The organism is Saprospira sp. CCB-QB6, from assembly GCF_028464065.1.
Classification (GTDB): domain Bacteria; phylum Bacteroidota; class Bacteroidia; order Chitinophagales; family Saprospiraceae; genus Saprospira.
In genome coordinates this window covers 1,498,970-1,610,000 of sequence record NZ_CP116808.1, presented here as the reverse complement: position 1 = coordinate 1,610,000, position 111,031 = coordinate 1,498,970, and the positions used below count along the sequence as shown (strand labels likewise).

Genomic DNA, 111,031 nt, shown 5'->3' with positions numbered 1-111,031 from the left:
AGCTTCCAAGAAAAGCCGCTAAGCATTAACTAATATAGAAACCGTACCGCAAACCGACACAGGTGGTCGAGGAGAGTATCCTCAGGCGCTCGAGTGATTCACGGCTAAGGAACTAGGCAAATTGGACGCGTAACTTCGGGAGAAGCGTCGCTCTGAGAAATCAGAGCCGCAGTGAAAAGGCCCAGGCGACTGTTTAGCAAAAACACAGGACTCTGCGAATCCGAAAGGAGAAGTATAGGGTCTGACACCTGCCCGGTGCCGGAAGGTTAAGGAAGGGGGTTAGCGTAAGCGAAGCTCTTGACTGAAGCCCCGGTAAACGGCGGCCGTAACTATAACGGTCCTAAGGTAGCGAAATTCCTTGTCGGGTAAGTTCCGACCTGCACGAATGGTGTAACGATCTGGGCACTGTCTCGGCCGTGAGCTCGGTGAAATTGAAGTATCGGTGAAGATGCCGATTACCCACAACGGGACGAAAAGACCCCGTGAACCTTTACTACAACTTAACATTGTCTTTGAGTAATTGATGTGTAGGATAGGTGGGAGACTATGAAGCTGGTGCGCTAGTGCTGGTGGAGTCGTCCTTGAAATACCACCCTTTAATTGCTTAGAGACTAACCCGATGGGGGACATTGTTAGGCGGGTAGTTTGACTGGGGTGGTCGCCTCCTAAAAGGTAACGGAGGCTCCCAAAGGTTCCCTCAGCATGGTTGGTAATCATGCGAAGAGCGTATAAGTACAAGGGAGCTTGACTGTGAGACAGACAAGTCGAACAGGGACGAAAGTCGGGTTAAGTGATCCGGCGGTTCTGCATGGAAGGGCCGTCGCTCAAAGGATAAAAGGTACTCCGGGGATAACAGGCTGATCTCCCCCAAGAGCTCATATCGACGGGGAGGTTTGGCACCTCGATGTCGGCTCGTCACATCCTGGGGCTGGAGAAGGTCCCAAGGGTTGGGCTGTTCGCCCATTAAAGTGGCACGCGAGCTGGGTTCAGAACGTCGCAAGACAGTTCGGTCTCTATCTGTTGTGGGCGCTCGAATATTGAAAGGATTTGACTCTAGTACGAGAGGACCGAGTTGAACAGATCTCTAGTGTACCAGTTGTGCCGCCAGGTGCATGCTGGGTAGCTATATCTGGAAAGGATAAGCGCTGAAAGCATCTAAGCGCGAAGCCAACCTTAAGATGAGTATTCGTTGAAGAGACCTGGAAGATGACCAGGTAGATAGGCTATAGGTGGAAGCACAGTGATGTGTTAGGGAGCCAAGTAGTACTAATTTCTCGAAAGCTTCCTTTTTCTTTCTTTTTTTAAAAGAGAGATCGATAATCAACGCACTTTTAAAGTTCTATTACTTTCCTTATGTCATAACGATATAGAGTTTATCCAGAGGGATGAACGAAGATTTAATGGTGGTCATAGCGAGGGGGAGACACCTTTTCCCATTCCGAACAGAGCAGTTAAGCCCCTCAGCGCCGATGGTACTACGAAAGTGGGAGAGTAGGTCACCGCCAACCTAATCTATAAAGCCTGTACAGCAATGTACAGGCTTTTTTTATCAAAGAAATGTGCTCATCTAAAGAGATGAACAAAGATTTAATGGTAGTCATAGCGAGGGGGGGACACCTTTTCCCATTCCGAACAGAGCAGTTAAGCCCCTCAGCGCCGATGGTACTACGAAAGTGGGAGAGTAGGTCACTGCCAATTTAATCTATAAAGCCTGTACATTATTGTACAGGCTTTTTTTATTCTAAATTAAACACCTCGAGCTAAAAGGAAAATAAGGTTATTATGCTTCTTTTGATAAACCATATTTGAAAGAGATAATAAATCTTCGTCCTAAATAGCTCCCCCATTGATAGCCACCCTCAAAATTAGGAGAGAAGGGGTCTTCTGCACCATAGTAGGCTGGTTGTTGGTTATTGAGTAGTTGTTGCATGCTGAAATAAATAGAGCAATGTGCTAAAAAATTTATCTTAGGAAATAAGTGTTTAGGAAAAAATGCTAACCTAAGATCCCAGCGGCTAAATTGAGGACTCCGTTCTGAAATTATTCCTCTTGGACCTATGCTTGGAAGTCTTTGTGATGATTGTAAATATAGTTGACTTCTAATCTCCATAAGGGCTTTTTTATATTCATATTTTTTCTCCTTAATTATTGTATATCTGACTCCAATAGCCAAGTTATGGCGACTATAGAGTGGACTTTCCTTTTTTTCTCCCTTGAAATAGCTCCATCGCTGTCGATAAACATAGTTAAGGGAAAGGTGAAAATTAAGATCTGTTAAATCAAAAGCACTAAAGGCTTCTAAGCGATTGCGAAGTCCCCATTGGCCCTTTTCGAGATAGTGAAAATGCAACACATAAGGATCTTCGTCTAAATCGGCCAACATTTCTTGAGCTACAAACTGTTGTCGCCAATTAAATCGAAGGAGGTAGTAGTAATCACTAAATAATTGACGATTATTTTTTATTTGTCCAAAGTTGACTAGCTGCCATTTACAACCATAATAGTACATACTTTCCACTTGCGGCTTAGTTTCAACTTGAATAGTTCGACCTGTGCGGAGTAGTTCAGCATATTCAGTTAAAGGGTTGGCAAAACGCCATGATCGACCTGTAAAAAAGCTGCTGTTTATGTTTTTATGAATTAGATAGTTGATCTTGATTTGCGGACTTGCTTGCAATTTGGCTAAATTATGATAATGCCATTGTAGCTGCCCAGTAAATAGCCAGTTAGGTCCCCAATAACTACTTATTCCAAGTGCTGCACCTATTTTTTGTTCTCTTCGTCTGAGCCAGAGCTGATCTAAATGCTCATCAAATTGGTTCTGTTCTATTTCCAGTTGTGCATGAATTGCATCAAGTTCGGAAGATAATTGGTACTCATAGCGGCCCTTTAGGCTAAGTAAATCTTCCTTGCCTGAATACTGTCTTTGGCCCCAGTTCCGCAGTTGTTGATGGTCCTTATATTTAAAATCTAGGAGTAATAGGTCCTTTTTTCGAAAGGCAATTAGATGTTGGATTTGAAACTGTTTTTGTTGCAATTTTAATTCTTGTCCATAGGCTGTTGTATCTCCTTGCAAAAAGGCAGTTTGTCCTGTTTGCTGCTCTAATTGCAAAAACTGAAACTTATAATTACTCTTGAATAATTTCTCTGTATAAGAAAGAGATTGGCTAAAATAGAAGCTTTGATTTTGGGCTTGGTCTTGCCAGCCATCTTTATTACTATCTCTAATTTTGTTGAAGGAATTACTGCGATGACGCAAGCCAAAATCCCAGTTTTTATAGCTAGGGTTAAGTTCTAGCCCAAGATCGATCTCTCCCCTTGGGCTAGCGGCCAAATCTACTAATAGCTTGTGGAGAGATTCTTTTGTAAGTAGGTGGCCAAAAGCTCCATCGTGATCAAAGCCTGTATTATCCAAAGAGCTACTAGAGTGATTAAACCAGTAGTTTTGGCTTAACCAATAACGCTTTCCCAAACCTGCATCAGTATATAAGCGAGCAGCCCGCAAATCATCTTTAAAATAATGCTGGAAAACGGCAGGCTCCGATAAGCTCTGCCCCCAAATTGGTCCAACTAAAAGGAGAAAAAAGTAGGGTATTAGTTTATTCATCTGTATATATATATTTGGGGCCGCCCGCCTTTGGCGGGCGGTTACTCCCTTTGGTCGTCGAACTGCAGCCTAAAGGCCTTGTTGTCGTTTATTCCCGTTGGTCATCGAACTGGCGTCCTTTTGGGGCTGGTTGTCGCAGCTCGCTATTACTTGCTTCGCTGCGTCGGCTCCCCGTTGGTCGGGTCGCTCGGCCCTTCGGCCTGCGGCCTCGGTCTGGCCTAAGGGCCACTGCTGCACATCGCTAGGCCGAGGCCCTCTTTTGGCGTCCTACAGGCCCGAAGGGCCGCAGGCTGAGGGATGGACAGCAGGGCGGCGAAGCCGCAGACCCAGCAAAATGAGCGTAGCGAAATTTTGCGCAGGGCCGAGCGAACAGCGAGCTGCGAGACAGCCCGACCCGACCAAAGGGAGGGGCAGCCCCAAAATAAAGGATAATTATTTTGCTTCTTGCACCTGAATACTTTGGCCTGCTTCCCAAAAGATTGCGTCTGAATAGGGATTATTGTAGGCGGAACTGGCTGGAGCTCTGAAATAACCAGCTTGTACTGCTCGAAGATCTAATTTCAATTGCTGATGCTGTCCCAATGGTAAGGGCGGCCAATACAAAACCAAGCGATGTCCATGTATTTCGTACTGCTTCAATTGTCCAGATTGTTTTAACTGTTCTAGCTGCCACAGTTGTACTTGAAGGCCTGATGGAATCCCTAGTTTGCTGATAGGGGATTCTAAATCTCCCTTCTTTTGCTCATTTTTTATGCTTATTGTGTAGCGAACGAACTCCCCTTTTTGAACTTGATTTGAAGCCAATTGACTTTTAATAGAAAAAGGAGCATTAGGCTGACTATCAGGGGTATATTCCACCCAATTTAGCTGAAGTGAATAAGGGAAGGCTTGACTGAATTGTTCAAAACGCAAACTTAACTTATTTGGGCCCCGCTGCATGTTTTGATCTATTTGTTGGAGCTTAATATTTATTGATTTATTATAAGACTGTTCTGATTTTAGTAATTGATCATTAGCGTAAACTGATAGCTTCCCGTATTCTAATTTATTTTTAGCTTGGCTTTTTAGGATGAGTTGCATACTTCCCCTTTTTATTTCCATAAGGTTAAGTTGATAGTCAACAGACAACTGGCTATCTAGCTGATAGACTTCTATGGGAAAGCCCTTGGCTTGAATTGCTGTAGATAGAGATAATATATCTTGTCCCTTAGTCGACTTAAAACACAATTCGATGTCTAGCCTTTCCTTTTTATTATCAAGAATACGAAAAGGAAGATAAAGGAGAAGAAAGCTGTCTGCAGGGATATTATAAATGTGGGTATCCTGCTCAATCAAAGGCATGCATTGCATAGAAGAATGAAAGGCAAAGGTACCCGATAAGGGAGCATTTGTCCAATTATTGATTCGGATAGGTAGCTGTATTGTATCTTCAACGACTAAGCTTTGAGGGAGGTCGGCTAGAATTTCAATAGGTGCAACAACCTTATAGGTTTGTTCTTTTCGCGCTACTAGTTGTACATTTTGGCTAACGCCTTCAATAATAATGCGATGGGGGCTTACTGCATCCGAATGATAGAAGTAAATTTCAGCCTCTCCTTGCTCATTGGTTTCTATTAGGGGCTGCCAGAAAATAGTGCCTCTGAAATCTTCTCGAATCAATTTTAGCTGTGGATTATTCCTTTTGGCTAGCTCATAATTTGAATAATCAATGGCTTGAAAACTTTGGCTTTGATAAAGGTATAAGGAGGAGTAGCCCAAACGTAAAATATCTATGGCTAAACCTGATTGCTCCACAAAGGGCCTGCTAATCATAAGCTCATGGATATTGGTTGGCCCATTATTTCCAAAGCTTTCCCCTCTGCTTCTCTTTTGATAGAGAAAGTTGCTGTTCTCTTTTAAGTTAAAGGGGGAATTGAGCTCTTTTGCCCCTAATTTCGAGGATTTATCATGGTCCGAAAACCGCTGTAAGCTAGCTTTTCTATTGGATTTGTCTTCTTCTTTGAGTTTGGGGCGCAAGCGCTCTAGTTTTTCTAGATCTAAGTTCTCGGTTAGTGGTTGGGGAACTTGATCAAAGCTCGGTGAATAACCACGAACAATAACTTCTTGATTGGGCTCTAGTAAATCTATGGGGTCTTGATAAGAAGTATATTCAGATAAGTAGAAGTCATAGTTGATTTCTTCTCCTTTGCCTATCACAAAACTCTCAAGATGAGCTCTATAATAAGGCTTTTTAAAATAGCAGTTGAGGTCAAAATGGTTGCCATCATCTATTTTAAATGCATAGCGTCCTTGCTCATCAGTTGTCATTTCTGCAATATAGTCTTGATGAAGATAGCTAAATAGACTTACCTCAGCCCCTGCTAAAGGATGATAATCGGAATCATAAGCTACACCTTTAATCCAAGAAGGGCTATCTGCTGGCCCTATCCGTCGACGGCTAGAAGGGGCTGTACTTTGCCTAGCCAAATAAATAGCTTTCTTGTAGGTGAGTGGTTGTGAATCTTCTTCAAATAGTACTAGCTCGTTTGGAGCTGCGGCCCGTCTAAATCCTCTATGTTTTGCTTTGATTAGAAGCTGTCGATGCTGCATATAGTCGGTCCAAAAGAAAAACCCCAAAGAATCTGTTTTCACAGTAGCTAGCTTTTTTTGAGCATACCAGTCGTAAAGTTTAAGCTTCTTATTTGCTAAAGGTCGGCCATTAAAAAAGAGCTGTCCCAATAAACTGTTTTCCTGAGGGATGTTAATTTTAGGCTTTTGCCTCAATAGTTGCTCCCAATTATAACGTCGCCAATTATGTGTGAGTAATAAATAATCTAAGGCTGTATCGGCTTTAGGGTTATTCTCTTCCAAATAGAAATTAGCTGCCTGAATTTGTCCCTCTAATTGAGCAGCAAGTAAAAAGTAACTCAAAATATTCTCAGAGGGCTCCTGCTCCAATGACCAATATTTATCATCAACTACAGCTAAAGAAAGCTGTGTTTGTACTGGATTCCCTGCTGCATCTTTTACCTTAACTTTGAGCCTTACTTTTTCTCGAATGCTGTATTGCTCTTTGTCAAAGACCAACTCTATTTTTAAGCCTTCCCTCTTTTGGGCAAAGAAAAGCCGTTCGGCCTCAACCTGCTTGGTTTGGTTGAAGATAGTGATTTTTGCTATGCCCATCTTACAGGTCTCAATCGGTAATGAATATCGTTGGCTACCCGGCTGCAAAAGCAGCTCCTGCTCTAGGATAATCCCTGCTTCTTGAACCAATACTAACTGCACCCTTTTCTTTTTGCTGCTGTAAATTTCTAAATCTAGTTGATCGGCTTGCTGAGCGACTAAACTAAAACTAATGCCTTTTTCTTCTACCTTGGGTAACTCAAATTCTTTTTCTACGGGCCGCAATACTTTTAACCGATACTGCTCTTTAGCCTGTGGTTCAAACTCTAAGACGCCCATCCCTTGATGATAGCTTTTATAGGACTGTAATTCTTCTCCAGCTGCGTTCAGTAAAATGGCTTCAATATCTACAGCTTGAGCTTGCTGATCCCAAGATTTTATGGCTAAACGGTTCCGAATACCTGCCATCAATTGCCCACTTTCTGCCCTGAAATCTACCTGGAGTCCCCCGGAAAAGAAGGGAATATGCTGCCCAATCGAGGCAGTTTGGCCTTTATGCTCCACAAAAAGTTGTATTTGTCCTTCCTTAGCTTGTATAGAATCAGGTAGCTCAAATTCAAATAGACTTTTCCCTAAAGAATCTGTACAACCTTGTCCTATAAACAAGGGCTGTCCGTCCAAAATTACCTTATAGCGAAATGCTTTTTGCCCAATTGGGCCCCTGTTTAATTGGGTAAGGCTAAGCTGTGCTTGTACCCAATCTCCAGCTACATAACTATTACCTAAAATTGCCAACTCTAGACGCAGATTTGATCGTTTTTGCTGCTGAACCCAAAGCTTCTTCTCATAAATCAATTGCCGTTCTCCAAAATTCTTTTGCCAAAGCGTAGATAAGCGAAGTCGATACCCTCCCTCTTTTGCATATTGATCCAATTTAAATTCGCCAAAAGCTCGAGCATTGCTTAAGCGAAGTTTGTAAGTCTGTTCTAGCTCGCCTAAAGGATTGATTAATTCAACTTGAAGAACATCCGATTTGGAGGCAGAAAATTCATGATTTAAAGCATAAACTGAAAACCAGATAGTTTCACCAGGCTCATAATAGCTACGATCTGTATGAGCATAAATGTCCTCTGGAGGCAAAACTGCATGGTAATGCTCCACTTTTAGGCGATAATCGCTCTTTTGTGCCCAATTTGGGCCATATAAACCAAGTAAAAATAATAGGTAAATAAGTTTTTGCATAAATGCTCTTTAAGTTATAGATGTGAATAATAGTAAATTATGATGCTTAAAGCTTATAAATTTATTGGTTTTGGGGCTTCTGCTGAATCAGGGGACCCTCTAAAATGCCCTATCTTTTCTGGACCAAAGCAGGACCTCATCTAGAAGGCGCGAAGCGCCTGGCCTAGCGATGTGCAGCAGTGGCCCTTAGGCCAGACCGAGGCCGCAGGCCGAAGGGCCGAGCGAATAGCGAGCTGCGGAACGTAGCGCCGCAGCTTTGCTGCGGAGGCCCCAAAACAAAAAAGGATACATCAAAAAAACAGAAGGCTGCATCTAGTAAAGAAAAAGAACCTATGTATAAAATTATTTACCTCCTCTTTTTTATAGGAATATATAGCTCGGCTTGGGCGCAAAATTGGCCCTATAGCCAACAAATAGAGCAGTATAATGAAATATTGCCCACAGAAAATATTTATGCACAAACCGATCGCAGCTATTATGAACCAGGGGAAACCATCTGGTTTTCAGCTTATTTACTTGACCAAGAGCTGCTAGCCAGTAAGTCGGAGGTGTTGGAAGTGGAATGGCTCAATCCTAAGGGACAGGTTGAGAAAAGTTACCGCTTGCCCGTGCTAAAGGGCAAGGCCAGAGGAGATTTTAAGTTGGATAAAGATGCCAAAGGTGGAATTTATACGCTTCGGTTAAAGACCAATTGGCAAAAGAATTTTGGAGATCAGCAGTTTGTTTTTGAGAAAAAACTCGTGGTTCAAAACCAATATTTGCCAGATCTATTGATGAAGTTAGACTTTTTGCGGGAGCGCTATGGAGCTGGGGATTTGGTGCAGGCCAAATTGGATGTACGCACGCCCAAAAATGAAGTTTTGGCCAATAAAAAGCTAAGTTACGAGATTTTTCTAGGAGGAAAAGTCTGGAAAAGAGGCAAGGGGGAGACCAATGCCATGGGGCAAAGCCAAATTCAATTTGAGCTAGCTGCGCCCTTGGAGGCCTCAGAAGGATTGCTCAATGTTTTTGTAGAGCATGAAGGCAAGAGAGAATCTATTGGGCGAAGCATTCCATTGGTTCAAGATAAAATACAGCTGCACTTTATGCCCGAAAGTGGGGACCTAATGGCGGGTTTTCAAAATCGCTTGGCGATTAAATCTCTAGACCTACAAGGCCAGGCCGTAGATGTTGAGGCCGTTTTATTGAATGCAGCTGGAGAAGAATTGCAGCGCTATAAAAGCTACCATCAGGGAATGGGCGTTTTGGATTTTGAGCCGAAGGCTCAGGAAGAATATCGATTAAAAGTGCTTCGTCCCGTACAACAAGAGTTTGACTTGCCGAAGGTCCTTACCAAGGGACTTAGCTTTAAGGTGTTGTCCCAAGACGAAGAACAACTAGAATTAGAAATTTACAGTAGTAAAAAACAAAGCGTTTGCCTGTTGATGGTTCAAGATGCAGGGGGTGTTGAAGAACGTGGAATCAAGCTGAAGGCGGGCAGCCAAAGGTATAGCTTGCCGCTAAAAGATTGCAAAATGGGCATCGCCAAAATTACCCTCTTCAATCAGGCAGAGCAGCCCGAGGCCGAGCGCCTATTTTTTGCCAAAAAGCAAGCAGGTCTGCAAATCGAGGTCGAAACAGATAAAGATAAATATGCCATTCGCGAAGAGGTCGAGCTAAAAATTAAGGTGAAAGATGCGGCAGGCAAGCCAGTGCAAACGCAGCTCTCTTTGGCGGTGGTTGATGATAAGTTTTGGAATCTGGACCAAGACAAACCCGATAATATTCTCTCGCATTTCTTGCTCTCTAGTCAACTAAAAGGCAAGATCCAAGAACCTGCTTTTTACTTTGAGGACAATAACCCTAAGGCAGATACCGCCTTAGATTATTTGCTTTTGACGCAAGGCTGGCGTCGCTATAACTGGCGGCAAATCATGGCGGCTGAGCCCCAAGTTAAATTCATGGCAGAAGACGGAAAACGTCTGGCTGGACAACTGTTTTTTAATGGGGCGCCTTTGGGCAATAAGTCGCTAGGCGTTTATCGAAATGGAGATAAAAAACTACTCGCAGAGCTCAAAACAGATGCCGAGGGCTTTTTTGTTTGGGAAGACTATGAGGGTGAAGAGGAAATCCTACTAAAAACAAAGCATAGAGGCTTTTCACTAGAACAAAAGGGGGATAATCGAAAAAATTATTCTCGTTCTCTGAATAGAGCGCCTGTTTATTTTCAAAGACAGCCTTTCCGTGCGCCCCAAGATAAAAGCGCCTACTATAGCCGTAGAAAAGTGGGTAGCTCCTCAGATCCTGCTGCCCTCAAAGGGATGGTCTTTGATGAATATGGCGAGCCTTTGGCTTTTGCTAATGTTGTCCTACTAAAAGCAGGAACAGATCAGCTAGTCAAAGGAACCACTACAGATTTTGATGGGAATTATAAGCTTGATGGAATTACTTCTGGAATCTATGACCTCAAGATTACCTATATAGGCTATCCTAAGGGGCTGGTCAAACAGCTAAGGGTTGGAGGCGGTGAGCAGCTACGATATGACTACTATTATTCCGACTCAGATCTAGATTTAATGGAGATGGCTGTTGAAGAGGTAAGAGTTGTAGAGTATAGAATTCCCCTAATAGAAATGGATAATACCACTGCTGGCCAAACATTAGGGGCAGAGGATATCGAAAAATTGGCTACTCGTAATATTGCTAGTATTGCTGCAACTACAGCAGGGGTGAACCAGGCAGAAAATGGCGAGAATTTAAGTAGACGCACTAGGGCTGATGATGTTTTTGTTGATGGAGTAAGAGTAATTGGTGGCGCGCCACGACCAGCTCCAGTAGAAAAAATTCCAGCAGTAGGACAAGAAACAAAACTGAACACAGCTAATCTAAACGAGACCAGCAATTACCTCAATCTACAAAGAGCAGAGGGACAACTTCGTCCCAGCCCAACAACCGATAAGTTGAGCCAACCTCAAATTACCGATACCAAAACGACGATAAAGGGAATAACTGCAGAACTTAGCCAGCAAGGCTGGGCTGAATTTTATCAGAGTCAAAGCTTTTACGCTCCAGATTATAGTCCTTATTTAGCTGCAAAAGAGCGCTACAAAAATATTTCCGTAGAGCGGACCGACTTTAGAAATACCCTATACTGGAACTCTTTGGTCGAAACGGATGAAAATGGAGAGGCAGAGCTCCATTTTTATAATTCTGATGCAGTAACTACTTTCCGCATTATTACGGAAGGAGTAGGCGGACAAAAAATTGGTCGCCAAGAAAAAACCTATAGTGTGCAGGCTCCTTTTCAATTGCGGGCCCAATTGCCTAAAGAGCTAATTGTTGGCGATACCCTCCGTTTGCCTGTCTTTTTGATTAACCAGACCGATAAAGCGCTTTCAGGCAAGTTTTATTTGTCGCATAGCGAGCAATGGCAACCGCTGTTTAGTCGAGATACGCAGAAATACAATATTCCTAAGGATAGCTTTTTACGCCTGGAGCTGCCTTTTGTGCTCAATTATAGCAAAAATAGGAACCTCAATCTGAAGCTGAGCTTTTTCGCTTCTGGCCATAAAGATGCTTTAACGCTAAAGAGCCAACTCAAAGCCAGAGCCTTTCCCGTAGCTATTAGCCAAGCCGATAAACAACGGCAAGCGAGCTATCAATTGAGTATTGATGAAATGAAGGAGGGCTCTATGCAAGCCCAAATTACCATTTTTGGCAATCCGCTCATGCAATTGCAAGCGACCTTAGAAGGCATGATTCGCCGCCCTTATGGCTGTTTTGAGCAGGTGTCTTCCAGTACTTATCCCAATATTTTGGCCCTACACTTATTAGAATCTACAGGCCAACTCGATCCCAAAATAGCGGATCGAGCGCTGGGTTATATCCAAGATGGCTATAATAAATTGGCGGGCTATGAGTCTACAGGCGGTGGCTTCGAGTGGTTTGGCGGCTCTCCCGCACATGAAGGCCTCACGGCCTATGGCTTGATGGAGTTTAAGGATATGGCTGCTGTGGCGCCCATTGTCGATGAGGCCATGGTCGATCGTGCTCGAACTTGGTTGCTCTCTCGCCGAGATGGCCGTGGTGGCTTTTTGTCTGCGGCTGGCTATAATCATGGCTGGGGCCAATCGGAGGCGGTAAGCAATGCCTATATTACTATGTCTTTGGCCTATATTGGCGAAAAAGGCCTAGACAAGGAGCTGCAACTAGCGGCCCAAGAGGCTAGTGCTAGCCGTGATTTATACCGTTTGGCCCTAGTGAGTTTGGCCCATTTTTATGCAGGCAAAAAGACGAAGGGGAATGAACTTTTGGCTTTGCTCCAAAAGAATATGACTGACCTCAATACGCTAAAGGCCGAGCACTCGATTACTTATGCGACGGGCCGAAATCTTCGTCCGCATATTTTGTCTTTGGCCATTTTGGCCCATTTGGAGGCGGGCGATCTGGCTGCTTGCCATCCCTTGGTCAATGCTTTGATCAAAACAAAAGGCCGCTATTATTTTGGTGATACCCAAGGCACGGTTTGGTCGCTTAAGGCCCTAACTGCCTACGCCTTGGCGCAAAAAATACAGCCTGCAGAAGATGGAAAACTGTTTGTTCGTCTGAATGGGGAGTTGATCCAAGAACAGGCCTTTAATAGCCATGCTGGCCTAAGCTTAGGAATGGATAGTTTGGCCAAAAAAATGGCTCTTGGTCAAAATCAAATTAACCTGAGTTTTGAGGGCTTTAGCCGAGCGCAAAGCTATATGTTGGAAATCAATTGGTTAGAATATACGCCACCCACTGCCCAAGATGCACCTATTTCGGTAGCTACTCGCTTGGCCAAAACGCAAGCACTAGAAGGGGATTTGGTCCGTTATGAGGTGGAAATTAAGAATGAATTGGAGGATAAAGATGCGCCCACGCCAATTGCCATGATTGGAATTCCCGCTGGCTTGAGCTTACAATCTTGGCAGCTCAAGGAGCAGCAGGAGGCGGGCAAATTTGATTACTACGAGATTTTTGATAACTATTTGGTGCTCTATTTTAGAAAAATTCCCTCAGAGGGAGCTAAAAAGATACTTTTGGACCTTAAAGCAGAGCTGCCTGGGCATTTTACGGCCCCTGCCAATTCGGCCTACCTCTATTATCGCCCCGATGCGGTATTTTGGGAAGCGGGCCAAAGTATTCAGATCAAAGCAGCCAATTAAGCGATTTTTCTTTTGGGGCTGCCCCGCCCGCCGGGTTGAAACCCAGCGCAAAGCGGTATCGCTTTGCAAAGCTATACAAAATGAGGGTGGAAACCCTCATGAATTATTGGTCGGGTCGGGCTGTCTCGCAGCTCGCTGTTCGCTCGGCCCTGCGCAAAATTTCGCTACGCTCATTTTGCTGGGTCTGCGGCTTCGCCGCCCTGCTGTCCATCCCTCAGCCTGCGGCCCTTCGGGCCTGTAGGACGCCAAAAGAGGGCCTTGGCCTAGCGATGCGGCGGGGTGGCCCGAAGGGCCAGACCAAAGGCGAAACGAAGTGTAGCCTGAAGGGCCGAGCAGAGAGCGAGCCCCAAAGCGTAGCGCCTGCCGAAGGCAGGAGGCTCCAAATATATATATACAGATAGCAGATGAATAAACTAATACCCTACTTTTTTCTCCTTTTAGTTGGACCAATTTGGGGGCAGAGCTTATCGGAGCCTGCCGTTTTTCAGCATTATTTTAAAGATGATTTGCGAGCCGCTCGTTTGTATACGGATGCGGGTTTGGGCAAATATTTTTGGTTGGCCCAGCAGCGTGAGCCCAACCTAAATTACTATGGTTTTGATGATTATAGTTTGGACCATGATGGGGCTTTTGGCAGCATTTTGCTTACGCCCAAGCATCAACCTCTTTTGGGGGTAGACCTTATGGGCAGTCATGCTGGAGAGTTCAATGGGGCTTTGCGCAGCCGTTTGGATGTTGACGCCATGCAAGTGAGTTTGGATGTGCAAGGGCAATACCTGAATCAAATTCGGGATGCAAATGGAGATGGTTGGCAAGATCAGGCTCAAAATCAGAGTTTTTATTTGGACAACGGCTGGGATTTTTATTCGGGCCGCTATCACTCCAACAACAATATTCAGTTTTTGAGTTTGGAGCAGCAAGAGGGGCAAACCGCCTTTTTGCAGGGGGATACGATGGCCTATGGTCAAGGACTCAAGCTGCAACAGCAGCAGCTCAGTAGTCATCATTTGGTGGGGTTTCGGACCAAAGATTTATTGCTTGTCAATTTGCAGTATAAGGACCATATGCAGCAACGAAATTGGGGCGATCGAGAATATGAGGGGGAAGAAGTGCGCCTAGATGTCAAGGCCCGCTATGAATACCACCTCAAATCGGAGCTGGACATTTTTCGGATGCAGTTGGATGTGGTCCAAAATCGCTTTATTGAGCGATTAGACAGCCAGAATTTTAGACGGGATGAGCGGCTTTTGGGCGGCGCTTTGGGCTATGATACTTATTGGGGACCAAAATGGCAGTTGATTACACATATGCAGTTGCATTATCATAATTTGGCAGGCCCCCAATTTAGTCCTCAACTAAAATTGAATTATCAGTTGCATAAGGACATTAAGAGCAACTTTTTTGCTGGCCGCTCTTGGCGTTTTGCCAATCCCTTGACCGAATATGCTGATTTATTGCGCACGGGCCGCCGCATAGAAGTGGATAGCGATTGGCAGGCCGAAGAACTCTACTATTATGGTTTTGCCTTAGATGCTTCGCGTTGGTGGACTTTTTCTTATGGGCCATTTGGATCTTTTCTCTCCCAGTTACAGTTTCGTTGGCGGCAGCAGCTAGCGCCTCAAGAGATGGTGGTCAACTTAGATGAAGACCCTTATTTGCTTAGCTTTGACTATTTAGATGAGGGGCAGATGGGCTTGCGAAATAGCTTAGAGGTATCTGGGGGCATCAACTTTTCAGAGCCCTCTCTTTCCTTTAATTTTGACTATCGGCATAGTCGTCGTTGGAGCTATATCGCAGATCAGCGTCGAGAGTTGCCCCTTTATAGTCGCCATCGGTTGCGCTTAGCGGCTCGTTATATTTGCCGTTTTCGGAATTGGGAGACAGGGCGACCTATTTATCTTTTTGGTATAGAATCTATTCTATATTTGCAATCTGGCCAACGACTACCGAGTTTGGGCGCTAGAGGAGAGGTGCCAGAAAGGAGTCCGGGCTTTAGTCGTTGGGATATGGAGCTAGAGTTGCCTTTCAACCGTTGGTTTTCAAAGTCTAAGTTTTTTAAGCAAACAGGATTTAGACTGGGGGTACAGCAATTGCTTAATAAGCAACAAAAAACGCTTATCTATGGCGCAGAAGATCCTTTTTCTGCAGATTTTGAGGGCGGCTATCAATGGGGAAGTACTGTTGGCCGACGATTTTACCTTCATTTTAGCTATCAGTTGATGTAGCAAGCAAAAAAGCCTAGTATCATCAGATACTAGGCTTTTGCTTAATGGCTAAGACTACTTAAAAAGTTGCTCAAGTAGGTCTTCATCTGCTTCTTGGGCAAGGGTGACTTGCAAGCCTGGAGAGCGTTTCATTTCTTCTTCAATGGCAAAACGGGCGTGGGGGTTTCTGGCCCAGGCACGTCGGGCAATCCCGTTATTGACATCCCAGAAAAGCATTTGTTGTAATCGGCGATCAGCTTCGGGGCTACCGTCTAAGAGCATTCCAAAGCCGCCATTGATGACCTCGCCCCAACCTACGCCGCCACCGTTGTGGAGGGAAATCCAAGTGGCTCCGCGGAAAGCATCGCCCACAAAGTTTTGTACGGCCATATCGGCAGTAAAGGCCGAGCCATCATAGATATTAGAGGTTTCTCGATAGGGCGAATCTGTTCCAGAAACATCATGATGATCGCGTCCAAGGACCACGGGCCCTAGTTTGCCTTCAGCAATAGCTTGATTAAAAGCTTGGGCAATGCGAATGCGACCTAATGCATCGGCATAGAGAATACGGGCTTTAGAACCCACGACCAATTGGTTTTCTTCTGCGGCTTTGATCCAACGGATATTATCGGCCAATTGTTGGCTAATTTCTTCAGGCGCATTTTGGGCCATGTCTTCTAGCACCTGAGCGGCTAGTTGATCAGTAAACTGTAGATCTTCCGTTTTGCCAGAGGCACAAACCCAACGGAAGGGGCCAAAACCAAAGTCGAAGCACATCGGCCCCATAATATCCTGCACATAAGAGGGGTATTTAAACTGGCCATCGGGCAGGCAAATATCTGCTCCAGCTTCATCGCGAGCAGCTTTGAGGAACGCATTGCCATAATCGAAGAAATACATGCCTCTTTCGCTCATTTTATTGATGGCGTTTACATGTCGGCGGAGGGTAGCTTGTACGGCTTGGGCAAATTGCTCGGGTTGTTCGCCCATCATTTGTTTAGCGGTCTCAAAATCTAGATCAACAGGATAATATCCTCCTGCATAAGGGTTGTGTAAAGAGGTTTGGTCAGAGCCTAATTCTACCTGTACATTTTGCTCGACCAAATATTCCCAAAGCTCGACCACATTCCCCTGATAGGCCAAGGAAACGGCCTCTTTTTTAGCTCTAGCGCTTTCAATTCGCGCAACTAATTGGGCCAAATCGGTATAGACTTCATCTACCCAGCCTTGCTCATGTCTTTTCTGTGTGGCAAGAGGGTCGGCCTCAGCGACAACGCCAATAGCGCCAGCAATTACAGCAGCTTTGGCTTGAGCGCCGGACATTCCGCCTAGTCCAGCCGTAACAAATAACTTTCCACCCAAATCATCGCTGCCTTGCAAGCGGCCAGCATTCAATACCGTAATGGTTGTACCATGCACAATACCTTGTGGACCAATATACATATAAGAGCCTGCGGTCATTTGGCCATATTGGGTCACGCCTAAGGCATTATAGCGCTCCCAATCATCTCCCTTAGAGTGGTTGGGAATCATCATGCCGTTGGTGACCACTACTCTAGGCGATTCTTTAGGGGCTGGGAAAAGCCCCAAAGGATGACCAGAATACATTACTAGGGTTTGCTCATCAGTCATCTCAGCTAAATACTTCATGCTAAGGCGATACTGGGCCCAGTTCTGAAAAACAGCACCATTTCCCCCATAAGTGATGAGCTCATAAGGATGTTGGGCCACAGCAGGGTCCAAATTATTTTGAATCATCAGCATGATAGCGGCGGCCTGCTTAGATTTACAGGGGTATTCTTCGATAGGACGGGCATAAATGGCCTGCTTGGGTTGGTAGCGGTGCATATAAATGCGTCCGTATTCCTTGAGCTCTTGCATGAATTCAGGAGCCAATTGAGCATGTAAATGCTTAGGGAAGTAGCGCAACGCATTTTTGAGGGCCAGCTTTTTTTCTGTTGGGCTAAGAATATCCTTACGCTTTGGGGCTCTACTAATACTAGGGTCCATCTTAGGATATTCGGGTAATTCTTGAGGAATACCCGCTAGTATTTCGGCTTGAAAAGAAGTTAGGGTGGAGTTGTTGGTTAGCATAGTTACTGTTTTTTGTGAAGGGAGCTATTATAATAAATAGCTGTTCTAATTGCTTGTTTTGGGTCGTTTTTTTGATAATGACAAAAGGTCCAATACTAACGTACTGGACCTCTTGTTGTTTAATCTTGCACACATCGGCAGGCGGCAAAATTAGACTGGCTATAACTGGCCCCTCTTATGTTTTCATCATCATAATCGAGGATTTTATAATAGGCGTTTTGGGTGCCCTCAGGATCGCTGGTCCAAAAAATGCCATATTCACTCAAGCCCCTAAATTCTCCTTGAGCAGTTAGATAATCGCCAGCGGGAAAAACCTTAAAGCCTAGGCGATCAACGCCATTGTTAGAGAGTAACCAACCTGAATTAGCTTTGAGCAAACGAGCGGCTCCTCCTTCATCATAGGGAAGACTTTGAACTAGATTGTCCCATTCGCTTCGGCTGGGGAGATGAAAACCTGCAGGACAGGCCGAGTTGGCTGCACTCCAAGTATATACGCGGCCATAAAGCGTAGCTGGAAAATCGGGATTGACCAAAGAGGCATTTGCTTGATAGCGCAGATTTTCGCCCATCCAAATTTGTCCGCCCATTTCAGTCAATAAATAAAGTTGATTGTCTCGACTATCTTCAAAATAGGCGGGTTGGCCAAAAAACTCTAGGGCAGGACCATTAAGGCCTTCCACTTCGGCGCGTACCTTTTGGCTGCGGTTTTCTCGCCCAAAGGTCCAATACATCTGTGCTACGCCATAACTATTGGTTTTACTGCGAGCCTCATAAGTATCATTCTCGAGCTGACCGCTACCAATGACGACCTCAAAACTCACTTCAATATCTTCTAGGGGCTCTCCTTTATTATTAGTCACGCGGACCTGTAGTGGGCTTGTTTGTTGAGCGCCCAAAGGCGTTTCTTGATTATTTCCGGCAAAAATACTGGCTTCTGCGGGGGTATTTTTATTACAGCTGCTCAAAAACAGGGAGCAGCCAACAAGGAAGAGGGGAAGGTGGCGAATAAATTTCATGCTAGGCGCTAAATTTTAAAAGAAGAAGGTCTGTTCGTGAATGGATTTGGGGCTGCCCCGCCCTTTGGGCGGGTCGGGCTGTGTCGTGGCTCGCAGTTCTGCTCGGCCCTGCGCAGCAGCAAGCTGCTGCTGGGTCTGCGGCTTCGCCGCCCCACTTTCCATCCCTCAGCCTGCGGCCCTTTGGGCCTGTAGGACCTATAAATGATAGCTTTACCTCTTAAAGATAAAACTTTTGTGGAAGAGAAATGCAGCCCTTGGCAAAATTGCGGCAACTGGGCGGGCGAAGCCCGCCAGGCCGTAGGCCTAATGGCCCAGCGCTGCGCACTGGTGGCCGCAGGCCAGACCAAAGCCGCCTTAGGCGGCTGCAGGGCCGAGCGAATAGCGAGCCAGGGAGCCTAGCGGCGGCCGCCCCGAGCTAAAGGGCGGCCGCGGGCCCCAAAAAAAAGGACCATCCTGCAGGAGAATGGTCCAGAAAAATAATTTTTCGTTTTGCTTAGAAAACGATACCTATACGTAGGCCAATATTGTGGAAGCCAGTGCGGGCTTTGTTGTCTTCTAGTACGTTGCTTGCATTAAAGAGTTGGTTAGTGCCTACGGCATCCAAGAACGCATAGTTATAGAATAGGCCTGCAGTAAGGAGTAGGCCACCTTCTTCGTTGGGCGAGTACTCTACACCGGCGCCAGCGCCGAGTTGGATTTGGAGAGGGAAAATATCCTTATAGACATTTTCGCCTTTTACTTTTTCGGGGGTATAGTAAGTATTTCCTTCAGTTGTGCTGAAATTATTATTTTCAGCTGTTTCAATGCTTGCACGAGCGGAAACGGGAATACCGATTGTGAGAACAGGCAGTTGGAAAAAGGCGCGCATATAGCTTTCGCCCAATTCATTGGTGCGTAACTTTAGGCCAACAGGAATTTCGAGGTAATTGAGTTTATATTTTACCTTAGTATTGGGGTTTAGAAGAATATCATCGCCATCCGTTCCTGCTACGCCAGTACCATTAACGGTATAAGACTCTACATCTAATTCAGAATCGGGGAAAAGGCGTCCACCATCTTCATAAAAAAGAGAGCCACCACGGCCAAGAGAGAAATTTCCGCCCATAATTAGCGCATAATTATCGCTATTGCCAAAGTAATATTCTCCGAGTAGGCCAATTGTAAAGCCGACATTGCTGCCATCGGGCTCTACGTCCTTATCGTTAGAGGCGAAAAAAGAGATAGAAGGCTCTACATAAACGCCAAATTTAAATTCCTTTTGTGCTTGAGCAGAAACAACAAAGGCCAAAAAGGCCGTTAATAAGGTGATTTTACGCAGCATAACTTTTTATTTTAGCAGATATTAAATATTGGACTTGTTGAACTGGCGAGTATTTAGCAGCAAGCCAAGTTCAGCAAATTCATTGAACTCATAAAATTAGTGTAAAATATGAAAACTCTTTGGGGCCTATTGGCTTTTGTCTTCCTTTTTTCCGTCTTTACGGCTTGTAATACAAGGCCTGATCGTTTGTCTAAATATCAACCGAGCTTATCTGACCAAAAAGCCAAGGTAGAGATTTTTCGTTTTGAGCAGGACCTGATGGCTTTGCCCAAAGACAGTACGAAGATAAAAGAAGGGATAGAGAAATTGAAGGAAAAGTATCCGGATTTTGCGCCCCTATACTTTGGGCAAATTATGGGGATGCCTGATAATCGGCCAGATTTTGCGGCTCGTTTGTTGAGTTTTCTCAACTTTAAAGAATCAGAACTACTGTATGACAGTATTCAGTTGGCTTATCCCAATTTAGATAAGGTTCAGGCTGATTTGGAGCAGGCTGCGGTCCATTATCTCTATTATTTTGGTGGCAAAACGCATCCTTTTGAGAAGGTCTACACCTACTTTAGTTTTTATAATTACGGGACCTTTACCTTAGAAAAGTATTCGGGTTTGGGATTGGATTTCTTTTTGGGGCCCGATCATATAGGGTATTTGGCTCATCCCAACTTGAAAAATGCTTATATGCGAAGAACTTTAACAGCAGAGCATATTCCGGCCAAAATGGCTTATGCTTTGGCTGATCAATTGGTCGAGCAGCAGGCCAAAAGGGAGAGCAGTCGTTTGATTGATGAGATGATTTTTAATGGGAAAAAGTTCTTTTTAGCTGGGGCGCTTTTGCCACAGACCGCAGATAGCCTCATTTTTGATTTCTCGGCCTTTCAAATTGAGTTTTGCGAAAAAGGCGAGCAGGGTTTATGGGATTATTTGGGCGAGCAGGACCTTTTGTATAGCAGTGATGCGACTAAATATCGCAAATATGTTACGGTGGGACCTTTTAAGCCAGACTTAGATTTGCCAGGAAATAGTGGGAGTTGGTTGGGCGCGCAAATTTTAAGGCAGTATGCGCAACGTCGGCGTTTAGAGCTTAAAAACAATCGACCCAATAGCAGTCCACAAGAAATAGATCAAGTGATCATCCAGGAGATTCTAAATGAGAGTAGTCCAGAGCACTTCATGAAACGCTACAAGCCAAGGAAATAAGTAAAAAGGGCTGCCAGATTTTCTGGCAGCCCTTTTTGTTCCCATCCTAAAGGCCATTAGCCTCCTTTATATAGTACTCAATAGCTTCTGCCATAGAGCGTATTTTGGGGTTTTCTGGATCTGGAACTTTGATGTCAATATATAGGCCTTTTGCCTCAATGGCTTTGGCGGTAGAGTTGCCATAAACGGCAATTCGGGTATTATTTTGTTTAAAGTCGGGGAAGTTATCGTAGAGTGAATCTAGGCTAAGTGGGCTAAAAAAGACCAAAATATCATAGAATACATCTTCGAGATCAGAAATATCAGAGCTAGCAGCTAGGTACATTTCTGAAACGGCAAAGTTGAAGCCTTCATTTTCTAGAAAAGTCTCATAGGCTTTTTTGCCTAAGTTAGAAGAAGGAAGTAAAAAGCTTTCTTTCTTCTTATGCTTGAGCAAGTGAGGTTTGAGGTCTTGTAGTGTTCTTTTGCCAAAGAATACTCGACGTTTGCGGTAGGTGGTATGTTTCTGCAAATAAAGCGCAATAGCTTCAGATAGACAGAAATATTTTGTTTCTGCGGGGACCTTATAGCGCATTTCCTCACAAAGGCGGAAATAATGGTCAATAGCAGATTTAGAGGTAAAGATAACTGCTGAATAATCTTCCAGCTTTACCTTTTGTTTACGAAACTCCTTGGCCGAAACGGGCCGAACCTCTGTAAATGGGCGATAATCCACCTTAATACCGTACTTCTCTACTAGGCGATCATAGGGAGCTTTATTATTTTCGGTTGTCATTTGAGTCACCAAAATGCTCTCTACTCGCTTCAATCTTTCTTTTGCTTCCACGGATGACATATATTCCCTTTGGCCCTTTTATAGTTAAATGATAGACAAGAATTTGAGTAGAATTAGCGGGGGGGCTATTTCAACGCTGCAAAGGTAAAGAAAAAATTGAAACTTATGAAATCGAACTGTATCTAGAGCAGTAAATGCTGCACGTAAAGAGGTATAAGTCAAGCTAAGAATAAGGGCTGCACCTAAAAACATTGGCAAAACAGCTTGTACATCGGGAGCCGTATAGGCCAAAAGGAAAAGCATAGGCAAGAGCACAAAGCCCATAATTCGGTGTTGATTGGCATTCAGGTAGCTATAAAAGCTCATTTCTTGACTAATGGGATAGAGTTCGCCCAAAAGTCTCAAAACGGCTTGTCTGATGGTATATCCAGTCATAGTAGCCGCTATTAAAAAAGCAAAATTGCCAAAGCCCCAATTTGGAACTTGCCCTGCTTGTAGCAGTTGGAAATTGCTTGCCAAATAGATAAAACTACCTATTGCAAAACCTGCTTGTAGATAAGTGAGCAAATTATAAGCTGACCACTGCTGAAATCGTTGTTCCCGTTCTTCTTGTCCAGCAATATTTAGGTTGCCATAGGCCCAAAAATCTCTATAGGTTTCAGAACGGTAGGCGGTGAGTAAAAAGGCAAACAAGAGTAATTGCCCCAAAAGTGCAAACAGTAACCAGGCTGGCTGCCGCTTTGCTTTTTGGGTAGAGGTAGATAATACCGCAGGCTGTTCTTTGGGGGCAAATAATTCACTCCAAAATTTATCTATCTCTATATCTTTAGCCAATTGAACTTTCCGTTGCCCTAACTGCTGCCCTTTTTTGGGTAAGTTGAACGGATTACTAAAGTCTTCCAAGTCATAGGGGTTGTCTACATAGTGCTCCCTAGATATTTTGCTGGCAGTATAAGGCGCTGGAGCCGCCTTTTGAGGGGCCAAACGCAGCTGCTCAAAAGCTAATGGATCTTCTAGCAGCTGAGCTTCTTGCTCCTGCTTTTCCTCCACTAGCATATTTAAACTCAAGGCATCCGCAGCCAATAATTGCTGTTCTCCAAATTGAGCCGATAAGGTCACCTGGCCCAAGAAAAAGCAAGTAAAGAGCAACAAAATGCGCTGAACTACTATATATTTCGTCTCGATATTCGTCAAAATGGACAGAAATTTGTCGCTTTCCTGAAAACTGTTCCCTAATTGGGAACTTTGCTGATAAAGATACAAAAGCAGGGCAGACAAACGGTCTATAAGTCTTTATTTTTCTACTTTTAATGTGACTTTAGCCTTATTTCCCCCTCTTAAAATTGAATTTATTCGATAACAGCGCTATCTCAGCGCCATAACAAGCAAAAAAATGAAACAAATTAGCTTTATTCTTCTTCTCTTTTTTGCCTTCGCTTTCGGAGCTCAGGCCCAAGTAAAAGCCACACTCAAAGAAGAGGTGCGTAGCATGAGTGAAGGTGCTCATAATGCCCTAGTCGTCGATCTCCCCAACTGCTCTGCCGATAAAGTAGGTGATATCTGGAAAACCTTTGTCAAGAAAAATTATAAAGGCAAGGTGAAATACAAAAAGAAAGATAATCTCTATATCTCTGATGATGCCATCGTTAAGGATATGAGCGAAAATACTGTCGATATCTACGCTACCGTTCAAGATAAAGGCGAAGCTGGAGCCGAAATGGTCATCTGGTTCAATCTAGGCGTGAGCTACCTCTCGCAAAAGGAGTTTCCCAACCAATTTCAAGTCGCCGAAGATATCGTAGACAAGTTTACCAAAAAATTGAGCGCCGACCTACTCGAAGATTTACTCAAAGTCGAAGAGAAAACCCTCAAGGACCTAGAGAAGGATATGAAGGAACTCGAAAAAGACGAGAAAAAACTTACCAAAGATATCGAGGACTATAAGGAGACTATCAAAAAGATGGAGGAAAATATCAAGCAGGCCGAAGAAGATATCAAAAAGTCTAAGGAAGATCAAGGGACCAAAAAGAAAGAGGTCGATGACCAAACTCAAGTGGTCGAAGAACTCAAACAAAAAATTAAGGCCAGTAAATAAATGGAAAAGCTCCTCTTCTATGAGGGGCTTTTTTATTTTTTTGGGCCTCCCGCCTTCGGCGGGCGCTACGTTTCGGGGCTCGCTGCTCGCTCGGCCCTGCGCAGGCTTCGCCTACTTGGTCTGGCCCTGCGGGCCACCCTCTCCATCCCTCAGCCTGCGGCCCTACGGGCCTGTAGGATCCAAATAAATGGACCAAACTTCTTTTTTTTAAAGGCGGGAACAAAGATGCCTCAAAAATTGTAAGTTTGTGCGTCTCCACTTCTCAACGACTGGAGCCCTTCACTAACCAATAATTTATCATGGCAACTAGCGAAATCCTATTCATCCTCGAAAATATAGAGCTGATTGATTTTTATGGTCAAAATGATAGCAAACTGGCATTGGTCCAAGCTAGCTATCCAGACCTGAAAATTACGCCCCGAGGCAATACCGTCCGCATTAGCGGAGAAAAACAAAGGGTGCAAGAGGTGAAACATAAACTAGAGCTGATGGTCAAAATGCTCCAACAATTAGGCGAGCTACACCCTCAGGCTGTACAAGATATGCTCAAAGGCGAAAACCCCTTTGAGAGCAAATTGCGTAAGGTCAACCGCAACGCGATTGTATATGGCCGCTCTGGCAAACCCATTACCCCTCGTACGCGCAACCAAAAGAAATTGGTTGAACTAGCCGATATTAACGATCTAGTCTTTGCTATTGGTCCAGCCGGAACCGGAAAAACCTATACGGCAGTGGCTATGGCAGTGCGCGCCCTCAAGCAAAATATCGTCAAAAGAATCATTTTAACTCGCCCTGCAGTAGAAGCGGGCGAAAATCTAGGTTTTTTGCCTGGAGACCTCAAAGATAAGATTGATCCTTATCTACGGCCCTTGTACGATGCCCTAGACGATATGATTCTGCCCGATAAGCTCAATTACTTTATGCAAAATCGCATTATTGAGGTGGCCCCACTAGCCTTTATGCGGGGACGTACACTAGATGATGCCTTTGTCATTTTGGATGAGGCCCAAAACACCACAGAAATGCAGCTCAAGATGTTCTTGACGCGTTTGGGCCCCAATGCAAAATGTATCATTACTGGCGATCTTTCTCAGATTGACTTGCCCAGAAAACAGCAGTCTGGTCTTATTCGCGCATTACGCATCCTAAAAGGAGTAGACGGAATTGGCCAGCTTTATCTGGATGCTAGCGATGTGGTCCGTCACCGCCTCGTTAAGGAAATCATTCATGCTTACGATCGAGATGATGCGGCCCAAGAAAGCCGTAGAGAAGATTGGCGCCGTAAAAAAGAAGAAGAGCGAAATAATGACCCTCATTAAAATAAGCGCTGCTTTTATGATAAATCCCTCAGGAAAATTCCTGAGGGATTTTTTTGGCCCTTGCAGCATCTAGCAGGCCCGAAGGGCCGCAGGCTGAGGGATGGAGAGGGTGGCCCGCAGGGCCAGACCGAAGCGCTTTAGCGCTGAGGGCCGAGCGAGCAGCGAGCCCGGAACAGCCCGACCCGCCCAAAGGGCGGGGCAGCCCCAAAAAAAGAAAAACAAATAAAAAGTTGACAATTTAATTCTGAAGTGATTTAAAAAAGAAGGTTATACATTTTAAAAGTTGACAAATGGAATAAAAGCTCTTTTTACTTCTGTAGTGAAAGATCGTTCTTTGATAATGTGAAAAGCCAATAAGTGTAATTGTAAATCCCTCTTAAATCACATAGATTATGAATTGGAAAATATTTTATATTAGTTTAAGTTTTTTACTATTCTTTTTGGGTAGTGGAGCGTTGAATGCTCAATGTAGCAATTTTAGTGTTGTAGGTACTGTGACGGATGCTAGCTGTGGTAATAATGGTCGAATTGAACTCACGATTACGGGTTCAGGACAATATTATATAAACTGGTCTCGCTATCGCTATTGGGGGCATCTAGCTTCAGGGGTAACCTTTCTCGATAGCCTTTCTGTAGGCCATTACTATGTTCAAGTAACTGATCAAAATTTGGGTTGTACTGAAGACTTGATGTTTACGGTAGGAGGACCCTTGCCTCTTTATGCGGCAGTGATTCCCGATACCAATAGTTGCCCAACGACGGAGCTTCTGGCCAGTCCAAGAGGAGGAACTAGCCCTTATACTTATGCTTGGAGTACTGGGGCGAATACGCCTGCGATTAGTAATCTACCCGCAGATCAAACCTATTCTTTAACGGTAACCGATGCTATGGGCTGTGTAGAAGTCGTTAGTTATCATAATGACACGGCAGCTTGCAGCCTGCCCCTAGATATTTGTAATTTGGAGTTGGAGAAAGGGTTTCGTAATTGCCCTATTGATACGCTTGATGTTAGAGCGCTTAATGGGGTTGCCCCTTATAACTATAATTGGAGTACAGGAGCTATAGATATAGATAACTGGGGGGTAAATATCGCTGTGAGTGCTCCTGGCACTTATACAGTAACTGTAACTGATGCAAGTAGTTGTTTTTTGGTAGACACGATAGAAGTGCCTAGTAGTAATCCTATTCAGATTACGCCTATTGTTACCCCTGCTAGCTGTGGACAAAATGATGGAGTTATTGATTTGAATGTGACGGGTGGGTCTGGAGGCTATTTTTATTATTGGTCCAATGGTAGCCGAGAGGACCATATTGATAGCTTAGCACAAAATAGCAGTTATTATGTTTTTGTTAGAGATAGTCTAAATACTGATTGTAGTAATAGCGCGTATAATATAAATGTTGGTGGACATGGTCAAATTTCTCCTGTAGTAATAGCGGCCAATTGTCAAAATACAATGGGAGAAATTGCTTTAAATCCTGTTGGCTTTAGTAATCCGCAGTTTGTTTGGAGTACAGGAGATACTGGCTCCAATTTGACGAACCTCAGTGCTGGTACATATACAGTAACGATTACAGGAGATAGTTGTCAAACTGCTCGTAGTTTTTTCCTTGAGCAAGATTCTAGCTGTTTGGTAAGAATTTCTGGACGAGTAACGAATAATACCACTGGCGGAACTTGTACTGCAGCGATAGCAGAGGCACAGCACCTTATTCGCCTACTGCCATCAGGACAGCTAGTGAGTACAGACCAAAATGGTTTTTATTCTTTTGAGTTAACTCAGGCTGGAAATTATACGCTAGAATTAGTTCCTCGTAGAGGAGGCGTACAGCTTTGTCCTGCAGGGAATATTACTGTGAATGCAACTACTTTGGGGACCAACTACACTGGAAATGACTTTGTTGTGACGAATCCTTCAGTAAATGATTTGTATGTGAATTTCATTAATACAACAGTTGTGGCTCCTGGTTTCTCACTTCACACCCATCTAGACTACTGTAATGCAGGGGATAGCCCCCAAAATGTAAGCTTTACGCTGGATTATGATAACCAGTTGGAGTTTAATCCTACAGCTACAGATCCACGCTATATGAATATACCTTGGTACACCTACCATAATGCGAGCATAGTTGCTCATGATGCAGTCAATAAGACAATAACTTTTGAAGCGAATAATATAAATCCAGGAAGTTGTGGGGCTGTCCGTGTTAGTCTCTATACTCCTACTACAGTTCCTCTAGGTAATCAGGTGACGAATAGTGTAACTATTAGTCCTGTTCTTGGAGATGCTACCCCAGCTAATAATAGCTATACTGAAAGTTGGCCCGTTATAGGCTCTTGGGACCCCAACGAGATCGTTCTCCGCCCCACTCGCTCTGGCGACCCCCGCGGACAAGCTGAAATCTATACGCAAGATGAGGTCCTTGACTACACCATCCATTTCCAAAATCTAGGTACTGCCCCCGCCTATACCGTAGTCATTCGCGATACCCTAGATGCTAGTTTGGATGCCACTACTTTGGCTAACTTACAGTTTTCTCATGATGGAACGATGAGCGTTGAAAATGGAAATATCCTCGTCTTTACCTTCAATAATATCAACTTGCCTGATGCCGATACTGATGAAGCAGGCAGCCATGGATTTGTTAAATATAGCATCAATAGAGATCCTAACTTGCCCCTAGGCGCTGTAATTCCCAACAAGGCGGCGATCTACTTTGATTTCAATGCGCCCGTAATCACGAACCTCAGCGAGGCCACGATTTCAGCCCCCACAAGTACTCGCCAACTTGAATTGCTCAACAGCAGCTTCAAGGTATTTCCTAACCCCAGCCAGGGCCAATACTTTGTCAGCTTTGAGCAAAGCCAACCCCAAGACCTGCATCTTCAGGTCTACAATATGCAAGGCCAATTGCTTATTGAACAAACTCAAGCCGATGCCCCCACATCTGGACAAATGAGCTTTGATCTTAGCAATTTCCCTGCAGCTCACTATTTGCTCCGCATCAATGGCCAAGACCAATTGATCCAAAAGCAATAGAAGAGTAGTTCTCAAGTCTGTACAGACTTTTATTTTGCGGTCGCTGTCCTCACCCTTTTTTGGGTGGGGGCAGTTTTTTTTAGGGGCGTTACTCCTTTCAGTCGTCGAACTGCGGCTTGCAGCCTTGTTGTCGCCAGCAAGCTGGCTCGATCTGGCCTGACGGCCACCCCGCCGCATCGCTAGGCCAAGGCGGCTGCGCCGCCTACTGGACCAATTCTGCATCTAGCAGGCCCGAAGGGCCGCAGGCCTAGCGATGTGCAGGGGTGGCCCGCAGGGCCAGACCAAGTAGGCGAAGCCTGCGCAGGGCCGAGCGAGTAGCGAGCCCCGAAACAGCCCGACCCGCCCGCAGGGCGGGGCAGCCCCAAAAAATAAAAAGAAATAAAAAGTTGACAAAAATATATTTAGGTGCATTTATAGTAGGACTATCTAATTTTTAAGATTGACAAATGTTGAAAAAGCTCTTTGAGGATCTAGGAGGAAAGCGCGTTCTTTGAAATATGAGAAGCCAGTCCGTGTATTGGCTATAAATTACAGCATCCATTATTTCCCCCTTAAATCTATTAGATTATGAATTGGAAAAGATTTTACCTTGGTTTGAGTTTTCTACTGGCCTTTTTGGGTAGTGGGGAGCTCATGGCCCAATGTGTCAATTTTAGGGTACATGCCTATCCTGACACAATGATTTGCCCCGCCCAATCTGTTCAAGCCCATATTTCAGGTGGGCAAGCACCTTATATTTATCAGTGGAGCACTGGCGCCACTACTAGTTCTATTCCTACCCCTAGTTTGGGGACCTATAGAGTAACGGTGCAAGATGCCAATGGTTGTATAGCTAGAGACAGCATTGTAGTGAATAATTTTAGTCTAAGCGCTAGTGTTGTAGATGCTAGTTGTGGAAACAACAATGGCCAAATTCAATTGTCGGTCTTGGGTTCTGGTCCCTATGACCTACGTTGGTACACGGCCAACTGGCAGTATGTGGGCTCAGGCATGACGCTCGCTAATGTTCCCGCCGGAAGCTATACAGTCCAAGCTTATGATAGCACCACACAATGCTACGAAAGCCAGACCTATACCGTAGGTGGAGCCAATGGTCTTCAGGCGACAGTAATTCCAGATACGAATAACTGCCCAACTACTTCACTGTTTGCATCTGTGAGTGGTGGAACTTCGCCCTATAGCTATACTTGGAGCACTGGCGCAACTACTGTTGTTGTGAACAATTTGCAACCCGCACAAACCTATACCTTAGCGGTGGTAGATGCTAATGGCTGTGCCGATACGGTAAGTTATTATACGGATACAACTGCTTGTAATCAGCAGCAGCCTTGTACTGTTCAAACGAATGTTTATCCGGATAGCTCAAACTGTCCCGCCAATGCCTTTTATGCGCAAGTGAACGGACACAACCCCTCTACGACTAGTTATTACTGGAGCGGGAGCAACTCGACTACCCTATATAGTGGTATTTTGTCGCCAGGTCAGCACTATTTTTCGGCCTATGACCAAAGCACCGGTTGTATTGACACAACTTTCTTTTATGTTGATTCTGTTTGTAACAACCAACCTGTTTGTAATATGCAGGCCTATACCTACAGCCAAGGTTGTCCCGCCGATACACTTTCTGCTTATGTATGGAATGGCGCTGCGCCTTATACCTATAGCTGGAGCACTGGATTGACTGTTACGACACAGAGTAATCGTCATGACGCTTTTGCATCAAATGGTGTTGGACAATATAGTGTAACGATTACCGATGCTAATGGCTGTACAGCGGTAAGCTCAGTACAAGTCAATAGCCAAGCACCTATGCAAGTAAGCTACACTATTAACGATGCTTCTTGTGGACAAAACGATGGCGCCATTGATTTGACCGTAAGCGGAGGCGATGGCATGTACATGTATAGCTGGTCCAATAACAATTGGCAAGAAGACCAAAGCAACCTAGCCCCAGGTTTCTACTCTGTTTATGTTTATGATAGCTCTGGCTGCTCCGTTTATCTAGATAGCCTAATGGTAAACGGTAGCGGAACAATCAACCCCAGCCTTACGCCTGCTAACTGTGTGGATTCTTTAGGAGCTATTGCCCTAAATCCCACTGGCTTTAGCAATCCTCAGTTTGTTTGGAATACTGGCGCCACTGGCCCCAACTTGAATAATCTCGCTTCTGGGGTCTATACGGTAACCATTACCGATGATAGCTGCCAAACTGCACGTACGTTCTTCCTCGATCAAGATTCTAGCTGTGCTATCATGATCGCTGGACGAGTAACCGATAATACCGCTGGCGGAACTTGTACCCAAGGTACTGCCGAGGCCTTCCGCCTAGTTCGCCTACAACCCGCTGGAATTATCACAACAACGAACCAATACGGCTACTATCAGTTTACCGTAACGCAAACTGGAAACTATACTGTAGAGCTTCTACCCGATGGCGTAAGCAGCCAACTTTGCCCCGCCGCCAATATTAACGTCAATGCCGCTAATGTAGGAGGCTATTATGGTGGAAACGACTTTGTGGTCACTCATCCACCCGTTAATGACTTGCGCGTGAATTTGGTCCACTATAGTACTTCTACGCCCGGTTTCTTGCTCTATACTTATGTTTACTACTGCAATGATGGAAATACGACCCAAAATGCAACGATCACGGTAGATTATGATAGCCAACTAGAGTTTAACTCTACAGCACAAAACCCGAACTATACCAATGCTGGCTATTATAGCTATAGCAATGCTTTGATGACGGCTCATGATGCCGTAAATAACAATATTACCTTTACCGCCAATAACTTGGGCGCTGGCGAATGTGGACTTATCCGCATCTACCTAAGCACCCCCACTACAGTGGCCCTAGGTAATCAAGTAGCCAATAGCGTAGCCATTACCCCCATTTCTGGCGATGCTACTCCCGCTAATAATACAGATGTGGACAGCCTAGTTGTAGTGGGATCTTGGGATCCTAACGAGATTGTTCTTCGCCCAACTCGCTCTGGCGACCCCCGCGGACAAGCTGAAATCTTTGAACAAGATGATGTTTTGGACTATACTATTCATTTCCAAAATCTAGGTACTGCCCCTGCTTATACCGTAGTGGTCCGCGATACCCTAGATGCTAGCTTTGATGTGAGTAGCCTAACTAATTTGCAGTTCTCTCATCCTGCTACAATGACGGTTGAAAACGGAAATATCCTCGTGTTTACTTTCAATAATATCAATCTTGCCGATGCCAATAGCGATGAACCCGGCAGTCACGGATTTATCAACTATAGCATCAATAGAGATCCTAACTTGCCCCTAGGCTCTGTAATTCCCAACAAGGCGGCGATCTACTTTGATTTCAATGCGCCCGTAATCACGAACCTCAGCGAGGCCATGATTTCAGCCCCCACAAGTACTCGCCAACTTGAATTGCTCAACAGCAGCTTCAAGGTATTTCCTAACCCTAGCCAGGGCCAATACTTTGTCAGCTTTGAGCAAAGCCAACCCCAAGACCTGCATCTTCAGGTCTACAATATGCAAGGCCAATTGCTTATTGAACAAACTCAAGCCGATGCCCCCACATCCGGACAAATGAGCTTTGATCTTAGCAATTTCCCTGCAGCTCACTATTTGCTCCGCATCAATGGCCAAGATCAATTGATCCAAAAGCAATAGAAGAGTAGTTCTCAAGTCTGTACAGACTTTTATTTTGCGGTCGCTGTCCTCACCCTTTTTGGGTGGGGGCAGTTTTTTTTGGGGGCCTCCGCTGCGGCTTCGCCTTGCGGCGCTACGTTCCGCAGCTCGCTGTTCGCTCGGCCCTGCGGCCTGACGGCCTCGGTCTGCGGCTTCGCCGCACTGCTGCACATCGCTAGGCCAATACTGTAGGTTAAAACCTACAGCAAGCAAGGTATTGCTCCGCAATATTTTTTATGAAATGCGGGTTGAAACCCGCATTGATTTAAATCTTTTGGCCTTTTATCTATCTCATCTTAGTCAATTGATCCTCCTCTAGTTATGGGCTGAAGGTTTTAACCTTCGGCCCATTTTATTAGGGCTTAGATGGCCTCCCTTCTTGCTGTGGGTTTTAACCCACAGGTCTATATATTCTAGCCTAGGGCCTTTGGTCATGGCTGCAGAACCTCCTAAATAATTTGAAGGAGAGCTACTGGGGATTTGTGCAATGGCATTTGTAAAGTCGGGTAAGAGACTGTTCAGGATTTTGTGTATCCGAATAAAATTTGGGCTGTTTAATTTTATGAGGGTTTTAACCCTCATTCATACATCATTGCGCAGCAATACCATCTGGCTGTAGGTTTTAACCTACAGTTATTATAAAAGGCCAATTATCGCCTAGGGACAAGCCCTAGACTAATCAAATGGAGTCAGCCCTAGAGGGCCTCAAAGGCTGATATGCACGGTCTTGCTAAATGATTATAGCAAAGAAGAACCTTATCCAAAGGCCCTCTTTGGAGGGCTGTCTGAAAAGTTAGCCTAGGGGCTTGTCCCTAGGCGCAGAGAAGGGTAGACACAAAATTTTAAACAGCTCTCCAGCAGGCTAAAGCCCTTGTTTGCTTTTATTACAAGTCGTGATGGGCCGATGGTTTTAACCTTCGGCTCATTTTACTGCGCTTAGTATGGCTTCCTTTGTTGCTGTAGGTTTCAACCTACAGGTCCTATAAAATACCAATCCTCCCTTAGGGAAAAAGAAAACCCCCTCGCAGGAGGGGATTTGCCTTCTAGCTGGCCCCAATCCCATTCCCTACAATAACAATTGACCGAAGCGGAAGAAAAAGCCCCCTCGAAGGAGGGGGCGACTCCAGCCTTAGCCTAGGGCCAAGGCCCTAGGGGCAGGAAAGGACACACACAAAAAATTTCAAACAGTCTCTACTATCTGTACCTGCAGCCTAAAGGCCGCAGCCAATCTTGTTGGGCCATCATCTTGCTCGCCGCAGCGGCTTAAAAGCCCCTGCTTTTTTAGGGTTGGGGAATAGCTTTTGTTTTCAGGTCCTGCGGCTTTTAAGCTGCAGCTAAAAGGGCCGAAGGCCCGCAGGCCTAGCGATGCGGTGGGGTGGCGCGTAGCGCCAGACCAAGGAGCCGAAGGCGACGCAGGGCCGAGCGAAGAGCGAGCCCCAAAGCGTAGCGCCGCAAGGCGAAGCCGCAGCGGAGGCCCCAAAACAATATCCTAATCTACCGCCTCTGCCAACTCCTTCAAGATAGATTTGGCTGCCTTGAGGTTGCGCAAACCCTCGCAGATGAGAATGAGGTGTTTGGGACTTTGCTTGAGGAAAAAACGGTGGTCGCTATGCTTCTGGATATAATCCAAAATGCGCAAGAAATAATCGCTTTCATAAAAGGGCGAATCCTGTTTACTAATAAAGTAGCAACGGAGCTTTTTGCCCTTGAAGTGCAGGCGCTCGAAGCCCAAAGAGCGGGCTATCCAGCGGAGGCGTAGGGCCTCAAACAACTGGTTGACCTGTTCGGGTAAGGGGCCAAAACGGTCAATCATCTTCTCGCTAAAGGACTTAATATCGGCCTCATTGTTTAGCTCATCCATCTTTTGGTAAAGGGCCAAGCGTTCGCTGATAATGGGCACATAATCGGAGGGAATCAGCATCTCTTCATCCAGCTCAATGATGACATCCTGGACAAATTCCCGCTTTTTCTCCATCTCCTCCTTAAAGAGTTCTTTGTACTCGCCCTGCTTGAGCTCCTGAATGGTCTCATTCAGAATCTTTTGGTAGGTTTCATAGCCCATATTGACAATAAAGCCGCTTTGTTCGCCGCCCAGAATATTTCCAGCTCCCCGAATATCGAGATCGCGCATAGCAATATGGATCCCGCTGCCCAATTCGGCAAACTGCTCAAGGGTTTGTAGGCGCTTGCGAGAATCGGAGCTCAGGACCGAAAGGGGAGGGGCCAAAAGGTAGCAATAGGCCTTTTTGTTGGAGCGGCCCACTCGGCCCCTCAACTGATGCAAATCGCTGAGGCCAAAATGGTGGGCATTATTGATAATAATGGTATTGGCATTGGCGATATCGAGGCCCGTTTCGATAATATTGGTACAAACAAGGACCTCATTATAGCCCTGAATAAAGTTCATCAGGCGCTTTTCGAGTTGGGCGGGCTCCATTTGGCCATGGGCCACGGCCACATCGAGATTAGGCATCATTTGGCGGAGCATAGCGGCCATATCTTCTAGGCTTTTCACTCGGTTATGGATGAAAAAGACCTGTCCACCTCGGCTAACTTCCTGCTCAATGGCTTCTTGAATAAGCTCCGCATTAAAGGTCCGCAGCTCCGTGTGAATAGGTTGGCGGTTAGGGGGCGGGGTATTGATGACCGAGAGATCTCGGGCGGCCATGAGGGAAAACTGTAAGGTACGGGGGATAGGCGTGGCGGTTAGGGTCAGGGTATCTACATTGACCTTCATATTGCGGAGTTTCTCCTTGGAGGCCACTCCAAACTTTTGTTCCTCATCAATAATGAGCAAGCCTAGATCGGCAAATTGGACCTTCTTATTAAGGATGGCATGGGTGCCAATCAGGATATCAATTTTGCCTGCTTTGAGGCGCTCGTAAATTTCCTTTTTCTCTTTGGTGGTTCTAAATCGGTTGATATACTCCACCTGCACATCAAATTGGCCCAATCGCTTTCTGAAGGTTTGGGCATGTTGGAGGGCGAGAATAGTGGTAGGGACCAAAATAGCTACCTGTTTGCCGGCCACCACGGCCTTAAAGGCGGCGCGAACGGCAATCTCTGTTTTGCCAAAGCCCACATCGCCACAAATGAGGCGGTCCATAGGGTAGGGCTTCATCATATCTTCTTTGACGGCCTCGGTGGCTTTGGCTTGATCGGGCGTATCTTCATAGATAAAAGAAGCCTCTAGTTCATTTTGCAAATAGCCATCGGGGGGGAACTGAATACCTTGGGTAGATTTTCGTTTGGCGTAGAGCTTAATGAGGTCAAAGGCCAATTCCTTAATCTTCTTCTTAGTCTTTTTCTTGGTATTGGCCCAGGCATTACTGCCTAATTTGTGGACCGAAGGCGGCTTGCCGTCTTTGCCCACATATTTAGAGATTTTGTGTAGGGATTGAATGCTGACATAGAGAATATCTCCGCCATCATAGACCAATTTAACCGACTCCTGTTGTTTGCCGTTAATCTCAATATTTTGGAGGCCAGCAAACTTGCCCACTCCATGGTCAATATGCGTGACATAATCGCCAGGTTGCAGTTCGTTGATGGCCTTCATCTTTAGGGCCATATTGCGATCAAAGCCTCTTCTCGTTTTGTATTTATGGAAGCGCTCAAAGATTTCGTGATCGGTATAGCAGGCAATCTTGAGCTCTTGGTCTACAAAGCCTTTATGCACGGTTTTTTGGATGGGGTGCCATTGGACATGGGCGCGTAGATCTTCAAAAATGCTGTAAAAGCGTTCGATCTGTTTGGGGTTTTCGGCCAAGATGCAATTGGTAATTCCCTGTTGGGTATTTTCTCTAAGTTGCTCAATCAGGCGCTCAAAGTTTTTGCTAAAGGGGGGCTGTAGGCTACCCAAAAAGCTAAAGCTAGGAGATTGTTTATAATAAGCCGTGTTAGAAAACTCTAGCAAGCGTTTATCGGCTAGTTGCTCCATAATATGGCGGGGAAAAACAAAGGCTTCTTCATTGAGTAGGCCAATTTCTTCCACTCTTTCGAACTGTTGTTGTTCTTGGAGTTGGGCAGAGAGGAGTTGGGCTTTTTCAAAGCAGTCTTGTAAGCGGTCTAACAAAAGCTGTACATCCTCTACGCAGAGGAGGACCTCTTGGGGGAGGATGCTAAAGAGATCTGTTTTTTGTTCCTTCTTAAACTGGGTATTGACATTGGGCACAATAGTAACAAAGGCCATTTTTTTGGTAGAGAGTTGAGAGCTAGGATCGAAAGAGCGGATGCTTTCTACCTCTTCATCAAAGAGCTCTACCCGATAGGGGAGTTCGTGTCCATAAGAGAAGATATCGATAATGCCGCCACGCAGGGCATATTGACCGGGTTCGTACACAAAATCGACATAATTAAAGCCGTATTCGGTGAGAATTTCTACTAAGAACTTACGGTCTAACTCTTCGCCCACCTTAATTTTGATGGCATTTTCGGCTAGTTGTTCGGGGGCCACGACCTGTTCAAAAATGGCTTCTGGATAAGAGACCATAAAAGGGGGGATACTGTTTTGGTCGAGCAGCTTACTCACGGCCTCGGTTCTTTGCAAAACGCTGGCGCGGTCTAGTTTGTCAAAGCCTTGGGGTCTGCGGAAAGAGTCGGGGAAAAAGAGAATCTCCTCTCTTTCACTGATGTTTTGTAGATCGGCTTGCAGGTAGGCGGCCTCTTCTTTATCATTGGCTAGAACGAGTAGTGGCCGTTCTGTTTTTTGATAAAGGGCGTAGAGGAAAAAGGCTTTTTGGGAGCCATAAAGGCCCTTGAGTTGTAGCTTTTGGCCCTCCTTTTTTTGGAGAGTTTGACAAATATCGCTGAGTTTTTCTGACTTGCGATAGGCTTGGAGTAAGGTCTTAAAATTCATGATACAAAGATAAACGCTTTGCGAATAAAAACAGGAATAAGCATTTTGTTTTGGTCTTGGGCCAGTTTTGTATTGGCCCAGCGCTGCGGAGGGGTGGCCGCAGGCCAGACCCAGCGGGCGAAGCCCGCGCAGGGCCGAACAGACCTGTGAGCCCCGCAGCATAGCGGCGGCCGACCTAGGCGGAGCCTAGCCGGCCGCGGGCCCCAAAAAAGCCCCTCAAAGAAAAACTTTGAAGGGCAATATATTTAGCGGGTAAGGACGATATAATCGAGTAGGAGCTGGCGCAAAAATTCTAGGCGATTTTTGAGCAGGGGAACCTCCAGTTGTTGAGATAAGTGCTCGCTCAATTCGACAATGACCTTTTTGTGGGCTTTATTTTTATACTTTTTGTGGCGATCGATTACTTTTTTAACAAAGAGCATATCTTGTTCGCTGAGTTGTAGGACCTCTGGGTATTTGGGTTCATAGCCTTCCTTTTTGGCTAGAGAGAGGATATCTTCTAAGCGAAATTGTCGGCTTGCTTTTTTGCGAACTACGGTGCTGCCCGATAGCAAATCGCCCATTCTTTGACTGTGGGCAGAAGAAGAAATCATCAGGCTGGCCACAGAGCCAGCAGATCCCCAAATATCAATGAAGCGAAAGGCCCAGCGTAGGACATAGTCAAAGGCTTCGGCGGGTTCTCCATTGAGTTTTATAATGCGTAGGCCCACAGCCCGTTTGCCAATGGTTTGTCCATCGAGTAAAATCTCGGAGACCAGCGTATAAAAGAGTATAGTAGGGAGGACGACCAAGATGGCGAAATACATATAGGCACCGCCATCAACGACTACCCCCGCAATAAGGTTGAGGACAATGAGTATCCCAATGAGTATCAACATATCGACCATAAAGGCAGATATGCGACTCCCCAAGGGGGCCAACTCATATTGGATGCTCACTTTTTGAGCGGTGGTAATCTCAATGGTTTTCATGGCAATTGGCTGTTATTGGGTAAGGGGAATTTTGAGGATTTGTCCTTTGTATAGACGGTTAGACTTCAATTTATTAAATTTTTGTATTTCTTGCCACTTGAGGCCATACTTTAATCCAATAGAATAAAGGGTTTCTTCGGCCTGCACCTCATGCACATACTCTCCATTGCGCAATTCGGGCTTGTCGAGCTCTGGTGGCAAGGGGGGGAGTTCGCCCATTTTTGTGATGGGCCGATCGGGTAGGCTTGTGCTTTTGGGTTCTTCTTTTTTGGGTGTTTCTGGATCAAAACTGGGGAAGTTGGGCACTTCGGTTTTGGGGCTATCTATTTGCAATTCTGGAATCTTGAGGTCGCGTCCATCAGGGCTCGTATTGGTATTTAAAGAATCCTGATAAATTTGCTCGGGATAAGTGGGTTGATTGATGACGAGCTCAGGGGCCTTAAATTCTTCTTTAACCACTGTTTTTGTGCTGTCTTTGGGGCTAATAATAGGGACCAAATCCACATTTTCCGAATTGGGCAATTTACGGGCTCTAATTTTGGGCGGCCCAGCCGTTTTTCTATTGAGCAAAATGAACTCGCCATTGGCGGGCTCTTGTCCCTCTTGCATCAGGTTGCGCTCATAGAGCTTGTCTAAGGGCAGGCCATAAAATTGAGCAATTTCATACATGCTTTCATCATTTTTGACCAAATGCTCTTCTTTGTCTTCTCGGTATTTGCTTTTCTTTGGCTGAATGTAGCAATATTGATAATCAATAAGTTGATCTCCATCTACGAGGTCGTTAAAACGAAGGAATTTGGCATAAGGCACCCCAAAGCGGTTGGCCACTTCTAGGGCCGATTCTCCCGCCCGAGCAATGACATAAGAGCTTTTATTTTTTCGGAAAACGCCCTTTTTATAGCTCAAAAAGAGCGTACTTTTTTGTTGTCGACGCAATTGGCGCTCAAAGGGTTCTGGTGTGGCAAAAATACTAGGATCCACGGGCGTATTATCTACCGAATCACTAATGGCCAAGGGCTGCATTTCCAAATCAAACTGCTGCAATTGATGGGTCTCAATGGTCGAAATCAGTTTGTTTGGATATTTGGGATCGGTGGCATAGCCCGCTTTGCGCAGCCCCTTGGCCCAGCCTGCATAATCCTCTCGGTCAAGCTCAAAAAGGCTAGCATAACGCTTTCTTTTCGTCAAAATCGCACTATGATCTATAAAAGAGGCTTCGGCATTTTCATAAACCCGAAAGCAAGATTCTATCGACTCATCATCCCATTTATAAAACTTTTCGCCCTGCCAATCCGAGGCGCATTTGATCCCAAAATGATTGTTGGCTTCCTTGGCCAAATTGCTGTTTCCTGCTCCCGATTCATGAATTCCCTGCGCCAAAGTAATGCTGGCGGGAATCCCCGTGCGCTGCATTTCTCGCACGGCAATATGCTTGTAGCTCGCAATATAATCCTCTACACTAATGCGCTGCGCAATTAGGCTGGGCGCGCTCAGCAGCAAAATAGCCCAAAACAATATTTTCATTTCCGTTGGCGGTTCGTCTGTCAAAAAAGCTCAAGCCCTCGCAAAAATGAGGCAAGCTTTGAGCGCCACAAAGTTAAACAAACTGCAGGCATTTATGAATAGCCTTTTTTTATTCTTTTTTGGGGCCTCCGCAGCAAAGCTGCGGCGCTATGCTGCGGGGCTCACAGGTCTGTTCGGCCCTGCGCGGGCTTCGCCCGCTGGGTCTGGCCTGCGGCCACCCCTCCGCAGCGCTGGGCCGGTTCTGCGGGTTAAAACCCGCAGCAAGGGCGGTATTGCTGCGCAATGCTTTTATAGCATGCAGCTTAAAAGCTGCATTAAATTCAGACTTTTGGCTTGTTGTGGTTTTGTCTGCTATTGCTGCGCAATGCTTTTACAAATTATTGGGCCAAGGGGGGCAGTTTTTCATAGCGCCAAAGTTGGGCGGGACGATCTTCTTGGGCTTCGGAGCCTATCCAAAAGCTAGCTCGGCCATGAACCACTAAGGCTTCGGCCTGCACTAAATCATGAGAGGGAAGGATAAATTGGCCCAAAACCCTTAGGCTATAACTATCAAAAACCCAGAGTTCTTGCTCTTTGGCGGCCAAGACATAAATCAAGGCCTCATCTTCAGAAAGGGCCACTGCTGAAGGATGAATCAAATAAGGGCTTAAATCGAGAAGCGGAAGATAGTCGCCATTTTTTGGCGAAAAGAGATAGAGTCCCGCTGGCGATTTGGCGGCCACCAACAATTGTTGTTTTTGGGGCCAAAAACAGAGGCCCTCATATTCTATATCGGGCGGCAGGGAAAAAGGAAGTTGTTGGCCTTGAGTTTCCTTTAGGCCTAGTTGCCAAATTAGCCCATCGGAGCGCAAAATAAAATAGCCTAGATTGGGCCAAAAGGCGAGGCCTTCATAATCGCCGGGCGGTCCCCAAGGCTGGGGGAGCGAATCAAATTCAGGATTAAAATTGGCGGGATAAAGGCGGCCTTCTTCATCATTGAGGGCCATGAGTTGCTGGCCATTATCGCAAAGGCCAGAAATTTCATCTAGGGCTGGGGGCAAATCGCTTTGAATATTGGCAAAGGGCATGCTCCATTGTTCGCCGGGCAGGCGGTCGCTATTTGCTCTCTCTTGGCAGTGGCCAAATAGAAAAAAGCTACTGAGCAGCAGCAGGTGTTTCGGGAAGGGTATAGCCATAATTTCGGGCAGTAGAAGGACATTGTTTAGCCAATTCCTGTAAAAAAGCTTGCTCAAAAGCGAGGCTATCGGCAGCGGTTTTGAGTTGGCTAAAGGGATTATCTTGGCCCATACATTCCTTTTGTTTGGCCTCTAAATCGGCATAAAAATCGGCTTCCATACGGCCATTATCGAGTTGGACCTTGGCCTTGGCTAGGGTTTCGCTGCAGTCGCAAAACTTTTTGGCATATTTGGCTGCAGAAGGTCCAGAAGAGCAAGCCATTAAAAGCAAAGGGAAAAAGAAAAGAGCAAAGCGCATAAGGCATCAGCTTGAAAAGTAAGACAATGGGGAGTAAAAGGGGAATTGGAAAAGGCCTGGAGCGAAGAACTTCATCGGCTGAGGGATGGAAAGCAGTGGCCGTCAGGCCAGACCGAGGCGCCACAGGCGCCGAAGGGCCGAGCAGCCTTGCGAGCCCCAACAACCAGCCCCTATAGGGGCGCCAGTTCGACGACCAAAGGGAGTACCCAGCCCGACCCGCCTGTAGGGCGGGGCAGCCCCAAAATAAAAAAATTAGGGAACGGGATCATGTCCATGTCCTCCCCAAGGATGGCAGCGGCCAATTCGCTTAATCGTCATCCAGCCGCCTTTAAAAGGGCCATATTTTTTGATGGCTTCTAAGCCATAGGCCGAACAAGTGGGTTGGTAGCGACAGCTAGAGGGCAAAAAAGGCGATAAAAACTTGCGGTAGAACTGGATGAGCAATAAAAAGATAAAGGAAAGCACCGCCGAAATCAAGCGAAAAAGTTGAATAAAGGGCCAAAATAGATAGCGCATAGCATTTTCTTTTAAAGAAGCCATTTTAGCTTAAAAAGTTGTTTCTTCGGCCAACTTTTGCAAAAGGCGAAGGCGAGATTTTTCGGCTGCTTTTTGGATATTGCTCAAGGGTTCTGCTTTATTGCCCACATAGACCCACATCATTTGCAGTTGAAGGTCTTCATTGGGCAGGCTGGCCAACCAGTTGGGTTTGTTTAGGCGGTAAGCCTCTCTCAATCGTCTTTTGAGCAAATTGCGATCGGGAGCTTTTTTAAATTTGCGTTTGGCCACCGATACGCCTTGTAAAATAGCGGGATCGCCTTGGGCTTTGGGCTGCAGGCGATAAAAAAGGCGAATGGGGTAGCTCCCCACCGATTGTCGAGCGGCAAAAATGGCTTGGATGGCCTTTCGCTGCTTAAGTCGTTCCTTTTTTGGAAAAGAAAAATCAGACATATAGGGGGCTTAGGTCTACAAAAACACAAAACAGCCTATCCGCCTCTGCGAATAGCTGTTCTGTGAGTATGTAGAAGAGTAAGTTATATACAAGCTAGGCTGTAAGCTTACTTGAGCTTAGCGCGCTGGAAGTCGTCAGATACAGTTAGGCTCTTGCGTCCTTTTTTGCGACGACGTGCTAGTACTTTACGGCCGTTTTTGCTGCTCATGCGCTTGCGGAAACCGTGCTTATTTACTCGGCGACGTCTTGAAGGTTGGTACGTACGTTTCATGATTCAATAACTTTTGTAATTGTTCTATGAGAATTGCCGGCTGAGCAGCGGCAATAAATTCAATAAAATGTTCGCTTTTAGCCCTGTTTGAGCTAAAGCGAGGGCAAAAATATAAAAAATATCCCTTTTTAATAAAGCTAGTTCGCTTTTTTTCAGTCAAAAGCAGAAAAAACTTAGCTATTCATAGAAAGCATGAATTCTTCATTGGTTTTGGTCCCTCTTAGATGCTTGAGCATAAAGTTCATGGCTTCATCGGTATTCATATCGGCTAAGTGGCGACGGAGGATATACATGCGGCTCATGATATTTTCGTCATGCAAGAGTTCTTCTCGGCGGGTAGAAGATTTGGTAAGGTCTATAGCAGGATAAACGCGCTTGTTGGCCAAGCGGCGATCGAGCTGTAGTTCCATGTTGCCGGTTCCTTTGAATTCCTCAAAGATGACTTCGTCCATTCTAGAGCCAGTATCGATAAGAGCGGTGGCTAGAATCGTGAGTGAGCCTCCATTTTCGATATTTCGGGCTGCGCCAAAAAACTGTTTGGGCTTGAGTAGTGCGTTGGCTTCTACACCACCAGAAAGGACCTTACCACTAGCGGGAGCCACGGTATTGTGGGCGCGGGCTAGGCGGGTGATCGAGTCAAGGAGAATGACGACATCATGTCCACATTCTACCATGCGTTTGGCTTTTTCTAGGACGATACCAGCCACGCGGACATGATTTTCTGGATGTGCATCAAAGGTCGAAGAAATCACTTCTGCTCTAACATTGCGTTCCATATCTGTTACCTCTTCGGGCCGCTCATCAATCAAAAGAATAATGAGGTAAGCTTCGGGGTGATTGGCTGCAATGGCATTAGCGACATCTTTCAACAAATAGGTTTTACCCGTTTTGGGTTGGGCCACAATGAGTCCACGTTGGCCTTTACCAATAGGCGTAAAGAGGTCAATGATGCGAGTAGAGTAGTGTTTGGGGTTCTTTTGATCAATGATATTGAGCTTTTCAGTTGGAAAAGTTGGACGCAAATGATCAAAAGCTACCCGATCCTTAATATCAGCAGGGTCCCAACCATTGATATGGCTGACTTGCAAAAGAGCAAAGTACTTTTCGCCTTCTTTCGGGGGGCGAATTGTTCCCTGAATGCTATCTCCTGTGCGTAGGCCCAACAATTTGACTTGTGAAGGCGAAACATAAATATCATCAGGAGAAGGCAAGTAGTTATAATCGGGAGAGCGCAAAAAGCCAAATCCATCAGGAGTCATTTCCAAAACTCCTCCTCCTTCGATTACGCCATCAAGCTCTACGCTAAATGCCTTTTTGCGAGCATATTTGCGGTCTTTACGTTCGTTTTCGTTGCGTTGTTCTTGGTTGTTTTGGCGGCTATAACGTTTGCGGTCTTGAGCCTGTTCGTTTTGTTCTCTCTCTTGAGGTTCCCGTTTGTTGTCGCGATAGTTTCGATTGTCTCTCTCTTGAGGCTCTCTTTTGTTATTGCGCTGCTCACGGGGCTCTCTCTCTTGGGGCTCCCGTTTGTTGTCGCGATAGTTTCGATTATCTCTCTCTTGAGGCTCTCTTCTGTTGTTGCGCTGCTCACGGGGCTCTCTCTCTTGAGGTTCCCGTTTGTTGTCGCGATAGTTTCGATTATCTCTCTCTTGAGGCTCTCTTCTGTTGTTGCGCTGCTCACGGGGCTCTCTCTCTTGGGGCTCCCGTTTGTTATTGCGCTGTTCACGAGGCTCTCTTTTCTCTTTACCTCGAGGAGCTCTCTTTTCTTCTTGAGCCTCTTCTTTCTGCTCAGGAGCTTCCACTTTAGGGCTTTCTTCTTCCTTAGGCGCTTCTACTTTCTTTTTGGGAGGACGGCCACGGCGTTTGGGTTGAGGCTTTTCAGCCTCTTTGTCTTCCACTTCTTTCTTATTAGTTGTTTTGCGGCCTTTTGCAGGCGCTTTTTTCTGCGGCTCCTCCGTTTTCTCTTCTTTGGGAGCTGGGGGCACACCACCATGAATGGCCTGGGCGTCTAGAATTTTATAAATAAGCTCTTTTTTGGGAAGGCGCTTATAACTTTTTACCTCCAATCGCTCCGCAATATCGCGCAATTGAGGCACCAACATTTCATTGAGTTGAAGGATGTTGTACATGTAGTCGTAAATTAGAATTGAAATAGTAGGTAGTTCTATAGTCTCACTTCAATAGTTAAAATATAAGGCGCCCACAAACAACTGCTTTCTCTTGGCCAAAAACATACTTAACTGATAAGCTCAAAGGCCTCAGCTAAAGAATGAATGACAATAAAATTAGTGGACGATAACTATCAAAATGAAGGGAGCTATCAAACAGGCGCTAATTTAGCCAAAATGGCCTCAGAGGTTGATCCTACCAATAAGAGGAGCGCCGTGTTGAGTTCAATAGATAAGGGAAGGATAAGAAGCAATTAGATATAAGGCTTCTTGCTTTGTAGACGACAAATTTACACTTTAATTTTTAATTTCAAATACTATCTTTGTGAAAAGCGCCTTTTATCGGTCCTTTATCCCTTTTAAGGGGCTCCTCTACTCTTTTTTTGAGGATGCACTTTAAATTAAATGAAGGATGAAGATAATTCAAAAGGCTGTCCCCTTGGCCCCTTTATTGTGGCCGCAGATGCTCTTTAGACAATATTTGACAATAACCATTTTCCCTACATAAATTAGCTTTATGTTAGCCGTACAGTTTATTCGCGAAAACCGCGAAAAAGTGCTCAGAAGCCTGAAAATCAGAAATTTTGAGCCCCTCGACATCCTAGATGATATTTTGGCCGCCGATGACGAACGCCGCAGCCTCCAACAAGATTTAGACGCTCAAAGAGCCGAACTAAAATCCATCTCTAGCCAAATTGGCCAGCTGATGCGCAAAGGAGAAAAAGCCGCCGCAGAAGAGGCCAAGTCCCAAACGGCTGGCATCAAAAGCCGCATCCAAGAATTGGAGCAACTTAGCCGCACAAATGCGGAACAATTAGAAGAATTGCTCTTGCAAGTCCCCAACTGCGCCCATGAAACAGTGCCGCCCGGCAAGTCTGATGAGGATAATGTGGTGGAAAGAGAATGGACGAAAGACCTTCCCCAACTGCCAGCTGATGCCAAACCCCACTGGGAACTCGCTCAAGAATATGGCCTGATCGATTTCGAAACTGGAGCCAAAATTACTGGCGCTGGCTTCCCCCTATACACCGGCATGGGCGCCAAACTCCAAAGAGCACTAATTAACTTTTTCCTCGATGAGGCCGATAAAGCTGGCTATAAGGAGTTTCTTCCCCCGCATCTGGTCAATGAAGCTAGCGCCCGTGGCACTGGCCAATTGCCCGATAAGGATGGCCAAATGTACCATGCTACCGTAGATGATCTTTACCTGATCCCTACCGCAGAGGTGCCCCTAACCAATATTTATCGCGATGTGATTTTGGCCGAGGATGATTTCCCTATCTGCCTAACGGGCTATACGCCCTGCTTCCGCCGAGAAGCCGGCTCTTATGGCGCTCACGTACGTGGCCTCAACCGCCTACATCAATTCGATAAGGTGGAAATCGTTCGCCTAGAACATCCCGAACGCTCTTACCAAGCCCTAGAGGAAATGTGCGCTCATGTAGAAGGCTTGCTCGCTAAATTGGAGCTGCCTTTCCGCACCCTCCGCCTCTGTGGTGGCGATCTCGGCTTTGCCGCCGCCCTCACAATCGATTTTGAAACCTATTCTGCAGCTCAAGATCGCTGGCTAGAGGTGAGCTCGGTCTCTAATTTTGAGGAGTTCCAAGCCAACCGCCTAAAACTTCGCTACCGCCCCAATGAAGGCAAAGGAACGATCCAAGCCCATACACTTAACGGCTCTGCCTTGGCCCTGCCCCGCATTCTGGCTACAATCCTAGAAAATAACCAATGCGAAGAGGGGATCCGCATTCCCAAGGCCTTGCAAGGCTATCTGGGTGGCCGTACAATGATTACTAAGTAGTTGTTTTTGGGGCGTTACTCCTTTCAGTCGTCGAACTGCGGCTTGCAGCCTTGTTGTCTGCCTGCGGCAGGCGCTACGTTTCGCAGCTCGCAAGCCTGCTCGGCCCTGCGGCCTGACGGCCTTGGTCTGCCGCTGCGCAGCACTGCTGCACATCGCTAGGCCTGCGGGCGCTCCGCGCCCTGCAAAACCGCAAATCGCTAAGAAAATAATAAGAGGGCCAAGGCCCTCTTTTTTTATGCCGAAAAAGTTTTTCTTTAAGTCATGAATAAAATGGAATTGAACCAAATTGCCGCGGCCCTAAAAACGGCCCTGCCCCAATGGGGCCAGTTTATGCTGAGCGAAATCCAAAAGGTCCAAGCTAAGGATGTACTGACCAAAGATCTCAATAGCTTGGTTAGTTATGTCGACCAAGAGGTGGAAAATCGCATTATTAACTTGGCCCAATCCTTACTTCCTCAAGCAAATTTTATTGCCGAGGAAACGGGCCAAAAACAAAGCGATAGCCCCTGGCGCTGGATTATTGACCCTCTAGATGGAACCACTAACTATTTGCACCAACTTCCCTTTTTCTCGATCAGTATTGCCCTGCAATATGAAGAGAAAACAGTTCTGGGAATGGTCTATGAACCTAACCGAAAGGAATTGTTCTGGGCCATTGAAGGGCAGGGGGCCTACCTAAATGAACAGCCCTTACAGCTTGACCAAAAACCAGCCGCCCTGAGCGACAGTTTACTAGCTACGGGCTTCCCCTATTACGATTTTGAGCAAACAAAGGCCTATTTGGCCCTTTTGGGCGAGCTAATGCCCGCCTGCCGAGGCCTGCGCCGCTGCGGCTCAGCCGCTTTGGATTTGGCCTATACGGCCGCTGGTCGCTTCGGAGGATTTTATGAATATAGCTTAGCGCCCTGGGATGTAGCCGCAGGCGCATTTTTGGTCCAAGAAGCTGGCGGCTTTGTTTGCGACTTTTCTGGCCAAAATGATTATCTTTTTGGGCGAGAAATTTTGGCCGGCCAAAAAGGACTACAAAAGGTCCTTTTAAGCAAAATACAAAAGCATTTTAAGGCTTAGCCAAAGAAGTTAGTATCTTGATGGTCCAAATTATACAGCTAGAGGCGAGCGCAGCGAGCCGGCTGAGGGATGGAAAAGGGGGCGGCAAAGCCGCAGACCCAGCAAAATGAGCAAAGCGAATTTTGCGCAGGGCCGAGCAGACCTGCGAGCCCTGACACAGCCCGACCCGACCGATAATTTAGGAGGGTTTTAACCCTCATTTTGTCTAGCTTCGCAAAGCGATATCGCTTTGCGCTGGGTTTTAACCTAACGGGAGGGGCAGCCCCAAAACAAAAAAAAGAACGCTAAAATAGAACTATGAATTATAAGGATGATGTAGAAGCCCTGGACGCATTGGCCCAGGCTTACCGAGATTTGAGTCAAGAAATTGGAAAAGTGATCGTGGGCCAAGATGAAGTGGTCAAATCGGTCTTGATTTCGCTCTTTTGCGATGGACACAGCCTGCTCGTTGGGGTGCCCGGCCTCGCCAAAACCCTTTTGGTCAATACTATTTCTAAGGTTTTGGACCTGCAGTTTAACCGCATTCAGTTTACGCCCGATTTGATGCCCTCGGATATTACTGGGGCCGAAATTATGGACGAACACCGCAATTTTACTTTCTCTAAAGGGCCACTTTTTACCAATATTTTGCTGGCAGATGAGATTAACCGGACCCCGCCCAAAACGCAGGCCGCCTTGCTGGAAGCTATGCAAGAACGCTCGGTAACGGTGGGTGGTGTGAGCTATAAATTGCCCAAACCCTTTTTGGTTTTGGCTACCCAAAACCCCATCGAGCAGGAGGGAACTTATCCCTTGCCCGAGGCCCAGCTCGACCGCTTTATGTTTAATATCGTGCTGGATTATCCCACCTATGAACAAGAGGTGCAGATTGTGAAAAACACAACCTCAGGCCATAAAGTAGAGCTGAACGGAGTGGTTTCTGCCGAGCAAATCGTCTTTTTCCAACAACTGATTCGCAAAATCCATATTGCTGATAATGTGCTGGAATATGCCGTGGGCTTGACCAATAAAACCCGCCCAGGTACGGCTATGGCTACCGATAAAGTCAATAATTATATCTCTTGGGGAGCTGGACCAAGGGCCTCGCAGTTTTTGGTGCTTGGCGCCAAATGCCATGCAGCCATCAATGGCAAATACTCTCCCGATAAATCTGATGTGCAGGCCGTAGCGCCTTACATCTTGCGCCACCGGGTGGTCCGCAACTATAAGGCGGAGGCCGAAGGCATCACGATCGAGCAGATTATTCAAAGCTTATTTTAGAACTATGCGCATACTAAAGTGGGTGGTAGCTGTTGTATTCATATTGATTTCGGTGGGGACGGTAACTTATGTTTTGGGGCCAACGCCTAAGGCGGAAAATATTCCCGATAACTTACCGATTTATCACAGTCCTTATGCCTCTGCCGCCGCTTTGGAGGCGCAGGTGGCCGCCTATGATGGCCGCGATACCGATGTAAAAACGGGCAACCAAAGCCGAGTAATTTGGGCCAATGATAGCCTCAAGCAAAAGACGCCTTATGCCTTTGTCTATTTGCATGGCTTTTCGGCTTCGCCTATGGAGGGCTGGCCGATTCATGAGCAATTGGCCAAGCGCTATGGGGCCAATTTGTATCTGCCTAGGCTTTCGCAACATGGCCGAAAGGATGTAGACGCCTTTGCCGATTTGACGGTAGAAAGCTATATCCAATCGGCTAAAGAGGCCTTGGCTATTGGCCGAGAATTAGGCGAAAAAGTGATCCTGATTAGCTGCTCTACGGGCGGTAGTTTGGGCCTTTACCTCTCTGCTGCAGATACGGCTATTGCTGGACATCTGGCCTTTTCGCCCAATATCCAAGTGGCCGACCCCAACGCCAAATTATTAACGGGTCCATGGGGCTTGGAGTTGGCCCGAATGGTCTTTGGCGGCGATTACCGCAGCTGGGTCCCCGAAAACGATAGTATTGACAAGTATTGGAGCAGCAAGTACCGCATTGAGGGCGTGATTCAACTGCAATTATTGATTGAGAATTGCATGAAGCCCGAACTCTTCGAACAAGTGAAGCAACCCTTTTTCCTCGGCTATTATTATAAGAATGAAGAGGAACAAGATCCCACGGTTTCTGTGGCCAAAATGCTCGAAATGTATGAGCAGCTAGGCAGCAAAACCAAGCGCAAACAGGCTTTCCCAGAGGCGGGGGCGCATGTCATTTGCTCGCCTTGGACCTCTAAGGCTTGGGAGGAGGTGCAGGCCGCTGCCATCGCCTTTTTAGAGGAGGAGATGCAGCTTAAAGCGGTCTCCGAATAGCCCAAAAGGATAATTTTATAGAAAGGTAGTGAGCATTTTTGCTGACTACCTTTTTTTGTTTTGGGGCCCGCGGCCAGCTTGCTGGCCGCCGCTATGCTGCGGGGCTCACAGGGCTGTTCGGCCCTGCGGCGGCTTTGCCGCCTTGGTCTGGCGCTGCGCGCCACCCCTCCGCAGCGCTGGGCCGCTCATCTTTTTCCCTTGCCCTAAACAACTGTTTGCAGCCGCCTAGCTACTGGAAAACCCCCAGAGCTAATCTGCATCAATACATTTAGCTGTGGCGTTGTGCCACAGCCGTCTGCATCCTTACATTTAGCTGTGGCGTTGCGCCAGAGGCATCTGCATCATTACATTTAACTGTGGCGTTGCGCCACAGCCGTCTGCATCCTTACATTTAGCTGTGGCGTTGCGCCACAGCCATCTGCATCCTTACATTTAGCTGTGGCGTTGCGCCACAGCCATCTGCATCCTTACATTTAACTGTGGCGTTGCGCCACAGCCGTCTGCATCCTTACATTTAACTGTGGCGTTGCGCCACAGCCATCTGCATCCTTACATTTAACTGTGGCGTTGCGCCACAGCCATCTGCATCCTTACATTTAGCTGTGGCGTTGCGCCACAGCCGTCTGCATCAATACATTTAGCTAGGGGGATTCCCCCAAGGCGTCTGCATCGATACATTTAGCTAGGGGGATTCCCCCAAGGCGTCTGCATCATTACATTTAGCTAGGGGGAGCTGTCTAAGGCCCTATCTTTTTTTTCTGGACCGCCCCTACTACGAATTAGCTTGGCTCGCTTAGCAGCGAAATATTGGAGACGGTTGTATTTTTTAGTTTTTATTCTTAGCCCTAGGGGCAAAAATTCTATCATATAGACCTGTGGGTTAAAACCCACAGCAAGAAGGGAGGCCATGCTAGACCCATGTAGCAGGCCCGAAGGGCCGCAGGCCTAGCGATGCGAAAGGGGGCGGCGAAGCCGCAGACCAAGGCCGTCAGGCCGCAGGGCCGAGCGAGCAGCGAGCCCTGAAGCGTAGCGCCGCAAGGCGAAGCCGCAGCGGAGGCCCCAAAAAAACTTAGTCGAAATTTGCAGGAGGCTAATAGTAAAAGTTTGATGGCTATTGCTTTAGCGCCTAAATTTGTAGCTACCAATTTTAAACCTCCACAACAACAGATTATGCAGCAATTTTATCTATTGATTTTCTTTTACTTATGTACTGTTTTGGCATTGGGTGCTCAGCCCGTGGGCATGGCGGCCTATCCCAACAAAAAGGGCTTGCGGGCCATAGCATTGGGGGAGGGCAAGTTAAAAATTGATGGCCGCTTGGATGAGGCGGCTTGGCAGGGGGCGCCTATTGCCGAGGGATTTACGGAATATGAGCCTGCGCCCAATACGCCTGGTTCTTTTCGGACCGAAGTGCGGGTAATTTATGGGCCTTCGGCTATTTATGTGGGGGCTTATATGTATGATCCTGCGCCAGATAGCATTTTGCAGCAATTGGCAGTTCGGGATGAGGTATCGGGTTCTAATGCGGATTATTTTACCGTTTACATTGATGGGATGTTTAGGCAGCAAAACGCCTTTCATTTTACGGTCAGTGCTTCGGGGGTGCGAGAAGATGCCAGTGATGGGGATCAGCTTTGGGATGCGGCTTGGCGTTCGGGCCATCAGATTTTGGAAGATGGTTGGAGTGTAGAGATAGAGATTCCCTATTCTCAGTTGCGTTTTGCGCCGCAGGAGCAGCAGCTTTGGGGCATCAACTTCGAGCGATACATTCGGAGATACAGAGAAAGTGCGTATTGGTCGGCCCTAGACCCCGAAATAGATGGGGAGGTGCAGCAATTTGGCTTATTGTATGGTTTGGAGGGGATCAATCCGCCCTTGCGTTTGTCCTTAACCCCTTATGCGGCTAGTTATTTGACCTTAGAGAATGGGGCCGCTCCTAATTTTCGGGCTTCTGCGGGAGCGGATTTAAAGTATGGCATCAATGAGAGCTTTACCTTAGATGTAGCTTTGATTCCCGATTTTGGGGATGTGCAATCGGACAACCTTCAATTCAATTTGACGCCTTTTGAAATCTACTATACCGAGCGTCGGCCCTTTTTTACGGAAGGGACCGAGTTATTTGGGCGGGCGGATTTATTTTATTCTCGTCGGGTAGGGAGTAGTCCGAGCCGTTCGGCTTGGGCCAGTAGTCAATTGGATAGTACAGAAACCTTAGTGAGCAATCCAGAGCGCAGTCAATTGATCAATGCCCTCAAGTTTTCGGGCCGAACCAAAAGCGGTCTAGGGGTTGGGGTATTTAATGCAGTAACGGCGCCAGCTTATGCCAAAATAGAAACTGAAAAAGGGGAGCAGCGAAACCTAGAGACCGAAAGTTTGAGCAACTACAACCTCTTGGTGGTTGATCAGCAGTTGCGGAACAACTCCTACATTAGTTTTGTGCAAAGTTCGGTTTTGCGTTCGGGCGGTTTTACGGATGCTATGGCTTGGGGGACAGAATTTCGATTGACGGACAAAAAGAATCGTTATTTATTGTCGGGTTCGGGAGCTTATAGTCGCCGTTATTTGGATGCAGCACTTTATACGGAAGAGATAGAAGATGGATTTAAGGCCTATTTGAACTTTGGGAAGATACAGGGCCAATGGCGCTGGTCAGTCAATCAAACAGTTTATAGCGATCAGTATAATATTAACGATCTGGGGTATATTGGGCGGCCCAACTACCTGCGGAGCACGGCCAATCTAGATTACTATATCTTCAAGCCTTTTGGGCGCTATAATTATATGCACTACAGTTTTAGCACTTATATGGAACAACTGTATAAGCCCTATAACTTCAGTCGAATAGAGATGGAGGCCGAGGTTTCCGCCACGGATAAAAACTTTTTGTATAGCTTTTTCAATCTGGCCTTTCAGCCTTTGGGTTATGTAGATTTCTTTGAGGCCAGAGAGACGGGCCGGGCTTGGAACAAACCCGTTTGGGGGCGTATTCGGGGGTATTTCTCTTCGGATTATCGCAAGCCATTTGCCTTAGATGGAGATATTTCTTTTCGGCCCTTTTTGTCGGCAGATCCAATTTGGAAGAATGCCTACACTTTTGAGATGGAGCTGAGTCCCCGCTACCGCTTTAATGATCGGGCCAATTTGGTCTTGTCTCAAAACCTGACGTTGCGGAACAAGAACCTGGGTTATGTCAATCGCTTGGCCGATGCAAGTATCATCTTTGGGCAGCGCAGTTATCAGACCATGGAGTCGCAACTGACTTTTAATTATCTCTTTAGTCCCTTGATGTCGCTGAGCTTTAGAGCTCGGCACTTTTGGGCTTCGGTGGCTTATAGCAACTTCTATGTATTGGGCAAAACAGGAGATCTACTCGATAGCTCTTATGATGCTTTACACGATCGTAATTACAATGCCTTTAATATCGATTTGATTTTCCGCTGGCGCTTTGCCCCTGGTAGTGAGTTCAATGCAGTTTGGAAAAACGCGATTCTTAGTGAAGGCGAATATGTAGAAGAGAACTACGGCAGAAACTTTCAGCAGATGCTAGAGGATAATCCCCTCAATCAGTTTTCTGTGAAGTTGCTTTACTTCTTAGATGTGCCCCGCTTTGGGCAGGAGCTGGCCAAACGCTTCTAGTTTGGCCCAAAAAAGCGCCCCAACAGCCTAGGCTGTTGGGGCGCTCCCTTTTTATCCTCGAAAGCAATTAGTTTTGCTTCTTCTGGTTTTTCTGCTGGCCGCCTTTTTTCTTTTGTTGGCCACCGCCTTTCTCTTTCTTCTTACCCCAATTATCACGTAGGGCTGAAGTTTGATTAAAGCAAGGCTTTTCGGCTGGACTTTCAGCATCTAGCGTGAAATAACCAATGCGCATAAACTGAAAGGCTTCTCCTTGTTTGGCCTCTTTCAAGAAGGGCTCTGCATAAGCGGTCTCAATGATTTCCAAAGATTTAGGATTGATATCATCGAGGAAGTTATCAGTAGCTTTACCAGGGGCTTCAGTCGCAAAAAGACGATCATATTGACGAACTTCTACGGGGACCGCATGCTCAATAGATACCCAGTGCAAGGTTCCTTTGGCTTTTACGCCGCTGGTATCTTCGCCACTCTTACTATTTTCGATAAAGCGGCAACGTACTTCTGTTACTTGGCCTTCTGCATCGGTTTCATAGCCAGTACACTCAATAATATAAGCTCCTTTGAGGCGTACGCAGCGGCCGGGGCCGAGGCGGAAAAACTTCTTAGGAGGATCAATCATAAAGTCACCCCGCTCAATATAGATTTCTTTGGTAAAGGGCATGCTGTGCATAGGCGAATCCTCTAGTTCGGGATTATCGACTACCTGCATATCTTCACAATGGCCATCGGGTAGATTTTCGATCACTACTTTGAGGGGATCGAGAACGCAAAGGGCGCGAGTGGCCACTTTGTTGAGCTCTTCCCGCACGCAGAATTCCAAAAGCGAGAGGTCAATAGATTGCTCGCGCTTAGATACTCCCACTTTCTCAATAAAGTTGCGGATAGCCATGGGCGGATAACCGCGGCGGCGCATACCCGAAAGAGTGGGCATCCGTGGGTCATCCCAGCCATTAACATGGCCTTCTTCTACCAATTGTTTGAGCTTGCGCTTAGAGGTAATGGTATAATTGAGGTTAAGGCGAGAAAATTCTAGCTGTTGTGGCTCGTGAATTCCTAGACTTTTGGTCAACCACTCATAGAGTTCGCGATGAGGCAAAAACTCTAGCGAGCAAAGCGAGTGCGTAATTCCTTCAATAGAATCCGATTGACCATGGGCCATATCGTACATCGGGTAAATGTTCCAAGCATCGCCAGTGCGGTGGTGGGCCATATTTTTCACCCGATAAATAATGGGGTCGCGCATGAGGCGGTTGGGGTGGCTCATATCAATTTTGGCCCGCAAAACGCAGATGCCTTCTTCATATTCGCCAGCCTTCATCTTCTCAAATTCGGCTAGGTTTTCTTCTATAGAGCGATTGCGATACTCATTGGTTTCCTCGGCTCTTTTTTGGCGGTCCATTTCTTCGGCAGAAGTAAAATCGACATAAGCCAAGCCTTTTTGGATCAGTGTAACGGCATATTCATAAAGCGTCTGAAAGTAGTCAGAGGCGTAATATTCGCGCTCTTCCCAATCAAAGCCCAGCCAGCGCACATCTTTCTTGATGCTTTCCACATACTCGGTGCTTTCGGTGGCGGGATTGGTATCATCGAAGCGCAGATTGGTTTTGCCGCCAAATTTTTCGGCAATGCCAAAATTGACACAAATGGCCTTGGCGTGACCAATATGCAAATAGCCATTGGGCTCTGGGGGAAAACGGGTGTGCACCTGGCCCCCAAAACGGCCATTCTCATTATGTTCTACAATAATTTGCTCAATAAAATTGAGCGACTCTTTTGGTTTGTCGTTTTCTTCTACTTTAGACATGCTCTTTTATTCTAAAATGTTCAGTTTCTTTTGGGGCCTGCCGCCTTTGGCGGCCGGGCTGTGTCAGGGCTCGCTGTTCGCTCGGCCCTGCGGCCTTACGGCCTGGGTCTGCGGCTGCGCCGCCCCCTTTTCCATCCCTAGGCCTGCGGGCGCTTTGCGCCCTGCAAAACGCAGATCAAACATTCGCCTGAGGCCTTTGTTCTAAAGGAACAAAACTAGTGATTTTAGGCAAAAGATAGGACTAAGGCGCTTGCTTTTTGTTGGTCCAGCCTTTTTTTCCTCTTTTGCTGGCCCGCAGGGCCAGCCTTTCATTTGGCCTAGCGATGCGAAAGGGGGGCCGTAGGCCAGACCGAAGCCGCCTTTGGCGGCTGAAGGGCCGAGCGAGTAGCGAGCCCTGTAGCGTAGCGCCGCAGCTTTGCTGCGGAGGCCCCAAAAAATCATAGAATATCAGTAAACAAGCCTTATCTTTGTGCAGAATTAGAAATAGAAAAACATGATGCGAGCACCACAAGCCGAACGCTTTAGCGAGCTGTTTGAACAATATGATTGGGAGGCGACCAAGGCCAGCATTTACGCCAAAACAGCGGCCGATGTAGAGCGGGCCTTGGCCAGCGACAAGCCCAATTTGGAAGATTTTAAGGCCTTGATTTCGCCTGCGGCCGCGCCTTATTTGGAGCAAATGGCCCAAAAAAGCCAAGCTTTGACACTCAAGCGCTTTGGGCGGACCATGCAGCTATATGCCCCGCTATACCTCTCTAATGAATGTCAGAATATTTGTACGTATTGCGGCTTTAGTTTGGATAATCCCATGCGCCGCCGCACCCTTGGCGGGACTGAGATTTTGATGGAGGCCACGGCCCTCAAAGAAATGGGGTACGAGCATATTTTGTTGGTTACTGGAGAGGCCAATAAGACCGTGGGCATAGATTATTTTGAGCGGGCGTTTAAGGCGTTGCGGCCGCATTTTGCCCAATTGTCGATGGAAGTGCAGCCGCTCAAGCAGGAAGAATATGAGCGCTTATTGCCTTTGGGCCTGCATGCGGTATTGGTTTATCAGGAAACCTACCATAAAGAAGATTACAAAAAGCATCATCCCAAGGGCCGTAAATCTAATTTTACTTATCGGATTGATACGCCCGATCGTTTGGGGCGAGCTGGGGTGCATAAAATGGGCCTAGGGGTATTGATTGGTTTGGAAGATTGGCGGACCGACAGCTTTTTTACGGCCTTGCATTTAGATTATTTAGAGCGCAAATACTGGAAAAGCAAATACTCCATTTCCTTTCCGAGATTGCGACCTTTTTCGGGAGGATTGGACCCCAAAGTACCGATGAATGATCGGGAATTGGTCCAGCTCATCTGTGCTTATCGTATTTATAATGAAGAAGTAGAATTGTCCTTATCGACTAGAGAGTCCGAGCATTTTCGGAATCACGTCATTAAATTGGGCATAACCTCATTGAGTGCTGGATCGAAGACCAATCCGGGCGGTTATGTAGTTGAGCCACAATCTTTAGAGCAATTTGAAATTTCAGACGAACGCAGTCCAGCCGAAATGGTGGAGGTCATTGAGCGGCAGGGCTATGAGGCTGTTTGGAAAGATTGGGACAAGGCCTATAGTGGTTTGCTTTCAAAATCTGAATAGCGTTTAAAAAAGCTTAGGAAGCCGTTAATCCCTTGCGGAAATAAGGCTAAGTCGCTACTTTTTGCGTTATAAGAACGTATCATATAAAAAACAGGCATGCAAGCATTTGATTATAATGAGGGAGAGGGCCAAGATTTTCGCATGATTTTGCGCCGATATGAGGGAATGTTAGCCAAGGGCGAGCTTCAGTTTTTGGATCTAGAAAGCTTTTTGCGCTTATTGGAGCATTATGAGGTACAAGGCAAATGGGAACAAGCGTTTTTGACCTTAGAGCATGCTTTGCGGCAGCATCCTTTTTCTGGCCAATTGTATCTTTTTGGGGTACAATTGAGCTTGGAGGTAGATCGTCTTTGGGAGGCTGAGCGCTATTTGGAGCAGGCCAAACTTTATGAGCCCAGCAGCATGGAAGTTCGCTTTTTTGAGGTAGAAATCTTGCAGCAAAGAGGGCATTACAAGCAAGCCTACAGGCTACTTGATGAAATGATGGAGGAGGCCAAGGGGGCGGATCGCCTAGAAGCTCTTTTGATGCAGGCGGTTATTCATGAGCAGCAAGAGCGCTATGATAAATCTTTTGAGCTCTTGGCCGAATTGCTTCGGGAAGATCCTTATCACGAATTGGCCTATAACCGCATTTGGTTGGCTATGGAGTTGGGGGAAATGTATGCGGAAGGGGTTGAATTACATCAGGAATTGACGGATTTTGATCCTTATGCGCCTTGGGCCTGGTATAATTTGGGCCATGCGTATAAGAAATTGGGCCTTTATGAAAAGGCTTTGGATGCTTATGACTATGCAATTGTAATTGCGGAAAAAATGGAATTTGCCTATCGGGATTATATTCCCTTATTGATGCATCTCAAGCAATTGGACCGTTTGTCTAGGGTTTTAGAAGACTTTGAAGAGCATTTTCCCCAATATCCCCAAGATTTGGGCATGTGGAAGGGGCAATTGTCTCAACTGCAAGGCAATTATGCGGAAGCAGAGCAGCAGTTTTTAAGCTTATTAGCAGAAGAAAAATCGCCCAATACTTTCTATTTGTTGGGGGTGAGTTATGCGGCTCAGGGGCAGTGGCTAGCTGCCTTAGATGCATTTGAGCAGGCTTTCAAATTGGCGGATTATGAAGAGCGTTTTTTGTTGGCTATGGCCGAAACGCACAATCAATTGAACCAAGAAGAGGCGGCCAGAAATTGCTTTCAGCAGGCGGTGGAATTAGCGCCGCATTCGCCTTTGGTTTGGCGCAGCTACCTAGAGTTCTTGATCGATGAAGGTGATTATGAGCAAGCTTGGTTGACCCTGCAACAGGCCCAAACGGATAGTCGATCAGATGTCTACGATTGGGCGGCTGTACTTTTGCTTTGGCAATTGGGCAAAAAGCAGGCGGCTAGCGAGCAGCTCATTATCGCTTTGGCCGAAAAGGCTTGGAGTAAACACCTCTTATTTGAGTTAGAGCCCGATTTAGAGCAGGATGATGCCTTCATGAGCTGGTGGGGCAGTCATTTAGATTAGGATTTGGGGCCTGCGGCCGGCTAGGCTTCGCCTAGGTCGGCCGCCGCTATGCTACGGGGCAAAATTCATGAGGGTTTTAACCCTCATTCTTATATCATCGCGAAGCGATAGCATTATTGCGCTGGGTTTTAACCTAGCGAAAAAAGGCCCTCCGCAGCGCTGGGCCAAACTGCTTTATGAATAAATTAAAATGTCTATCCTAAAACAGGATGGGCATTTTTTGTTTTTTAGGCAGTGATATTATGAACTTATAAAAAAAACAACTGATGTCAAACAGCACATTTTTTCTTACGGGAATAGGGACCGAAATTGGAAAAACCTTGGTCTCGGCAATTTTGGTCAAGGCCCTAAAAATGGATTATTGGAAACCCGTGCAATCGGGAGAATTGGAATATACGGATACGGATAAAGTTCGTGATTTGGTCCAATGGGAAGCATTGCAGACGCATACCGAGCGCTATCGTTTAGAGATTCCGGCTTCTCCGCATTATTCTGCTGCGGCCGAGGGCAAAAAAATAGAGCTAGATCAGCTAGTTATTCCAGAAACTGACAATAATTTGCTTATAGAAGGGGCAGGTGGTCTAATGGTCCCCTTAAATGAAGAGGAACTTTATATTGATTGGGCGGCAGCGCAAAAATTGCCTGTTATTTTAGTGTCTAGAAATTATTTGGGCAGCATCAACCATACAATTTTGAGTATAGAAGCCTTGAAGGCTAGAGGGATAAGCGAAATTTACTTGTTATTTAATGGGCCATCGACCCCCTCAACAGAAGAATTTATCTTGAATTATAGCCAGTTAGCTTGTTTAGGGCGGGTAGAGCAGGCTGAAGGGCCTGTAGATGCTGCATTTGTGGAGCAAGAGGCCAAGCGCTTAAAATCTAATTTTGAAAAAATATTGAAAAAACAAGGTCGCTAATGGTAACAGTTTGGGCGAATTGGTCATCAATAGGCAAAGAGAACCTAAGGTTGTTTATTTTTGTAATTTTTTTGCTTTAAAAATTTGACTTTTTTAGCAAAAAAGTGAAACTTTGCCCATCCCCAGGGCGTATACCTAGGAAAATTTATCAAAATAGCCTATGCGACAGTTAAAAATTACCCAGAAGATTACCCAACGCGAAAGCAGTGCATTAGAAAACTACTTAAAAGATGTAAGTAAGATTTCCATGATTTCGGTCGAAGAGGAGGTCCTTTTAGCCAAGCAAGTAAGAGCAGGTGATCAGTATGCTTTGCATCGTTTGACAACGGCCAACTTGCGTTTTGTGATTTCGGTAGCCAAGCAGTATCAGCATCAGGGAATGGCCTTGAGTGATTTGATTAACGAGGGCAACTTGGGCTTGATTAAAGCTGCTCATCGTTTTGATGAGAGTAAGGGATTTAAATTTATTTCTTATGCGGTCTGGTGGATTCGTCAATCTATTTTGCAGGCTTTGATGGAACATGGACGTATGGTGCGTCTACCTTCTAATAAATTAGGGGGACATGGTCGCTTGATTCGGGCTAAGCAACGATTTATGCAAGAGCAGGAACGTGAGCCTTCTGTGACCGAATTGGCCGAAATTTTGGAATTGCGAGAAAAGGATGTTGTAGCTCTGGAGCGCATGGCTCAAAAACATATCTCAGTAGATGCTCCTTTGGGCGCTGGCGATCGAGATTCTGACGTAAGTATGTTAGATACTTTGGCTTGCTCGGTAGAGGAAGAAGGGGATCAGGCTTTGATGGAAGAATCTTCTCGTATAGAGTTGAAAAGCCAATTGGACCGGCTATCAGACTTGGAGCGTCAAATTATTATCTCTTATTATGGTCTCTATAATCATTGCCCAATGACTTTAGAAGCTATTGGTGAAGACTGTGGCCTAACTAGAGAACGGGTACGTCAGATTAAACAGCGCGCTTTGCGTCGTTTGCGTCGATATATTAAGGCAGATTTATTTTTGCCTTCGGCAAGTTAGCGCATAACTGCCAGCTTTTTAATTGTGTAAATTAGTTTCAGTAAGTAGTTAAAAGCCTTCCTTAGCGGGAAGGCTTTTGTCGTTTGTGGGCTGCTAGTTGGCGGCTTTGCCGCCAAGGCGCGTAGCGCCTCGGCTGAGGGATGGAAAGTGGTGCGGCGAAGCCGCAGACCAAAGTTTTTGAGCATAGCGAAAAAACTGTAGGGCCGAGCAAGCTTGCGAGCCACGACAGAGCCCGACCCGAGCGAAGCGAGGGGCAGCCCCTAAAAATAGAAGTACATAAAACATTAACCTAGTTTACATAAAATTAACCCAAATAAAGTTTTGGTTGTTGTTTATTTTTTGGTTTTATATTTTGTATTTATCTATTCTTTTGCACAACTCTTTTAAAGTTGTAGTAGCACTTATTCTGAGGGGCTTAGGCTTTTTTACTAAAGTCCTATATTGAGCGAAATCTTTATCCACAAAACAAAAAACGGGCATGAAAAAACTATCCTTAGCTATTCTTGCACTCTTCTTGACAGTAGCTGGCGCAGAGGCGCAGGTTGTCATTAATGAGATTATGTACAATCCCCCAGAGAGTGGGGCTGATACCACAGAGTATATTGAGCTTTACAATGCGGGTTCTACAGCAGTAGACATTTTGGGCTGGCATTTTACGGCTGGTGTCTCAGATTCTGTAGAAGTATCTACCGTGATTCCTGCTGGTGGTTATTTTGTATGGACCGTAAACGCGGCCGCTTTTCAAAACACTTATGGCCAAGCTGCTGATCGCGAGTGGGCTTCGGGTGGTTTGAGTAACAGTGGTGAAGCGATTGTTATTGCAGATGCTTCTGGAACTGTTATGGACTCTGTTATTTATGATGACGGTGGAAGCTGGCCTACAGCAGCTGATGGTCCTGGTCACTCTTTGGCGCTTTGTTCTGCTGGTTTAGATAATACTGATCCTGCAAGTTGGACGGCAGATTCGACCAACACGGGAATTACCGTTGGCGGAACGGCTCTTTTTGCTAGCCCTGGCGCTGCCAATACTACAAACTGTGTAGTGAACACTGTTTTGACCGTTGAGTTTGCTGGAACACAAACCTATGTAGACGAAAACGTAGGTACAGTAACGATTGATTTGACGATTCAGAACCCCAATGCTACAGCAACTACTGTTGAGGTAAGTATTGCTGCGGCTTCTACGGCTGTTGCTGCTGATTACACTAACTTTAGCAGCCCTACTACAGTTACTTTCCCTGCAAATAGCACAACTAGCCAAAGCTTCACGATTGATATCGTAGACGATGCTGACCAAGAGGTTTTGGAAACTATCGTTTTTGAATTGGGCAATGCTACCAACGGCGCTGTTATTGGTACAAACAACAGCTATACCGTGAACATCAATGCAAATGATATTGCTGCTGTTCCTGTTCCCAATGTTGTGATTACAGAAATTTTGTACGACCAAGTGGGTACCGATACAATCGAGTTTATCGAGTTGTATAACAATGGTTCTACTACTGCTGACTTGAGCGGTTTCTACTTTGATGGCGTAACTTATACTGTTCCTAACGGAACTACCCTTGCTGCTGGTGCTTACTGGGTGTTGACTTTGGACTCTGTAGCCCTGCAAGCCGTAACTGGTGTAACGGCTAACCAATGGACTTCTGGCGCATTGAGCAATGCTGGTGAAGATATCGTTTTCTACACGATTGCTGGCGATACTGTTGATATTGTAAACTACAATGATAACTCTCCTTGGCCTCTACGCAATGCTAACGTAGCTATTCAGCTTTCTGATGTGAATGCCGATAACAACGATGCGGCTAACTGGTGCCACGCTACCAACAACGCTGGTACTACTGGCTTGGGCGATATCCTTTATGCCACGCCTGGTGCAGCCAATACCGCTTGTGCTACTCCTGGTACTTATGTGTACCACACAATTGATCAAATTGATGATCTTCTTGCAGGTAATGTTCCTGCTGCTGAAGGCGATAGCGTAGAGCTCCGTGGTTTGGTTTACTGCGCCGATTTCCGCTCTGGTAACGGTCTAGACTTTGCCCTAATCGAAACAGCTTCTACTAATGGTATCCGTGTTTATGCAGCTATCGATATCAATAACTACACAGTAAATGCTGGCGACTCTATCCACGTATTTGGTCGCATCAATAACTACAACGGCTTGTTGCAGGTATTGGCCGACGATATCACTTTGGTTAGCGCTGGAAATGCCACCTTGTCTCCCGTAGAAGTAACGGCTCTTTCTGAAGCTACTGAAAACAAATTCATCGAGCTTAACAACTTGACTTTGGTTGATCCTACACAATGGACAGGCACTGGTTCTGGCTTTGCTGTTGAAGCAACTAACGGTACAGATACTTTTGATCTTTATATCGACAATGATGTAGATCTTTATACACAACCTGCTCCTACTGGCGCATTCAAAGTATATGGCTTTGGTGGACAGTATGATCCTAGCAACCCTTATGATGAGGGTTATCAGTTGTTGCCTTGTAACTCTAGTATTACTCCCCTTACAACTGTAAGCTTTACGGCAGCCGCGCCTGTTCGCATCTATCCTAACCCTGCTCAAGATCGCTTGTTCGTAGAGGCTGAGGCTGTTGATGCTATTCAAGTATACAATAACTTGGGCCAGTTGCTTATTCGCCTAGATAATTTGCAGGGCAATCGCCAAGAAATTAACTTGAGCCAACTAGAGGCTGGTGTTTACCACCTCAATATCATCCGCAACGGACAATCTAGCAGCCAAAGCTTTATCAAGCAATAAGCTTAGCGCAATGATTTAATACCAAAAGGTCTTCTTCCCAAATAGGGGAGGAGACCTTTTTCTTTTGGGGCCTCCTGCCTACGGCAGGCGCTACCTTCCGCAGCTCGCTGTTCGCTCGGCCCTGCGGCCTGACGGCCTTGGTCTGCGGCTGCGCCGCACTGCTCCACATCGCTAGGCCTGCGGGCCTTCGGCCCTGCAAAACGCAAGTTGGACTATTTTTTATGCTTAAAAGTCGCTGAAAAACAAAAACTTAGCAAAGGAGTCCCTTTTTTTGTTTATTTTTTTGCTAAAAAAGTTTGTAAAATTAAATCGGCTGCCTTATATTTGCAAAGCAGTTCGGAAGAGAGTTGCCTAAATTGATAAGCAGAAGTAGCTCAGCTGGTAGAGCACAACCTTGCCAAGGTTGGGGTCGCGAGTTCGAATCTCGTCTTCTGCTCCAAGAGAAGTTCGCAAGAGCTTCTTTTTTTTTGGATGAACAAACAGTTCTTTTGCCCGGATGGTGAAATTGGTAGACACGCAGGACTTAGTCTACTTTTTTATGTTTTTAATATTTAAAAGTGCAGTTTTGGGAGTAAACTTCGGTTTATTGATTGCACAACTTCCTTAAAGAAGTTTCATATAAAAAGTAGGATTCTGAGCGCTAATCGAGAAATTGATTTTTGCATACACTCTCAAATTCAGGGAAATCTTAACAGGTAATGCTGATGACAATCCTGAGCTAAGTTGCAAACTTTGTTTTGCAAAAAGTGCAGAGACTTTACGGGAGTGGCCTAAGTTCATTATTATCAAGATAATGAATAGGGTTGAGAGAAAGTCCAGACCACAAACTTTTATCCCAATAAAAGGCAGTGAAAGCTGTAGATGGTAAGAAAATCCTGTTGACAGCAATGTCAGTGCGGGTTCGAGCCCCGCTCCGGGCACCAAAAAAAAGGACAAAAATTTGGAGTTTTAAAAAAGCGCCTTATCTTTGTGTCCACACAACAAGCAGAAGTAGCTCAGCTGGTAGAGCACAACCTTGCCAAGGTTGGGGTCGCGAGTTCGAATCTCGTCTTCTGCTCAGGATTTTCACAATCTGGCAGCTTCTTTTTAGGAGCTGCTTTTTTTGTGTCTATACTTGAAAGCTTAACCTTTAGGAGGTTGGGCTTTTTGTGTTTTGGTCCAATTGGAAAGGGCGCGTAGCGCCCGCCGAGGAGCGTAGCGACTGGCTGAGGGATGGGCAGCAGGGCCGCCGCAGGCGGCAGACCTAGCGGCTGAAAGCCGCGCAGGGCCGAGCGAACAGCGAGCTGCGAGACAGCCCGACCCGCCCAAAGGGCGGGGCAGCCCCAAAAAAATAGCCTAGAGAAGAAAAAAAGAGGGAAAACCTGTAGCGGAAAGAATAAAGCGTACTTTTATAGGAAAACAAGCTTATGAAATGGATCTGGATGCTATTGTTGCTTTTTAGTTTGGGTAGCTGTCAATTGCGTAAGGTGGTAGAGCGAGATGATGCGGGGCGAAAAATTAGTCGTTATCGGGCGCATAAGAAAACGGGCCAAATAGAAGGAACCTACAAAGGTTTTCATGAGTCGGGGGGAATTGCCTTAATTATGCATTATAAAAAGGGGAAATTGGATGGGCCCGTAAAAACCTATTACCCTAATGGGCAGATAGAGAGTTTGGCTTATACCATAGAGGATCGTTATGAAGGCGATTTTCAGTATTGGTATAGCAATGGGCAGCTCAAGCAGGAGGGCAAATACGTTAATGGCGATATTGAGGGGCCATTGAAGACCTATTACCCCAACGGAAGCTTAAAGGAAATCGTTGAGTTTAGTGGTAGTGTAGAAAATGGCGCTTACACCTTATATTATCAGAATGGGACAATTAAGGAAGAAGGTCATTTTTTGAAAGGGCCAAATATGGATGGTCTAATTAAGCAATATGATGCCGAAGGGCAGCTGCTGCGCAAACAATCTTGTTCGGCGGGCAGTTGTGAAACCATTTGGGAGCGAAAAACAGCAAAAGATGAAGAATAAGGTACTGGTTTTTTTGGGGCTATGTTTGGCCTTTTCGAGCTTGCGGGCTCAAGTAGAAGGCGGGCGCTATGTCTATGAGTTTTTAGATTTTTCGCCTTCGGCAAGAGCTACGGCTTTGGGGGGACGTTTACCTTCTGTGCGAGATAAGGATTTGAGTTTAGCCTTCCTCAATCCTGCTGCCCTGAATAAAGAAAATCACAATAGCATTTCTTTGCAGCAGAACGCCCATATTTCGGGAATTACCCATGGTACTGTAGCTTATGCCTATCACATTGCGCCCAAAAAACTGAGTTTAATGGGGAGTTTGGAGCATGTGAGTTATGGCGAATTTGAGGGCTATGATGAGATAGGGCAAGCTACGGGCAGCTTCTCTGCCTCAGAAATGGCCCTAGGAGTGGGCGCTAGCTATCAGGCAACAGATAAATTGAGCTTTGGGGTACATCTCAAGGGAATTTTTTCTAGATATGAGGCCTATTCCTCAAGGGGCTGGTCTTCTAATTTGGGTATGATTTACCAAGATAGCAGTAAGCGCTTTAGTATGGGCTTGGTACTGAAGAATATAGGGCAACAGCTTAAAAAGTACCATGCAGAGCAAGCCGATTATGCCTTACCTTTTGACATGCAATTTGGGATTAGCCAGCAGCTTAAATATTTGCCTTTGCGGATTTCTATCGTGGCGCATCATTTGGACCGTTGGGATATTCGCTATGACGATCCCGCATTGGTCCAAGAAAATAGCTTATTGGGCACGGAAGAAACTGAGAACAACGATTTTGGAGAGGGAGTTGATAATTTTTTCCGACATTTGAACTTTAATCTAGAATTTTTGCTGGGTCCAAGTCTTCGCCTGCGTTTGGGCTATGACCACTGGCGCCAAAGAGAAATGAGCATTCAAAATCTACGTTCTTTGGCTGGCTTTTCGGCTGGAATAGGCTTTAAGTTATATAAATTTCAATTTGATTATGGCTTGGCCAACTATCATTTAGCTGGAACAGTACATCATTTCGGCATTAGTACTCGACTTCAAGATTTTTAGAGAGAATTAGGAAGGCCGATAAATAAATGTATCTTTGTGGGTTGAAAAGCAACCGCAATGGAGCGGCATTTAAGATACTACCAACTTAGCAAAGCATGAGAAAACAACAGTGCCTAAAGCAGGCAGTGACAATAACTGGAAAGGGCTTACATTCGGGAATAGATGTCGAACTTAAAATCTCAGCAGCCGAGGCCGGACATGGTATTCAGTTTCAGCGTGTAGATTTGCCTGGAGCCCCTGTTATTAAGGCTGATGCTTCTAATGTATTTAAAACAGATCGTCATACTGTCATTGGAGATGAAAAAGCCTATGTTGCCACTGTAGAGCATCTTATGGCTGCCTTTTATGCTTTGGGTATTGATAATGCTTTTGTAGAAATTAATGCTGCCGAATTACCTATCCTAGATGGTAGCGCTCAACCTTTTATTGAGGTCCTTAAAGCAGGTGGAATTGAAGAACAGCAGGCCGAGAAGGCTTGCCTTGTAATCAAAGAACCTATTTCTGTTCAAGTTGGACAAAGTGAAATTAGCATCTATCCCGCCGAGGAACTAGATGTTACGGTTACTGTCGATTTTCAATCTACTGTTTTACCCGCCCAATTTAGCCGCTTCAAACCAAGCCAAGAAAGCTTTGAAGAGGCTATCGCCCCCGCCCGTACTTTTGTTTTCTTACACGAACTCTCTGCTCTTTTGCAGCATGGCCTAGCCAAAGGCGGCCAACCAGAGTCAGCCCTCGTTTTTGTAGAACATCTGCCTTCTGAAGCCCAAAAAGCGGCCTTGGAACAACAATATCAGCAAACTATTGATGTGCAAGCTGTAGGTTTATTGCCTGGCCAAAGCCTACGCTTTAGCAATGAGGCCGCCCGTCATAAGTTGCTAGACCTTATGGGCGATCTGGCCCTCTTGGGTTTTGATATTCAAGGACGAATTGTGGCCCATAAACCTGGCCATGGGGTAAATAACAAAATGGCCCTAGCTCTTCGCCAATTAGCGATTAAAGAACGCAAAACAAAGGATATTCCCGTTTATGACCCAAAACAGGAAGCCGTATATAATATTGAAGATATCTTTGGGAAGCTGCAACATCGCTATCCCTTTTTGCTCATTGATAAAATCATCGATTTATCTCCCCAGCATGTGGTGGCAGTTAAAAACGTGACTTTTAATGAGCCTTTTTTTGTTGGACACTTCCCCGGCCACCCCATTATGCCCGGTGTGCTCCAAATTGAAGCCATGGCCCAAACTGGCGGGATTTTAGTCATGGAGGCTATAGAAGATCCCCTCTCTTACGACACTTATTTCCTGAAAATTGATAAGGCCCGCTTCCGCCGGCCTGTCGTCCCCGGAGATACGCTCATCTTCCGTCTAGACCTTATGCGCCCTATCAGAAGGGGCTTGGTCGAAATGCAAGCTAAGGCCTATGTTGGTGATAAACTAGTAGCCGAAGCCGAATTATTAGCTCAAATTATCAAGCGTAAGTAATCGTGAATCATCATCCGCTAGCTGCCGTCAGTCCCAAGGCCAAAATTGGCAAAAATGTAAAAATTAGTCCTTTCGTCACTATCGAAGAGGATGTCGTTATTGGTGATGGCACCCAAATTGGCCCCAATGCCGTGATTATGTCTGGTAGCCGAATTGGCCAAAATTGCCAGATTTTTCCCGGCGCAATCATTGGCGCCGCCCCCCAAGATCTTAAATTCAAAGGAGAGTATTCTACCCTAGAAGTAGGCGATAATACCATTATCCGAGAATATTGTACCCTCAACCGAGGTACGGCAGCTAACGAGAAAACTGTGGTGGGTAGCAATTGCTTACTCATGGCTTATGTGCATATCGCCCATGACTGTATTGTTGGCGACTATTGTGTCCTAGCCAATAATAGTACCTTGGCCGGACATGTAGAGCTCGAAAACTACGTGATCCTCGGCGGCATGTCGGCCGTGCATCAGTTTACCCGAATTGGAGAACATGCTATGCTCGGCGGTGGAGTGCTCCTCAATAAAGATGTTCCTCCCTTTGTCCGCGTTGCTCACTATCCCGCCTCCTATATTGGCGTGAATGTGATCGGCCTAAAACGAAGAGGCTTTAGCGTAGAAACTATCGAACGCATCCAAGAGGTTTACCACCAACTATTTGTCGTGAAACAAGGCCGTCCAGAAGCTTTGGCGGTTATTCATGATTTAGTTGACTCTGCCGAAAAAGAACAGATCCTCAAGTTTGTGGAAGATTCCGAAATTGGCATCGTTAAAGGCCTGCGCTCAAATGCCTAGCCTATGCTCTCCATTGAACTCCAAAATTTAGCTAAGCGCTACCGCTACGAATGGATTTTTAAAGGCCTCAATTATACCTTTGAGGCCAATACTGCTTATGCAATTCGCGGACATAATGGCGCTGGAAAATCTACGCTTCTCCAATGCCTTTCGGGCTTTCTTTCTCCCTCCGCAGGCCAATTGCGCTACCAATATAAGGGCAAAACTATAGATAGAGAGGAGGTCTTCCAATATTGCAATTATCTGGGCCCCTATGTCCAACTAATCGAAGAGCTTAGCCTGATGGAAGCTATTGACTTCCATCGACAGTTCAAACCTCTGCTGCCCGGAATTTCTCCCAAAGACCTTTTTGAACTCTCTGGCCTCCCTAATTCCGCCAAAAATAAACCTATTCAGTTTTTTTCTTCAGGAATGAAACAACGCCTGAAGCTGAGCCTGGCCCTTTTGAGCGAAAGCCCCCTACTTTTATTAGATGAACCCAGTATTACGTTGGACCGAAAAGCAGTGGCCTGGTTTCAAGACCTGCTCGAACGCTATGGCCTTCCCAATAGACTCTGTATTATCGCCTCTAATGTAGATGAGGATCTGCTGCTCTGCCAGCAACAGTTGCAGATAGAAGATTTTAAAGCAAGCTAATTATGGCTTGCTTTTTTTTATGGGGCTGCCCCTCGCTTCGCTCGGGTCGGGCCATTGCGCAGCTTGCTGTTCGCTCGGCCCATCGGCGCAAGCGCCTCGGTCTGCCGCCTTCGGCGGCCCTGCTACAGCCCCTCAGCCTGCGGCGGCTTTGCCGCCTGCAAGCTCTAAAAGCGGTATTCGTCGCTTCGCTCCTCATTCGCTAATATGTCCCCGCCCACCCACCCCTTTACGGGATTCCTTACGGAATCCCTCGGCTGGGCGGGCCCTTTTACTGCCCTCTCTCCCCAAAAACACTCTCCAAGCCCTCCCTTTGCCCAGCTCCCTAAAAAAGGAATAAGCCAAAAGGCCTGCATGACTTATATATTTTATCAGGGAATGCTCTGAAAGGGTTGCGATGGACTATTATTTTTCCAGAGAATGGTCTGGGAAGTTGCCTCAGCTATATATTTTATCAGAGAATGGTCTGAAAGAGTTGCCATAGACCATTATTTTTTCAGGGAATGGTCTGGGAAGTTGCCTCAGCTATATATTTTTCCAGGGAATGCTCTGAAAGAGTTGCGATGGACCATTATTTTTTCAGGGAATGGTCTGGGAAGTTGTATCAGCTATATATTTTATCAGAGAATGGTCTGAAAGAGTTGCCATAGACCATTATTTTTCCAGGGAATGCTCTGGGAAGTTGTATCAGCTATATATTTTATCAGAGAATGGTCTGAAAGGGTTGCCATGGACCATTATTTTTTCAGAGAATGCGCTGGGCTTAGTCTAAAACAGCAGTTCTTTAATTTCCTATGCCTTGGGTCCAGAAAACAAGAGCCCTTCTTAAACGCAAAATATAGGGATTGTCTCCCAAAACGGTCTTTTTTGCCCAGCGATAGCCCCTTGGCCTAAGCGATCCTTGGCCCAGCGCTGCGGACTGGGTGCGGCGCAGCCGCAGACCAAGCTGCCGAAGGCAGCGCAGGGCCGAGCGAATAGCGAGCCCGGTAGCATAGCGGCGGGCAAACTAGGCAAAGCCTAGTTTGCCCGCGGGCCCCAAAATAAAACCCTAAAAATTTTAAAGAGACGTTAAGCTTAGAGAAGAAAACAACCTCTAAAAAAAAAGCTCCGTTTAATAGGAGGTTCAAAAAATTAAGTAATCAATAAAATTCATTAGTTATGAAACCCAATCTTTCGCATCTTTTTTCTGGTTTGGCGGGCGGACTATTGGTCCTAGGAGCCGGTTATCTCCTCCCTTCAAAGTCATCCGTCCAAGCCATAGAAATTAAGACCGAAACGCTAGCCCAAGCGCCCGAACAAACCACCGAAGAACAAGCGCCCAAAGTTACTGGGGAAATGAATCAATTGGCTCATAATATGGGAGGGACTCGGGCGCCCATCGATTTTTCTACTGCGGCCGAAAAGGTGATGCCAGCGGTGGTCAATGTTACTTCTATTAGCCGATATACCCCTAGCTCTCGCAGAGAAGAGCGTTATATGGAGCTTTTTGGCCGTCCTCGCGATAATCAATCAACGGGTTCGGGAGTAATTCTAGGTAAGCAGGGCTATATTGTCACCAATAATCATGTGATTGAGGGGGCCACGGAAATCGAAGTGACCCTTTATGATAAGCGAAAATATAAGGCCGAATTGGTGGGTACCGATCCTTCTACTGATTTGGCTGTGCTCAAAATCCAAGCCCCCAATTTGCCCAGTGTGGCCCTCTCTAATTCCGATCAAATTAAGATTGGGGAGTGGGTTTTGGCTGTGGGGAATCCCTTTGATCTGAATTTCACGGTTACGGCGGGTATTGTCTCGGCCAAAGGTCGAAATATCAATATTTTGGGCAATCGCAAAGCAAGCATCGAATCATTTATTCAGACCGATGCGGCTGTAAATCCTGGAAACAGTGGTGGTGCCTTGGTTAATGCCGATGGAGAACTAGTCGGCATCAATACGGCTATTGCTACCCCTACTGGAACTTATGCGGGCTATTCATTTGCTGTGCCCATCAACCTTGTGAAAAAAGTAGTTGGGGATTTGATGGAGTATGGAGAGGTACACCGCGCTTATTTGGGTGTAATGATTATGGATGTGGATAGTGATTTTGCAAAGCAGGAAGGCCTATTCGTCAGTCAGGGCGTTTTCGTTTCAGAATTGATTGAAGGGGGAGCCGCTAAGGATGCTGGCATTAAAAAAGGAGATGTGATTGTGGGCATCAATGACCAAAAAGTTCGCTCGGTCAATGAACTGCAAGAGAAAGTCGGTAGTCGGAATCCCGGCGATACCGTCCGCGTGAAGGTTAAACGAGGAAAGAAAGAGCTAGAACTCAATATGAAGTTGAAAGAATAGAGTAGGGGAGGAAAGAACATGAAAAAAGCCCAGCGCATAGCGCTGGGCTTTTTTGGTTAGGGGGTTATGATTTTAGAAGCAAATTTTTCGATTGCATCAATACTGAAGGAATCAGATGGTTGAATTAAGTTAATTTCAGAGACTGGAATCTTAAGTTCATTAGCTATTAGTTCGTGTAAGTTTTCTAAGGCTTTTTTCCCATAAAAAATTGTTTTACGGTCTTTATCATATTTAGTCTTTGCTTGAGAGGCAGCCATATTTAGAAGTACGTCTTCCTGCAGTCCTAAGTCAGTCTTGTTAGAGAAAAGTCGATACTTATAGTAGTTTTCAATCTTCTTTATGGATACGGATTCTACATTATCGATAGCGCACTCTATTAAATCTGCTATTCTTTCTAACGATATATTTGGATATAGATGATGTATGTGTTTTGTGTTTAAGAAGTAGGACTCAATGTCATATCCCTCAGTCATGAATATGATCATTTTGTCTTTATTGTTTTTCTTAACTTTGGATAATGATAGTTCTATAGCGTCTTTAATTTTGCTATTGTCAACATCTTTATCCAAGTGTATTAAAACAGCAGCAACTTGCTCATTTCTACTCATTAACGCATCTGCACTTGTGGGAGCAATTTGCAAATTATCTTTTCCTCGAATTTCTCCAGCTTCTTCAAATTTTACTAAGTCTAGGTCAATCTTATGGGCCTTAAGTAGAATTTTTAGCATGTCTAAATTACCATCCTCTGAATATACCAAAGCCTTAGTATTAAAACCAATTTTGTCTGTGAGTTCTTTTAGTTGGATTTCTAAGAGTTCTTTTTTTTCTTTAGCATCTATGATTGCGTCTTCTACATAAGGTGTTATCAATGGCAACATTCCTAGCTCAGCATCTACATCAATAGAACCTGTACTTCCTTTTTTCGCATCTTTTTTATGTAGAATAACTCTTTCTGATTGTCCTTCGTTGTCTTTCCCAATGAAGAAACTTTTAACCTGGCTATTTCCCTCTTTGTTTAGAGAGTAAAAGGCAGGGGAATGTGTTGTTAGAAATATTTGTACGAGATTTGAATATTTTAAAAAATCTTGAGCCAAAGAAAATGCTTGTCTCATTTCTAAATTATTTTCAGGCTCTTCAAATCCCCAAATTGTTTTAGTCCGTGGTCTCCCTTGGTGAGTAAAATTATACTCTTCTTTAGCCATGAAGTGGAGTATAACAGGTATATGGCGAACCTTCATGCCATCTCCTCTCATATCTAAAAAAACTTGCTTTTCTCCATCTGCTCCATTACCCGACCCAAAGTCTAATTCCGCAAATAATGATTCAAATAGATTAGGAGGCATCTGTATTTTGCTATCAATATCTAGCTTAGCTTTAAGTTCTGAGGATATTGCTCCAGTTCTTTGCTGAAGGTTTCTGATGAACTCTTCAGATTGTGTTTTAAATTCACCTTTATTAACTTCGTTTAAGACCTGATTTAGAGTTTTCTTTAATTCAATAAAGTATTGTTTGCCTTTAATAGCAGGTACATAGCGATATTTGATATAGTTGGCCCAACGAATACGTTTCCCCCAATCTCTCGTTGTTCTAGGTCCTATGACGCTTTTGTGTCCATTTACATCTTGTCGTTGTAATTGCTCCTCTACACTTGGCTCCACTGTTAGTATCTGATCATCTTGCCACCACCATTTTTTTGTTCGAATTAAGACTTCATCTTTATTAGGGTGTCTTAAATGTACAGTTATTGCAATTTCTTTTTTATTGTTTCGTCCTCGACCAGAGTAATTGTGCGAGAAATCACGGTCAAAAGATAATGGTTGTCCCAAGTCTGTTTCACTATTAAAAAATAGATTAAGTGCTCTTAATATATTAGATTTCCCAGCGCTATTATTTCCAACTAAAACAGTTAAGGAGTGTTTACTTAGGTTGAGCTCTAAATCTGATATCGACCGAAAGTTCCTAATTCGTACTTTTTCGATAATTACAGGAGCAAATTCTGGCATGCTAGTACTAAAAACTGTAGTCATTGTGTTTTTTTTGGTAAAGAAATATATACTTATTAAATCTAGTCAAAAAATCCTAGCCCTCAAAAACGGCTCGTACAAACTTCTTAGTATTTTCGGAAAACTCTCCTCTAAGGACCCAATCGGCATAGCCTTTATCGGCTCGGATGGGCTGGTCCCTTAGCTTGCCAAAGTTCCAGTAGAGCTCTCCTTCATGGCGGTAAATCTTGCCTGCGAAATCAACACGTTCTTTACCGTCTTCAATAAATAGGGCCTCTAATTCTTTGACCGTAATTGGCAGATCATCGTGTTTCTCCAATTGCTTTTCGAGAATCGTTTTTGTGGCCTCAATATCGGCAATGGCATCATGGGCATCAAGCAGCTCTTCGCCAGTATAGCGTTGATAAGTGTCGCCCAATTTATGGCTATTGACGTATCGTTCTAACTTGATGACATCTACAAAATGGGTGTCGGCAGTGGGATATTCAATGCCTGCACGAGCAAATTCCTCGGCTAGCATGGGAATATCAAAGTTGTCAGAGTTATAGCCTGCTAGGTCGCTATCCTTTAGCCAGCCATAGAAAGCTTTGGCTAGTTGGCGGAACTTAGGTTCGTTTGCTACATCCTTATCATAGATGCCGTGCACGGCGGAGGCGCCTTCTGGAATAGGCATTTGGGGGTTGACCAAGCGGTTCTTTACTTCTGTGCGACCATCGGGATAAAGTTTGATGGCACCAATTTGCACAATACGATCATTTACGATGCTGGTTCCTGTGGTCTCTAGGTCAAAGAAGACCAAGGGGCGTTCTAATTGCAATCCCATATATAGTTTTATTTTGTCTTGTCTGTTGTTGTTTACATCCACTCCCAAGCGCTGGCGTATTTGCCATGCTTTTCGCAGTAGTCCATAAACGATTGATAAAATGGATGTTGGCCCAAAGTGGCACTATCGCCAATGATGACTAGTTTTTTGCGGGCTCTGGTCATTGCCACATTGAGGCGGCGAGTATCCTTGAGGAAGCCAATTTCGCCCTTCTCATTGGAGCGGACCAGGCTAATATAGACGACATCTCGTTCTTGGCCTTGAAAGGCATCAATGGTATCTATGGTAATATCATCATCAGGAAAATGATCGAAATCGCTTTCCATCTGCTCTTGCATAAAACGGACCTGCTCTCGATAGGGAGAAATAACGGCAATGCTGGGCCGCAAGTCTTTATCGGCAAAGCTCAGTAAATGGTCCAAATGCTGCCTTAATATATAATACTCTTCGGGGTTGAAAGAGCTAAGGGTTTCTGGATTGATCTTCTCGTCAAAGCTACAACCTGCCGTATCAATAAATTCCACGGGGGTAGTATCTCCGCCAGGCCGCATGGCCAGGGTCCAATCCTTAACAAAATCTGCCGCTTGTAGCTGCCCCTCATAAAAGTATTGGTTCGAGAACTGCATAATTTTCTCATGCATGCGATATTGCGTTTTGAGCAATTGCACCCGCTCCAAACGCTCTACGGCCTTTTCCAATAAAGTAATGGAAAGCCCCTTTTGGGCGGCTTTTCGGCTTTTTACGGTAGGGGGAAGCTGAAAAGGGTCGCCAGCCAAAATGACCTTATCGGCCTTAGCGATGGCAATCCAGCAAGCTGGCTCTAGGGCTTGAGCGGCTTCATCAATAACGACCGTATGAAAGCGGCGGTTTTCGATATAACGGTTCATAGAGCTAACCAAAGTACAGCAAATTGCATCGGCTTCCGATAGAATCTTTTCAATCACATAATCTTCCATCATCCGAGCGTGGCGAAGCAGATTTTTTGCTTCTTGGTAAGTTTCTCGACGTTCATTGCGCTCGTTGGGGCCAAACTTCCGCTTAAACTTACCGGCTTTGCGGAAGAGTTCATCGGCCTCTTTTTTCATCTTTTTGACCTCCTTCATTTCTGCTCGCTCTTGCAAAATGCCCTCAATACTATGTTTGAGAACATTATCGTCTAGGCGAGAGACATTACCCACCCGAACGACATTCAAGCCTTGTTCGGCTAGGCGTTCTGTGAGTAAATCGCTGGCGGGATTAGAGGGGGCGCAAACCAGAATAGGGCTTTCTCTTTTGACCAACTCCTTAATTGCAGCCACTAGGGTTGTGGTTTTTCCGGTACCTGGAGGGCCGTGCACCACAGCCACATCTTCGGCGGCTAAAATCTGTTGAACGGCTTCGGCTTGGGAGTTATTCAGTTGGCCTAGATCGCCTGGGCGGCGGTGGTCCTGAAAACGGGCGGGCATCTTACCCAACAAAATCTCGCGCAATTCTGATAAGCGATTATCTTCTGCTTCGGCCACTAATTTAAGGGCCTTGCCCATTTCCAGATAAGAGCGTTCGTCAAAGGCAAGCTGCACACCGATTTGTTCGTGCATTACCCAAGAGGGCAGTTCCTTGCCATAGAGAATAATTTTCATCTCATCTTTTTTGATGTATTGGACCACGCCATACTCAAAGATGGATTTTTTGCGCTCAAAGTTGCTACTGGGAAAAATCCCCACCACGGTCCCTGCTCGAAACTTATGGGCTTGCTCCTTATTATACATTCGGCTGACCGTTACATAAGGGTGTTCGCCCAAGCTCCAGCCGTTGCGCTCTTGTCGAACAGGATGCCAACAAACGCCTTTTTCTATGCGCTCTTTCAGGGGCAATTGTTCCAGCAAATAGCGGTATTGCTTAATTTCTTCTTGTTTTTCTTCTTCTAAGAGGGCCATTAGGGCCTGTATTTCTTCAGTTGCTTTCATTTTCTGCCTTTTGGGAAATATACAGCGGTTTGCGGAGAATATCATCTAATTATTACTTTTTTGGGGCCCGCGGCCAGCTAGCCAAAGGCTAGCTTGGCCGCCGCTATGCTGCGGGGCTCGCTGTTCGCTCGGCCCTGCACCGCCTAGGGCGGCTGGGTCTGGCCCTTCGGGCCACCCACTCCGCAGCGCTGGGCCTACTGGTCTTTAATACTTAATTGTTTACGAAAAAGAAGAGTAAAAACTTGCGCTTTAAAATGCGGGGCCTTACATTTAGTATATTACTTAATAAAGTCAGCTGATTAGTTATGTCTACAAAGAAGTTAATCAAGCAGATGCAGCAGGAGTTGCTGCAGATGAAAAAGATGTATAGGGCCAACAAATTGATATTGCGGGGGCGGGCCGAGGGGCGGCAGTTATTGTCTACGATAAAAGATTGGGAACAAAAGATTCGGCAATTGGAGAAACTTTAGGTTTGGCTTAGGAGAGGGCGCGCAGCGCCCGCAGGCTGAGGGATGGAAAAGGGGGGCCGTAGGCCAGACCGAGCTTTTTTGAGCGTAGCGAAAAAAAGCGAAGGGCCGAGCGATCAGCGAGCCCTGACACAGCCCGACCCGCCCGCAGGGCGGGGCAGCCCCAAAACAAACAGAAAGGCAGCAGAAAGAAAAATAAAAAACAAAAAGTTGCATTTTTTTGCGCCAATCTGTTTTAAGATTCGAGCTTTAGCCTTAGCTTTGTTATAAATGCAGATCAATCTTTTTGAGAGAGGGCATAGCCCAAGAAGCGACAGACAATAATGCTAAAATCTTTACAGATAGAAAACTACGCGATTATCGAGTTTGTACGGCTCGATTTTCATCAGGCCCTGACCATTATAACGGGAGAAACGGGGGCGGGAAAGTCTATTATATTGGGGGCATTGGGCCTTATTCGGGGCAAGCGGGCCGACACCAAGGTGTTGTATGACTTGAACAAAAAGGCCTATGTAGAGGCGGAGTTTGAGTTATCGAAGGCTCGTTTTGGGGGGCTATTTGCGGAACTGGAGTTAGATTTTCAGGAGCAGACGATCATTCGGCGGGAGATTCGGCCATCGGGTAAAACGCGGGCCTTTGTTAATGATAGTCCCGTAAAACTGGAGCAACTCAAGGCGCTTTCTGATCGCTTATTGGATGTGCATCAGCAGTTTGACACCTTAGATATACAGGAGCCAGATTATCAGTTGCAGATTATGGATGCTTTGGCGGGCAATCTAGATGATTTGGCCCAATATGAGTTGCTTTATGGGCAATATGAGGGAGAGAAGAGTCAGTTGCGGGCTTTGGAGCGCAAGCAGCGTTCGGCTTTGAAGGAGCAAGAGTTTATTGCTTTTCAGTTGAAGGAATTGTTGGAGGCGGAGTTGTATGCGGGGGAGCAGGAAGAGTTGGAGCAGGAGCAAAAGCAGTTGAGTCATGCGGAGGACATCAAGCGGGTGCTTTCGGGTTTGGTGATGGGCCTAACGGAGGAGGAGCCTTCTTTGAGTGAGCAATTGACGGTCATGAGCAATCAATTGTATACGGTATCGGATTATCAGAAAGACTTGCCAGAGTTGGCGGAGCGCTTGGAGGGTTTGCGTTTTGAGTTGGAGGAATTGAGTAATGGTTTGAATCGCATTGCGGAGGATACGGATTATGATGATGAGCGTTTGGAGGAGGTGAATGAGCGTTTGGATTTGCTTTTTCGCTTGCAAAAAAAGCATCATGTTGCTTCTGAGGAGGAATTATTGGCTTTGCAGGAAGAGTTGCAGCAGCAATTGGATGGTTTTGAGGGCTTGGAGGAGCAAATAGAGCAGCTCAAGAGTAGTATAGTAAAGAAAGAAAAGCAGCTTTGGCAGCAGGGTAAGGCTTTATCGGCTAAGCGGGAGCAGGCAATTGGACCATTTGAGGGGCAGCTTAGAGAGCTCTTGCAGCAATTATCGATGAAATATGCTCGGCTTAAGGTAGACCTAGCAGAGGTTAAGGAATTGGGACCCAAGGGAATTGATCAACTACGGTTTTTATTCTCGGCCAATAAGGGGGGGCGTTTAGAAGAAATTCGGGGAATCGCCTCTGGAGGGGAGTTATCTCGTTTGGCTTTGTGTATAAAGTCCATGATGGCTGGGGCCATTACTTTACCTACCTTGATCTTTGATGAAATTGATACGGGGGTATCTGGAGAGGTGGCCTTGCAGATGGGGCAGATTTTACAGCAATTATCGGCGGCGCATCAAGTGGTTAGTATTACGCATTCACCACAAATAGCGGCCAAGGCACGCAAACATTATTTTGTGCACAAAAGCGTGATTAAAGATAGGACGGTGACAGCAATAAAAGAGCTAGAAAAAGAGGAAGAACGAATAGAGGAACTAGCCAAAATGTTGAGTGGGAATCCGCCTTCGGCTTATGCAAAGGCCAATGCAAAGGAGCTTTTGGCTCGATAACTGCTTACTCGTAGAGCCAAGTTTAATAAAAGTTTGCATCTTATTTGAGGTTGCGAACTTTTGTTTTTTTTAGCCGTTAATGCCTCTTTAAAATAAGGTAGAGGGCAACAGTTTTAGTATTTGATTCGTTTTTATAGTCGAAAATTTAGCAAATTGGGTGGGCGCTGTAAACTGTTAAAAATCAGCTAATTTAATTGCAGGGTTATGTTTTTGGCCTTATTTTGCTAGGCTTCAATTGATGGGGGCCTAAATATTTGGTTTGTTCTTTGCCTTAAAAGAACCACCTAACGCTAAGTAATATTCAGAACATTTAACAAAACCTACTCTAGATGAAAATTAAAACTACACTTACCCTTCTTTGTGCCGCTATGATGGGCATGCAGCTTCAGGCCCAAAATGTGGGGATTGGAGAGCCTGCTCCTAGTGGTAAATTGGATATATTGCAGACAGAAACAACAGGAAACTCTATTGAAGTAAATCATACGGTTAATTCAAATGGTAGCTCCGCTGTTTTTTTACGCAATGCAGGAACTAATCGCGCTTTACATGTACAAAATCTATTAACTACTAACGGTTCTTCTATTGCTCGCTTTTTGCAGCTAGGCCAGGGAAATGGTGTTGAAATAGATATGGATGCTGCTAGTCCTTCTGGTGTGGCTAGTTTCCTAGTAAATAATGCAGGTGCTGGATATGGCGGTTATTTTATTCAGCCAGCGGGGAATACTCGTCCTGGATTACTCGTAGATCATTCGGGCACTGGTTATGGCCTAATGGTTTACCAAAATACTACAGGAAATGGTATGTATAATGATGTAACTAATGGGATTGGTTTTGTCAATATCATCAGAGGCAATCAAACTGGCTTCTTGGGTGATCATACTACTGCTGGTGGTACAGGGGTGTCAATTAGCCTAGATGTGCAAGATGGAGTTGGTTATATTGTAGATGCTGACAATGGGAACTCTAGTACGCCTGCTACTGCAGGTGGTGATGTTTATGGTTTCTTTGCCAATATGTATACGGCTAGTCCAACATCTGGTGGGACAATTGCCGGGGCGGCCTTTGCTGCAAATCAAGGTGGTCTTAGTCATGGTATTCTAATTAATCATACCGGTGCCCAAGGTCGCAATGCTGAATTTAATATCAATGGGGCAACAAATACCGATGAGACCGTTTTTGCGACTAACTTGGGACAAGGACCTGTTTTTGTTGGTCAACAACAGTCTAATTCAATCACGGGAGTAGTTACCGCAGGAGATTTTTCTTACACAGGTTCTGATGTAGCCGACCATATTGGTGTTGCAGGCTCTTCTACGCCTACTGCAGGTTGGGGAATCGGTGTAGAAGGTACTGGTAACTTCTATGGTGTTTATGCAAATGGAAATATAGGGGCTACTGGAACAAAAACCTTTATCATTGACCACCCTGAAGATCCACAGAATAAGATGCTTAAGCATTTTTCTATTGAATCTGATGAAGTACTTAACTTGTATAGAGGCATCGCTCAGCTAGATGCAAATGGAGAGGCTACAATTGAGTTGCCTAGCTATTTTTCTGCACTAAATAGAAACTTCAGCTATCAACTTACAGCGATTGGTACTCCTCAGCAACCTTATGTGTTAGAAGAAATTGCGAATAATACTTTCGTGGTAGCTGGTAAGCCAGGGACTAAGGTTTCTTGGACCGTTTATGCGGAACGCAATGATGCTTACCTCCAAGCTCATCCAGAAGAACGGCAGACAGAAATTGTTAAGGATGGAGAACGTGCAGGCAAATACCTACAACCCGAACTGTATGGACAGCCTAAAACTGAATATATGTTCTATCGCAAGTCTAGCGAAAAACAACAGCCTTCAAAAATTCAGTTGCCTAAGCAAAAAGAGTTGGAAACTCAACAACAAGATCGTCCTACAATCAAAATTCAAAAGGAAACAACAGAATTACCTACACTAGATTAGTTGGAAGATTAAGTTGTAGTCCTTATAAAAGGCGAGCCCTATGGGCTCGCCTTTTTCTTTGGCCCAGCCTTTGCAAAGCCCCTCTTGATTTTTTAATAGAACAACACTTAAACAATGAAAAACTATTTATTACTCGCTCTTTTAGGGCTTTTTATGGGCCATTTGCAAGCACAGCAATCAGATGAAATGTCGATTCAGCAAGAAGGACTTCAATGTAGCTATCAATATAAAATCCTAGAAAAGAAGAAGAAAAAAGATCAATATCTCATCCGCACTCGCCTAGAAAATCTAAACAATGAAAGCCTTTTCTATGAGGTTCCCGCAACAGACCCAGATCTTCCCATCTCAGAAGAAGAGGAGGGGCTAGCTGTGGTTAATATCCATAATACAAAAGGCCTATTTGCAAATCGCGGAGCTTGGATGATTGGCGAAAAAACAAACTACAAAACAAAAACAGGGGGAACGATTTATGAAATCCGTCCCAATACACCTATCAATAAGGAAATAAAAAGCTCGGTGGTAAAAGGCAAGACCCCCGAAATGACCGCCAAAATATATAAGCAATTTGGCCCTTTATCTAGCTTTGATATTGACTTCCTACAACCCGAGTTTATTAACGGAAGCTGGAGCTCTGATTGTGGTAACTTTAGTTTCCAAATCAATTTTGCCTATGATACACTTAACAATATTCAGTTGACGCAAATCGTAAACGATCGCCAATACAGCTATATATATAGAGGTAACCAACGCTTTGAAAGAGCCGATAACAACAATTATGTCATTATCTTTGCCGCCGATGGCAAATCTTTCCAGTACACTGCAGAAGATGGCCCTGTCTGCACTTGGCGCAAAAACTAAACAATAGGCCACAAAAAAGCCGAGGCAATCGCCTCGGCTTTTTTTATGAGCTGTATTAACTCAATTCTTCTTTTTTCGGAAGCTCTTTGTATATCTCAAAAGGCCAACCCCCACGCAATTGGTTCTTAATCGGATCGAGCAATCTGCGAATTGCACTTTTCTTAACTCGCTTATATTTCTTATCAATTAAAAGCCCTAAATGCCGCTTTAAATACCCCTGATCATATTGACCTTCAGGTAAATAAGTGAGTCGACCCTTGACGTAAGCCTTGCCCTTAAATTCTTCCGTACTACGCAATTTAGGCAAACTACCAATGACCAAAATGAAGTCTTCTTCTACGTTTTTATCCTCCATAATGTCCGAGTCACTGCTCTTCTTCTTATAAGGATAAGCTTCCATCACAAAAAATGGCTTGACCACCAACTTAGATTTACAGCGGTCTTTAAAGTATTTTAGGTCCTTTTTCAATTGCGCTTCTACCTCCTTTTTGGTAAAACGCATGGGCGTTCTATGATCCTCCTTAGAGTTTTTGGTAATGTCTAAACGCGCCTTTTTATTATCCTGTGGCATGGGCAAATAACCCACTTCTTCCGCTACTTCTTCAGGCGCCTCAGCCTCTTTTTGCCCAGCAAAAAGATTCGATAAAAGATCTCCTGACTGCGCATCTTGCTCAGCCGTAACATCCATTTCTAAGGGCTCTTTTTCCTCCTCCTCCTCTAAACTCCAATCAAATTCCTCTTCCTCATTTTGAGCAAAATCATCTTCTTCCCAAGAGAAATCCTCCTCCTCTTCTCCAAAGTCGTCTTCCTCCCAAGAAAAGTCATCATCCTCCTCAAAATCTTCCTCGTTCCAATCAAAATCATCTTTATCGTCGGTCCAATTCATAGTTGTTATATTTTAGCACTCCTAAGATAGCAATTTTTAAGCAATCACAGGAATGCTTTTTATTCTCTTTGTCCTTTTAGGGGCTGCCCCTCGCCTTGGGCTCGGGTCGGGCTGTTTCGCAGCTCGCTATTCGCTCGGCCCTGCAGCGCTAAAGCGCTTTGGTCTGGCCCTTCGGGCCACTGCTGTCCATCCCTCAGCCGCGTCGCTACGCTCCTTTGCGGCGGCTTTGCCGCCTGTCCATCGCAAAAGGGCCTAATCCAAACTCAAATAATATTGATAAAGATTGTACATAAGCATATAGTCTAAGCCATTGTAATCAAAATATCGCTTCCAATCATTTCCGTTTTTTAGCTCGGGATGTACCCAGCGGTCAAATCCCATCCAGCCAGGCGTATTGGAGCAATTGGGCGTGCCAAAACAAGGACCATCCCAAGGAGCGGTACTTAATAGCTCCTGGACCTCCTCCATTTTAATTGATTTATGCAATTTTCTGCGGTTGACAATCGCATCAACAAAGGCCCAAGCTACAAAATCATGACGGCGGCAGTAGCGGGCCATCTTTTTGGCCGACCAAGCATTTACCAAAATGGCCGCTTGGACGATCATCCCTCTGTTGTGTTGTGGCATGGGCAGCCGCCAGCCTAAAAAGGTAAAGGCCGCTAGTCCCCAGCCTCGGCTGCTTTGACTTTGGTAGTTTTGGCCCGTATAGGGGCCCGCCAAGCGATTGCCACCTTCAGCCAAAGCATAATTGAGCATTCGTAAATCGCCTCCCCATTGATTTGGGATTTCTTCGCCATTGGGGGCTTTGAGGGTCCAGTCCTCTTGCAAAAAATAGTTGGAAAGGCGATGGACTTGGCCGGCTACCTTTTCATCAAAGCTAGGCAAGCTATCTTGGTACTTTTGGCCTTCTAATAATTGGGCCGTGAGTAACCAACCCACATAAAGGTAAAATACTTGATCTTGACTAATAAAGTAGCCATCCTTGGCGCTTGGTGCTTGGCAGGCAGCCGAGGCTCTGCAGCAGTTGGCGCTATCAAATTCTAGGTGAAAATCGGAGGGGACATCATCGCGGATGAAAAAGCCATTGAGGCTAGGGGGGAGGCCCAAAAAGGTTTCGGCCTGTTCATCTAGGCGGTCGTAGGCTTCAAGGGCTAGCCAAAGCTCTTTGAGGCAGGCCGAGCGATCTTGCCCTTTTTGTTCAAGTAGTTGGGCTTCTAGGGCCAAAGTGGCTATATAGAGGCCCAGATGAATAGTGGCATCGCCCCATTCGATTAGGCCTTGGCCTTTTGGGGTCTTGCATTTATCGCGCAGGAGGTGCCAATTGTCTGCGCAATTGGCCGTGGGCATTCTGGCGCCCATAGGGATAGATTGGCCAGGGCCTTGGCCCAGTTGGATGTAGTTTTGGAGAAAGCGGGAGCGATAATGCCAGTATTTTTGCTCTAGGCTATCTTGGGGAGATAATTGGGCAGAGCAATTGGTCCAGAAAAAAAAGAGGCCGAAGCAGCAGAGCCAAAAGCGGAGCTGGGCAGTGGAGCGGCCTAGCGATGTGCAGCAGTGGCCCGAAGGGCCAGACCAAAGCGCTTTAGCGCTGCAGGGCCGAGCGAATAGCGAGCTGCGAAACGTAGCGCCCCAAGGCCGTAGGCCGCAGGGGCAGCCCCCAAAACCAAAATAATTAGTCATATTGTATTGCATTAGGGCGATAAAATAAAAAACTTCCCTCTTAGTAAAAACTAAAGAGGGAAGTTGGCGACTGTATTTTGGGCAGGACCTAATTAGGCATCTGCTGTATGATTTTTGGCTTCGATCTCGTCCACTAGTTCTTTATCGTAGCCGATATAAATGTGGATCCAGATAGAGCGGGCGAGGCGGGCGTTAATGGGAAGAATAACGATACCGCCGAGGATAGCGACCAAAAAGGCCATATTGACGCTAAGGCCAGCGAGAAACATGAGCAGGGTTACAGAAGTAAGCATATAGCCTCCGCTGAGTCCGTAACCGATGTACATAGCGCCCCAGAAAAAGCCAGGTTCGGTCTCGAAACGTTGTCCGCAGTAGGGACAAGGATCATTCATATTGTAAATTCCGCCTGTGATGCCTGTTTTAAACATATCGCCTTCATGGCAGCGGGGACATTTGTTAAGCAAAATGGCAGCGATTTTTCCTCTTTTAGCCATAATTATTTGCAATTTGTAGTGTCCTTGATGAGAGGGCACAGATGGTGATGTATTTGGCTTGAGCTAGTCAGGATGATGGATATAAAAAAGAGCTCAAGCGCTTTGCTTGTCTAAGGCAAATATAAGTATTTTTGGAAGCTTGCCAAGGTGACGGCTATCACAGTCATTTTATAGTTGAGTACTAAAAAAATAATTAAAAAATTGATTATCAATAAATAAATGTACAAACATGAATTTTGAGGGAATAGATACTGCTGAATTAAAGGACTTTATCAATAGAGCATTGAAAGAGGATGTAGGAGATGGGGATCATACTTCTTTGGCCTGTATTGATGAGGAGGCTAGAGGAACAGCTAAGTTATTGGTAAAAGATGCAGGAATTTTGGCGGGGGTAGATTTGGCCCAAGCTATTTTGGCAGAAGTAGCACCAGAGTTGAGCATAGAGGTATACTTGCAAGATGGGGCTAAAGTGGAGGTTGGCGATATTGCCTTTGAGTTATCGGGACCTAGTCAAAGTATTTTGAAAGTAGAGCGGTTGATTTTAAATTGCATGCAGCGTATGAGTGGAATTGCGAGTTTGACTGCTCGCTATGTTCAGGAAGTAGCTGGCTTAAAGGTGCAGTTATTGGACACGCGTAAAACAACGCCTACTCTACGTTTCCTAGAAAAATGGGCCGTAAGAATTGGTGGTGGTAACAACTATCGGACAGGCTTGTATGATCGGATTATGATTAAGGACAATCATATTGATTTTTGTGGAGATGTGCAGACTGCGATTCAGCAAGTATTATTTTATTTGGTTGCGGAGAACAAGGACCTTGCAATTACGGTAGAGGTTCGAGATATGGAAGAACTAGCGGCCGTTTTGGAAATGGGGCAGGTAGATCGGATTATGTTGGATAATTTTAGTCCAGAGGAGATTAAGCTGGCTTTGGCCAAAATCAATGGTGAATTTGAGGTAGAGGCTTCTGGAGGAATTACCTTAGAGAACCTTAGAGCGTATGCGGAGACTGGAGTAGATTTTATTTCGGTAGGAGCCTTAACGCATTCTTTTCAGAGCTTAGATTTGAGTCTGAAAAAGAGCTAAAGAATGAACTAGTTAATAGAAAAGCCACTGAAGGAAGTCCTTCAGCGGCTTTTCTATCTTAGATCCCAATATAAACATAGGCCACAATGAAAATGGAGAAGATTTGCAGCCAAAATTTGGGGTCTTTGTAGACTAGGCTGCCTTCCTCCCAAATGGAGCGGATAAGCTGTGAAAAAATAAGAATATAAAGGGTAATGACTAGTAGCATATAGTTTTTAGAAATAGGGGGGTGAGTAAATAATCAATGAACTTTTATCAAAAACTGATCCATAAATACTTGCAGCTTAGGTAAAACGCCTAAATTCTAGGATTAGGAACTTCTTTGATAGAGAAAAGCCGCCAACTTTCTATAATTGAATGTTTCTTGAAGAGACTATGCTCGTTTGAAACCAAAGTTTGAAGGAGTAAAGGTCTGCATTAAAGGCTACAATGAAATTACTGATTCTAGGACAAAATAAGTTGGTGTCGGAAACCTTGGCTGAGCTTTTGGCAGAGCAGGTTGACCTTGGGCTAGATTGGCTAGCTCTGCCTACTTGCGCCCTTTGTTGGCTAGAAGAACAAAAAGAGAAATTGAGCCAAACCCATATTTTTATTATCAATACAGATGATGCTTATCAGGAAGGAGTCGATTGCCTAAAAACACTCCGAGCAGCCTATCCTAAAGCTCCTATATTTGTTGTCGATCAACATGAGAGCCCAAGCCTGATTGCACTTTGTGCAGCAGCAGGAGCTAATGCCTATTTCTCTTTATCTGGCCACTTAAACAAACTAGAACAAGCTATTAGCAGTTGTTTAACAAATAGCTGATAGATAAAATCTATTGACTTAAGTTGTTGTTTATTAGCGGGATAACTGGCTGTTTTTGCCAGTTATCCCGTTTTTTATTTGTTTTGATAGAGCTTAAACAGACAGAAAAACTGTCTAAAAGCTTATACAACTTTCATTTTTTATTGAAAGGTGGTATTAAGGCTATTTTAACTTTTTTTGAATTAAGTTGCTGTTATACAGCTGTTTGTGTGTTTTGGCCTTCTTAAGGATAAGCTAAATAAATAGATGTTGGTACATTTATTTGGAACAAAATTTTGCTTTCTGTTTAAGAATTACTTATATTTGAAGTGTTGAAAGTTCAACAGTTTTTAAGAATCACAAAAAATGCATGCCTTATGTCTAGCTCTGAATTTAGCGTTCAAATCCATGAAATGGCGGGCATCCTTCAGGCCTTTGCCTACAAACTCACTAAAAGTTCAGAAGACTCTAAAGATCTCTATCAAGAGACAGCCTTTAGAGCTTTGACCAATAAAGATAAGTTCCGCCCAGGGACCAACCTCAAGGCCTGGTTGTTCACTATTATGCGCAATATTTTTATCAATAATTATCGCAAGAAGATGAAGGCCAACACCATCTTCGATGCTACCGATAATCAATATTATCTCAACACTGGCGGCCAAACCGTTTCTAATGGAGCCGAATCAGGAATCCTTATGCAGGAACTCCAAAAAATGATTGCCTCTCTAGATGATAGTATTCGCATTCCCTTTATGATGCACTATTATGGCTATAAGTACCAAGAAATTGCCGATCAATTGCAATTGCCTCTGGGAACGGTGAAAAGCCGTATTTTCTTTGCCCGAAAAGAACTTAAGGGACTAATCCATAACCGCTATGGAGATACTTTGGGCCGCACAAAATAAATGCTTGTTCTCCTAAGAAGAATAAAGCATTGTCCCGTCCTGAAAAACTGATACAGAATTTAAAGCAATAAAATTCTGATTAAATACGGTTAAAAGTTATTCTGGAAGATTTTGACCTCCTTCAAAAAGGTCAAAAAATCTTACGGAAATAACTTGTTGTCAATTTAACAACTCTGGCTTGAGATGATCTTGGGCTAGAGTTGTTTTCTTTTTGTAGCTCTTATATTCGAGCTCTTGTTGTTGGTGCATTTCAGCAGGCGGCATAAATTGGCAAGACCAATGTGGCCGAGCTTGATTATAAATATCAATACTTTGAGCGACTATTTTCTTCATGGCTTCTAGGCCCAAATGGAAAAAATCTGCAATAAATTCTTGCTTTAATATTCCATTTATTCGCTCTGCTACGGCATTTGCATAAGGGTCGTAAGATTCCGTCATCGAACAATTTATGCCTAGTTCTTTAAGTACTTGCTGATAATCATTTGAGCAATATTGAATGCCCCGATCAGAATGATGAATCAGCTCTTCATTGGGATATTGACGGCGCTTTGCAGCCTGCTGCAAGGCTCGAATAGAGCCAATACTGCTTAGGCTATTCGAGACATCATAACCCATTATTTGCTTAGAATAAGCATCTGTAACCAAGGCTAAATACATTGGATTTTCTCTCGTTCCAATGTAAGTAATATCTGAAACCCAAACTTGCTCTGGCCGATAAATTTTCAAATCAGCTATTTTGTTCTTATGCTTTCTATAGTGGTGAAAGGAATTCGTCGTTGTATGATAGTTCTTTCGGGGCTGAACGAGTAAGTTATTGGCTCGCAAAATAGTAAAAAACTTATCTCGTCCTACTCGCAGAGCCTTCAACTCTGTTTGAAGTAAATGATACAGTTTACGACCTCCTAAACGAGGCATTTTGTTTCGTACTTCTTGAACTAAAGCGACTACTTTTTCTGCCAATCCCTGATTAGAGCTATGTTTTGCCTTTGGCCTATAATACTTCTGACGATTTAGCCCGACCAGTCGACATAAGCTACTTAAGCTTATTTTTTCTTCTTTTTGGAATTTATCAACTGTTCGGGTAAAGACTTTTTTCTAATGGGAATTTGAAACTCCTCTTCCGCTATATCTATCATCATATCAAAAAATAAGGCCTTCTTATCTGCCTGATTTAGCTCCTTTTCCAAACGACGATTTTGCTTCTCTAATAGCTTCATTTGCTGACGCAATTCCATCAATTCTTGTTCTGGACTCTTTTTCATACTTCTTATTTTATAGCTCTTATCATATTGGCCATGTTTCTCAATCCATGTCCGAATTGTATTGTCTCCTTGTATCCCATACTTTCGTTGAGCTGCCTTTAATCCAATCTCTCCATTTTCTACTTCCGACACAACTTGGAGCTTAAAAGCTAAGGTATAATCTTTTTGTGTCCGCTTAACATACTGACCTTCTTTATTTTCCATCTATCTTCTGATTTTGTTGTATCAGTATATCAGGACAAGACATTGGACCAAAAAAAGCAGCTTGCTCATTTGAGCAAGCTGCTTTTTCATTTTCTCCGAAATGTTTAAACCTAAAGGCTACCAATCATTTCTTCTGGACGAACCCAAGCATCAAATTCTTCTGCTGTCAAATACCCCAAAGCTAAACCCGCTTCTTTAAGGGTGCTGTTTTCTTTATAGGCCTTTTTCGCAATCTCAGAGGCTTTGTCATAACCAATGTGCGTGTTGAGGGCCGTCACCAACATTAAGGAGTTCTCCAAGTTTTTGGCAATGTTGTTCAACTGTGGCTCCAAACCAGCAATACAATTGCTCTCAAAAGAACGACAAGCATCCCCAATCAAACGAGCCGAAATCAAAAAGTTGTAAATCATCATGGGCTTGAAGACGTTGAGCTGAAACTGCCCAGTCATTCCCCCCACGTTAATCGCTACATCATTCCCCACAACCTGCGCCATGGCCATTGTCAAGGCTTCCGATTGTGTGGGATTGACTTTACCCGGCATGATAGAAGAACCTGGCTCATTGGCCGGAATAACGTACTCTCCAATTCCACAACGTGGACCAGAAGCCAACATCCGAATGTCATTGCCAATTTTCATCAAAGAAACAGCCACAGTTTTCAACGCTCCATGAGACTCTACAATCGCATCATGTGCCGCTAAGGCCTCAAATTTATTGGGCGCAGTCACAAAAGGTAAACCCGTTAGACCCGCAATCTGAGCCGCCACTTCTTCCGCATAACCCTCAGGCGTGTTCAAACCCGTTCCTACTGCCGTTCCACCCAAGGCCAATTCAGCCAAATGAGGAAGGCTATTTTTAATGGCGCGAATGCCATGATCCAATTGCGCAACAAAGCCAGAAAGCTCTTGCCCAACTGTAACCGGCGTGGCATCCATAAAGTGAGTGCGACCAATTTTTACGACATCCGCATAGGCTTTGGCCTTCTCATCCAAACGATTGCGCAATTGCTCCAAGCCCGGAATCGTATTCTCTACCAACATTTTATAAGCCGCAATATGCATGGCCGTTGGAAAAGTATCATTTGATGATTGCGATTTATTGACATCATCGTTAGGGTGGATCTTTTTCACCTTATCTTCCAAGCTACCGCCCAAAAGAACATGCGCACGGTTAGCCACCACCTCATTCATATTCATATTCGATTGCGTACCAGAACCCGTCTGCCAAACAACCAAAGGAAACTGATCATCTAAAGCACCCGTAAGCACCTCATCGCAAACTTTAGCAATGATCTCCGTCTTATCATCAGCCAAAACCCCCAATTTGTTGTTGGTCAAAGCTGCCGCTTTTTTCAAAATGGCAAAAGCATGCGTAATTTCCAAAGGCATGCGCTGCCCTCCAATTAGGAAGTTTTCTTTAGAACGTTGCGTTTGTGCGGCCCAATATTTGTCGGCTGGCACTTCTACATATCCGATAGAATCTTTTTCTTGACGAGTCGCCATGAATCTTGATTTTTTTAGGTCATAAAAAAGCAATTTACAACTTCTATATATAAGAATGGCGATTTTAATACAGTTTTTTCTGGGCCTCCGCAGCTTCGCTGCGGCGCTACGTTTCGGGGCTCGCTGTTCGCTCGGCCCTTCGGCGGCTTTGCCGCCTCGGTCTGGCCTATCGGCCACCCCTGCACATCGCTAGGCCGCGTCGCTTCGCTCCTTTGCGGCGGCTGCGCCGCCTGTCTACCGCAAAAAATAAAGCAACCCAAAAATTGGCTTTCCTCCGCAAGTACAGTTGTTTTTAAATGGGTTCTAGAACTCTTTTGAGAGCAACTTACTTATAGCTGAGGAGTAATAATTTTGTGCGCTTCTAGGCATTTTTAGAGGGCATAGCAGCGCTACGGCAGAAAAAAATAACGAGGAAGAGCGCAAAATTAGCTTTCCTCTGCAAGTACAGTTGTTTTTAAATGAGTTCTTTGTATATTCGTAAGTCTCAAGTTAATTTCATAGAAAAATAATCATTATCATGCATAAGTGGATACTTAGTTTTGCACTATTGGCCTTTTTATTTGTAGGTCAAGCCGCTAGCGCTCAACATAGCGCTGCAGCTCCTTCAACAAATAGCACAATGACGGCCAACCCAATTAGCGAAATGCTAGACCTGCTTCGGAAGGACTACCAAGCAAGCAGCGAACTAGTCGCTGCAGCCAATAAAACGGCCCAATATCTCCCTACTCGTAATTATGAAGAGTTTGCTATTTTTAAGCGGGACTTTTTCCGCAAGTTTAGCACTTATATGTCTGAAGCAGACCTCAACCGCCTCAAAAATGATGGCCAATTTGCCAATATTTTGCAGCGCTTGTACCGCCAAGGCGGTAGACGATAATCTGCACTGCCTCCTTTTTGGACCATTTACTGGATTCTTCCCAAAAAGATACTAAATTTGTTGGCCTTCAATTTCCAAAAAGTTGAAGGCTAGCCTTTTTAGCGGAGACAGGCCCAAAGGGCCGCAGGCTGAGGGATGAACAGTGGTGGCCGAAGGCCAGACCCAAGTTTTTTGAAGCGAAGCGAAAAAAACTGCAGGGCCGAGCGACTAGCGAGCCACGACACAGCCCGACCCGACCGATAATTCATGAGGGGTTCACCCCTCATTTTGTATCGCTTCGCAAAGCGATACCGCTTTGCACTGGGTTTTAACCCATCGGAAGGGGCAGCCCCAAAAATAGCAGAATATTCCAACAACTCCAGTATCTCAACACCCATGGAAGAGCACTCTCTACCCGATGAGGATAATCAAGAACAAACGCCTCAACAAGAAGAACGAGAAGTCACTGCAGAAGAACTGCAGGTCTTTAATGAGGAACTAATGCCTCAAATTAATGCCTTGTACAACTTTGCCTATCATTTGACTTATAACGAAGATGATGCAAATGATCTAGTACAAGAAACTTATCTCAAAGCCTATCGGTTTATACATCGATATCAGCCGGGCACCAATGCCAAGGCTTGGCTCTTTAAGATTCTGAAAAATGCATTCATCAATCAGTATCGAAAAAAGAGTAAACGTCCACAAAAGGTGGATTATGAAGATATTGTGAGCTATCATGATACCGAAGATGCTAGTTATGTAGATTTCATGGACCTCCGCCAAGAAATCTTTCAAGGCATGATTGGCGATGAGGTAACTACGGCCATTAACTCTTTAGCTGTAGATTTTCGCACCGTAATTTTGCTTTGCGATATTGAAGGCTTTACTTATGAGGAAATTGCCAAAATTATTGATGTACCTATTGGTACGGTGCGCTCGCGTCTGCACCGCGCCCGCAATATGCTCAAAGAGCAGTTGCGTACTTATGCCGAAAGGCTAGGGTACAAGGATTATCGAGGCCAAAAAAATAAATAACTCGCTTTTAACAGACCGAAAACGAACTATTTAGGCCCTTTAGCCCGTTAGCAAGAAACTTCAAATTAATCAGCGCCTCTTAAAAGAAGGGGCGCTATTTGAAATAGATGCAAACTATTCTCAATTTACTAAAACAGTACAGTTATGAATGGACTAACTGACAAGGAGTTCAACCGCCGTCTGGTCATGTACCTAGATGGGGCACTCGCTCCAGAAGAAAGCCGCAATTTTTTAGATGCTATTATGGAATCTCCCGAACAACTCGCCAAATTGGAACAGGAGAAGTCCTTTAGAGAATTTTTACGCAAGAAAGTCGGCCGGAGAAACGTCTCCTCGGCCTTGGTGCAAAGCATTAAAACCAAAATCAGCGACCCAAGCACTTCCTCCTATTGATCCTATCTTTTGCTGTATAGAGGCAGTATCTCGCCCGAGATCTGGTCGCATCCTCTCAACAGTTTCCCTATTATAGAAAAGAGACGAGCCTCAGCCCGTCTCTTTTTTTGTTTTATTGTTTTACCACTAGCTGCGAAACGGGCAAAAAGCCTTTACCCGATAAGCGCAAAATATAACTAGCTGCAGGCAAGTTGCCCAAATCAAATTGATATTGGCTTTGATGAGCACTAAGCGTAAATTCTTTGATTTTTTGGCCCGCCAAATTATAAAGCTCGGCTCGCTCTAGCTCTCCACCCGCAGGCAAAATAGGTGCTACCGTAAATTGCTGTTGTACGGGATGTGGATAGAGTTCTAGGCTCATCAAGCCCGCTTCTGCTAGCTTTTTTGTCCCGCTTTTTTTTGAGGCAAATGGACTTTTGGCCAAATGCAATTGGTTAGACTCCCAAAAGTGATCATGAGAATAAACCATGACCATCTCTTCATCAGAAAAAGCAATTTGACTGAAATCTGTAGGCAAGGAAATAGCCTCTTTTTCTACCCATTCCTCTTTTAAACTGCTGCGCTCAAAAATAAGCATATTTTGATGGCCACTATTGCAAACAAAGCGCAAACCATCATGAGATAAATGACCAGGGCCCAAATCTTCTCCCTCTGCCAAAATTGCCTCAAATTGGTAGAGCCCCGGGAAATTGCCTAACTTAAATTGCAAGATTTGCTGGCCGCTTTCTCCCGAATGATAGAGGTAAAGCTCCTCTAAATTTTGAGTCAAACTAGGCGCCGAGATAAATTCTAGCTCTTCGACCCCCTCCAAACTAAATAGCCACTTATCTGCTGAAAAGGGCTCCGATCGGCTTGCTCGCTGAGAGAAGTAAAGATCAATTTCGCCTTTTTCCCGAACAGAATGCACCGCAGTCAACTCATCTTCAGAGAGCCAAATAGACATATTATCTAGCCCTTCCATATTTAGGCCCATGACTTTGGCTGGACCAAATGGCGTTTGCAAATTAGGCCGCTCGGCCTGCACGATTTTATCCTGCCCCTCAAAAGTTTGGGTCCAAAATAAACGCAAACCATCCTTAGATAACCAAGGATAAGCATCGGTGCTGCCCTCCATATTTACTTCTTTGAGGTTGCGCGCCGTCTGCAAATTTCCATAGCTAAAGCTGGCCTCTTCCTCTGGAATGGGCAACAAGAAATCGGCCTCCTGATAAGTTTCATATTCTACAAAACTAGGCTCTTCTAGACGAGGAAGCTGCGCCCAACTGGCCACAGAAAATAAACTGGCGGCAAATAGTACGATAGATTTTTTCATAAAACAACGATTTTGAGGTGAATACCCATTCTATCAATGAGTTAGGGGCTATTTATCTAGATGTTTAGTTTTTTAATTTTGGTGTTTTGAGGATTATTTTTTTGGGGCTGCCCCTCCCTTTGGTCGGGTCGGGCCATTGCGCAGCTCGCAGGTCTGCTCGGCCCTGCGGCCTACGGCCTTGGTCTGCCGCTTCGCGGCCCTGCTTCAGCCCCTCAGCCTGCGGCCCTTTGGGCCTGTAGGGCGCAGAAAAAAGCCCCGCCGCAATTTTGCGGCGGGGCTCCATTTTAATCAATATGTGGAATTTCAACCAGCAAGGCTGCACAACTGCCTTTACCCGTGAATTTCATCTGGCCATTATTCCCTAAACTATACTTTAGAGCTGAGTCATCGGCTAGTTTTGGACCAAGGACCGCCTTGAGGCGGCTCTTGAAACTCAGTTTGCTGCTTTGCTGCTTGAGCTGTCGGCAAACCTGATCAATATCTAACGGTTCTTGCGAATAAATGATGCACAAAAAATCAGTGCCCACCTCTCCATTTAAGCGAAGGTGCTTTTCTTCATTGGGTAAGGGAACCTCATTCTTTTTATAGTTGAGTAAGGGACTTACATTGGGCTTGTGGGGGAAAACTACAAAGGGCTTATGTCTTAAATCATCGCCAATGGCATAGACATAAGCTGGAGCTTGGTTGCCAATATACATTCTAAAGCGGGTGCCTGAGCGATAAGAAGAGTTTAGACGAAAACTACTTTTATCAGCTTGAATGCGGGCTTTCATGGCTTGGCCCTCATAACCTTCTAGGCGAAGACTTCCAGCCAACTCTCTTTCTGCAGGAGCTTTAGCGGGTTCTCCCACAATTTCGATGGCCTGATAAAAAAAGGCTGGAAAATCTTTATACTTGACCCAAATTCGGCCATTGCCGCCCCAAGAGGTCCCCCAAGAGTTTTGGACCAAAAAGGCTCCACCATATTTATCGTCATCATAACCAATGAGGCAAACGGCATGGCGGCCATGTGGGTTAGTTGGCGATTCTTCTGCTGATTCGGTGGGCGTCCAAAGATCTGATTTGGCATACATAAATGAGTTGGGGCAAATCATAGAAACAGCAATAGGGTAGCCTTCGGATAGGCTTTTTTTGGCTTTGGCTACCTTTTGTTTGTCCGTGGTGCCATCATTTTTGTCCCAAAGGCGGACATAATCCTTAATTTTAAAATTTTTGGCGGCATCGTAGGCTTGTTGGGGCAGCTTATTCCCATTATAACAATGGGCCTTAAAGTCCTTGTATTTGGGCACGCCATAAACCTTCATATTATCGGCACAGCGAGAGAGATAGGCGCCCCAGCAGTTTTTGCTAGAAGAGCTCAGACGATAGAGAAAACCATAAGAAAAGGTATTATCATCGATAGTTTTGGTGTCGGTCCAACCATTGGCCTTTGCTTCTAGAATAGAGCGGGCGGTATAGGCCGTGGCCCAGGCGGCGCAGGTGCCATAATTACCTTGGCTACCAGGAGTAGGGGCCCATTTGGCCAAAGAGGCTTGGGAGCCTACAGAGCGGTAGAGTGATTTTGTTTGTTCGGCTTTGACGGGAATATCGTCATAGTCGGGATCGGGTTCTAGGGGGATGCCTGTGGTATAGGGTTGGGCCAAAAGGCCAGCTGAAAGGGCCAAAAAACTGAGGCAGGCAAAAAATAATTTATACATAGGATTAGATTGAAGGTGGAAAAGTGGGCCTCCTTAGCGGCCGAAGGCCGAACGGCTGAGGGATAGACAGCAGTGGCCCGAAGGGCCAGACCCAGCCGCCTTTGGCGGCGCAGGGCCGAGCGAGCAGCGAGCTGCGCAATGGCCCGACCCGAGCCGATAGGCGAGGGGCAGCCCCAAAAAGCAGTAGTAATTAGCGTTTTCTGAAGACAAAATTTCCGCCTTCATCGCCAGTTTGGGGCAAAACGCCAAACTGTGGGACGTGATTGTTGGGGCTATTGTAGATTACTGCGGGTTTAATTTTAGAGTAGAGATTTTCGGCAGTGAAGCAGCTAGCGTCATTTTGGCCCAGCATTTTGATAAAATACTTGAAAAAAATGCTGTTATCGGGCACCACGGTATTGGCTCCGCTGGTAATGGCGCGGCGGCTTTTGAGTTTGGCCATTTCTTCGCAGGCGAACTCTTCCATATTGCGGAAGCCGCCAGTAAAAATGGAGCCACTAAAGCAGGCGTCGGCGACCACAAGGGTATGTTTGGCCTTCATGGCATTCATATAATCGCGGAGCTCTGCATTAGAGAGCCAGTTGCTGCGGCTATTCTTTTTAGAATCCTTGGGTAGCCAGTAGCCCACCTCATTTTTCACGATACCATGGCCAGAGTAATACACCAAAAGATTGTCATCATCGCTTAGTCGGTCTTGTAGGTAGACCAATTTATTGAGAATTTCTTCTTTTGTGGGGTTTTTGAGAAAATGCACATCGCCAGGTTCAAAGGTATACGTTTGGGTAAGCACCTTTTGGAGTTCGGCCCCGTCATCGATAGGTTTTTCGAGATCAGAGATGGCAAAATCGTCATAATTTTCTACGGCGATAATAAGGGCGTGATAGTTTCCACTGCTAGAGGCTTTATACTCGATAATGCGTTTTTCGGAGCGCATTTCGTGCTTGTTTGTTTGGACCTGAATAATGAGTTCGTTGCGTCCTTCTTGGAGGCGAACCGTTTCAGATAGGCTGCGGTCGCAATCGTCTTCTAAGCCAAAGCCTCTAGAGCTAAAACTCTGGCCATTGAGCAAGAGTTTGACTGAAGTAATTGGCAGTTCGGAATTGATACAAGCTTTGACCTCATAGACGGGCTCAGTGCTGGCGGTATAAGCTTTATAAGGATAATCCCAGCTCACAGAGGGGGGAGCTGTTTCCTTCATTTTTGATTTGACTTGGGCAAGACCTTGTTTATAAGCTGATTCATTGGGGTTAATGCTCAATGCTTTGGCGTAATCCTTGGCGGCAGCCTCAAAATTGCCTAAGCATTCTTGGGCCATAGCGCGGTCGCCATAATAGAAGGCCTCTTTAGTCTTGGTCATTTTTTCGGCCGTATTAAAATCGTCTAGGGCTTTGTTGCAGCGGCCGAGGCAGAGATAAATTGCGGCGCGGCTATGGTAGCTATGTTCATCGGCTTCTAGTTGGATGGCCGAATTGACATCATTGAGGGCTGTTTCGCATTGGCCCAGTAAATATTTGGCCCAAGCGCGATTGTTATAGCAGTTCGCATCATTGGGGTGGAGCTTGAGTGCTTCGGTATAGTGGCGAACGGCTAGATCGTAATTTTTTTCATTGAGGGCTTTATTCCCAGCGCTGTAATGATCTTGGAAATAATCTTTGCGACCTTGTGGCTCATAGTTAAAATGCAGCTGGCTAATGCGGTAATTTTTATCCCAATTCGTTTTGATATAATCAGCGGGAAAGGCCGTTTGGGCCATGCTGACTTCTTTTTGGGCCTGTTTGAGTTTAGACATGACAACCAGCCACTGGCCATCGCCATAAGTGATGCCTGTAATATTGAAGCCCTTGCCATAATTTTCTTGGATCCATTTGGCGGGATAGCTGGCCGACCAGCGGAAGGTTTGCTGACGATATTGAGCGCCTTTAGAAAGAACGCCCACCCATTGGCCTTGTCCATAGGCAAGGTCAACGATATATTTACCCGCTTTCCATTGCTGCTCAATATACGTCCTGATTTCATCAAAGCTATTTTTCTTTGCCCAGCCTTCCTGCTCAAAGCCAGCGCCGCGGCTCATAACCACAATCCATTGCTCATCGGCAAATTCGATATCGGTAATATCAAAGCCTTCGCTCCATTTGCGATCAATCCAATCATTTGGGAAGTCGGTGCTTCGGTAAAAGGTTTGTTGCTTGTAATTCTTTTTGGTCATAACAACCCACCAAGCATTTCCATCAAAAGCAATATTGCTGAGGAATTTTCCTTGGTTCCAATGTTTTTTAACAAAGTCGGTAGGGAATTCGCTGCTCTTTTCATAGGCTTGCAAATCTCTACTAGCACTCATTGAAATAGCCCAACTGTCATTTTGGGCATAGAGGCTCTGAAGTCCGAGAAGGAAACTGAAAAGGGTGAAAATAGTGCGCATGTTCTTAGAAAGTTTTGGTTTGAACTTATTAAAAAATAAGTTTTTGGGCAGAAGTTGGTCTAAACTAAAAACTCATTAAAATTAAGCGTGTCAACTGTGAAATCAATCGTTTTTTAATGAACCCTAACTTAATAACCGCCTTTAAATCAGCTTTTATTATGGGTCTACAAAGAAAGTGCTATTTTTTAACAGAAAAGCCATCAAATTGGCGGCAAGGATTTTAAAATACTTTTGGGATGCGGATTTTATACAGTTTAATGTTATTTTTTGGGGCTTTTTCTGCGGCGGCTCAATATGAGTTACCAGATAATCATCGCCCCCAATATCACCCTCAACGGCTGTTTAGTGTAGAGCTATGCAGTACTGTTGGCTTAGGCGAGGCGCAAAATAGTTTTATCTACTTTAATACACAATATAACCTATGGCAACGACCTTTTCAGCAACTTAATTTACAAATAGGAGCTGGCTTAGGAGTTATGCATAATAATTATGGAAGAATGCTGGCGCTCTCTTCGCCTTGGCGGCTATTTTATGCCTATGGCAAACAGGGCCATTTTTTAGAATTGGGCTTGGGCAGCAGCTTTAGCCTAGGCTATTCGCTAACAGAGGGGGCGCATTTTATGCCTATAGCCCTGCCTTCTTTGGGGTATCGCTATCAAATTCCACAAAAGACTTTTTTTCAAGCCTATTTATCTTGGCAATATCATCCTCATTTAGGAGCTAGTCCTTTAATTGGTATAGCAGTTGGGTATGATTATTAGGGGCCTCCTGCCTGCGGCCGCCGCTATGCTGCGGGGCTCGCTGCTCGCTCGGCCCTGCGCCGCCTAAGGCGGCTGGGTCTGGCCCTTCGGGCCACCCACTCCGCAGCGCTCAGCCATTGGCCCAATCGGATGTTCTTTCTTTTGTACAAAGCGTTCAATAAATAAATGATATGAAACAATATTACTACACTTTGGTACTTAGTCTTTTTTTGCCTTTAGGTCTTTGGGCACAGAGTTACATCAAATATACCGAAAGTGAACGGGTAAAGGCCATTCGGGAAAATATTAAGGTGTTGAGTAATGGTAAAGGGGATTTCTGGACCGAAGTAGGTGTGAAAAAGGGCTGTGAGTATGTAGAAGAAGCTATCTTTTTGGATAAAGGAGACCAAATTACTTTCCTAATGCAGGACCAAACGACTCCTTTTGAAGGAAGCTTTTCTTCAGAAACAGAAGAAATTATGAAAATACGCCCCCTCCAAAAAGGGGATAAATTCCGCTTTAAGTCTAGCTATACAATTAAAGAAGCGGGCGACTATTTTTGGCGCTTTATGGCTTTAGATAAAAAGGATTATTTGGTTACACCAGAACTCTTACTGATTTTGGCCAAAAAAGATTGGTCCAGTTACCGAGATGCCCAAGAGTTTGCCGAGCAAATAGAGTTTTTACTTGCTATTTCAGAAACGCTCTTTATTCCTATACAAGGAGACTTTATTGATAAAGACATCAAGGGTAGCCGATATGAAACCACTTATCTGTTTCAGGGGAAAGCAGGAACTATGGAAATTACGCCCAAAGGATACGTCTATCGCTGTAATCTATATGAAGGCGAAGACCAAGCACTAGCTGCAGCAGCTAAAGAAGAAGCGCTAAAACAATTGAAAGCCGTTTTGGAAAATAATTGCTTGAGCGAGGCAAAGGAAACTACGGAAGCCCCGTATTCTTTACTTAAAGAGTACTATGAGCTAAATTATAGGGCTTGTAGTCTAGAGCATGTAGAAGTCAATTTATACCACTACAAAAGGCGAGATGATTATTTTGTGCAACTAGAAATAGTGAGTAAAAAGTAGCGTATAGGCGGCCAATGGCCGCCTTTGGCCTTTTAGGCCAAAACGGCTGAGGGATGGAAAGTGGTGCGGCAGAGCCGCAGACCAAGGAGCCAAAGGCGACGCAGGGCCGAGCAGACCTGCGAGCCACGACACAGCCCGACCCGAGCCGATAGGCGAGGGGCCGCCCCAAAAACATATCGAAAAGCATCAAAAAATAAATATAGTGCGTCTACTGTTTTGAAAGTGTTAAATTTGCAGGAGTATAAACTTACTTTACTAACTAGACTGACATAAAAATGAGACCCCCACACTACTTTTTTACCTTCCTGTTATTCTTTTGCCCCCTTTTGTTATTTGGGCAAGATAGCGCTAAGTATCAGGCTTTTGAGAATCGCTTCATGGAAGCATACAGTAATGGCCAATATGATGAATCAATTCAAATTATAGATTCTGCTTTGGCAGAATTGGCGCTTTATAAGGAAGCCTCTTTAGGCTGGAAAGATAGTTTAAGTTGGAGTTTTGTGGGAAGCAAGATTGTGCTTCAATACAATTTGGGGCATTATAAAGAAGCCCAAATGGCTCTGATGAAAACTAAAGCACAAGTACAGCGCTTAGATCAGGGAAAAAAAGGAGTGCACTTGGCCGAATGGTTAGGCTTAAGGGCTAAGCTTTATCTAGCCGAAAATAATTTTGAACAGACTTTAAGTACGCAGTTTGAAGCCAAAGCCATTTGGGAGGAGCTAAAGTTAGAACACTCAGCTAGTTATATCGCCCTGATAAATAATATCGCAGTAGTTTATGTCAAATTAGCACAATATGCCCCTGCAGCAGACTTTTTTAGACAAAGCATTGCCCTAGAACGAAAATATAATGGGACAAAGGGAGAGCCCTACGCTCGATCTCTACATAATTTGATGACTACAGAAATGAAGGCTAAACGCTATGCCGAAGCGGAACAAACAGCTAACTTGATCCTAAATATCATGGAGGGATTAGAACGAAAAAATGCTTTCTATTTGGAGGTATTGGTGAAAAAAGGCAAAATCTTAGAAGAAAAGAAGGCCTATAAAGAAGCAGAAGCACTTTATTTGAAAGCTATGCCACTAGCCAAGGGGAATGATGTATCTAAAATCTCAGTAGTAATGGGGCTGAATTATAAGATGCAACAGCGATATGAAGAAGCCGAAAACTACTATAAACAAGCATTAGCTCAATCAACAGGAACATTCACTACTAGGATTTACTTTCTGTTATATCTTTTATACCTAGAACAAGAACAATATCAAAAAGCAGAAGACTGCTTGGAAAAGTATATGACACGGATTATTGCCGTCTTTGGAAAAAATAGCGTGAAGTATGCAGAAAACCTAAGCTTTGTAGCTCAGCTTGCTATAGCTAAAGGCGAATTAGCCGCTGCAGAGGCAGCTATACTAGAACACTTTACCCTAAATAGTACCGAAACAAAATCCTTTAGCTTAGACCAACTAGAAGAGGTCGAGATAAATTATTTTTTGGATTTAGTCGAACTCTCTAGAATCCTTTTTTTAGCTAAAGACTTAGAAAGCAAACGCTATGAGCAAACCAAAAATCGCCAACACCTCAAACGCCTTTATATTATAGATAGCCTATATGCCGAAAGCCTAGCCAAACAAAGAGAAAGCTATAACCTAGAACAAGATCGTCTTAACTCACTAAAAATAAGCTCGGCCGCTTACCAACGCCAAATGAATTGGGCACACCTAGACCAACAAGCTGTAGCTAAATTGTTGGCTATTTCAGAAAAGGATAAATCGACTCTGCTCCTAGAAAGCCAAAACGAACGCATAGCTTATAGTAAAAAACTACTGCCAGAAATAGAGCAAGAAAAACAACAGGCAATCAAAAAACGCTATAGCCAACTGCTCAAAGAATATAAATTAGCTAAGGATAAAACACCTAAAGATAGTCTACTCGCACTTCTCAATGACCAAATTTGGGAGATGGGAGAACACAAACGCCACTTATTTAAGCAGTATCCAGACTATGTAGATTATAAGTTTGGCCACAAAGCCCTAAACTTAAGCGAACTCCAAAAAACACTAGGCCCTAACCGAGCCGCTATCGAATATTTCTTAACCGATAGTAGTTGCTTTGTTTTTTACCTAGATACCAAAGAACTTCGCTACATAGAACAAAAACTAAATGCAGAGACCTTAGGACAAAGCGTTATGGAGTACCAACGAATGCTGCTTTCCTATAAAACTATCCTCAACGGTGGCGAAGAGGTTTTTGTAGACTATAGCCAAAAAGCTCACCAGCTATACCAACTTTTACTTGAGCCTGTCCTTCAAGAAATACCCGCCAATATCCAACAACTTCTGATTATCCCAGATAAAGAATTGGCTTATATCCCCTTCGAAACACTATTGATGCAGGCCGCCCAGAAAAGCGATAATTACAATAGCTTGCCCTACCTCATTAAAAAATACGCAGTCTCTTACTCTTTCTCTTTAGAGCTTTGGCAACATAACCAAACTACTTCTTTCCATCAAAATAATGGACAAATGCTAGCTATGGCCGCTTTTTATAAAGAAGGCGATACGATTAGCATTGATAACAAACGGAGCAGGCTCAGCCCACTCAAGTCGGCGGAATCAGAAGTACGCCTGCTCGCTAAACTTTTTGAGGGCCGTTTTTTTTATAAAAAAGAAGCTAGTGAAGAAAGGTTTACTCAAGAGGCTAAGACTTACCGCTTTATTCACCTCGCTATGCACGGCATGATGCATAAAGAACAACCTAGTCTCTCTGGCTTAGCCTTTACCCCCTATAGCGATAGCCTCAAAGATGGCTTTTTACAAGCAATCGAAATTGCTAACCTAGACCTAAATGCAGACCTAGTCGTTCTCTCTGCCTGCGAAACAGGCTACGGAAAATTCCAACAAGGAAATGGTACCGCCTCTTTAGCTACCGCCTTTATTGAAGCAGGCGTTCCCGCTCTAGTTGTTAGCCTCTGGCAAGTAGATGATGCCGCTACCGCCGCAATTATGCAAGCTTTTTATCAAGAACTAGAAGCCGGAGCCAGCAAAAGCGCCGCCCTGCGCCAAGCTAAACTGAGTTACCTAGCCAATAATAAAGGCCCTATAGCCCATCCCGCCTTTTGGTCGCCCTTTATCCTTATGGGCAACGATAAAAAACTCAATCTGCCCCCCGCTAACCCCTTTTTGCCCTTCGCTATTGGCGGAATTATGCTCTCCGCAGGAGGCGCTTTTTTCCTCCGCCAAAAAAGAAAGAACCGACGCAAAGAGAAAGCCGCCTAATTGGTCTAATCAAATCCTATTTTGCTCTAAAAGTTAGTAAACTCTTGATCGGGAGACTTATCTTAGATGAGTCTCCCCATTTTTTGCTTCAATCTCAACGCTCCTATGGCTGCTGTACTCCTCTTTTTTCGCCTCTTTTTCGAGGCCTGCTTCCTAGCTCTCCAACAGCTTTTTGGCAATAAACTCCGTACCCTGCTCTCCCTACTCGGCATCACAATCGGGATCTGGTGCGTGATTATGGTCTTCTCCGCAGTCGACTCCCTAGAATATAGTATCCGCAAAAGCTTCGAACAATTAGGCGATGATGTGGTCTACGTAAATACTATGCCCTGGGGCGAAGACCCCAGAGAGAATTACTGGAAGTATATGCGCCGACCCGAACCCTCTTTCCGAGATTTTGAAGCGATCCAAGCCAATTGCCAAACCGCCGGCAAAACTTCTTTTAGCGTCTTTATCGGTGGCAGCAATACAGAATCTAAATTGGGCGAGGCCGCCGGGGTGTTCTATATGGGCGTGACCCCCGATTATAAAGATATCTTCGGCCTAGAGTTCGAACAAGGCCGATACTTTACCCCAAATAGCTTTTTTAGAGGCCAAAATGAAGTGATTATCGGCTATGAGGTCTATAAAATGCTCTTTAGAGAAGGCGAATCCGCCCTGGGCCGCTGGATTAAATCTAAAGGCCAAAAACTCAAAGTGGTGGGCGTCCTCCAAAAAGAAGGAAAGGACCTCATCAACCCCATTAATTTCGATAATGTCGCTATCATCCCCTACAATACCGCCCGCAAGTATATTAACCTAGGCCGCTCAGCCATGAACCGCGGCCGTAGCTCTATTTCCGTAAAAGCTGAAACAGACGTAGATGTAGAAGCACTCAAAACCGAATTGGTAGGGGTCCTCCGCGCTAGCCGCCGCCTTCCCCCAAAAGAAGAAGACAATTTTGCCCTCAATACGCTCTCTATTCTCTCCAATTTCCTCAGCAGCATTTTTGGCGTCATTAATCTAGCAGGCCTCTTTATCGGCGGCTTCGCCATTATCGTGGGCGTCTTTTCGGTAGCCAATATTATGTTCGTTTCCGTAAAAGAACGCACCAACCTAATCGGCGTGAAAAAAGCCCTAGGCGCCAAGCGCTATATGATCCTCATGGAGTTCCTAATCGAGTCTATTTTACTCTGCCTCTTTGGCGGCGCTATCGGCCTCCTCTTTGTCTACCTGGCCGCCCTAGCCGTTACCCATTTTGCCGATTTCCCCATCTTTTTATCTACTTATAATGCCGTACTCGGCCTCAGTATTGCCGCCTTTTCTGGCGTGATCGCAGGTATTATTCCCGCCTATTCTGCCTCTAAAATGGAGGCTGTAGAAGCCATGCGGGCCGGACGATAATGAGGGTTGGGGCCTCCGCTGCGGCTTCGCCTTGCGGCGCTACGTTCCGGGGCTCGCTGTTCACTCGGCCCTTCAGCCGCCTTTGGCGGCTTCGGTCTGGCCTTCGGCCACCCCTGCACATCGCTAGGCCAAATAGGAGTTCTGCGCTTTGGCCATACTTTGATAAAAATTTTAGGCTAGTCGAGGCATTTTTTAAAGGCATAGCTGTAGCTATGGCTGAGAAAAATAACGATGAATAGCAAAAAATTAAATCAAAGGATAGAAGTGACAGGACTCCTATTTGGCCTGGGGCCATGGCGGCTTTGCCGCCTGTAGGACCGTATAAAAAAGCCCAGCACATAACTAATGTGCTGGGCTTTTGACAATCTGCATCCAAGCTATTGCTTCACAAATTTAGTTGGATAAAACTGTTGATCATCTGTTCGCAAATGTAAGATGTACATGCCCTTGGGCAAGTCTCGAATAGAAAAGTGGTTTTGATGGAGCTGAAAATGACGAACTTCTTGCCCCGCCAAATTATAAATGCTAAGATTCAATACGCCATTTAGCGCTACATCTAGCCAAAGCTCATCCTGCGCAGGATTCGGAAATACCCGCACTTCTTTTGCTGCTGAAATTCCCGACTCCGTTCTGAAAATACTGCTGATGATGCTTTCAACAAGGGTATCATTATAGTTTTCGCTAAAGACTACTCGACCACGAAGACTGTCCTGATAGAAAAATAACTGTTTATGAATATAGCCATCAATGGGCAAAGGACAATTTGTTTCAGAGACCTCAGGATGAAAACTCTCAAAACTACCTATGTATTTGATGACCGGATCGAATCGGAAAGACTCAAAGCTGCCAGAACTTAGATGGTAACGATCAAAAATAAGCTGATTAAAAGTATCCTGAGAGAGGCTGTCTATATAGAGCGTATCTTGGTCCGGAAAGTTGGGAAGGCTATCACAAGTTGAACGCGGATTGCGAACAATCAAAGAATCACCCTGCACGGCATTAAAATCAAACTTGAGGATAAAGCTGTTGCTACTAGAGTCATAAAAATAAAGACGGTCATTAGACATATATTCATATTCATAGCCTATCTGGCTCTCCGATCTGCCCTGACCAACATTTGGCCCTATATAATGAACACGGCTAACGGCTATTTTCTTAACTGCCTGATTGAGAAGCAGCGTATCCTTCTCATAAGTATATTTTAGATAACTATCTGGCCCCCAAGCCGAGACAGAATATACCCAAGTTGCTCCAGAAGGGCACCAAGCAGCAGTATCTGCTTGCTGGGCCTTTGCAACACTGCAAAATGTAAAAAGAGCAAGAAAAAGTAATAAAGACCTCATGATGTTTGTATTGAGAAGTTTAAGATAATGGCAAATGTAATTCTTTTTGAAAAAAAACAATTCAAGGTTAATGTCTTTGCTAGGCTGGACTGTTTTTGGGGCCTCCTGCCTGCGGCAGGCGCTACGTTTCGGGGCTCGCTGCTCGCTCGGCCCTTCAGCCCTTCGGGCTTCGGTCTGGCCTACGGCCACCCCTGCACATCGCTAGGCCTTTTGGCCTTCGGCCATGGCGGCTTTGCCGCCAGCTAGATGCTTGTAGGTTGAAACCCACAGCAACAAAAAGGTCCCCGCAGCCTTATGGCTGCGGGGACCTTTTCTATTCTTCTGGATCCAGCTCATGGCTATTATTGCGGCCATACTTTTTAAAGTAAGCTTTTAGCCGCTCATGGGCGCTAGCATAACCCGGCAGACTACTATCGGCCATGGCGCCCAGTAAATGATAGACCAAACTACTTTGGCTATAGGCCTCACTGCCCGCCAAGGCCGAACTATCTTTTAGGCGCTTCAACAACTGCTCTACCTTAATAATGAGCTGCTGCAACTGCTCGTACAGGGCCAAGTCTTTTGCAATTTCATCGGCCCCTACATGAGGCGGCAAAGGAAGCTCTACATAATTCATGACGCTTAAGGTCTCTTGTACAAAATGATGGTGGTCTACATTAATTCGTTTGAGCGTTTTTCGCTCTTTGCTATCTAACTCAGTTAAGAAGGAAAGTATTTGCTGACAGCTATCAAGTTGTTGCTCCACATCTTGCATCTCCTGATCCGTCAATACTCTTGAAATCCGATTGAAATTCAAATTGGCCATGTCGATCTGTTTTTTGTGATTTTTTTAGTTAGAACTTTGTGAATATGCTATTTATGCCAGCAATTCTCCTATTGTTACCCACTCGATCGACCTTTTTTAAAATTAGTACTAATTGATTAGGAACTAAGGACCTTTGAAGTATAGTCAACGATGTCTGGAGTGTCGTCAACGACCTTAAAAGTATGCTCATTAGGCTCATCAATAAAGTTCGTTGAGTCTCTGCTTTAATAAAAGCTTAACAATTGCTTTTAGCGAAGGGGGAATTAATGGGGGGAGAGAAGAGGGGGGCGGCTAGGCGTATATTGGCCCAGCGCTGCGGAGGGGTGGCCGAAGGCCAGACCGAAGCCGCCGCAGGCGGCTGAAGGGCCGAACAGACCTGTGAGCCCCGCAGCATAGCGGCGGCCGAGCTAGGCTGAAAGGCCTAGCTGGCCGCGGGCCCCAAAACCCCTTGAAAAAGAGCAGTTTTAAAATTTTTGTGCGATTTTAGGGTTGATTTTCAGTGATTTACAAAAGTGTTATTGAAAAAACCCTTAAAAAAGCTTCCTAATACAGAATAGGAATTGTACATTTGCAAGCGCTTTGGGCTAAAGTAGATTGTTTTTGGGCTCAAAAGCCGCTAATAAATTGATTACTAATATAAAATTATAGGAATTGTGGATACGCTGAGTTACAGAACACAGTCTGCAAAAAAAGAGACCGTAGAGCGCAATTGGTGGATTGTGGATGCCGAGGGTAAAACCCTAGGTCGTCTTGCTTCTGAAATTGCTAAGGTGCTAAGAGGCAAGCACAAAGCATGCTTTACTCCTCATGTAGATACAGGAGATTATGTGATCATCATCAATGCTGAGAAAGTCAACTTGACTGGTCGCAAATTGCAACAGAAAGTATATTTGACTTATTCTGGATACCCAGGTGGTCAGAAGTCGGCTACAGCTGCAGAGTTGTTGGCCAAGCGTCCTCGCCGCGTGCTAGAGAATGCGATCAAAGGTATGTTGCCCAAGAACAAATTGGGTCGTGCCACTTTCAAAAAATTGTTTGTGTATGAAGGTTCGGAGCATCCTCATCAGGCTCAGAAGCCTCAGCCTTTCGATCCTACTAATAAATAATAAAACGCAAGTATTACGATATGGAAATGATTAACACTATCGGAAGAAGAAAAGCGGCCGTAGCCCGTGTATACCTGCGTCAGGGTTCTGGCAAAGTAACGGTTAATGGTCTTGATTATAAAGAGTACTTTCCTGCTGTTCACATTCAAGGAAAAGTAGTAGCTCCTCTTCAGGAAGTAGAAGTACAAAACCTATATGACATTCAGGTGAATGTAAGTGGAGGTGGAATCAAAGGACAAGCTGAGGCTGTTCGTTTGGGTATCTCTAGAGCGTTGGTAGAAGTGAACGAAGAGTTCCGCAGCCCGCTCAAGGTGAAAAAATACCTCAGTCGTGATCCTCGTGTTGTTGAGCGTAAGAAATACGGTAAGCCCAAGGCCCGTAAGAGCTTCCAGTTCAGCAAACGTTAATTTTATTTCTGCCATCTCTCTGCTTGGGGCTGCTTAGTGGCCCAAGCTACAAATTATAGATAAAGATATGCAAACACCTACTTATAAAGAGTTGTTGGATGCGGGTTGTCATTTTGGCCACATGAAAAGAAAGTGGAACCCCAAAATGCGTCCCTTCATTTTTATGGAGCGTAAAGGTATTCACGTAATTGACCTTAACCGCACAATTGAATCGCTAGAAGAGACTGCTAAAGCCATGAAGCAAATGGCTAAGTCTGGCAAAAAGATCCTTTTTGTTGGTACCAAGAAGCAAGCTCGTGGTATTGTAGAAAAAGCAGCTACTAGCGTAGGCATGCCTTTCGTTACTGACCGTTGGTTGGGAGGTATGATGACTAACTTTGCGACTATTCGCAAGTCTGTACGCAAAATGCAAAGCATCGAGCGTATGCTCAATGATGGTACCCTAGAGAACATCACGAAAAAGGAGCGTTTGGTACTTAGCCGTCAGCACGCTAAACTTCACCGTATGTTTGGTGGTATTGCTGACCTAAACCGCCTACCTAACAGTTTGTTCGTAGTAGATATCAGCCATGAGCACTTGGCTATCGCTGAAGCAAAGCGTTTGGGTATTAGCACAATTGGTATCGTAGATACTAACTCTGATCCTACTCAAGTAGATTTTGCTGTTCCTTCTAACGATGATGCTTCTAAAGCTATCGCTATCGTGGTAAACTACCTCACTGAGGCTATCCGCGAAGGTCTAGAAGAAGGCAAAAAAGTGAAAGAGGAAAAGGCTAGCGCCGAGAAATAAGCGACGACATCACATCTCACACCTTATAAACCAATAATTGACAATGGCTTTCAAAATTTCTGCAGCCGAAGTTAAACAGCTACGCGACCAAACTGGCGCTGGCATGATGGATTGTAAAAAAGCCCTACAAGAAGCTGAAGGCGACTTTGACGGTGCTATTGAGTATCTTCGTAAGAAGGGCCAAAAAATGACCGAAAAGCGCGCTGATCGCGAAGCTAAAGAGGGTGTTGTTTTGGCACTTACTTCTGAAGACGCGACTAAAGGTATCGCTGTTCGTATTAGCTGCGAAACTGACTTTGTAGCTAAAAACGACGAATTCGTTGCTTTTGTAGCCTCTATCGCTGAGTTGGCCTTGGCTAACTTCCCCGAAAATGCTGAAGCTCTTGCCGCTCTAGAACTAAGCGCTGGCAAAACTGTAGCTGATGCACTTGTTGAGAAAACAGGTGTTATCGGTGAAAAAATTGAGTTGAACAGCTACGGCCGCGTTGAAGCTGCTAAAGTTATCTCTTATGTACACATGGGCAACAAAGCTGGTGTTGTTGTAGGATTCAACAAAGATGTTGAGAACCTAGAAACAGCTGGTAAGGATGTAGCTATGCAAATTGCTGCTATGCACCCCATCGCTGTAGATAAGGACGGTGTAGATGCCTCTATCGTAGAGAAAGAGATCGAAATCGGAAAAGAAGTTGCCCGCAACGAAGGTAAGCCCGAGGAACTACTCGAGCGTATCGCTATGGGTAAACTCAATGCTTTCTACAAAGAAAACACATTGCTTAACCAAGAGTTCGTAAAAGGAAACAAGCAAACTGTTGCTCAATTCCTTGGTACACTAGATAAGGACCTTACGGTTACTTCTTTTGTACACATTACCCTAGGTTAATGCTTGTATAAGCAATATAAAAGCGTTTCGATGCCGTCGAAACGCTTTTTTTATACCCAAAAATAGACAGAGACAGATCTTTTCAACAACTTCTAGAAGCTTTCTATTATCATGGCTAATTATAAAAGAGTCCTCCTCAAACTTAGTGGTGAGTCGCTGATGGGCGGCAAAGATTTTGGTATCTCTCCCAAAATGTTGGAACATTATGCTTCCGAAATTCGCAGAGCCGTAGATCAAGGGATCGAGGTGGCTGTTGTTATCGGAGGAGGAAATATTTTCCGCGGACTAGAAGCCAAAGATTCTGGCATCGAAAGAGTTCAAGGCGATTATATGGGCATGTTGGCCACGGTAATTAATGGCCTTGCCTTGCAATCTGCCCTAGAAGCAGAAGGCATTTATACCCGACTGATGACGGCTCTAGGTATGGATAAAGTAGCCGAACCCTATATCCGCCGCCGCGCTATCCGACACCTAGAAAAAGGCCGGGTGGTTATTTTTGCTGCCGGAACAGGAAATCCCTATTTTACCACAGATTCTGCTGCCGCTCTCCGCGCTAGCGAAATCAATGCAGATGTCATCTTAAAGGGAACTCGCGTAGATGGTATTTATACTGCCGATCCAGAACTAGATCCCAATGCCAAAAAGTTTGATAACATCTCTTTCTCTGAGATTATCCGCTCTGGCCTTTCTATTATGGATATGACGGCCTTCACGATGTGCCAAGAAAATGCTATGCCTATTGTGGTTTTTGATATTAATGAACCTGATAACCTGATTCGTATTCTCCAAGGAGAAGCCATCGGAACCCTAGTAAGTAGCGAGAACGACTAAATTCGCTCTTTGCTCAATAAGAAAAGCGCAACCTTTTTAGGTTGCGCTTTTTTTTGCCCCTAGGCCATCGCTTTCAGCCAAACCATTTAAAAATGAGCTTTTCTGCCTAAGGAGAGTTGTTTTTAAATGAGTTCTAAATAAACTAGCGTATCTTTAGCCCCTCAATACAAAACTATGGAACAAACAATGCCCGCCACTTTTAAAAAGTTGGCTTTTTGGAACCTCTTCAGCTTTTTGGAACGCTCCGAAATTTCGGAAGAAATGGTGGACCAATGGCTAGATGAACTAAGTAAAGATTTTAAAGTAGAACGAGAACAATTTGATTTTAAAGTAGGCGGCCAACGCCAAGAAGGCTTTAATCGCATCCTGATTCTCGAGTTTGATTGCGGCAGAGGCTATAAGCTCCGCCTAGAATATACGCCACATCCAGAAGGAGGCGAAAAATACCTCTACCTCTCGGCCCCTCATCAAGAAAAACAGCTGATGGGTTGGTGGAATCTCGAAAACTGGCACCCCTACGCCCTTTCTCCAGAAGAGCTAGACCTCTTGCTCAATTACTGGGAACAACAAGGTGGAAAATGGACCAACCGCAATTTGGCCCATGCCCTTTTACACGATTTTGTGGGCCTCGAAAGTGAAAAAGCTACGGAGGATTATGCGGCCAAAACCTTTGCCGCCTTTAATGAACTTCGCATCAAGGGCTTTGCAAAGGTGGAACAAAAACCCATTGCCATCTTTTACTATGAAGATAGCGAGTACCACTGGCGCTATGATCGCAAACTCGGTTGGTTATTCGAAAGCGATCAGTATGCCTGCTATTCCATCCGAAATAAAGCCCATGCCAAAGGCGAGGAAGGTCGCTTCCCCTTTGAAGACTGGAACTATTTGATGCAGCAAATCCGCCAAGAAGTTGGCCAATAAACTCCCCACTTATGCCTAAATTATATTCCCTGATACTACTCGTTTTTCTTTTCGGGGCTTGCCATACGCCCAAAGAATTGCCTGAGCAA

Annotated in this window: 76 protein-coding genes, 2 tRNA genes and 3 rRNA genes (2 of these 81 cut by a window edge); 49 read left to right on the top strand and 32 right to left on the bottom strand. The window is 45.1% G+C overall.

All coding sequences use genetic code 11. From position 1 onward, the window contains the following. From PPO43_RS06200 to rrf (PPO43_RS06190), 3 genes are all read left to right on the top strand, one after another. Positions 1-1,290: ribosomal RNA gene (locus tag PPO43_RS06200) — 23S ribosomal RNA — on the top strand; it begins 1,523 nt to the left of the window's first position. Positions 1,291-1,399: 109 nt separating this feature from the next. Further along, a 5S ribosomal RNA gene (gene rrf, locus PPO43_RS06195) occupies positions 1,400-1,508 on the top strand. 81 nt (positions 1,509-1,589) lie between these two features. After that, positions 1,590-1,698 (top strand): 5S ribosomal RNA (rrf, locus tag PPO43_RS06190). A gap of 82 nt (positions 1,699-1,780) precedes the next feature. Here rrf (PPO43_RS06190) and PPO43_RS06185 read toward each other — a convergent pair. Together PPO43_RS06185 and PPO43_RS06180 are read right to left on the bottom strand one after the other, a co-directional pair. Continuing rightward, positions 1,781-3,607 carry a TonB-dependent receptor gene (locus tag PPO43_RS06185; protein ID WP_272620945.1) on the bottom strand — a complete coding sequence of 609 codons (1,827 nt, stop codon included), beginning with the start codon at positions 3,605-3,607 and terminating at the stop codon, positions 1,781-1,783. A 432-nt stretch (positions 3,608-4,039) separates the two neighbouring features. Further along, entirely contained in the window at positions 4,040-7,951 is a 3,912-nt protein-coding gene (locus PPO43_RS06180; RefSeq protein WP_272620944.1) for an MG2 domain-containing protein, read from the bottom strand. A 332-nt stretch (positions 7,952-8,283) separates the two neighbouring features. On the opposite strand from PPO43_RS06180, the gene PPO43_RS06175 reads away from it, so the two are divergent. Together PPO43_RS06175 and PPO43_RS06170 are read left to right on the top strand one after the other, a co-directional pair. Then, positions 8,284-13,122, top strand: a complete 4,839-nt coding sequence (locus PPO43_RS06175) for an MG2 domain-containing protein (protein WP_272620943.1) — start codon at positions 8,284-8,286, stop codon at positions 13,120-13,122. A 404-nt stretch (positions 13,123-13,526) separates the two neighbouring features. Continuing rightward, positions 13,527-15,347, top strand: coding sequence for a TonB-dependent receptor (locus PPO43_RS06170; protein WP_272620942.1), 1,821 nt, complete (start codon positions 13,527-13,529; stop codon positions 15,345-15,347). Between the two features lie 54 nt (positions 15,348-15,401). On the opposite strand, the gene PPO43_RS06165 is transcribed toward PPO43_RS06170, so the two are convergent. The 3 genes from PPO43_RS06165 to PPO43_RS06155 form a co-directional block, all read right to left on the bottom strand. After that, the gene (locus PPO43_RS06165; protein ID WP_272620941.1) at positions 15,402-17,420 is read right to left on the bottom strand and encodes a urocanate hydratase; all 2,019 of its coding nucleotides are present in this window, start codon (positions 17,418-17,420) and stop codon (positions 15,402-15,404) included. Between the two features lie 119 nt (positions 17,421-17,539). Beyond that, a complete protein-coding gene (locus PPO43_RS06160) occupies positions 17,540-18,436 on the bottom strand; it encodes an FISUMP domain-containing protein (RefSeq protein WP_272620940.1) in 897 nt (298 codons plus the stop codon). A 493-nt stretch (positions 18,437-18,929) separates the two neighbouring features. Then, positions 18,930-19,757, bottom strand: coding sequence for a porin family protein (locus PPO43_RS06155; RefSeq protein ID WP_272620939.1), 828 nt, complete (start codon positions 19,755-19,757; stop codon positions 18,930-18,932). Between the two features lie 108 nt (positions 19,758-19,865). On the opposite strand from PPO43_RS06155, the gene PPO43_RS06150 reads away from it, so the two are divergent. Next, the gene (locus PPO43_RS06150; RefSeq protein WP_272620938.1) at positions 19,866-20,954 is read left to right on the top strand and encodes a gliding motility protein GldB-related protein; all 1,089 of its coding nucleotides are present in this window, start codon (positions 19,866-19,868) and stop codon (positions 20,952-20,954) included. Between the two features lie 46 nt (positions 20,955-21,000). On the opposite strand, the gene PPO43_RS06145 is transcribed toward PPO43_RS06150, so the two are convergent. Together PPO43_RS06145 and PPO43_RS06140 are read right to left on the bottom strand one after the other, a co-directional pair. Beyond that, positions 21,001-21,789, bottom strand: coding sequence for a uroporphyrinogen-III synthase (locus tag PPO43_RS06145; RefSeq protein ID WP_272620937.1), 789 nt, complete (start codon positions 21,787-21,789; stop codon positions 21,001-21,003). A 24-nt stretch (positions 21,790-21,813) separates the two neighbouring features. After that, on the bottom strand, positions 21,814-22,923 hold the full coding sequence (locus tag PPO43_RS06140) for a DUF4271 domain-containing protein (protein WP_272620936.1): 1,110 nt from the start codon (positions 22,921-22,923) through the stop codon (positions 21,814-21,816). 199 nt (positions 22,924-23,122) lie between these two features. Here PPO43_RS06140 and PPO43_RS06135 point away from each other — a divergent pair, with 199 nt between their 5' ends. The 4 genes from PPO43_RS06135 to PPO43_RS06120 all read left to right on the top strand — a co-directional run bounded on the left by PPO43_RS06135 (position 23,123) and on the right by PPO43_RS06120 (position 31,841). Next, on the top strand, positions 23,123-23,824 hold the full coding sequence (locus PPO43_RS06135; protein WP_272620935.1) for a hypothetical protein: 702 nt from the start codon (positions 23,123-23,125) through the stop codon (positions 23,822-23,824). A 299-nt stretch (positions 23,825-24,123) separates the two neighbouring features. Beyond that, positions 24,124-25,143, top strand: coding sequence for a PhoH family protein (locus PPO43_RS06130; RefSeq protein ID WP_272620934.1), 1,020 nt, complete (start codon positions 24,124-24,126; stop codon positions 25,141-25,143). A gap of 392 nt (positions 25,144-25,535) precedes the next feature. Continuing rightward, complete coding sequence (locus PPO43_RS06125; protein ID WP_272620933.1) at positions 25,536-28,184, top strand: DUF7619 domain-containing protein; 2,649 nt, start codon at positions 25,536-25,538, stop codon at positions 28,182-28,184. Between the two features lie 567 nt (positions 28,185-28,751). Next, positions 28,752-31,841 (top strand): DUF7619 domain-containing protein, encoded by a 3,090-nt coding sequence (locus PPO43_RS06120; RefSeq protein WP_272620932.1) that lies wholly within the window; start codon positions 28,752-28,754, stop codon positions 31,839-31,841. A 1,507-nt stretch (positions 31,842-33,348) separates the two neighbouring features. Here PPO43_RS06120 and mfd read toward each other — a convergent pair. From mfd to rho, 9 genes are all read right to left on the bottom strand, one after another. After that, positions 33,349-36,717: a transcription-repair coupling factor gene (gene mfd, locus PPO43_RS06115; protein WP_272620931.1), complete on the bottom strand. Its 3,369-nt coding sequence runs from the start codon at positions 36,715-36,717 to the stop codon at positions 33,349-33,351. A 245-nt stretch (positions 36,718-36,962) separates the two neighbouring features. Then, complete coding sequence (locus tag PPO43_RS06110) at positions 36,963-37,688, bottom strand: RDD family protein (RefSeq protein WP_272620929.1); 726 nt, start codon at positions 37,686-37,688, stop codon at positions 36,963-36,965. Positions 37,689-37,700: 12 nt separating this feature from the next. Beyond that, entirely contained in the window at positions 37,701-39,212 is a 1,512-nt protein-coding gene (locus PPO43_RS06105) for a glucosaminidase domain-containing protein (RefSeq protein ID WP_272620928.1), read from the bottom strand. A gap of 377 nt (positions 39,213-39,589) precedes the next feature. Continuing rightward, positions 39,590-40,387, bottom strand: coding sequence for a hypothetical protein (locus PPO43_RS06100; protein ID WP_272620927.1), 798 nt, complete (start codon positions 40,385-40,387; stop codon positions 39,590-39,592). After that, entirely contained in the window at positions 40,347-40,685 is a 339-nt protein-coding gene (locus PPO43_RS06095; RefSeq protein WP_272620926.1) for a hypothetical protein, read from the bottom strand. The genes PPO43_RS06100 and PPO43_RS06095 overlap by 41 nt, the downstream gene beginning before the upstream one ends. 252 nt (positions 40,686-40,937) lie before the next feature. After that, positions 40,938-41,201, bottom strand: coding sequence for a membrane protein insertion efficiency factor YidD (yidD, locus tag PPO43_RS06090; RefSeq protein WP_041329872.1), 264 nt, complete (start codon positions 41,199-41,201; stop codon positions 40,938-40,940). Between the two features lie 30 nt (positions 41,202-41,231). Next, positions 41,232-41,633, bottom strand: coding sequence for a ribonuclease P protein component (gene rnpA, locus PPO43_RS06085; protein WP_272620925.1), 402 nt, complete (start codon positions 41,631-41,633; stop codon positions 41,232-41,234). A gap of 107 nt (positions 41,634-41,740) precedes the next feature. Then, the gene (gene rpmH, locus PPO43_RS06080; protein WP_002659234.1) at positions 41,741-41,905 is read right to left on the bottom strand and encodes a 50S ribosomal protein L34; all 165 of its coding nucleotides are present in this window, start codon (positions 41,903-41,905) and stop codon (positions 41,741-41,743) included. A gap of 173 nt (positions 41,906-42,078) precedes the next feature. Continuing rightward, a complete protein-coding gene (gene rho / locus PPO43_RS06075; RefSeq protein ID WP_272620924.1) occupies positions 42,079-44,031 on the bottom strand; it encodes a transcription termination factor Rho in 1,953 nt (650 codons plus the stop codon). Positions 44,032-44,587: 556 nt separating this feature from the next. Between rho and serS the strand changes: the two genes are divergently transcribed. From serS to PPO43_RS06050, 5 genes are all read left to right on the top strand, one after another. Continuing rightward, a complete protein-coding gene (gene serS / locus PPO43_RS06070) occupies positions 44,588-45,871 on the top strand; it encodes a serine--tRNA ligase (protein ID WP_272620923.1) in 1,284 nt (427 codons plus the stop codon). 261 nt (positions 45,872-46,132) lie between these two features. Next, on the top strand, positions 46,133-46,939 hold the full coding sequence (locus tag PPO43_RS06065; protein ID WP_272620922.1) for an inositol monophosphatase family protein: 807 nt from the start codon (positions 46,133-46,135) through the stop codon (positions 46,937-46,939). 297 nt (positions 46,940-47,236) lie between these two features. Further along, positions 47,237-48,199, top strand: coding sequence for an AAA family ATPase (locus tag PPO43_RS06060; RefSeq protein ID WP_272620921.1), 963 nt, complete (start codon positions 47,237-47,239; stop codon positions 48,197-48,199). A 4-nt stretch (positions 48,200-48,203) separates the two neighbouring features. Beyond that, a complete protein-coding gene (locus tag PPO43_RS06055; RefSeq protein ID WP_272620920.1) occupies positions 48,204-49,223 on the top strand; it encodes an alpha/beta hydrolase in 1,020 nt (339 codons plus the stop codon). A 1,107-nt stretch (positions 49,224-50,330) separates the two neighbouring features. Continuing rightward, entirely contained in the window at positions 50,331-52,859 is a 2,529-nt protein-coding gene (locus PPO43_RS06050) for a DUF5916 domain-containing protein (protein WP_272620919.1), read from the top strand. A gap of 67 nt (positions 52,860-52,926) precedes the next feature. Here PPO43_RS06050 and PPO43_RS06045 read toward each other — a convergent pair whose 3' ends face one another. Beyond that, positions 52,927-54,660, bottom strand: coding sequence for a glutamine--tRNA ligase/YqeY domain fusion protein (locus PPO43_RS06045; RefSeq protein ID WP_272620918.1), 1,734 nt, complete (start codon positions 54,658-54,660; stop codon positions 52,927-52,929). A gap of 496 nt (positions 54,661-55,156) precedes the next feature. Between PPO43_RS06045 and thiH the strand changes: the two genes are divergently transcribed. From thiH to PPO43_RS05980, 13 genes are all read left to right on the top strand, one after another. Further along, positions 55,157-56,305, top strand: a complete 1,149-nt coding sequence (thiH, locus tag PPO43_RS06040) for a 2-iminoacetate synthase ThiH (RefSeq protein WP_442985442.1) — start codon at positions 55,157-55,159, stop codon at positions 56,303-56,305. A 96-nt stretch (positions 56,306-56,401) separates the two neighbouring features. Continuing rightward, complete coding sequence (locus PPO43_RS06035) at positions 56,402-57,811, top strand: tetratricopeptide repeat protein (RefSeq protein ID WP_272620916.1); 1,410 nt, start codon at positions 56,402-56,404, stop codon at positions 57,809-57,811. A gap of 266 nt (positions 57,812-58,077) precedes the next feature. After that, the gene (bioD, locus tag PPO43_RS06030) at positions 58,078-58,728 is read left to right on the top strand and encodes a dethiobiotin synthase (RefSeq protein ID WP_272620914.1); all 651 of its coding nucleotides are present in this window, start codon (positions 58,078-58,080) and stop codon (positions 58,726-58,728) included. A 160-nt stretch (positions 58,729-58,888) separates the two neighbouring features. Next, on the top strand, positions 58,889-59,761 hold the full coding sequence (locus tag PPO43_RS06025; RefSeq protein WP_272620913.1) for a sigma-70 family RNA polymerase sigma factor: 873 nt from the start codon (positions 58,889-58,891) through the stop codon (positions 59,759-59,761). Between the two features lie 478 nt (positions 59,762-60,239). Beyond that, positions 60,240-62,534, top strand: a complete 2,295-nt coding sequence (locus tag PPO43_RS06020; protein ID WP_272620912.1) for a lamin tail domain-containing protein — start codon at positions 60,240-60,242, stop codon at positions 62,532-62,534. 363 nt (positions 62,535-62,897) lie between these two features. After that, positions 62,898-62,973, top strand: a tRNA-Gly gene (locus tag PPO43_RS06015). A gap of 545 nt (positions 62,974-63,518) precedes the next feature. Beyond that, positions 63,519-63,591 (top strand) — tRNA-Gly (locus PPO43_RS06010). A gap of 349 nt (positions 63,592-63,940) precedes the next feature. After that, positions 63,941-64,546 carry a toxin-antitoxin system YwqK family antitoxin gene (locus tag PPO43_RS06005; protein WP_272620911.1) on the top strand — a complete coding sequence of 202 codons (606 nt, stop codon included), beginning with the start codon at positions 63,941-63,943 and terminating at the stop codon, positions 64,544-64,546. Next, entirely contained in the window at positions 64,536-65,582 is a 1,047-nt protein-coding gene (gene porQ / locus PPO43_RS06000) for a type IX secretion system protein PorQ (RefSeq protein ID WP_272620910.1), read from the top strand. Before PPO43_RS06005 ends, porQ begins: the two co-directional genes overlap by 11 nt. Positions 65,583-65,677: 95 nt before the next feature. Beyond that, on the top strand, positions 65,678-67,063 hold the full coding sequence (locus PPO43_RS05995) for a bifunctional UDP-3-O-[3-hydroxymyristoyl] N-acetylglucosamine deacetylase/3-hydroxyacyl-ACP dehydratase (RefSeq protein ID WP_272620909.1): 1,386 nt from the start codon (positions 65,678-65,680) through the stop codon (positions 67,061-67,063). Positions 67,064-67,065: 2 nt separating this feature from the next. Then, positions 67,066-67,851 (top strand): acyl-ACP--UDP-N-acetylglucosamine O-acyltransferase, encoded by a 786-nt coding sequence (lpxA, locus tag PPO43_RS05990; protein ID WP_272620908.1) that lies wholly within the window; start codon positions 67,066-67,068, stop codon positions 67,849-67,851. Positions 67,852-67,854: 3 nt separating this feature from the next. Beyond that, positions 67,855-68,487 carry an ABC transporter ATP-binding protein gene (locus PPO43_RS05985; RefSeq protein WP_272620906.1) on the top strand — a complete coding sequence of 211 codons (633 nt, stop codon included), beginning with the start codon at positions 67,855-67,857 and terminating at the stop codon, positions 68,485-68,487. A 1,155-nt stretch (positions 68,488-69,642) separates the two neighbouring features. After that, positions 69,643-70,815 carry a S1C family serine protease gene (locus PPO43_RS05980; protein ID WP_272620905.1) on the top strand — a complete coding sequence of 391 codons (1,173 nt, stop codon included), beginning with the start codon at positions 69,643-69,645 and terminating at the stop codon, positions 70,813-70,815. Between the two features lie 56 nt (positions 70,816-70,871). On the opposite strand, the gene PPO43_RS05975 is transcribed toward PPO43_RS05980, so the two are convergent. Genes PPO43_RS05975 through PPO43_RS05965 form a run of 3 tightly spaced genes read right to left on the bottom strand, consistent with a single transcriptional unit; the run spans position 70,872 to position 75,587 of the window. After that, complete coding sequence (locus PPO43_RS05975; RefSeq protein ID WP_272620904.1) at positions 70,872-72,842, bottom strand: ATP-dependent nuclease; 1,971 nt, start codon at positions 72,840-72,842, stop codon at positions 70,872-70,874. A gap of 52 nt (positions 72,843-72,894) precedes the next feature. Continuing rightward, entirely contained in the window at positions 72,895-73,641 is a 747-nt protein-coding gene (locus tag PPO43_RS05970) for a 3'-5' exonuclease (RefSeq protein WP_272620903.1), read from the bottom strand. 32 nt (positions 73,642-73,673) lie between these two features. Further along, positions 73,674-75,587, bottom strand: coding sequence for an AAA domain-containing protein (locus tag PPO43_RS05965; protein ID WP_272620902.1), 1,914 nt, complete (start codon positions 75,585-75,587; stop codon positions 73,674-73,676). Between the two features lie 305 nt (positions 75,588-75,892). Between PPO43_RS05965 and PPO43_RS05960 the strand changes: the two genes are divergently transcribed. The 4 genes from PPO43_RS05960 to PPO43_RS05945 all read left to right on the top strand — a co-directional run bounded on the left by PPO43_RS05960 (position 75,893) and on the right by PPO43_RS05945 (position 80,852). Next, complete coding sequence (locus PPO43_RS05960) at positions 75,893-76,057, top strand: hypothetical protein (protein WP_272620900.1); 165 nt, start codon at positions 75,893-75,895, stop codon at positions 76,055-76,057. Between the two features lie 320 nt (positions 76,058-76,377). Then, positions 76,378-78,036, top strand: a complete 1,659-nt coding sequence (gene recN, locus PPO43_RS05955; RefSeq protein WP_272620899.1) for a DNA repair protein RecN — start codon at positions 76,378-76,380, stop codon at positions 78,034-78,036. A gap of 329 nt (positions 78,037-78,365) precedes the next feature. Further along, positions 78,366-79,994, top strand: coding sequence for a hypothetical protein (locus tag PPO43_RS05950; RefSeq protein ID WP_272620898.1), 1,629 nt, complete (start codon positions 78,366-78,368; stop codon positions 79,992-79,994). Between the two features lie 114 nt (positions 79,995-80,108). Then, positions 80,109-80,852, top strand: coding sequence for a hypothetical protein (locus PPO43_RS05945; protein ID WP_272620897.1), 744 nt, complete (start codon positions 80,109-80,111; stop codon positions 80,850-80,852). A gap of 55 nt (positions 80,853-80,907) precedes the next feature. On the opposite strand, the gene PPO43_RS05940 is transcribed toward PPO43_RS05945, so the two are convergent. From PPO43_RS05940 to PPO43_RS05930, 3 genes are all read right to left on the bottom strand, one after another. Continuing rightward, positions 80,908-81,738 (bottom strand): hypothetical protein, encoded by an 831-nt coding sequence (locus PPO43_RS05940; protein ID WP_272620896.1) that lies wholly within the window; start codon positions 81,736-81,738, stop codon positions 80,908-80,910. Positions 81,739-81,990: 252 nt separating this feature from the next. After that, positions 81,991-83,097: a hypothetical protein gene (locus PPO43_RS05935; RefSeq protein ID WP_272620895.1), complete on the bottom strand. Its 1,107-nt coding sequence runs from the start codon at positions 83,095-83,097 to the stop codon at positions 81,991-81,993. A gap of 413 nt (positions 83,098-83,510) precedes the next feature. Next, a complete protein-coding gene (locus PPO43_RS05930) occupies positions 83,511-83,912 on the bottom strand; it encodes a DUF983 domain-containing protein (protein ID WP_272620894.1) in 402 nt (133 codons plus the stop codon). A 229-nt stretch (positions 83,913-84,141) separates the two neighbouring features. Between PPO43_RS05930 and nadC the strand changes: the two genes are divergently transcribed. Continuing rightward, positions 84,142-84,999 (top strand): carboxylating nicotinate-nucleotide diphosphorylase, encoded by an 858-nt coding sequence (nadC, locus tag PPO43_RS05925; RefSeq protein WP_272620893.1) that lies wholly within the window; start codon positions 84,142-84,144, stop codon positions 84,997-84,999. Between the two features lie 58 nt (positions 85,000-85,057). Here the strand turns inward: nadC and PPO43_RS05920 are convergent, their stop codons facing one another. Beyond that, positions 85,058-85,207, bottom strand: coding sequence for a hypothetical protein (locus PPO43_RS05920; protein WP_272620891.1), 150 nt, complete (start codon positions 85,205-85,207; stop codon positions 85,058-85,060). A 221-nt stretch (positions 85,208-85,428) separates the two neighbouring features. On the opposite strand from PPO43_RS05920, the gene PPO43_RS05915 reads away from it, so the two are divergent. After that, positions 85,429-85,806 carry a transcriptional regulator gene (locus tag PPO43_RS05915; RefSeq protein WP_272620890.1) on the top strand — a complete coding sequence of 126 codons (378 nt, stop codon included), beginning with the start codon at positions 85,429-85,431 and terminating at the stop codon, positions 85,804-85,806. Positions 85,807-86,162: 356 nt separating this feature from the next. After that, positions 86,163-86,690: an RNA polymerase sigma factor gene (locus PPO43_RS05910; RefSeq protein ID WP_272620889.1), complete on the top strand. Its 528-nt coding sequence runs from the start codon at positions 86,163-86,165 to the stop codon at positions 86,688-86,690. A gap of 159 nt (positions 86,691-86,849) precedes the next feature. Here the strand turns inward: PPO43_RS05910 and PPO43_RS05905 are convergent, their stop codons facing one another. The 3 genes from PPO43_RS05905 to fumC all read right to left on the bottom strand — a co-directional run bounded on the left by PPO43_RS05905 (position 86,850) and on the right by fumC (position 89,658). Next, on the bottom strand, positions 86,850-87,713 hold the full coding sequence (locus tag PPO43_RS05905; protein WP_272621327.1) for an IS3 family transposase: 864 nt from the start codon (positions 87,711-87,713) through the stop codon (positions 86,850-86,852). Positions 87,714-87,733: 20 nt separating this feature from the next. Further along, positions 87,734-88,156, bottom strand: coding sequence for a hypothetical protein (locus tag PPO43_RS05900; protein ID WP_272620888.1), 423 nt, complete (start codon positions 88,154-88,156; stop codon positions 87,734-87,736). 110 nt (positions 88,157-88,266) lie between these two features. Continuing rightward, a complete protein-coding gene (gene fumC, locus PPO43_RS05895) occupies positions 88,267-89,658 on the bottom strand; it encodes a class II fumarate hydratase (RefSeq protein WP_272620887.1) in 1,392 nt (463 codons plus the stop codon). A 517-nt stretch (positions 89,659-90,175) separates the two neighbouring features. Between fumC and PPO43_RS05890 the strand changes: the two genes are divergently transcribed. The 3 genes from PPO43_RS05890 (at position 90,176) to PPO43_RS05880 (ending at position 91,945) form a co-directional block, all read left to right on the top strand. Then, entirely contained in the window at positions 90,176-90,535 is a 360-nt protein-coding gene (locus PPO43_RS05890; RefSeq protein ID WP_272620886.1) for a hypothetical protein, read from the top strand. Positions 90,536-90,910: 375 nt separating this feature from the next. Continuing rightward, positions 90,911-91,552: a sigma-70 family RNA polymerase sigma factor gene (locus PPO43_RS05885; protein ID WP_272620885.1), complete on the top strand. Its 642-nt coding sequence runs from the start codon at positions 90,911-90,913 to the stop codon at positions 91,550-91,552. 144 nt (positions 91,553-91,696) lie between these two features. Beyond that, the gene (locus tag PPO43_RS05880) at positions 91,697-91,945 is read left to right on the top strand and encodes a hypothetical protein (RefSeq protein WP_002659274.1); all 249 of its coding nucleotides are present in this window, start codon (positions 91,697-91,699) and stop codon (positions 91,943-91,945) included. A gap of 112 nt (positions 91,946-92,057) precedes the next feature. On the opposite strand, the gene PPO43_RS05875 is transcribed toward PPO43_RS05880, so the two are convergent. The 3 genes from PPO43_RS05875 to PPO43_RS05865 form a co-directional block, all read right to left on the bottom strand. Then, positions 92,058-93,257 (bottom strand): T9SS type A sorting domain-containing protein, encoded by a 1,200-nt coding sequence (locus PPO43_RS05875; protein ID WP_272620884.1) that lies wholly within the window; start codon positions 93,255-93,257, stop codon positions 92,058-92,060. Positions 93,258-93,541: 284 nt separating this feature from the next. Further along, positions 93,542-94,954 (bottom strand): C1 family peptidase, encoded by a 1,413-nt coding sequence (locus PPO43_RS05870; protein WP_272620883.1) that lies wholly within the window; start codon positions 94,952-94,954, stop codon positions 93,542-93,544. A gap of 190 nt (positions 94,955-95,144) precedes the next feature. Further along, positions 95,145-97,373 carry a DUF7477 domain-containing protein gene (locus PPO43_RS05865; RefSeq protein ID WP_272620882.1) on the bottom strand — a complete coding sequence of 743 codons (2,229 nt, stop codon included), beginning with the start codon at positions 97,371-97,373 and terminating at the stop codon, positions 95,145-95,147. Positions 97,374-97,609: 236 nt separating this feature from the next. Between PPO43_RS05865 and PPO43_RS05860 the strand changes: the two genes are divergently transcribed. The 4 genes from PPO43_RS05860 to PPO43_RS05845 all read left to right on the top strand — a co-directional run bounded on the left by PPO43_RS05860 (position 97,610) and on the right by PPO43_RS05845 (position 103,859). Continuing rightward, complete coding sequence (locus PPO43_RS05860) at positions 97,610-98,134, top strand: hypothetical protein (protein WP_272620881.1); 525 nt, start codon at positions 97,610-97,612, stop codon at positions 98,132-98,134. Positions 98,135-98,304: 170 nt separating this feature from the next. Then, on the top strand, positions 98,305-99,201 hold the full coding sequence (locus tag PPO43_RS05855; RefSeq protein ID WP_272620880.1) for a hypothetical protein: 897 nt from the start codon (positions 98,305-98,307) through the stop codon (positions 99,199-99,201). Between the two features lie 275 nt (positions 99,202-99,476). After that, the gene (locus PPO43_RS05850) at positions 99,477-102,476 is read left to right on the top strand and encodes a CHAT domain-containing protein (protein ID WP_272620879.1); all 3,000 of its coding nucleotides are present in this window, start codon (positions 99,477-99,479) and stop codon (positions 102,474-102,476) included. Positions 102,477-102,581: 105 nt separating this feature from the next. Continuing rightward, positions 102,582-103,859, top strand: a complete 1,278-nt coding sequence (locus tag PPO43_RS05845; protein WP_272620878.1) for an ABC transporter permease — start codon at positions 102,582-102,584, stop codon at positions 103,857-103,859. A gap of 377 nt (positions 103,860-104,236) precedes the next feature. Here PPO43_RS05845 and PPO43_RS05840 read toward each other — a convergent pair whose 3' ends face one another. After that, the gene (locus tag PPO43_RS05840) at positions 104,237-105,202 is read right to left on the bottom strand and encodes a T9SS type A sorting domain-containing protein (RefSeq protein ID WP_272620877.1); all 966 of its coding nucleotides are present in this window, start codon (positions 105,200-105,202) and stop codon (positions 104,237-104,239) included. A 313-nt stretch (positions 105,203-105,515) separates the two neighbouring features. Continuing rightward, positions 105,516-106,007 (bottom strand): hypothetical protein, encoded by a 492-nt coding sequence (locus tag PPO43_RS05835; protein WP_272620876.1) that lies wholly within the window; start codon positions 106,005-106,007, stop codon positions 105,516-105,518. Positions 106,008-106,660: 653 nt separating this feature from the next. On the opposite strand from PPO43_RS05835, the gene rplM reads away from it, so the two are divergent. The 7 genes from rplM to PPO43_RS05800 form a co-directional block, all read left to right on the top strand. After that, the gene (gene rplM, locus PPO43_RS05830; protein WP_272620875.1) at positions 106,661-107,113 is read left to right on the top strand and encodes a 50S ribosomal protein L13; all 453 of its coding nucleotides are present in this window, start codon (positions 106,661-106,663) and stop codon (positions 107,111-107,113) included. A 20-nt stretch (positions 107,114-107,133) separates the two neighbouring features. After that, positions 107,134-107,520, top strand: coding sequence for a 30S ribosomal protein S9 (rpsI, locus tag PPO43_RS05825; RefSeq protein ID WP_272620874.1), 387 nt, complete (start codon positions 107,134-107,136; stop codon positions 107,518-107,520). A 67-nt stretch (positions 107,521-107,587) separates the two neighbouring features. Next, entirely contained in the window at positions 107,588-108,310 is a 723-nt protein-coding gene (gene rpsB / locus PPO43_RS05820) for a 30S ribosomal protein S2 (RefSeq protein WP_272620873.1), read from the top strand. Between the two features lie 43 nt (positions 108,311-108,353). Further along, the gene (tsf, locus tag PPO43_RS05815; RefSeq protein ID WP_272620872.1) at positions 108,354-109,190 is read left to right on the top strand and encodes a translation elongation factor Ts; all 837 of its coding nucleotides are present in this window, start codon (positions 108,354-108,356) and stop codon (positions 109,188-109,190) included. 111 nt (positions 109,191-109,301) lie between these two features. Continuing rightward, positions 109,302-110,021, top strand: coding sequence for a UMP kinase (gene pyrH, locus PPO43_RS05810; RefSeq protein WP_272620871.1), 720 nt, complete (start codon positions 109,302-109,304; stop codon positions 110,019-110,021). Between the two features lie 174 nt (positions 110,022-110,195). Further along, positions 110,196-110,942 carry a hypothetical protein gene (locus PPO43_RS05805; RefSeq protein ID WP_272620870.1) on the top strand — a complete coding sequence of 249 codons (747 nt, stop codon included), beginning with the start codon at positions 110,196-110,198 and terminating at the stop codon, positions 110,940-110,942. An 11-nt stretch (positions 110,943-110,953) separates the two neighbouring features. Continuing rightward, a protein-coding gene (locus PPO43_RS05800) for a hypothetical protein (protein WP_272620869.1) crosses the window boundary here: on the top strand, positions 110,954-111,031 show its beginning. It continues 495 nt past the right edge of the window; the window shows 78 of its 573 coding nt (coding positions 1-78); the start codon lies at positions 110,954-110,956; its stop codon lies off the right edge, out of view.

Bases quoted from the DNA above. Each gene is read 5' to 3' on its own strand.
- PPO43_RS06185 (WP_272620945.1), bottom strand. From the start codon at position 3,607: ATGAATAAACTAATACCCTACTTTTTTCTCCTTTTAGTTGGACCAATT.
- PPO43_RS06180 (WP_272620944.1), bottom strand. From the start codon at position 7,951: ATGCAAAAACTTATTTACCTATTATTTTTACTTGGTTTATATGGCCCA.
- PPO43_RS06175 (WP_272620943.1), top strand. From the start codon at position 8,284: ATGTATAAAATTATTTACCTCCTCTTTTTTATAGGAATATATAGCTCG.
- PPO43_RS06170 (WP_272620942.1), top strand. From the start codon at position 13,527: ATGAATAAACTAATACCCTACTTTTTTCTCCTTTTAGTTGGACCAATT.
- PPO43_RS06165 (WP_272620941.1), bottom strand. From the start codon at position 17,420: ATGCTAACCAACAACTCCACCCTAACTTCTTTTCAAGCCGAAATACTA.
- PPO43_RS06160 (WP_272620940.1), bottom strand. From the start codon at position 18,436: ATGAAATTTATTCGCCACCTTCCCCTCTTCCTTGTTGGCTGCTCCCTG.
- PPO43_RS06155 (WP_272620939.1), bottom strand. From the start codon at position 19,757: ATGCTGCGTAAAATCACCTTATTAACGGCCTTTTTGGCCTTTGTTGTT.
- PPO43_RS06150 (WP_272620938.1), top strand. From the start codon at position 19,866: ATGAAAACTCTTTGGGGCCTATTGGCTTTTGTCTTCCTTTTTTCCGTC.
- PPO43_RS06145 (WP_272620937.1), bottom strand. From the start codon at position 21,789: ATGTCATCCGTGGAAGCAAAAGAAAGATTGAAGCGAGTAGAGAGCATT.
- PPO43_RS06135 (WP_272620935.1), top strand. From the start codon at position 23,123: ATGAAACAAATTAGCTTTATTCTTCTTCTCTTTTTTGCCTTCGCTTTC.
- PPO43_RS06130 (WP_272620934.1), top strand. From the start codon at position 24,124: ATGGCAACTAGCGAAATCCTATTCATCCTCGAAAATATAGAGCTGATT.
- PPO43_RS06125 (WP_272620933.1), top strand. From the start codon at position 25,536: ATGAATTGGAAAATATTTTATATTAGTTTAAGTTTTTTACTATTCTTT.
- PPO43_RS06120 (WP_272620932.1), top strand. From the start codon at position 28,752: ATGAATTGGAAAAGATTTTACCTTGGTTTGAGTTTTCTACTGGCCTTT.
- mfd (WP_272620931.1), bottom strand. From the start codon at position 36,717: ATGAATTTTAAGACCTTACTCCAAGCCTATCGCAAGTCAGAAAAACTC.
- PPO43_RS06110 (WP_272620929.1), bottom strand. From the start codon at position 37,688: ATGAAAACCATTGAGATTACCACCGCTCAAAAAGTGAGCATCCAATAT.
- PPO43_RS06105 (WP_272620928.1), bottom strand. From the start codon at position 39,212: ATGAAAATATTGTTTTGGGCTATTTTGCTGCTGAGCGCGCCCAGCCTA.
- PPO43_RS06100 (WP_272620927.1), bottom strand. From the start codon at position 40,387: ATGGCTATACCCTTCCCGAAACACCTGCTGCTGCTCAGTAGCTTTTTT.
- PPO43_RS06095 (WP_272620926.1), bottom strand. From the start codon at position 40,685: ATGCGCTTTGCTCTTTTCTTTTTCCCTTTGCTTTTAATGGCTTGCTCT.
- yidD (WP_041329872.1), bottom strand. From the start codon at position 41,201: ATGCGCTATCTATTTTGGCCCTTTATTCAACTTTTTCGCTTGATTTCG.
- rnpA (WP_272620925.1), bottom strand. From the start codon at position 41,633: ATGTCTGATTTTTCTTTTCCAAAAAAGGAACGACTTAAGCAGCGAAAG.
- rpmH (WP_002659234.1), bottom strand. From the start codon at position 41,905: ATGAAACGTACGTACCAACCTTCAAGACGTCGCCGAGTAAATAAGCAC.
- rho (WP_272620924.1), bottom strand. From the start codon at position 44,031: ATGTACAACATCCTTCAACTCAATGAAATGTTGGTGCCTCAATTGCGC.
- serS (WP_272620923.1), top strand. From the start codon at position 44,588: ATGTTAGCCGTACAGTTTATTCGCGAAAACCGCGAAAAAGTGCTCAGA.
- PPO43_RS06065 (WP_272620922.1), top strand. From the start codon at position 46,133: ATGAATAAAATGGAATTGAACCAAATTGCCGCGGCCCTAAAAACGGCC.
- PPO43_RS06060 (WP_272620921.1), top strand. From the start codon at position 47,237: ATGAATTATAAGGATGATGTAGAAGCCCTGGACGCATTGGCCCAGGCT.
- PPO43_RS06055 (WP_272620920.1), top strand. From the start codon at position 48,204: ATGCGCATACTAAAGTGGGTGGTAGCTGTTGTATTCATATTGATTTCG.
- PPO43_RS06050 (WP_272620919.1), top strand. From the start codon at position 50,331: ATGGCTATTGCTTTAGCGCCTAAATTTGTAGCTACCAATTTTAAACCT.
- PPO43_RS06045 (WP_272620918.1), bottom strand. From the start codon at position 54,660: ATGTCTAAAGTAGAAGAAAACGACAAACCAAAAGAGTCGCTCAATTTT.
- thiH (WP_442985442.1), top strand. From the start codon at position 55,157: ATGCGAGCACCACAAGCCGAACGCTTTAGCGAGCTGTTTGAACAATAT.
- PPO43_RS06035 (WP_272620916.1), top strand. From the start codon at position 56,402: ATGCAAGCATTTGATTATAATGAGGGAGAGGGCCAAGATTTTCGCATG.
- bioD (WP_272620914.1), top strand. From the start codon at position 58,078: ATGTCAAACAGCACATTTTTTCTTACGGGAATAGGGACCGAAATTGGA.
- PPO43_RS06025 (WP_272620913.1), top strand. From the start codon at position 58,889: ATGCGACAGTTAAAAATTACCCAGAAGATTACCCAACGCGAAAGCAGT.
- PPO43_RS06020 (WP_272620912.1), top strand. From the start codon at position 60,240: ATGAAAAAACTATCCTTAGCTATTCTTGCACTCTTCTTGACAGTAGCT.
- PPO43_RS06005 (WP_272620911.1), top strand. From the start codon at position 63,941: ATGAAATGGATCTGGATGCTATTGTTGCTTTTTAGTTTGGGTAGCTGT.
- porQ (WP_272620910.1), top strand. From the start codon at position 64,536: ATGAAGAATAAGGTACTGGTTTTTTTGGGGCTATGTTTGGCCTTTTCG.
- PPO43_RS05995 (WP_272620909.1), top strand. From the start codon at position 65,678: ATGAGAAAACAACAGTGCCTAAAGCAGGCAGTGACAATAACTGGAAAG.
- PPO43_RS05985 (WP_272620906.1), top strand. From the start codon at position 67,855: ATGCTCTCCATTGAACTCCAAAATTTAGCTAAGCGCTACCGCTACGAA.
- PPO43_RS05980 (WP_272620905.1), top strand. From the start codon at position 69,643: ATGAAACCCAATCTTTCGCATCTTTTTTCTGGTTTGGCGGGCGGACTA.
- PPO43_RS05975 (WP_272620904.1), bottom strand. From the start codon at position 72,842: ATGACTACAGTTTTTAGTACTAGCATGCCAGAATTTGCTCCTGTAATT.
- PPO43_RS05970 (WP_272620903.1), bottom strand. From the start codon at position 73,641: ATGGGATTGCAATTAGAACGCCCCTTGGTCTTCTTTGACCTAGAGACC.
- PPO43_RS05965 (WP_272620902.1), bottom strand. From the start codon at position 75,587: ATGAAAGCAACTGAAGAAATACAGGCCCTAATGGCCCTCTTAGAAGAA.
- PPO43_RS05960 (WP_272620900.1), top strand. From the start codon at position 75,893: ATGTCTACAAAGAAGTTAATCAAGCAGATGCAGCAGGAGTTGCTGCAG.
- recN (WP_272620899.1), top strand. From the start codon at position 76,378: ATGCTAAAATCTTTACAGATAGAAAACTACGCGATTATCGAGTTTGTA.
- PPO43_RS05950 (WP_272620898.1), top strand. From the start codon at position 78,366: ATGAAAATTAAAACTACACTTACCCTTCTTTGTGCCGCTATGATGGGC.
- PPO43_RS05945 (WP_272620897.1), top strand. From the start codon at position 80,109: ATGAAAAACTATTTATTACTCGCTCTTTTAGGGCTTTTTATGGGCCAT.
- PPO43_RS05940 (WP_272620896.1), bottom strand. From the start codon at position 81,738: ATGAATTGGACCGACGATAAAGATGATTTTGATTGGAACGAGGAAGAT.
- PPO43_RS05935 (WP_272620895.1), bottom strand. From the start codon at position 83,097: ATGGGCGCCAGAATGCCCACGGCCAATTGCGCAGACAATTGGCACCTC.
- PPO43_RS05930 (WP_272620894.1), bottom strand. From the start codon at position 83,912: ATGGCTAAAAGAGGAAAAATCGCTGCCATTTTGCTTAACAAATGTCCC.
- nadC (WP_272620893.1), top strand. From the start codon at position 84,142: ATGAATTTTGAGGGAATAGATACTGCTGAATTAAAGGACTTTATCAAT.
- PPO43_RS05920 (WP_272620891.1), bottom strand. From the start codon at position 85,207: ATGCTACTAGTCATTACCCTTTATATTCTTATTTTTTCACAGCTTATC.
- PPO43_RS05915 (WP_272620890.1), top strand. From the start codon at position 85,429: ATGAAATTACTGATTCTAGGACAAAATAAGTTGGTGTCGGAAACCTTG.
- PPO43_RS05910 (WP_272620889.1), top strand. From the start codon at position 86,163: ATGTCTAGCTCTGAATTTAGCGTTCAAATCCATGAAATGGCGGGCATC.
- PPO43_RS05900 (WP_272620888.1), bottom strand. From the start codon at position 88,156: ATGGAAAATAAAGAAGGTCAGTATGTTAAGCGGACACAAAAAGATTAT.
- fumC (WP_272620887.1), bottom strand. From the start codon at position 89,658: ATGGCGACTCGTCAAGAAAAAGATTCTATCGGATATGTAGAAGTGCCA.
- PPO43_RS05890 (WP_272620886.1), top strand. From the start codon at position 90,176: ATGCATAAGTGGATACTTAGTTTTGCACTATTGGCCTTTTTATTTGTA.
- PPO43_RS05885 (WP_272620885.1), top strand. From the start codon at position 90,911: ATGGAAGAGCACTCTCTACCCGATGAGGATAATCAAGAACAAACGCCT.
- PPO43_RS05880 (WP_002659274.1), top strand. From the start codon at position 91,697: ATGAATGGACTAACTGACAAGGAGTTCAACCGCCGTCTGGTCATGTAC.
- PPO43_RS05875 (WP_272620884.1), bottom strand. From the start codon at position 93,257: ATGAAAAAATCTATCGTACTATTTGCCGCCAGTTTATTTTCTGTGGCC.
- PPO43_RS05870 (WP_272620883.1), bottom strand. From the start codon at position 94,954: ATGTATAAATTATTTTTTGCCTGCCTCAGTTTTTTGGCCCTTTCAGCT.
- PPO43_RS05865 (WP_272620882.1), bottom strand. From the start codon at position 97,373: ATGCGCACTATTTTCACCCTTTTCAGTTTCCTTCTCGGACTTCAGAGC.
- PPO43_RS05860 (WP_272620881.1), top strand. From the start codon at position 97,610: ATGCGGATTTTATACAGTTTAATGTTATTTTTTGGGGCTTTTTCTGCG.
- PPO43_RS05855 (WP_272620880.1), top strand. From the start codon at position 98,305: ATGAAACAATATTACTACACTTTGGTACTTAGTCTTTTTTTGCCTTTA.
- PPO43_RS05850 (WP_272620879.1), top strand. From the start codon at position 99,477: ATGAGACCCCCACACTACTTTTTTACCTTCCTGTTATTCTTTTGCCCC.
- PPO43_RS05845 (WP_272620878.1), top strand. From the start codon at position 102,582: ATGGCTGCTGTACTCCTCTTTTTTCGCCTCTTTTTCGAGGCCTGCTTC.
- PPO43_RS05840 (WP_272620877.1), bottom strand. From the start codon at position 105,202: ATGAGGTCTTTATTACTTTTTCTTGCTCTTTTTACATTTTGCAGTGTT.
- PPO43_RS05835 (WP_272620876.1), bottom strand. From the start codon at position 106,007: ATGGCCAATTTGAATTTCAATCGGATTTCAAGAGTATTGACGGATCAG.
- rpsI (WP_272620874.1), top strand. From the start codon at position 107,134: ATGGAAATGATTAACACTATCGGAAGAAGAAAAGCGGCCGTAGCCCGT.
- rpsB (WP_272620873.1), top strand. From the start codon at position 107,588: ATGCAAACACCTACTTATAAAGAGTTGTTGGATGCGGGTTGTCATTTT.
- tsf (WP_272620872.1), top strand. From the start codon at position 108,354: ATGGCTTTCAAAATTTCTGCAGCCGAAGTTAAACAGCTACGCGACCAA.
- pyrH (WP_272620871.1), top strand. From the start codon at position 109,302: ATGGCTAATTATAAAAGAGTCCTCCTCAAACTTAGTGGTGAGTCGCTG.
- PPO43_RS05805 (WP_272620870.1), top strand. From the start codon at position 110,196: ATGGAACAAACAATGCCCGCCACTTTTAAAAAGTTGGCTTTTTGGAAC.